Origin of the sequence: Endozoicomonas sp. ISHI1, from assembly GCF_024606225.1 — a bacterium.
In the GTDB taxonomy this organism is placed as follows: domain Bacteria; phylum Pseudomonadota; class Gammaproteobacteria; order Pseudomonadales; family Endozoicomonadaceae; genus Endozoicomonas_A.
On sequence record NZ_JAGRPU010000004.1, the window covers coordinates 114,983 to 223,421 of the forward strand.

General features: G+C 46.0%; 74 protein-coding genes. 34 read left to right on the forward strand and 40 right to left on the reverse strand.

The window, feature by feature from the left end:
* The first annotated feature begins 150 nt into the window (after positions 1-150).
* Complete coding sequence (gene slyD / locus KBW69_RS04755; RefSeq protein WP_257280112.1) at positions 151-630, forward strand: peptidylprolyl isomerase; 480 nt, start codon at positions 151-153, stop codon at positions 628-630.
* 55 nt (positions 631-685) lie between these two features.
* Here slyD and KBW69_RS04760 read toward each other — a convergent pair whose 3' ends face one another.
* Positions 686-1,597, reverse strand: coding sequence for a DMT family transporter (locus tag KBW69_RS04760; protein ID WP_257280113.1), 912 nt, complete (start codon positions 1,595-1,597; stop codon positions 686-688).
* A 103-nt stretch (positions 1,598-1,700) separates the two neighbouring features.
* Here KBW69_RS04760 and KBW69_RS04765 point away from each other — a divergent pair, with 103 nt between their 5' ends.
* Together KBW69_RS04765 and KBW69_RS04770 are read left to right on the forward strand one after the other, a co-directional pair.
* Positions 1,701-2,201 carry an Lrp/AsnC family transcriptional regulator gene (locus tag KBW69_RS04765; protein WP_306674488.1) on the forward strand — a complete coding sequence of 167 codons (501 nt, stop codon included), beginning with the start codon at positions 1,701-1,703 and terminating at the stop codon, positions 2,199-2,201.
* A gap of 230 nt (positions 2,202-2,431) precedes the next feature.
* Positions 2,432-3,046, forward strand: a complete 615-nt coding sequence (locus tag KBW69_RS04770) for a hypothetical protein (protein ID WP_257280114.1) — start codon at positions 2,432-2,434, stop codon at positions 3,044-3,046.
* 40 nt (positions 3,047-3,086) lie between these two features.
* On the opposite strand, the gene KBW69_RS04775 is transcribed toward KBW69_RS04770, so the two are convergent.
* The 6 genes from KBW69_RS04775 to metG form a co-directional block, all read right to left on the reverse strand.
* Positions 3,087-4,076 (reverse strand): rhodanese-related sulfurtransferase, encoded by a 990-nt coding sequence (locus KBW69_RS04775; protein WP_257280115.1) that lies wholly within the window; start codon positions 4,074-4,076, stop codon positions 3,087-3,089.
* A 135-nt stretch (positions 4,077-4,211) separates the two neighbouring features.
* Positions 4,212-4,613, reverse strand: coding sequence for an SMI1/KNR4 family protein (locus KBW69_RS04780; RefSeq protein WP_257280116.1), 402 nt, complete (start codon positions 4,611-4,613; stop codon positions 4,212-4,214).
* An 85-nt stretch (positions 4,614-4,698) separates the two neighbouring features.
* Complete coding sequence (locus KBW69_RS04785; protein WP_257280117.1) at positions 4,699-6,009, reverse strand: DEAD/DEAH box helicase; 1,311 nt, start codon at positions 6,007-6,009, stop codon at positions 4,699-4,701.
* A 106-nt stretch (positions 6,010-6,115) separates the two neighbouring features.
* Positions 6,116-6,637: a hypothetical protein gene (locus KBW69_RS04790; RefSeq protein WP_257280118.1), complete on the reverse strand. Its 522-nt coding sequence runs from the start codon at positions 6,635-6,637 to the stop codon at positions 6,116-6,118.
* Between the two features lie 313 nt (positions 6,638-6,950).
* The gene (locus KBW69_RS04795; RefSeq protein ID WP_257280119.1) at positions 6,951-8,288 is read right to left on the reverse strand and encodes a DEAD/DEAH box helicase; all 1,338 of its coding nucleotides are present in this window, start codon (positions 8,286-8,288) and stop codon (positions 6,951-6,953) included.
* Between the two features lie 103 nt (positions 8,289-8,391).
* The gene (metG, locus tag KBW69_RS04800) at positions 8,392-10,440 is read right to left on the reverse strand and encodes a methionine--tRNA ligase (RefSeq protein WP_373690672.1); all 2,049 of its coding nucleotides are present in this window, start codon (positions 10,438-10,440) and stop codon (positions 8,392-8,394) included.
* Between the two features lie 209 nt (positions 10,441-10,649).
* On the opposite strand from metG, the gene KBW69_RS04805 reads away from it, so the two are divergent.
* From KBW69_RS04805 to apbC, 4 genes are all read left to right on the forward strand, one after another.
* Complete coding sequence (locus KBW69_RS04805) at positions 10,650-10,976, forward strand: hypothetical protein (protein WP_257280120.1); 327 nt, start codon at positions 10,650-10,652, stop codon at positions 10,974-10,976.
* A 408-nt stretch (positions 10,977-11,384) separates the two neighbouring features.
* Complete coding sequence (locus KBW69_RS04810; protein ID WP_257280121.1) at positions 11,385-11,861, forward strand: DnaT-like ssDNA-binding domain-containing protein; 477 nt, start codon at positions 11,385-11,387, stop codon at positions 11,859-11,861.
* Complete coding sequence (locus KBW69_RS04815) at positions 11,755-12,507, forward strand: replication protein P (RefSeq protein ID WP_257280122.1); 753 nt, start codon at positions 11,755-11,757, stop codon at positions 12,505-12,507. The genes KBW69_RS04810 and KBW69_RS04815 overlap by 107 nt, the downstream gene beginning before the upstream one ends.
* A gap of 75 nt (positions 12,508-12,582) precedes the next feature.
* A complete protein-coding gene (gene apbC, locus KBW69_RS04820) occupies positions 12,583-13,677 on the forward strand; it encodes an iron-sulfur cluster carrier protein ApbC (RefSeq protein ID WP_257280123.1) in 1,095 nt (364 codons plus the stop codon).
* Between the two features lie 32 nt (positions 13,678-13,709).
* Here apbC and KBW69_RS04825 read toward each other — a convergent pair whose 3' ends face one another.
* Both KBW69_RS04825 and KBW69_RS04830 read right to left on the reverse strand, forming a co-directional pair.
* Complete coding sequence (locus KBW69_RS04825; RefSeq protein WP_257280124.1) at positions 13,710-14,285, reverse strand: NAD(P)H-dependent oxidoreductase; 576 nt, start codon at positions 14,283-14,285, stop codon at positions 13,710-13,712.
* Between the two features lie 7 nt (positions 14,286-14,292).
* A complete protein-coding gene (locus KBW69_RS04830; RefSeq protein WP_257280125.1) occupies positions 14,293-14,472 on the reverse strand; it encodes a hypothetical protein in 180 nt (59 codons plus the stop codon).
* Here KBW69_RS04830 and dcd point away from each other — a divergent pair.
* A complete protein-coding gene (dcd, locus tag KBW69_RS04835; protein ID WP_257280126.1) occupies positions 14,471-15,055 on the forward strand; it encodes a dCTP deaminase in 585 nt (194 codons plus the stop codon). The genes KBW69_RS04830 and dcd overlap by 2 nt on opposite strands.
* A 66-nt stretch (positions 15,056-15,121) precedes the next feature.
* Here the strand turns inward: dcd and KBW69_RS04840 are convergent, their stop codons facing one another.
* The 3 genes from KBW69_RS04840 to KBW69_RS04850 all read right to left on the reverse strand — a co-directional run bounded on the left by KBW69_RS04840 (position 15,122) and on the right by KBW69_RS04850 (position 17,746).
* Positions 15,122-15,718 carry an OmpA family protein gene (locus tag KBW69_RS04840; RefSeq protein WP_257280127.1) on the reverse strand — a complete coding sequence of 199 codons (597 nt, stop codon included), beginning with the start codon at positions 15,716-15,718 and terminating at the stop codon, positions 15,122-15,124.
* Between the two features lie 541 nt (positions 15,719-16,259).
* The gene (gene dapD, locus KBW69_RS04845; RefSeq protein WP_257280128.1) at positions 16,260-17,297 is read right to left on the reverse strand and encodes a 2,3,4,5-tetrahydropyridine-2,6-dicarboxylate N-succinyltransferase; all 1,038 of its coding nucleotides are present in this window, start codon (positions 17,295-17,297) and stop codon (positions 16,260-16,262) included.
* A gap of 104 nt (positions 17,298-17,401) precedes the next feature.
* Positions 17,402-17,746, reverse strand: a complete 345-nt coding sequence (locus KBW69_RS04850; protein WP_257280129.1) for an ArsC family reductase — start codon at positions 17,744-17,746, stop codon at positions 17,402-17,404.
* Positions 17,747-17,979: 233 nt separating this feature from the next.
* Here KBW69_RS04850 and KBW69_RS04855 point away from each other — a divergent pair, with 233 nt between their 5' ends.
* Complete coding sequence (locus KBW69_RS04855; protein ID WP_257280130.1) at positions 17,980-18,969, forward strand: pentapeptide repeat-containing protein; 990 nt, start codon at positions 17,980-17,982, stop codon at positions 18,967-18,969.
* Between the two features lie 58 nt (positions 18,970-19,027).
* Here the strand turns inward: KBW69_RS04855 and KBW69_RS04860 are convergent, their stop codons facing one another.
* On the reverse strand, positions 19,028-19,522 hold the full coding sequence (locus KBW69_RS04860) for an aminoacyl-tRNA deacylase (protein WP_306674489.1): 495 nt from the start codon (positions 19,520-19,522) through the stop codon (positions 19,028-19,030).
* Positions 19,523-19,994: 472 nt separating this feature from the next.
* Between KBW69_RS04860 and nhaD the strand changes: the two genes are divergently transcribed.
* Positions 19,995-21,299, forward strand: coding sequence for a sodium:proton antiporter NhaD (gene nhaD, locus KBW69_RS04865; protein WP_257280132.1), 1,305 nt, complete (start codon positions 19,995-19,997; stop codon positions 21,297-21,299).
* 27 nt (positions 21,300-21,326) lie between these two features.
* Here the strand turns inward: nhaD and KBW69_RS04870 are convergent, their stop codons facing one another.
* The 4 genes from KBW69_RS04870 to KBW69_RS04885 form a co-directional block, all read right to left on the reverse strand.
* Entirely contained in the window at positions 21,327-21,695 is a 369-nt protein-coding gene (locus tag KBW69_RS04870; protein ID WP_257280133.1) for a hypothetical protein, read from the reverse strand.
* Positions 21,696-22,143: 448 nt separating this feature from the next.
* A complete protein-coding gene (locus KBW69_RS04875) occupies positions 22,144-23,985 on the reverse strand; it encodes a hypothetical protein (protein ID WP_257280134.1) in 1,842 nt (613 codons plus the stop codon).
* Between the two features lie 181 nt (positions 23,986-24,166).
* Positions 24,167-27,295 (reverse strand): efflux RND transporter permease subunit, encoded by a 3,129-nt coding sequence (locus KBW69_RS04880; protein ID WP_257280135.1) that lies wholly within the window; start codon positions 27,293-27,295, stop codon positions 24,167-24,169.
* 5 nt (positions 27,296-27,300) lie between these two features.
* Positions 27,301-28,515, reverse strand: coding sequence for an efflux RND transporter periplasmic adaptor subunit (locus KBW69_RS04885; RefSeq protein WP_257280136.1), 1,215 nt, complete (start codon positions 28,513-28,515; stop codon positions 27,301-27,303).
* Between the two features lie 721 nt (positions 28,516-29,236).
* On the opposite strand from KBW69_RS04885, the gene KBW69_RS04890 reads away from it, so the two are divergent.
* Positions 29,237-29,935, forward strand: a complete 699-nt coding sequence (locus KBW69_RS04890; RefSeq protein ID WP_257280137.1) for a response regulator — start codon at positions 29,237-29,239, stop codon at positions 29,933-29,935.
* Positions 29,932-31,326: an ATP-binding protein gene (locus KBW69_RS04895; RefSeq protein ID WP_257280138.1), complete on the forward strand. Its 1,395-nt coding sequence runs from the start codon at positions 29,932-29,934 to the stop codon at positions 31,324-31,326. Before KBW69_RS04890 ends, KBW69_RS04895 begins: the two co-directional genes overlap by 4 nt.
* 85 nt (positions 31,327-31,411) lie before the next feature.
* Here KBW69_RS04895 and KBW69_RS04900 read toward each other — a convergent pair whose 3' ends face one another.
* The 3 genes from KBW69_RS04900 to KBW69_RS04910 all read right to left on the reverse strand — a co-directional run bounded on the left by KBW69_RS04900 (position 31,412) and on the right by KBW69_RS04910 (position 32,932).
* Positions 31,412-31,792, reverse strand: a complete 381-nt coding sequence (locus KBW69_RS04900) for a VanZ family protein (protein ID WP_257274395.1) — start codon at positions 31,790-31,792, stop codon at positions 31,412-31,414.
* 38 nt (positions 31,793-31,830) lie between these two features.
* On the reverse strand, positions 31,831-32,532 hold the full coding sequence (locus KBW69_RS04905; protein ID WP_257274396.1) for a pseudouridine synthase: 702 nt from the start codon (positions 32,530-32,532) through the stop codon (positions 31,831-31,833).
* A gap of 199 nt (positions 32,533-32,731) precedes the next feature.
* Positions 32,732-32,932, reverse strand: coding sequence for a DUF2788 domain-containing protein (locus tag KBW69_RS04910; RefSeq protein WP_257274397.1), 201 nt, complete (start codon positions 32,930-32,932; stop codon positions 32,732-32,734).
* A 189-nt stretch (positions 32,933-33,121) separates the two neighbouring features.
* On the opposite strand from KBW69_RS04910, the gene KBW69_RS04915 reads away from it, so the two are divergent.
* The gene (locus tag KBW69_RS04915; RefSeq protein ID WP_257274398.1) at positions 33,122-33,484 is read left to right on the forward strand and encodes a hypothetical protein; all 363 of its coding nucleotides are present in this window, start codon (positions 33,122-33,124) and stop codon (positions 33,482-33,484) included.
* An 86-nt stretch (positions 33,485-33,570) separates the two neighbouring features.
* The gene (locus tag KBW69_RS04920) at positions 33,571-34,677 is read left to right on the forward strand and encodes a hypothetical protein (protein WP_257274399.1); all 1,107 of its coding nucleotides are present in this window, start codon (positions 33,571-33,573) and stop codon (positions 34,675-34,677) included.
* A gap of 4 nt (positions 34,678-34,681) precedes the next feature.
* Here KBW69_RS04920 and KBW69_RS04925 read toward each other — a convergent pair whose 3' ends face one another.
* From KBW69_RS04925 to KBW69_RS04945, 5 genes are all read right to left on the reverse strand, one after another.
* Positions 34,682-35,287: a YjaG family protein gene (locus KBW69_RS04925; RefSeq protein WP_257274400.1), complete on the reverse strand. Its 606-nt coding sequence runs from the start codon at positions 35,285-35,287 to the stop codon at positions 34,682-34,684.
* Positions 35,288-35,406: 119 nt separating this feature from the next.
* Positions 35,407-35,868 carry a hypothetical protein gene (locus tag KBW69_RS04930; protein ID WP_257274401.1) on the reverse strand — a complete coding sequence of 154 codons (462 nt, stop codon included), beginning with the start codon at positions 35,866-35,868 and terminating at the stop codon, positions 35,407-35,409.
* A 524-nt stretch (positions 35,869-36,392) separates the two neighbouring features.
* Positions 36,393-36,959: an elongation factor P-like protein YeiP gene (yeiP, locus tag KBW69_RS04935; protein WP_257274402.1), complete on the reverse strand. Its 567-nt coding sequence runs from the start codon at positions 36,957-36,959 to the stop codon at positions 36,393-36,395.
* 66 nt (positions 36,960-37,025) lie between these two features.
* Positions 37,026-37,478, reverse strand: coding sequence for a DUF3301 domain-containing protein (locus KBW69_RS04940; RefSeq protein WP_257280139.1), 453 nt, complete (start codon positions 37,476-37,478; stop codon positions 37,026-37,028).
* A 102-nt stretch (positions 37,479-37,580) separates the two neighbouring features.
* Positions 37,581-37,769 carry a hypothetical protein gene (locus KBW69_RS04945; protein WP_257274405.1) on the reverse strand — a complete coding sequence of 63 codons (189 nt, stop codon included), beginning with the start codon at positions 37,767-37,769 and terminating at the stop codon, positions 37,581-37,583.
* Between the two features lie 397 nt (positions 37,770-38,166).
* Between KBW69_RS04945 and ald the strand changes: the two genes are divergently transcribed.
* Together ald and KBW69_RS04955 are read left to right on the forward strand one after the other, a co-directional pair.
* A complete protein-coding gene (gene ald, locus KBW69_RS04950; RefSeq protein ID WP_257280165.1) occupies positions 38,167-39,288 on the forward strand; it encodes an alanine dehydrogenase in 1,122 nt (373 codons plus the stop codon).
* A gap of 117 nt (positions 39,289-39,405) precedes the next feature.
* Complete coding sequence (locus tag KBW69_RS04955; protein ID WP_257274926.1) at positions 39,406-39,861, forward strand: GNAT family N-acetyltransferase; 456 nt, start codon at positions 39,406-39,408, stop codon at positions 39,859-39,861.
* 70 nt (positions 39,862-39,931) lie between these two features.
* Here the strand turns inward: KBW69_RS04955 and KBW69_RS04960 are convergent, their stop codons facing one another.
* A complete protein-coding gene (locus tag KBW69_RS04960) occupies positions 39,932-41,425 on the reverse strand; it encodes a CoA-acylating methylmalonate-semialdehyde dehydrogenase (protein WP_257280140.1) in 1,494 nt (497 codons plus the stop codon).
* A gap of 499 nt (positions 41,426-41,924) precedes the next feature.
* Between KBW69_RS04960 and KBW69_RS04965 the strand changes: the two genes are divergently transcribed.
* Positions 41,925-42,509 carry a hemerythrin domain-containing protein gene (locus tag KBW69_RS04965; protein WP_257274924.1) on the forward strand — a complete coding sequence of 195 codons (585 nt, stop codon included), beginning with the start codon at positions 41,925-41,927 and terminating at the stop codon, positions 42,507-42,509.
* A gap of 42 nt (positions 42,510-42,551) precedes the next feature.
* Here the strand turns inward: KBW69_RS04965 and KBW69_RS04970 are convergent, their stop codons facing one another.
* The 7 genes from KBW69_RS04970 to KBW69_RS05000 all read right to left on the reverse strand — a co-directional run bounded on the left by KBW69_RS04970 (position 42,552) and on the right by KBW69_RS05000 (position 52,478).
* Entirely contained in the window at positions 42,552-44,510 is a 1,959-nt protein-coding gene (locus KBW69_RS04970) for an acetoacetate--CoA ligase (RefSeq protein WP_257280141.1), read from the reverse strand.
* Positions 44,488-45,414, reverse strand: coding sequence for a hydroxymethylglutaryl-CoA lyase (locus KBW69_RS04975; protein WP_257280142.1), 927 nt, complete (start codon positions 45,412-45,414; stop codon positions 44,488-44,490). The genes KBW69_RS04970 and KBW69_RS04975 overlap by 23 nt, the downstream gene beginning before the upstream one ends.
* Positions 45,404-47,440, reverse strand: a complete 2,037-nt coding sequence (locus KBW69_RS04980) for a biotin carboxylase N-terminal domain-containing protein (RefSeq protein ID WP_257280143.1) — start codon at positions 47,438-47,440, stop codon at positions 45,404-45,406. The genes KBW69_RS04975 and KBW69_RS04980 overlap by 11 nt, the downstream gene beginning before the upstream one ends.
* The gene (locus tag KBW69_RS04985) at positions 47,437-48,222 is read right to left on the reverse strand and encodes an enoyl-CoA hydratase-related protein (protein WP_257280144.1); all 786 of its coding nucleotides are present in this window, start codon (positions 48,220-48,222) and stop codon (positions 47,437-47,439) included. Before KBW69_RS04985 ends, KBW69_RS04980 begins: the two co-directional genes overlap by 4 nt.
* 17 nt (positions 48,223-48,239) lie before the next feature.
* Complete coding sequence (locus KBW69_RS04990; RefSeq protein WP_257280145.1) at positions 48,240-49,847, reverse strand: carboxyl transferase domain-containing protein; 1,608 nt, start codon at positions 49,845-49,847, stop codon at positions 48,240-48,242.
* 161 nt (positions 49,848-50,008) lie between these two features.
* Positions 50,009-51,172, reverse strand: a complete 1,164-nt coding sequence (locus KBW69_RS04995; RefSeq protein ID WP_257280146.1) for an isovaleryl-CoA dehydrogenase — start codon at positions 51,170-51,172, stop codon at positions 50,009-50,011.
* A 217-nt stretch (positions 51,173-51,389) separates the two neighbouring features.
* On the reverse strand, positions 51,390-52,478 hold the full coding sequence (locus tag KBW69_RS05000) for a hypothetical protein (RefSeq protein WP_257280147.1): 1,089 nt from the start codon (positions 52,476-52,478) through the stop codon (positions 51,390-51,392).
* A 322-nt stretch (positions 52,479-52,800) separates the two neighbouring features.
* Here KBW69_RS05000 and KBW69_RS05005 point away from each other — a divergent pair, with 322 nt between their 5' ends.
* Positions 52,801-53,445: a TetR/AcrR family transcriptional regulator gene (locus KBW69_RS05005; RefSeq protein ID WP_257280148.1), complete on the forward strand. Its 645-nt coding sequence runs from the start codon at positions 52,801-52,803 to the stop codon at positions 53,443-53,445.
* Between the two features lie 222 nt (positions 53,446-53,667).
* Here the strand turns inward: KBW69_RS05005 and KBW69_RS05010 are convergent, their stop codons facing one another.
* The 3 genes from KBW69_RS05010 to KBW69_RS05020 form a co-directional block, all read right to left on the reverse strand.
* Complete coding sequence (locus tag KBW69_RS05010; protein WP_306671205.1) at positions 53,668-54,417, reverse strand: HAD-IIA family hydrolase; 750 nt, start codon at positions 54,415-54,417, stop codon at positions 53,668-53,670.
* Positions 54,418-54,763: 346 nt separating this feature from the next.
* Positions 54,764-57,133, reverse strand: a complete 2,370-nt coding sequence (locus tag KBW69_RS05015) for a hypothetical protein (RefSeq protein ID WP_257280149.1) — start codon at positions 57,131-57,133, stop codon at positions 54,764-54,766.
* Between the two features lie 588 nt (positions 57,134-57,721).
* Complete coding sequence (locus KBW69_RS05020; protein WP_257276060.1) at positions 57,722-58,741, reverse strand: acyltransferase; 1,020 nt, start codon at positions 58,739-58,741, stop codon at positions 57,722-57,724.
* A 274-nt stretch (positions 58,742-59,015) separates the two neighbouring features.
* Between KBW69_RS05020 and KBW69_RS05025 the strand changes: the two genes are divergently transcribed.
* The 5 genes from KBW69_RS05025 (at position 59,016) to KBW69_RS05045 (ending at position 66,954) form a co-directional block, all read left to right on the forward strand.
* Complete coding sequence (locus KBW69_RS05025) at positions 59,016-59,621, forward strand: HNH endonuclease (RefSeq protein WP_257276059.1); 606 nt, start codon at positions 59,016-59,018, stop codon at positions 59,619-59,621.
* A gap of 55 nt (positions 59,622-59,676) precedes the next feature.
* Positions 59,677-61,107: a YcjX family protein gene (locus KBW69_RS05030; RefSeq protein WP_257280150.1), complete on the forward strand. Its 1,431-nt coding sequence runs from the start codon at positions 59,677-59,679 to the stop codon at positions 61,105-61,107.
* On the forward strand, positions 61,104-62,096 hold the full coding sequence (locus tag KBW69_RS05035; protein WP_257276057.1) for a TIGR01620 family protein: 993 nt from the start codon (positions 61,104-61,106) through the stop codon (positions 62,094-62,096). The genes KBW69_RS05030 and KBW69_RS05035 overlap by 4 nt, the downstream gene beginning before the upstream one ends.
* Before the next feature lie 205 nt (positions 62,097-62,301).
* Positions 62,302-65,529 carry a hypothetical protein gene (locus tag KBW69_RS05040; protein WP_257280151.1) on the forward strand — a complete coding sequence of 1,076 codons (3,228 nt, stop codon included), beginning with the start codon at positions 62,302-62,304 and terminating at the stop codon, positions 65,527-65,529.
* Between the two features lie 291 nt (positions 65,530-65,820).
* Entirely contained in the window at positions 65,821-66,954 is a 1,134-nt protein-coding gene (locus KBW69_RS05045) for a phage N-6-adenine-methyltransferase (RefSeq protein ID WP_257275847.1), read from the forward strand.
* Between the two features lie 108 nt (positions 66,955-67,062).
* Here the strand turns inward: KBW69_RS05045 and KBW69_RS05050 are convergent, their stop codons facing one another.
* Positions 67,063-69,972, reverse strand: coding sequence for a hypothetical protein (locus KBW69_RS05050; protein ID WP_257275848.1), 2,910 nt, complete (start codon positions 69,970-69,972; stop codon positions 67,063-67,065).
* 559 nt (positions 69,973-70,531) lie between these two features.
* Between KBW69_RS05050 and KBW69_RS05055 the strand changes: the two genes are divergently transcribed.
* The 10 genes from KBW69_RS05055 to KBW69_RS05100 all read left to right on the forward strand — a co-directional run bounded on the left by KBW69_RS05055 (position 70,532) and on the right by KBW69_RS05100 (position 103,938).
* On the forward strand, positions 70,532-72,592 hold the full coding sequence (locus tag KBW69_RS05055) for a hypothetical protein (RefSeq protein ID WP_257280152.1): 2,061 nt from the start codon (positions 70,532-70,534) through the stop codon (positions 72,590-72,592).
* Positions 72,593-72,777: 185 nt separating this feature from the next.
* Complete coding sequence (locus KBW69_RS05060) at positions 72,778-76,038, forward strand: hypothetical protein (RefSeq protein WP_257280153.1); 3,261 nt, start codon at positions 72,778-72,780, stop codon at positions 76,036-76,038.
* A gap of 518 nt (positions 76,039-76,556) precedes the next feature.
* Positions 76,557-80,981 (forward strand): hypothetical protein, encoded by a 4,425-nt coding sequence (locus tag KBW69_RS05065; RefSeq protein WP_257280154.1) that lies wholly within the window; start codon positions 76,557-76,559, stop codon positions 80,979-80,981.
* A gap of 377 nt (positions 80,982-81,358) precedes the next feature.
* A complete protein-coding gene (locus KBW69_RS05070) occupies positions 81,359-85,702 on the forward strand; it encodes a hypothetical protein (RefSeq protein ID WP_257280155.1) in 4,344 nt (1,447 codons plus the stop codon).
* Positions 85,699-85,827 (forward strand): hypothetical protein, encoded by a 129-nt coding sequence (locus KBW69_RS05075; protein WP_257255043.1) that lies wholly within the window; start codon positions 85,699-85,701, stop codon positions 85,825-85,827. Before KBW69_RS05070 ends, KBW69_RS05075 begins: the two co-directional genes overlap by 4 nt.
* Before the next feature lie 897 nt (positions 85,828-86,724).
* Positions 86,725-89,985 carry a hypothetical protein gene (locus KBW69_RS05080; protein ID WP_257280156.1) on the forward strand — a complete coding sequence of 1,087 codons (3,261 nt, stop codon included), beginning with the start codon at positions 86,725-86,727 and terminating at the stop codon, positions 89,983-89,985.
* A 199-nt stretch (positions 89,986-90,184) separates the two neighbouring features.
* Positions 90,185-93,469, forward strand: a complete 3,285-nt coding sequence (locus KBW69_RS05085; RefSeq protein WP_257280157.1) for a hypothetical protein — start codon at positions 90,185-90,187, stop codon at positions 93,467-93,469.
* A gap of 305 nt (positions 93,470-93,774) precedes the next feature.
* A complete protein-coding gene (locus tag KBW69_RS05090) occupies positions 93,775-97,038 on the forward strand; it encodes a hypothetical protein (protein ID WP_257280158.1) in 3,264 nt (1,087 codons plus the stop codon).
* Between the two features lie 204 nt (positions 97,039-97,242).
* Positions 97,243-100,488 carry a hypothetical protein gene (locus tag KBW69_RS05095; protein WP_257280159.1) on the forward strand — a complete coding sequence of 1,082 codons (3,246 nt, stop codon included), beginning with the start codon at positions 97,243-97,245 and terminating at the stop codon, positions 100,486-100,488.
* A 198-nt stretch (positions 100,489-100,686) separates the two neighbouring features.
* On the forward strand, positions 100,687-103,938 hold the full coding sequence (locus tag KBW69_RS05100) for a hypothetical protein (protein ID WP_257280160.1): 3,252 nt from the start codon (positions 100,687-100,689) through the stop codon (positions 103,936-103,938).
* A 93-nt stretch (positions 103,939-104,031) separates the two neighbouring features.
* On the opposite strand, the gene KBW69_RS05105 is transcribed toward KBW69_RS05100, so the two are convergent.
* From KBW69_RS05105 to KBW69_RS05115, 3 genes are all read right to left on the reverse strand, one after another.
* Positions 104,032-104,412, reverse strand: a complete 381-nt coding sequence (locus tag KBW69_RS05105; RefSeq protein WP_257253527.1) for a thiol-disulfide oxidoreductase DCC family protein — start codon at positions 104,410-104,412, stop codon at positions 104,032-104,034.
* Positions 104,390-105,994 carry a protein kinase gene (locus KBW69_RS05110; RefSeq protein ID WP_257253528.1) on the reverse strand — a complete coding sequence of 535 codons (1,605 nt, stop codon included), beginning with the start codon at positions 105,992-105,994 and terminating at the stop codon, positions 104,390-104,392. The genes KBW69_RS05105 and KBW69_RS05110 overlap by 23 nt, the downstream gene beginning before the upstream one ends.
* A gap of 121 nt (positions 105,995-106,115) precedes the next feature.
* On the reverse strand, positions 106,116-107,723 hold the full coding sequence (locus tag KBW69_RS05115) for a protein kinase (protein ID WP_257253529.1): 1,608 nt from the start codon (positions 107,721-107,723) through the stop codon (positions 106,116-106,118).
* Positions 107,724-108,079: 356 nt separating this feature from the next.
* On the opposite strand from KBW69_RS05115, the gene KBW69_RS05120 reads away from it, so the two are divergent.
* Complete coding sequence (locus KBW69_RS05120) at positions 108,080-108,301, forward strand: hypothetical protein (protein WP_257280161.1); 222 nt, start codon at positions 108,080-108,082, stop codon at positions 108,299-108,301.
* The last annotated feature ends 138 nt before the right edge of the window (positions 108,302-108,439 follow it).

Here is a 108,439-nt window from a genome sequence, read left to right on the forward strand (position 1 = left end):
ATCTCAGGTTGGCAGAGTTTGCTCTGTCCGCAATGGAGTCTGAATAAGGGATTCTTGACATGGGCGTGGCCCCTGGCAAGAAAAAGAACTGTTCGTTTTGCAGGCGGACCGGTATTCTGTCCGTTCATTCATTCCAGAGATTTTCAATCAATGAAAATTACTGACAAAAAAGTCGCACTGATTCATTACACCCTGAAAAATGCCGGGGGTGAAGTTCTGGACAGTTCCGAAGGTCATGATCCTATGGCCTATCTGCACGGTGAGGGTAACATTATTGCCGGTCTGGAAAGTGCACTGGAAGGAAAAGCAGCGGGTGACAAGCTGGAAGTCTCTGTGGAAGCTGCCGAAGCCTATGGCGAATACGATGAAAGCCTGGTGCAGCCTATACCCCGTGCCCAGTTTGGTGAGCACGACGTAGAAGTGGGTATGCAGTTCCATGCAGATACTGCCATCGGCCCTCGTATTGTCACAATTACTGCCATTGAGGGTGATGAAGTAGTGATTGATGCTAACCATCAGCTGGCAGGTGAAGACCTGAATTTTGCGGTTGAAGTCGTTGAAGTACGCGATGCGACTGAAGAAGAGCTGGATCATGGTCACGTTCATGGGGCCGGTGATCATGAACACTGAATAAGCCATAAAAAAACCGGGTGAATGTCCCGGTTTTTTTATGGCGGAAGAAAACTCAGCTTCTTTTAAATAAGAGCTTGTGTTTTCTGAAAGTCGCTTCAGGCAATTTGGTCAAAAAGACACCGAGCATCAGGAACAGGGTCAGGAACAGAGACTCATTGCTGAGCATTCTTCCATTCAACAGGCTGTCCAGACAGAGCGCAATCACCGGAAAGATGAGAAAACAGATGGAGGCCTGGAATGGGCTGGCCAGTTTGTTTAACTGGAAGTAAGCCATAATGCCGCCAATCCCCGCCACGGAACCCAAATAAATCACTGCGCTGAGTGAGAGCGCCGAGAAGCTACTGATATCCGGCGTTTCCATGAAGTAACCGGTAATCGTCAGAAGTACCGCCGCCACCAGACAGGGGAGGGCATTGTAGGTCAGCACATGAATACCCTGACAACGAGTCTGGACATTTGTGTAAATCAGGGCGTGCATGAGGACAGCAACAACCATTGCAACCACACCCATCAGGCTGCCGTTGCTGTTGACTGACATTTGGTTACCAATGATGGTCACCAGACTGACCAGCGCTATGACCAGACCTGCCAGCTGGTGCATGGCTACCTTATGGCGCTGAAGTAACACCGAAAAAATCAGAACAGCGACAGGCATATTGGCGAAAATGATAGAGGCCAGTCCCGACGAGATATATTGTTCGCCAAAAATCATAAGGGTGAAGGGAATGGCAAAGTAAAACAGACTGATCAGGATGAACTCCAAACACTTATCCTTTGGAAACCAGATGGTAACGCCTTTCATTCTGGCCAGCAGAATAATCAGAGGCGCTGCAACTGCGAATCGAATGCCCGTGGCGGTAATCGGCGGAATGGTAGCAACAGCCAGTTCCATAGCCAGCCATGTCGTACCCCATATGAAGCAGACAGTGACAAATAAAAGGCTGACCCGGGTTTTTGTGCTCATGCCAACATCCTCTTAATACGTTCAATGGCTTGGAAAACAGTGTTGCTAATAACTACCTATGATGAAAATTTTATATTAGATAGCTGGAAAAAAGTTTTCAAATTTGTCATTATTTATTCAGTCTAAAGAAAAAATATTTTCTATTATGCTTGATAAAAAGGATAAATTGATTCTTGATTGCCTTCAGCGGGATGCATCCATTCCAGTAGCTGATATTGCCGACAAGGTAGGGTTGACCGTCTCGCCCTGCTGGAAGCGGTTAAAAAAGTTGGAAGAAGAAGGCTACATCACTCAGCGAGTAGCTCTGCTTGATGGCGATAAACTGGGCTTGCACCTCACGGCTTTTGTGAATATCAAAACCCAAAATCACAGTAATGAATGGTATGAGGCTTTTGTCGCGGAAGTCAGTGACTTTGCTGAAGTGATTGAGTTCTTCCGGATGGCCGGAGAGTATGACTACATGATGAAAGTGCTGGTCAGGGATATGGCAGCCTTTGATGTATTCTACAAACGGCTGGTAAACAGTGTGACCGGGCTCAGTGAAGTGACTTCTTCCTTTGCCATGGAGAAGCTGAAAAATACCACTTATCTACCACTGGGTTGATCGCCAAACATATTGAAACCATGTACTAGCAGCCTGTCGGACTTAAGCGTCCGTAGCGAGGATTGCAAGAAATTGAGGATAAAAATTTCTGCTTCTGAGGAGAATAGCGAGCTATTTGACGAAGAAGCAGGAATTTTTAGACCAATTTATTGCAACCGCAGTAGGACAGCCTTAAGTCCGACAGGCTGCTAGAATGGTTTCACCCTCATATTTTTTGTTACACCGGCTGTATGCGATATATCACTTCTCCGCTAGCAGGTTGCCTGCTGGCGGCTTCTGTACTCGCAGGGCGTCATTACTTTCCCGATTATTTTCAGGTGATTGCCCGTTTTGAATCGGCATTGCTTTTCCTGAGTGGGCTGGTTGCCGGCATTCGATTGCCGGATATTGATCTGGTTTTTCCGGGATTGAGTCACCGTTCAGGGATTACTCATTCGTGTCTTCTGGCGCTGCTGCCTCTGATGTTTGATCTACCTTTTGTTGCAGGCGGTCTGGCCATGGGGATTGCATTGCATTTGTCATCCGATATCCAGCCCAGGACATGGTCAGGTGGAGCATTGATCAAGTTTCCAATACTGGGCAGTATCGGGATACTCTCACCACTGTGGATCCTGTTCAATATTGTGGGGTGTATTGTCGTGCTGTTCCATATATTACCGCAAGAGCATGAGGTAGGCCGGTGGGCCATTCTGATTGTGATGCTGGTGGGAGGTGGCTGGTATTTCTTGAGTGAGGAAAAAAAGCGGCTTTTTCCATTGATTACACTGGCGTTCAGTATGTTATTGGTGCATCAATACAATAAAGGTCAGCTCAGTGTTGAGATAGTGATTCAGTATTTTGTCTGAAGATAGCGGACGCTTCCAGCTGGAGGCGTCCGCTGGAAACTTATTGTTTTCCGGCTGTCAGAGCTCGCTGCTGCTCACGAGTGGCTTGTTTGGCTTTTCTTCGATTCAAGACCGTATTACCGACTTCACCTCCGAGGTGAGCTTCTCCACGTCGTCTTGCCAGCTGAATCTGGTGTTCACGTTCACGGAAACGTTGCTTCTGATCCGGCGTGTGCTTGTCATAGCAATGAGGGCAGCTGACGCCCTGTTCGAAATGTTCACTGAGTTGATCCTGCACGGTAATAGGAAGACGACAGGCATTGCATTGGTCGTACTGACCTTTTTCAAGCTGATGATTGACGGTGACACGATCATCAAAGACAAAGCATTCGCCTTCCCAGGTGGACTCTTGCTGAGGTACTTCTTCCAGATATTTCAAAATCCCGCCTTTCAGGTGGAAGACCTCTTCAAAACCCTGTTCTTTCAGGTAAGCCGTCGACTTTTCGCAGCGTATGCCGCCGGTGCAGAACATGGCCACTTTCTTGTGCTGCTCCGGGTTCAGGTGGTCCCTGACGTACTGGGGAAACTCCCTGAATGTCTCGGTATTGGGATTGATGGCATTCTTGAAGGTGCCTACCTGCACTTCGTAATCATTGCGGGTATCGACCACCAGGACGTCCGGGTCATTGATCAAATCGTTCCATGATTTGGCATCGACATAGGTGCCGACCACTTGGTTAGGGTCAACACCTTCGACACCCATGGTGACGATTTCTTTCTTAAGTTTGACTTTGGTGCGCTTGAAAGGCATCGCTTTGGTGTAGGACAACTTGTACTCAAGTTCAGCGAGGCGAGAATCGCTTTTTAGCCAGGCCAGAAGCTGGTCTATAGCACTTTGGGTGCCGGCAACGGTGCCATTAATACCTTCGTGGGCAAGTAGCAGAGTGCCACGAACGGCATTATCTTCCATTACTTTCAAAAGGTCAGGCTTGATGGATTTAAAGTTATCCAGAGTGACAAATTTATACAGCGCACAAACGACAATTGACATATGGGGTCCTGTTGCTGGCCGGAGCGTAAATCCGGTGCAGTGTGTCATAGCCTTCAGGCGAAAAAAAAGGCTAACTTTATGGTCAGGAATCAGACCAGCAGAGAAGCATAGCAAATAGGATGGGCTGTTTGCCAGTCAGCTTTGCAGCCAGACCTCCTTGGCCCAGTGCCAGACCGAAGGCCAGGTGACTTCCGAGAGGTCACCTTCCTTCCAAAGGCCCACTTCCCCTTCTGCAGAGACGCAATAAAAATCGCCACTATGCTCACACAGCGGTAGCAGGTCTCTGGGTACTCCCTGATCCCAGGCGATGGCTGCCACCTCGGGCAGGTAGGTGTGAGAGTGGGGGTCTTTTATGGTAACGGGTTCCATGGAACCATAAACAACGTCACTGACCTGCAGCAGAAACTCCCGGAAGTCAGAAGGAATAGGAATCAGCAGCTGCTCTTCAGCTTCGATAATCTCGTCTTCGTCAGGAAGCTCAAGTGGCGTAGGCACCTCGACGGCACTTTCCCGGAGTTCATCAATGACATCTTCCATAGTGATAACCTGTGACTGCTGCTGTGACGGTAGAAAAGCCCCTTAAGAACCCGGGGCTATCATGAGGCTTAATCGTGTTTCCTGATTATCTGCGACCTTTGCCTGATCTGCCAGATTGGGCAGGTTTTTTTCCGGGATTGCCGGAACGGGATTTGAATGCCGGTCTCTTTTTGTTGCCAGCAGGCTTTTTACCCGGTTGACCCGAAGTTGAACGTGGCTTGCCTGGCTTTTTGGTGGGGGCATCATTCAAAGTCACGTTAACACCGTCTTCAAAATAAGGAACCGGCTCAACCTTCAGGGGTTTTTTTATCAGCTTGCGAATGGCTTCCAGTTGCTTTTTCTCTTCCGGGTTCATCAGAGAGATCGCCCGCCCCGGGCTCCCGGCACGACCGGTTCGACCAATACGATGCACATAATCCTGCGGCACTTTAGGCAGATCGTAGTTTACAACCAGTGGCAACTGATCCATATCCAGCCCTCTGGAGGCGACATCGGTGGCTACCAGAATCCGGTATGCACCCGCCTGAAACTCAACCAGCGTTCTGCTGCGAGCATGTTGGCTCTTGTCACTGTGCAGTGCTGTGGCACTGATACCTTCGTCAGACAACAGGTCTGCGACTTTCTCGGCAGCTTTTTTGGTGCGAACGAAAACCAGAACCTGCTCCCATTTGCCACCTTCAATGATATAGCTGAGGATTTCCGGCTTATCATGCTGATCCACAGGATAGACAGACTGTTTGACGGTGTTGGCCGCGGAGTTGGGGGTCTCTACTTCAATTTTGACCGGATGACGCTGGAATTCATGGGCCAGCGCCTTGATCTCTTTGGAGAAGGTTGCAGAAAAAAGCAGGTTCTGCCGCCTGACGGGCAAAACCTCAAGAATCTGATCAAGCTCGGCCTTAAAGCCAAGATCCAGCATTCTGTCGGCCTCATCCAGAACCAGAATTTTCAGATGATCCAGGGTCAAATGTTGTTTTCGAATCAGGTCCAGCAGTCGGCCTGGTGTCGCTGTGAGGACATCCGCCCCTTCTTGAAGCGTTGTTATCTGGGGCTCTATATCAACACCGCCGTAGGCGACGGCTGAGCGAAGAGAGAGGTTTGAACCATAGCGAATGACACTCTCGCCAACTTGAACAGCCAGCTCTCGGGTGGGTACCAGAATCAGGGCGCGAACAGGATGATTCTTGAGCGTCCGCATTTCTGACAGGCGGTGCAACAGCGGCAGGGTGAAACCCGCCGTTTTGCCCGTTCCGGTTTGGGCTGATGCCATGACATCGCGACCTGTCAGAACCATCGGAATGGCTTTGGCCTGAATCGGGGAGGCTTTTTTATAACCTTGTTCTGCGACGGCCTGAAGTAGAGGTTCACACAAACCAAGGGATGAAAAATCAGTCATGTTGATCTGTAGACCTCTTAAGACATGAAATGGGCCGGAGATTGTACAGCAGTCCGTGGTGTTGTGCATTGGGGTTTACCCGCTCTCAATGCAATGGGGATGTGGCTCAGAACTGTTTGCGCAGCCGAATAGGCAGTTTTCGGAACTCCATCTCGTAGTGACTTTCGGTTCCGGCCATCGACCCGGCGCTGTCATAAAACCATTGAGCCATGCCATAAAAACCCTCTTCATAGGTATTGATAGCCCCCGTCAGGGTGATCTCTCCCAGACTCTGGTTGATATTCATAACCTTGACAAAACCGTCGAGTTCAGGGCCTTTCAGCTTGAAGCTGGCATCAGAGCTGCAGTCGGCCAGTGTAAAGTATTCATTTTTGATGAGTTTATGGTGGAGGGCGCCTGATGGATCCATGTCCAGTTCGAACAGCTTGAGGATGCCAGAGGTTTTGCTGTCAGGGGCGATCTTCAGTTCCATATGAAACTGTTCCACCCTGCCACTGGAGCGATCAAAAGTGATTTTTGACGTGCCAGAGTAGTTCCCGGCGGGCAGTTTGCAGAGGTTCTCAGCATTGGCAAAACTGGCCAGGCAAACAAGCACGCTGAATAAAATGTTGTTCAGTCTGATTTTCATATCCTTCTCCAAATATTTTTATTACTGAAGTACTAATTTGGACAAGAATTGATCGGATAAGTTCTAAGGGAGAAGGGAATTGTTCTGGCTAGCAGCCTGTCGGACTTAAGCGTCCGTAGCGAGGATTGCAAGAAATTGAGGATAAAAATTTCTGCTTCTGAGGAGAATAGCGAGCTATTTGACGAAGAAGCAGGAATTTTTAGACCAATTTATTGCAACCGCAGTAGGACAGCCTTAAGTCCGACAGGCTGCTAGAGCGGTTTTCTTAAACCAAAGTCTAAGAAAACCCGTTCTCATGGTGGCTCAGAAGAGTTTAATTTTTCTTGCGCTTTAATGGCTCAAAACCAGCATCAACCGATTCTGTAGTGGCCCGGCTAGCGGGTTTACTGCGCTTACCCACGTTCTTTTTGTCGCGCTGCCGTGTTTTGCCAGCTTTAGTCTTGTCCGCCGAGGAGGTCTTCTTTTTCTTGCTGCCTGTGGCTTTTCCGGAAGCTTTTAGCTTTTTAGGGCCTTTCCAGTTGCCTCTTAGCTCCTTGACTGAACGCTTTTCAAAGCGGGTTCTCAAATAACGCTCAATGCCTGACATCAGGTTCCATTCATTAGGTCCAATCAGGGAGATGGCCAGACCTTTCTCACCGGCTCTGCCGGTGCGGCCAATGCGGTGAACATAGTCATCGCCATTGCGGGCCATATCGAAGTTAATGACCAGATCAATGCCTTTAATATCCAGACCTCTGGCTGCGACATCGGTGGCCACCAGAATAGTGATCTGGCCTGTAGCCAGCATGGCCATCATCTTTTTTCGTTCCCGGTGATCCATTTCACCATGCAGAACCCCGGCTTTCAGATCACTGTAGCGAAGGAAGCCGCAGAGCTGGTCAGCAAAGTTACGGGTATTGGTGAAAACAATGGCTTTCTCGAAACGCTCGTTTTCCAATAACCAGCGAGTCAGTTTTTCCTTATGCTTCTGATCATCGCTGAGCATGATCTGCTGGTGGATATTCTCATGTTTCTCTCTGGCCGTATTTAAAGTCAGGGATTCAGGTTCCCGCAGAACCAGGTCAATCAGTTCACCCATCCCTTTTTGCTGCAGGGTGGCAGAAAACAGCATGGTTTGACGATCCGGGCGACATTCAGAAGCAATTTTCAGCATGTCTGGACTGAAACCAAAGTCCAGCATACGGTCTGCCTCGTCCAGAATCAGGTATTCCAGATCGTTGAAGTCAGTATTGTTGTTCTCCATGTGCTCAAGCAGGCGACCCGGCGTGGCGATCAGAATGTCCGGATTCTTTCTTAATGTATTGACCTGATGACGAAATGGCTCACCACCAGTAATCAGACCAGCTTTGATCTGGGTGAAGCGAGCCAGGGCTTCTGCTTCTTCCAGAACCTGTCTGGCCAGCTCACGGGTAGGCACCAGAATCAGCATTCGGGTACCGGAGCGCGGGGCTGGAGTGTTCTGGAAATGATTCAGGGCAGGCAGCAGGAATGCCATCGTCTTGCCACTACCGGTTTCGGAGCTGACCAGTAGGTCTTTGCCATCCAGTGCTTTTGGGATCACTGTCGCCTGGACGGGGGTGGCCTTGCTGAAATCTCTTTCAGTCAGAGCTTTTTGCAGTCGTTCATGCAGTGCCAGGTCAGAAAAAAGCAAGCGATACTCCTTGATCTCGGTGTCTTCATGGGGGGCCGGTATCAGCCTGATGGAAGTCCCCCACTATTCAGGTCAGTGGGGGAGGTTAATAAACGTGACTGGTTTACATGACACGCATTCCGGGTTGGGCACCTTCATGGGGTTCAAGAATCCAGAGATCTTCACCTCCGGGGCCCGCAGCCAGAACCATCCCCTCACTCACGCCAAACTTCATTTTTCGAGGTGCAAGATTGGCGACCATGACCGTATACTTTCCGGTCAGGGCTTCCGGGGCATAGGCTGACTTTATGCCAGCGAAGATGTTGCGAGGCTCTGCCTCGCCAATATCCAGAGTCAATCGCAGTAGTTTACCAGCGCCTTCTACCAGTTCGGCATTGATGATTTTGGCAATGCGCAGATCCACTTTGGCAAAGTCATCGAAAGTAATCTGCTCTGCTACAGGCTCTTTTTCCAGCCACTCGTTGCAGGCAGATGTTTCGGCAGGTTTTTGCTCAGACATCTTGGCCAGTACCTCTTTGCTGGCTTCAATCATGGCTTCGACTTTATCCGACTCGACACGGGTCATCAGAGGCTTGAACTTGGCTATCTCGTGATCCAGCAGCAGGGACTGGCTGTCGGTCCAGTGCAAAGGCTCGATGTTCAGGAAAGCTTCTGCCTTGATCGCCATGGCAGGCAGAACCGGCTTCAGGTAGATCATTAACAATCGGAACAGGTTGATACCGGCAGAGCAGATGTCGTGCAGTTCCTGATCCCTGCCTTGTTCTTTGGCAACGACCCAGGGCTTCACTTCGTCAATCCAGGCGTTGGCTTTGTCAGCCAGAGCCATGATTTCACGCATGGCTTTGCCGAATTCACGGCTTTCATAAAGCTCAGCGATGTGCTCTCCGGTCTTCTGGAAGTCCGATGCCAGCTCAGGGGCTATGTTGTTGGCAGAGAGTTTTCCGCCAAACCGCTTCTTGATAAAGCCGGCATTTCGGCTGGCAATGTTAACCACTTTACCGACCAGGTCAGAGTTAACCCGCTGTACCAGATCCTCAGTGTTAAGATCAAGATCATCAATACGGCTGGACAGTTTGGCTGCATAGTAATAGCGCAGGTATTCAGGGTCCAGGTGCTCCAGATAGGTCCGTGCGGTAATAAAGGTACCACGGGACTTGGACATTTTTTCGCCGTTCACGGTCAGATAACCATGAACATTAACGGACGTTGGCGTGCGATAACCTGTGCCTTCGAGCATGGCTGGCCAGAACAGACAGTGGAAGTTGACAATGTCTTTGCCAATGAAGTGATGCACTTCGCAGTCACTGTCTTTTTTCCAGTAATCGTCAAAGTTGAGATCGTCTCTTCTCTGGCACAGGTTTTCGAAAGACGCCATATAACCGATGGGAGCGTCCAGCCAGACGTAGAAGTACTTTCCGGGTTGGCCGGGAATTTCAAAGCCGAAGTAAGGTGCGTCGCGTGAAATATCCCAGTCTTGCAGGCCCGCATCCAGCCATTCGGCCAGCTTGTTGGCAATCTCCTCAGAAATGGTGCCGGAACGAGTCCACTCTTTCAGGAAACCATCAAAGTCTGAAAGCTTGAAGAAGAAGTGCTCGCTTTCCTTTTCTATAGGAACCGCACCGGAAATAGCCGACTTAGGATTTTTCAGGTCGGTTGGTGAGTATGTGGCACCACACTTTTCACAGTTATCACCGTACTGGTCATCAGCACCACACTTTGGACATTCACCTTTGATATAACGATCCGCCAGAAACATCTGCTTGTCAGGGTCGAAAGCCTGAGTGATGTTGCGGCTGGCAATATGGCCATTTTCCTTGAGCTTCAGGTAAATGGCTTCAGACAGTTTGCGATTCTCTTCAGAGTGGGTGGAGTGGTAGTTATCAAACTCCACCAGAAAATCGCTAAAGTCATGGATGCGCTCTTTGTTGATCAGGGCGACAGACTCTTCTGGCGTAATGCCCTGCTTTTCAGCGTGCAGACTGATAGCGGTGCCGTGAGCATCGTCGGCGCAGACGTATGTGCATTGGTTGCCGAATAGCTTCTGAAAACGAACCCAGATATCGGTTTGAATGTATTCCACCAGGTGTCCCATATGCAGAGGACCATTCGCATAGGGCAGGGCACTGGTGACAAGTATTTTACGTTGGCTCATTCGAGTACTGTGTTGCTGGAAAGTTGAAAGAGAGTGAAGGTGGGCAGTATACGATAATTCTTATTACTTAGGCTAAGACTTAAGAAAAGGGTCAGCTGTCTTTGAGTATGCACGCCCGATGCAATGTGAGGGAAAGTTGAAGAAAGAGCGGCTTTTGCCCGATTGATGCCTACAATGCACAATCATCATTGATTATAAAGGGCTTCCAAATGCGAATTGCAACCCTGCTTCTTGTCGTAGTACTCTCGAGTAGTTCCATACAAGCTAATGCAGCTGGCATCGATATACGGTTGAAGCTTTCGGTGGCGGCCAGCCAATTTGTAATGGCTATGCCAGCGCTTATTCAATACTTGCAGAAGTCATTAGAATCTTTTCAGCCACATTATTTTAAAATAGTTGCAGAAAATGCGTTGGAAAAATTGGCACAAACGACCAATATTCCTGATGATCCAGTTGAAATGCCTGCGGTAGTCCATAAATTTATGGCCATAGTGGACCAAGAAGTGAGCCAATTACATAATAGTTTTCAGCAATGAAAACAGATTATTATTCCGGCCGGTAGTACAGATCTTTTTCTGCCCGGGTGCCTTGTTGCCGGGTCTGTTAGTAATAAACACTGCTTCAAATCAATAGCCACTGAAACTCGTGTTAAGGCGAAATTCTGGTTCCCCCCGAAAAGTATGATCGCTTAAGGGCTTCGAAGGAAAAGTCGCCAGTGCCTGATAAATCAGGTCTGGGTGGAGACCATCTGAAGAAAGTAAAAATACCGCTATTCAATCCGGCTTTTCTGGCGTTAGAATACTCGGCACCTCGTTGGAAACATGGAAAGATTCCGCGGGGTAAATGAGTTCTGTCCGGTCTGGCTTCAGGCTCCTCGCAGCACAGGGCTGTTTCATTATTACAACCGGTAGACCGTGGCCGGGAAGGCAGGTATTGTTAATTTCATGACTGACGAAGAACGCCAGAAGCAAAAACTGCGAAGAAAGTGGGCTTCCGGAGACAGGTCTCCATTTCAGGATTTTGCCCAGGAACGTGGAGAAGAACATCCGGTATTCGCCCGGCAGACGAGTGGATCGCCAGTCGCCCAGTCGAATACTCTGGCGGAGGGTGCCAAAGTACAACCTTTGCCTGAAGATTTTGCTCCTGATGCAGTCTACATAGAGTTTCTTGAGGTGCACCATGGCATTCCTGCGGACTTTTCCCTTGCCCAACTTCCGGAATTCAAGCTCTATTGGCTGGAAACGGGAGAAGCCCGCAAAGCCTGGCAGAATAAGTTCAAGAACCATGTGATCTATCAGTGGAAGCGGGGTCAAAGTGAAGAAGGGCAAAGAACTCATAAATCAACTGTCGAAAAGCTTACAGACACCAGCTGGGCAGACGGACTCCAGTTCGACTTCGACGAGTCAGACGACCAGTCGTGAAGCCCTGCATAGGGCTCAGCAGACGAAGTATGCCATTAATACCCTGTTTACCATGCTGGAAGCGGCCTTCCCGTTAAAATTTAAAAAAGCCTTTCCAACCGATGCATCATTGGTGGAAGCGAAGAAGGTCTGGATTCAGGGGCTCAGCGAGTTCAAGCCTGCGAGGATTGTCAGGGCCGGGCAAAAAGTTCTTGATACCACTAAATTTTTTCCTGATCTCAGTGAGATACGTGAGCACTGCAAGTTGCATCATGATGAGATGGGCTTGAAAAAGCCTCTGCAAGCCTATTATGAAGCCTGCTATGCGCCGGAGCAGAGCCGTGACGCTCGTTGGTCTCACATTGCCGTTTATCTGGCGGCGCGGGAAACGGGCTGGATGACCCTGCGAAGTGAAGAACAAAGCGTCGCTTTCCCTATCTTTGAGCGGAACTACAACATTCTCTGCAACCGGGTTCTTGATGGTGAGGATCTTGAGGCTTCCATCATGAAAGGCATTGAAGACAGTCGCTCAAAAGAAGCGGTAAGGGTTGCGGATGAGCAGGCTGAACAGACTCTGCGAAAAACAATGGAAGAGCAGGGCATTGATCCTGATTCGGGTCGCTCTGCTTTTGAAAAGTTGAAAGAATCATTATCCAGTCGTCGTTAAATTCGGTTTTTACTGGAAGAATAATAACGAAATCATTAGTCTATCGGCCATTCTAACGGTTGGAGTCTGACGCCCATGAGTGTCTTAGATCGTGCTGCGGTTGAAGCCGCTGTTCAAGGTTATCACGATCCTTTTCTGAAGCAGGACCTGGTTACTGCAGGTTGTATCAAAGAGCTTTCCATCGAGTTGGGTAAAGTCACCCTGACAGTCGAACTGGGCTACCCGGCAGAAGGCTTCAGAGGAGGTATTGAGCAATTACTGGCAGCCAAGATTGAAAACCTCCCCGGTGTTGAAAGTGCCAGGGTCTCTGTGAACTGGAGCGTATCCAGTGCGCCGGTTCAGGGTGAGTTGGAAGCCATGTCCGGTGTTAAAAATATTATTGCAGTAGCTTCCGGAAAAGGCGGTGTGGGTAAGTCCACAACGACCGTTAATCTGGCATTGGCTATGGCGGCAGAAGGTGCCAGGGTGGGCATTCTGGATGCCGATATCTATGGCCCCAGTATCGGGATGATGTTGGGACTGCCCGATGGAACCCGTCCGGAATTTAAAAATGAAAAGTTCTTCATACCCATTGAGGCCCACGGTATTCAGGCCATGTCCATGGCGTTTCTTGTGACAGAAGATACTCCGGTGGTCTGGCGCGGTCCGATGGTCAGCGGTGCTCTCCAGCAATTGCTGACCCAGACACTTTGGAATGACCTTGATTACCTGTTTATCGATATGCCTCCGGGTACCGGCGACATCCAGCTGACACTGGCTCAGAAAGTACCCGTCACTGGCAGTGTTATTGTGACCACACCACAGGATCTGGCTTTGATTGATGCAAAAAAAGGCATCGAAATGTTCAACAAGGTCAATATTCCGGTGCTGGGTGTAGTTGAAAATATGGCCCTGCATACCTGCTCTGAATGTGGTCATACCGAGCATCTGTTTGGTGAAGGGGGTGGGGCCCGTATTGCCGACCAGTTTGGTGTGGATCTGCTGGGTTCACTGCCTCTTTCCATGATGATTCGTGAACAGTCTGATGAGGGAGCACCGACGGTGGTTTCTGAGCCTGACTCACAGATCACCATGATTTATAGGGATATGGCCAAGCGGGTGGCCGCTGAACTGGCGTTAAAGAATGCCAACCAGCCCAAGGCGCCGACTATCTCGTTCAGTGATGATTGAGCAGGCCGGGGGAGTGTTCACTCCCCCGTTTTTCAGAAGCTTTGCAGGTGCTTACTGACTTTTTCCATAAATTGTTTTCGATCTTCCTCTGTCGTTTTGTCAATGTTATACAGCGCCAGCCACTTTATATCTTTGCACCTGGATACGGCTTTCAGTGAAAGCCTGAACATTTTTCTGGGCGGGTTGCCCACCAGGGCCATCCGCCATTGGGATGATCCCTGGGTGGTAATGATCAGAAACTTTTTAATCTGGGTCAGACCGGGTTCCAGGCCGTTGGGTCCGTAGGTTGCCACAACGCCCGGCAGCCAGACCCGGTCAAGCCAGCCTTTCAAAATCGCTGGAGGTCCCATCCACCAAGTGGGATAGACAAAGACCACCGCTTGTGCCCACTTCAGTTTGGCAGCCTGATTTTCGACCCCTTTGGTGTTGTCCCTGGTCATATAGTTGACTCTTTCTTCACAGGACATCCGTGCTTCAAAGTCAATCTCATAAAGATCCAGAGGGTGTACATTGTGTCCGGCCAGAGCTAACTGCTCACAAGCCAGCCTGAACAGTGCAGCGTTATAGCTCTGTGGGTTCGGGTGGGCATAAACTACTAAAACGTTCATTCTGACCTTATTTACTGGCAACAATCACCGCCATTTTAGTGGCTTTTATTAACAAAAGCAGTTGCAGTAAAGAAAGCGGGGAGAGGGCTACCGCCAATGATCGTCGGGCACGTATAATATCATCTGATAACATTTCTGAGGGTTGTGGTTCAGACACTTCCTTCCAGCTGCCGGAAAAATAGACCATGAGACTTTGTGATCGGGATATAGAAGCTTACCTGGACAGTGGAAAAATCATGATTGAGCCTTGTCCGGGCTCAGACAAGATCAGTGGGGTCAGTGTTGACCTGACTCTGGGCAACAGTTTCAGGGTTTTCAACGATCATGCAGCCCCCTTTGTGGACATCAGTGGCCCCAGAGAAGAGATTAATCGGGTGCTGGACTCCATCATGAGCAAGGAGATCACCCTGAATGATGGTGAAGCTTTCTTCCTCCACCCGGGAGAGCTGGCTCTGGCGGTCACCCGTGAATCCATTACCCTGCCCGGTGATATTGTTGGCTGGCTGGACGGTCGATCTTCTCTGGCGAGGCTGGGTCTGATGGTGCATGTCACCGCTCACCGCATTGACCCGGGCTGGAGTGGCCAGATTGTACTGGAGTTTTTTAATGGTGGAAAACTGCCACTGGCTCTAAGACCCGGAATGGGTATTGGTGCCATTAATTTTGAGACCATGAGTGGTACCGCAGCCCGTCCCTACAACAAACGGAAAGATGCAAAATACAAAGAACAGAAGAGTGCGGTGGCCAGCCGGATTGCTGAGGATCAATGAGCTAGCTCCCTAAACTGCCGAAAAAATAAACCCCGGGCAAGCCGGGGTTTCGGTTGTCAGCCGATATCATTTCAGCATGATTTCAGCACGGCGATTTTCCCGTCTCATTTCTTCTGTATCATTACCACGTACCGGGTAATCTTCACCTTCACCCCTTACCGTCATGTTCTCTTCAGAAATTCCTCTGCTTATCAGGTAGTCTTTTACGGCCTTGGCTCTTCTCTCAGAAAGCTCTTGGTTGTAAGAGCGGGAACCTGACTCACAAGCGTGGCCAACAATTTCGATGTGGCTGTCCTGATCCAGCTGGCCAATAAGCATGTTGAGCTTTTCCAGATCGCCCAATCTCAGCTTCGGAGAGTCAAAGTCAAAGTGAACGGTGGACATTCCTACTAAAACAGGAATGCCCATCGGGCGATCGCGCTCAGCAACAGGGTCGATCAGGGCGCAGGCTGTGCCACCTATCAGTGCACCGGCTACAAAGGCAGTACCACCGGTTGCTATATTGTAAGCCGCGCCGGGGATACCCATAACCGCTCCCCCTTTGGCTACACAGTCAGACCAATGAGGCTTCTGGGGTTGAGTCTGGGAAGAGGTGGTCGAACAACCCGCTGTCAACAGCAGAGAAAAAACGAGAGCCAACGTGCTCAGCATCCTTGCAGACATGGTACAACTCCTATCCATGGTTTTTAGAGATTGGCCTGCAAGCCAGTCGCCTGACTAAGAATAGTCTGCCGTCCTCGCTACGGGATCGTCTGGACGGTCGCTATTTCAGGTAAGGCTTCCAGAGAAGGTATGCAGTCCATTTCCTGTTGATTATAGGGAGAGTTGAGCCATGCTCCTGATGACTGTTTTTCGGTGGTTTGATTTCAATGTCAGCAACAAGCAGAAATCAGGATGTTTTTTTGACAATGAGCGGCGTTAAAGGTGTGATTTGCAGTAAGAGTGGTCACTCTTCAGAAGTTTCACTTTGAGACATTAAAAATAGCAGTGGATTTTATTGGAGTTTGCCAGCATTCAGCAGCCGATAAAGGGCAGAAATTAAGCGGTGAAAGTCGCTTATTGTTCAGCTCAGAGGGCATTCCGCCCGAAAGGCCAGATGAGGGGCATCAGTCCGACTGACCAAAACCTCAAAGAGAGTAAAAAGGCTTTGGTCAGGATAATCATTGCACAGCCCTAATTAAGTGTTCAGAGCTCTGGAAGCTACTCAGTTGTGGGCGTGCAAGTCTTCGTTAAGAGCGATAGCCGACTTGTTGGTCAGACATTCAATGGCACCAGAAATAGAATTGCGACGGAACAACAGGTCAGACTGGCCACTTAGCTGGCTGGCTTTAACGGTTTCAACCACGTTTTTCTGATCGTCCAGAACATTGACTTTGCTGCCAGCAGTCAGGTATAGACCGGCTTCGACGGTGCAACGGTCGCCCAGAGGAATATTGATACCGGCATTAGCACCGATCAGGCAGTTCTCGCCCAGGGAGACGACGATGTCGTTACCACCCGACAGGGTACCCATGGTGCTGCAACCACCACCCAGGTCAGAACCTTCGCCAATCATAATCCCGGCAGAGATACGACCTTCAATCATACTCTTGCCCTGAGTGCCGGCATTAAAGTTAATAAAACCTTCATGCATGATTGTGGTGCCCTCACCAACATAAGCGCCCAGGCGAACCCGGGCTGCATCGGCAATACGCACTCCGGCCGGGACAACGTAGTCCGTCATTTTCGGAAACTTATCCACTGAATCAACGCTGATACAGCGGCCTTCAGCACGGGCTTTTAGTTGCCGTTCAGGCAGCTCTGTCAGATCGATAGCCCCTTCACTGGTCCAGGCAACGTTCGGCAGCAAAGGAAAAATGCCTTGCAGATTCATGCCGTGGGGCTTAACCATACGATGTGAGAGCAGGTGCAGCTTCAGGTAAGCTTCAGGTGTGCTGTTAAGGGTATCGTCTGTTGCCAGAAAAGTAATGACGCGGGGCTGGTCACTTTCTTCCAGACTCAGCATCATTTTTGCCAGGGCTTCCTCACCCAGATTGACGAAAGATTCTTCCAGCGCATGACAGGTCGTACTGTCCAGCTCAACGAAGGCGTTGCCGCCGTTGTAGTCAACCAGTTCAGTAATCGCTGCAACCAGCTTTTCAGATGGGTTCAGCAGAGGCATGGGATAGAATACTTCCAGCCAGTCGCCTTTCGTATTTTTACTGCCCACACCAATCGCAAGACTGAAAAGAGTTTGGTTCATAATTCATTTCCCCTGATATTCAAATCAAATTGAAGACAGCCTATTGCAGCGGCTGCAAGTGGCTTTATTCTTCTCTTCTGCCTGGTTGAAACGGGCCAGGCGTTTTACTGAAAAAGTGCTTGATATTGCTTGTCTGAAAAGCCCAGAACTTTTTTGGAGCCTGTGTCGAGCAAGGGTCGCTTGATCATAGCGGGTTGCTCCAGCATTAACTCAATGGCTGAGGCTTCATCGATAGACGCTTTTTGCGCTTCTGGCAGCTGTCGCCAGGTGGTCCCGCGACGATTCAGCAGTGCTTCCCAGCCTAGTTCATTTGACCAGTTTTGCAGTGAAACCTTGTCCAGACCCTCTTTGCGGTAATCATGAAAGCGATATTCAATACCGGCTGCATTAAGCCACTTGCGGGCCTTTCTAATAGTGTCGCAGTTGCTGATTCCGTAGAGGGTGATCACGAGGCTAACCTGTGTTTCCGCTGTAAACAGCCATGGGCTTTAGAAACCATCTTCCGTCTTCCCGGGAGATGAAAGATTTAACGTAATAGTCGTCAAGCGGCCTAGCATACACGTCTGGGTGTCGAATTGCATGAGCCGGCCAGGTAATTCTCCAGCACAGATGATAAATACTTCTGACCATTTTGCCGACACACTATGGGAGCACTTTTTCAAAAACTTTGGGCTATTTTGTCATGCCGATTAAAGATGACTATCAATGCGGTTATATGGGTGAGCGATATGGGCAGTGCAATGAGGGAGCTATAGAAGGCAGTGACTATTGCTTTTGGCATGACAGGGATGTTGATAAATCTGGTGACAATGTCAGAGCCTTACTAGAAGAACGGGCTCGCAAAGGTACCCCGATGGAGGGGTTTTATCTGAAGGGGGCAGATCTCGATAATCTGGATCTTGTTTGTCCTGAAGGTAATAATGTTTATCAATTGATTAATAGTGACTTGAGTCGTTGTAGTCTGGTTAAAGCTCATCTCTATCGGGCAGACCTTTCCGGTTGTAATCTTCTGAAAGCGGATTTGAGTGGAGCCAATCTACATCGAACCCGTTTAATCGGATCAAACCTGCTGGGTGTTAATTTTAAGTCAGCACGAATTGAACATGTTGATTTTGGCGATGCTTTCCTGCAAGAAGAAAAAGCACATCAGGCCCGCCGGGAAGGGGATCAGCACAAGTCCAGAGAGTTGTTTGAGGAGGCCGAGGAAATAGCAAGGAATATTCGCAAACATTGTGAAGCACAGGGGTTATTTCATAATGCTGGTGAGTTTTTTTACCGGGAAATGACCTTAAACCGCTACCGGTTTCCCTGCTTCTCATGGCGCAGGACGGCTTCAAAGGTTGTCGACTTGCTCAGTGGCTATGGCGAAAAGCCCGAAAGGTTGGTTCTGTTTTCAGTCTCATTTATTGTCTTCTTTTCTCTGTTTTATTTCTTACTGGGCATTGAGGACAGTGGGGTAACGGTCCGGTATCAGTCGGGCCAGCCTCTTTATAATAATCTGGTCAGCTGGCTGGAAACGCTGTACTTCAGTGTGGTGACCTTTACGACACTGGGCTACGGCGATCTCAACCCTGTAGGTCTTTCTAGACTGTTCGCAGCCATTGAAGCCTTCATTGGCAGTTTCACGCTGGCACTTTTTGTTGTTGTTTTCGTAAAAAAAATGACCCGCTGAAGTGAGCCGTCACTGGCCGTAAAATCTTCAGCGATCATATAGCTTCTGTCGTCTTTTTTCAGGTGCAATAGGCTTCCATTTCGTCTGGGTCGCAACTGATAGCAGCGTGTGTTTCTCCCTGGAGTAATGCCTTGAACTGGTTACGGTTCATATGAATCAGTTCCCGGTGGTTACCAGACTCAAGATACAGATCCTGTAATGAATTCAATTCGTCATCCCAACAGGTGGTCATGCCGTAAGCACTGCCGATAGCTGGAACCGAACCGTCCTCACAGTCTGGAAAAAGGTGTTTCAATTCCTGTTCTGACACCAGATTCAAGTGGCGATCCAGCTTGGCGTTGATCCAGCGCAGCATGAGTTTGTTCATAGAGGGCATGACGGCGATGACATAACCCTTGGTGTCCCTGAGAACAACGGATTTTGTCATATTCTTAACTGGAATACAGGCGGAGTGGGCCGTATTCATCGCTCTCTCTGAGTATGGGTGGGACACAAGTTCGTATTCCGCATTATGTTGGTTTAGAAACATGTGCAGTTTCCGGGCGATGCTCATCTTCAAGTCCCCGCACGAAGGTTAGAAAAATCGGAATAAAAAATAATAAGACTACGCCCAAGTGTACATGGATTATTTCAGAGTGCTCTGCTTATGGAGCTAAATAGTAAGATGAAAATTATATATAAAAGTCAATTGTAATCCGTTTCTACTCTTTAACGAGCGCTTTGCAGTTTGAATGGCTCGACAGATTTTACAAAAATTATGTGCGACCGAAGGCGACTGATCCGGGTGTCGTCTTATCGGACGCAAATCCATCGAAATGAGTTGATTAGGCCTTAATGGAATATCACTAGCGGTTGGCTTATCGTCATTCAATCAGTATCATTTGCGCGTTTCTGACCCCTGACTGATTTGAAAATTAAAGGAAACTATAGTGAATTTCTCTGGACTGAGAAAACCTTCCCTGCTTGCCGGGGCAGGGTTGTTTGCTCTTCCGCAGAGCTCGTTTGCGGCAGAAGAGTTGTTGAGGATGACAACGCACCCCATTGCCTGGTTGTGTGTTGTCATTTTTATCCTGGCTTATGTGGCCGTGATGGCAGAAGAGAAGTTGCATCTTAAAAAGTCAAAGCCGGTCATTCTTGCTGCCGGTATCATCTGGGCCCTCATTGCCTGGCTGGCCACCGGAGAGGGTGTGTCCCACGAGAGTTTATCTACAGCGGTCATGCATGATCTGGAAGAATATTCGGCCATGTTCTTATTCCTGCTGGTGGCGATGACTTACATCAATGCTATGGAAGAGCGTCAGGTATTCGATTCACTTCGCAGTTGGCTGATCCGTAAGGGCTTCAGTTATCGTCAGCTCTTCTGGGTGACTGGGTTTCTGGCATTCTTTATCTCGCCCGTTGCCGATAACCTGACGACGGCTTTGTTGATGGGAGCGGTCATTATGTCCGTCGGGGGGAGTCCTGCTTTTGTCACCATGGCAATGATCAATGTGGTTGTAGCATCCAATGCCGGGGGAGCTTTCAGTCCCTTTGGTGATATTACAACGTTGATGGTGTGGCAGGCTGACAAGGTTGAGTTTTTCACATTCTTCTCATTATTTATCCCTTCAGTAGTGAACTTTATTATTCCGGCGACCATCATGAACTTCTTTATTGATAGTGGCCGACCGGCTGCCCTCGAGGATCATGCAGGTATTCGACGGGGTGGATTGGGTGTCTGTGCGCTGTTCCTGATCACGATTGCGCTGGCAGTTTCTTTTGAAAACTTCTTCGGACTACCTCCCTTTATGGGCATGATGACCGGACTTTCTCTATTGATGTTCTACACCTATTTTCTGCAATTGAGAGGGTTGACCAGCAGTCGACCTATTCCTGTGATGGACGACGAGCAAAAGGAAGATCTGGATATTTTTAAACGGGTTGCCCATGCCGAGTGGGATACCCTGCTGTTCTTCTTTGGCGTTATCTTCTCTGTAGGGGGACTGCGTTATTTGGGTTATCTGGAAGTGATTTCCGAAAGCATGTACACCGGCGTAGGACCCACCTGGACGAATATTGCAGCCGGGGTCTTCTCTGCCATTCTGGATAACATTCCAGTCATGTTTGCCATCCTGGGTATGAGCCCTGAAATGGACGTATTTCAGTGGCTGCTGATTACCCTGACCGCAGGGGTGGGTGGAAGCTTACTGTCAATAGGCTCTGCTGCAGGCGTTGCTCTGATGGGAACTGCTAAAGGCCGATATACTTTCCTGAGCCATTTGAAGTGGAGCTGGGCCATTGCCCTGGGATATGCCGCGAGTATTGCAACTCACTTTTTGGTGAACGGTTAAAAGCAAAGATGCAGGGTGACTCTGTTCTCATTGCTTCAAAACAGGGTCTCCCTGATAAACAATGTAGGGTGAGCAGCTGCCTGATGTAAGGATATTAACAATTGCCTTATGACGGGCACCAGATGTGGGTGCTCGCCCGCTATTGTTAATAGGCATCACAAGATCGTCAGGTTCAATATCATACTTCTCGAACCATGCCAGATCCTGCTCTGCATCGGGAGAGAAGGCCAGTTCAGCAAAGTCTCCCTTTACTTCGGTAATGAGCATTGTTCCCCTAACAGGCTGGTAGTAACAGCTGATAGACTCCAGGGGATTGGCGCAGCCGACTAGCAGAATGGGCGGGAGTGCCCATGCCACGATGCGAAGAGATGTTCTGGAATAAGCAGAGCGTTTCAAAACTGAAGCTCCTTGTTCTCTTTATCAGGAGCATTCTCTTTCTTTCAGAGAACCTCCCGCAGTTATGAGTTATGGTTACCGTGAAAAACCTTCAGTCTCTGCGATCATTGATCATAAAGCTGATTTCACCCGAGTGAGAAGCTTGCGGCTTAATGAAACATCCGAATCAGTTTGTTAATTATTACACCAGCTTAACGGCTTTGAAAACTTCGTTTAGAGTATCGGTGCCTATTATTGCCAGTATCGGGATGCTCCGGAAAAACTGCTAACCCCCGGTAAAGAGCGAGAGTCAGATCAGATCGTAATCAATCAGCAGATAACCAGCGCAAAGCCATTGCCACGAAATCGACTCAATGATGGTTGTTTCTACCTCATAACCCAGTCTGTTATCAGGCGATCAATCTGATCCATCATAGTCGTTTATGCTGGCAATATCTGGAGTGTCAGATCATGGGTTGAGGTCGTTGTCCCGATCCTGGTCCACATCAACAGATGTGCGTTTTCGATGTCTTTTGCGCTTCGTTAGGGTTTGAGCATTTTTGCAGATTGTCCCGCATTGCCGAGACTGGCCACCCTCACCGACCACTATGACCTCACAGGTTGTTTTTTGCCCTCTGTGAGTGTTTCTTTTGTGGATTGCCATGGCTCTGATATTCTCACAGACCGTTCCGCATGGTCGCTGCTGGCCATCCTCCCCGATCACGTTCACTATGCAGGTTTGTTGTCCGGTGTGACCTCTGTTTTTGTGAATTGACAGAGCTTGAGCATGCTTAAAAACCTTTCCGCATGGTCGCTGCCGGCCATCCCCCTCGTCCACTGTTAGATCACAGGTTTTTTCCCCGGAGTGGTATCTACTTCTATGGCATGCTTGAGATCGAGCATTCTTGAAGATCGCCCCGCATGGCTTCGGCTGACCATCCTCACCGATCATAGTCACGTCGCAGGTTTGTTGCCCGCTATGTTTTCTGCTTTCTTGATTCGGCAGTGCTTGTTGACAGTGGGTGGCTCCTCTGCAATGAGGTACTGCCGGGGTTCGAAATGCGCCTGTCTGGGAAAGATGACGTGGGCTTTGACCCAGTTGGGATGATCCTGTTGCCTGTTGTGTTTCTGACGTTCTCATTGAGTATGTGAAATCGGTATACGCGCAGGAAACCCCGATTTCTTCGAGAAGAATGTGATTACCAAGATTGAGTAACCCGTTAACTATAACCAAATCATCATTGGAGACAGACGAACTTCCATGTATTTGCGCAGCTTCACTGATTGGCCCGGTTAGGTCAATGTGTGCTGCCGATGCTCTCACCGAGTGTTCATGGTTGCGGTTATTTGTCGGTTTGCCACTAATGCCACATGGCTGTGGCTGATGTGCCTGTGACTGAGAGGGGCGGCCAGATATACCAGAAGGATTATTCAATAATTCAAAAAGTGACTTTTGTTGAGAATATATAGCCTTTGCAAAATCAAAATGATCTATACGACTATGTTTTTTTTTATTGTGTAAACGTGGGCATGAGCTTTTTTCGGGTGTTGCTCCTGTTTGGGCTGCTGAACTTACCAAGGACTTCAGCGGTGATCCAGCGGGTTCTCTGTTATTGGATGATGGTCGGTATTGGCAAGCTCCATTACAGGGATGGATGAAACAATTTAAACTTAAAGTATGGAGGTGTTGGTTTGGATCTCCATTGTCGCCGCCAGAGTGCGAATCTGGGGGGGTAATGAAAGAGCTTGCAGGCTGGCTGCGGGCTCCGGTAGCTTTCTGGCTGGGTGATTCTGATGACTGTTGTTGGTTAGGTCCGGAGCCAAACATCATAGTGATTGTCGCAAAGGGATGGTCCTGACATGCCTCCTGCTGTTCAATGGGTTTAAACAGTGCTGAATCGGGGTTCCAGTAGCTCTTTAAAAGCCAACTGACAGTGACAACCGCGTCAGCAACTTCTAAAGGTAGTCGTGAATAGGGATTGGAGCTCAGAGAGGCATCTTTGGTTGTCAGGATCAGTTTGTAAGCAACCAGCAGAGGAGTGGCGTAAAGCCATTGCCACGAAACAGACTCTATAAGGGTCATTTTTACCCCGTAACCGTCTGGACTGTATGCTTTGTTATCTGGTGGTGAATCTGTTTCTGTGTAGTCGTTTTTGCCGACAGCGTCTGATGGGCTGCCCAGCCATACATATCGGTCACGTTTTATAGAAAAGCTCTGGTTTGGAAAAACTTCATTCTGTTCAAGCTCGACAATAAAAACTCTTGTCAACGCTTCAGCATGACAGACGGCAGACAACGAAAGTAGCAGCAACAGAAACGCTGCACAGAGTGAGTGTTTAATAATTCTATTCTTGCATTCTGGCTTTCAGAGAGGAAGGATAGATCACCTCATGAAAGAGGGTGTCGCAAAACTCTGGTTCCTGGTCTGGGACATGGGAATCAGAATTGGGCGGGATATAAAAAAGCCCCCGCAGACAGGGGCTTTACGCTGATCAGCTGTTCGCTTTGTCAGGATTGAAATGCTCGCGCATTTTTTGAAGGAGATAGTAGAACAATGGGATCATTATTGTGCCAAATACGGTGGCAGCGATCATTCCAGACATCACAGTCGTGCCAATGATCCTTCGGCTGGCGGCACCTGCGCCACTGGCAAATACCAGAGGCAGTACTCCCAGAATGAAAGACAGGGCTGTCATCAATACGGCACGGAAGCGCAGTTCGGCGGCGTTGGTTGCAGCATCGAAGATGCTCTTGCCTGATTGCCTCTGTGCCATGGCAAATTCTACGATCAGAATCGCTGTCTTTGCAGCAATACCAATCAATAGCACCATACCTATCTGAGCATAAATATCATTGGCCATGGAGGGGATCAGTAATCGGAAGAGGTTTATCCCGACAATGGCACCAAAAGCCGCTATGGGAACTGCCACGATGATCGCCAGCGGCATAGTCCAGCTTTCATACTGTGCTACCAGGAACAGGTAGACAAACAGGAAGGCCAGGGCAAACAGCAGAGGAGCTACGCTACCGGCTTCAATTTCCTGTAGAGACTGTCCGGACCACTCAAAGGTGTAACCATCGGGCAGCGTCTTGGCCAGATCTTCCATGGCAGTGATGGCATCACCTGAACTAAAACCTTGATTGGCCTTGCCACTGATGCTGGCTGAGCGGTAAAGGTTATAGTGGTCGATGCTGCTGGGGCCAAGAATCGGCTTCAGTGAGGCAACGGTTGTCAGAGGCACCATCTGGTCATTCAGGTTTCTGACAAAGAACTTGCTCAGGTCTGAAGGGTTGGCGCGATACTCGCTTTCTGCCTGCAGTTTAACCTGGTAGGTTCTACCGAACTTACTGAAGTCATTGACATACAGGGAGCCCAGCTGGGTTTGCAGTGTCATGAAAATTTCAGACAGTGGAATGCCTTGTGCTTTAGCTTTGTTGCGATCTACCTCAAGGTAGTATTGGGGGACATTAGCACGGTAAGTACTGAATACCTGAGTCATCTCGGGGCGCTGGTTTGCCTGATAAATCAATCCATTCAACACCTGACCAAGCTCCTGTGGGCTGCGGCCAAGAGTATCCTGAAGCCTGAAGTCGAAACCACCGGAAGATCCAAGACCGGGAATGGGTGGGAAGGCAAAGGCCATGACCTGTGCTTCCGGTAGCGTCCAGAGCTTGCCCTGTATCTTTCTCAGCACTACCTTCTGGTTTTGCATGACGCCCGGGCGATCTTTCCAGTTGTTGAGAACAACAATTGCCATGGCGTTGTTGGAGTTGGAGCCACCCATGATGCTGAAGCCGGAAACGCTGATGACACTGTCAACATCGGGTTCGGTACGAATGATGTTGGTGACGTTCTCCATAACGGCTTCTGTTCTGTTCAGGGACGCCGCGTCTGGAAGCTGAACATCAACCACGAAGAAACCCTGATCTTCATCCGGAACAAAACCGGATGGTGTGCTGTTGAACAGGAAACCTGTAGAAGCCATCAAGATGGCAAAGAGTCCAATCCCCAGAATGCCTCTTCTCAGCAACAGGGTAACCCAGCTCTTGTAGCCACCGGTCAGTCGCTTGATAAAGTTATCAATCGGAACCAGCCACTTGATGTGCCCCATCTTGCCTTTTTTCAGCAAAGTGGCGCACAGGGCCGGACTCAATGTCAGAGCGTTGATGGAAGAAATCACAACAGCTACCGATATGGTGACTGCAAACTGTGAATAAAGCCCGCCGGTAATGCCCGGCATAAAGCCTACCGGCACGAATACCGCCAGCAATACCAGAGTGGTTGCCACAATGGGGCCCGATACTTCCTTCATGGCCTGGCTGGTGGCTTCGACCGGGTTCATTCCCTCCCTGGTGATTAATCGTTCAACGTTTTCAATGACGACAATGGCGTCGTCCACAACCACGCCTATCGCCAGAACAAGACCGAAAAGTGTGATGGTGTTGATTGAAAAACCGAGGGCTTTCATGATGGCGAAAGTACCAATCAGAGAGACCGGGATTGCGATTGCAGGGATCAGTGTTGCCCGCCAGTTTTGCAGGAACAGGAATACAACCAGCACGACCAGAGCCACAGCCTGAAGCAGAGTAATGACGACTTCCTTAATGGACTGGTCAATAAACTGGGTGGTGTCAAACTTGATTTCATACTCGATACCTTCCGGCATGCGAGTAGCCAGTTCAGCTATGGTCTCTTTTACGCCTTTTGCCACATCCATGGCGTTGGCATCAGGTTGCTGATAGATAACCAGAAAAGCGGTGTCATCATTGTTAAACTTGGCGACGCCATCGTAACTCTGGGAGCCCATTTCAACCCGGGCGATGTCCTTGATGCGAACATACGAGCCATCAGAGTCGGCCTTGATAATGACGTTGCCGAACTCTTCAGGGTCACTCAGACGTCCCTGGGTTTTTATAGTGTAGGTAAACTGTTGGTCTGGCTGGTTAGGTGCCTGACCCAGTTTACCGGCAGCGACAATAACGTTTTGTTCATTCAGTGCGTTGGATACGTCTGATGTCGTGATGTCCAGGGATGCCATACGTTCAGGATCAAGCCAGATGCGCATGCTGTAGACCAGTGAACCCAGAATGTCGGCAGAAGCGACGCCGTTGATACGCGCCATGGGTTCTTTCAGGTAGTTGTTGGCGTAGTTATTAAGGTAAACGCCGTCGTACTCCGCTTTATGGGAGATCAGGTTGATACCCATCAGCATACTTGAAGATTTTTTGCTGACGGTGACACCGGTTCTTCTGACATCTTCGGGAAGCGATGGCTCAGCCACCGCTACACGGTTCTGGACGTTTACCAGGGCCATGTCCTGATCAACACCTGAATCGAAGGTGACGGTTATGCTGGCGCTGCCATCGTTACCTGCAGAAGAGTTGATGTAGAGCATGTCCTCTACACCGTTGACCTGTTCTTCAATGGGGCGGATGACGGCTTCTTCTATGGTCTCTGCATCGGCTCCCGGGAATACCGCACTGATATTAACCTGAGGAGGTGTGATTTCCGGAAACTGAGCCACTGGCAGGGTCAGCATGGAAATCATACCCACCAGTGTAATGACGATCGACAGGACAAAGGCAAACTTGGGCCTGTGAATAAAAAGCTGACTGATCATCGCAGTTACCCTTGTTTGTTAGTCTGGCTGCCCTGCTCTTGATCAGGCTTTGGCTGGGCTTCAATGCCGCCTGTCTCAGGATCAATCGTGACGGTGGTGGGAGTCACTTTAGCACCTGGACGAACTTTCTGAAGGCCTTCAACGATGATCTTTTCACCGGCTTTAAGCCCGGAGTTCACAACCCACATTGGGCCTAAGCGACGTCCCAGTTCTACCTGACGGGTTTCAACTGCGTTATCAGCATCAACGACCAATACAAAGCGACCGGACTGATTTTCCTGAACGGCAGACTGAGGAATGATCGGATGTTCGGTCTTGTTCCTGCCTTCTACGATCAGGGTGACGTATAGACCCGGTAGTATGATGCCCTGAGGATTTGGGAATACTGCACGCAGGGTCAGGGTTCCTGTGGTTTCATCGACACTGGTGTCTGCGAAGTTGAATGTACCCTTGTGATTGTAATCGCTGCCATTGGGCAGGCGCAGGCTCATTTCAAAGTCCTGCTTTTCGGCAGCCCGGTTGCCAGAACTTTCCTGTAAGCGGCTGATGAATTGTTGCTCATTGACCTGGAAGTTGACATAGATTGGGTCAATGGAAGTCAGAGTCGCCAGAGGTTCACTGCCGGGTCCTACCAGATTACCCACGCTGTAATGGGTGCGGCCGATCTGTCCTTTGAAAGGTGCTAAGATTTTGGTGTAGCTGAGATCCAGTTTGGCCGTATCCAGTTGGGCTTCAGCCGCCTGAACAGAGGCTTCTGCCTGAGCTTCTTTGCTGGTCTGGGTATCCAGGTCAGCCTGGCTGATGTAGCCTTTCTTGTGAAGATTCTTGCTGCGTTGCAGGTCTTTCTTGGACTTGTTCAACTCTGCTTTAGCGCTGGCCAGATCAGCCTCGGCTTTTTTGAGGTTGGCGATATAGGGTTTGGGGTCTATCACGAAAAGCAGCTGATCTTTCTCAACGGTCTGTCCTTCAATGAAGTCCCTCTGAGCGAGAAAGCCTTCTACTCTTGCTCTCAGGTCGACAGTGTTGACAGCTTCTGTTCGGGCAACGTATTCATTGTAATCGCCAACAGGCCGCTCCGTTACGTTGATGACGGAAACAGCGGGAGGAGGTGTTTTTCTTTGTTCCTGCTCTTGATCACAGCCAGTCAGGGCTAGAACGGATGCAACAAGCAAGCCGAAAGGGAGCAGGGATCGTTGTCTATTTTTGATGATCGATTTCATCGATGGCTCCGAGAGAAAGAGTCTCAAGTTCAGGTTTCCAGCCCACGGTCAGAGTCTTGTGGTATGAGCGTGCCGATTCGGGGGACCTCTCCGCAAAGCAATACACAGGCAAGTCTGGTCTGAAAATTGTCTCAGCTGCTTGCACAGGACTTGATTCAGACATGATACAGCGAGTATTCACCTGTCTTATATTCAGTGCAACAGCGACCTTCGAGTCTCAGAGAAGCTGGATATAAACGTTATCTTTTGGGTGTCTATATTCCAAATCATCCGTTTTTCTGTCGCTGGCGCAGTATTCGTACTGTGCAGAGCTGAGCATGCTCATGTTGGAAAATAAGTGGGTATTGTACTCGGCTAAAGACTGATTCCTACTACTAAATTAAAAATCAGACACTTGTTTACAGGACGTTTACTTCTATTGCAAATAAAGCTTTTTACAGAGTGCTTACTGACTCTAACCCCAAGATATATATGGGCTTCAATACACTGAAGCCGTTGTTTAAACACTGAAGGTTTTCAACAAAGAAGGGATCAATTGAAACGAAAGTCTTCCAGAATATTGAGTGCTGTTTTTTGCTTCAAGACGACTTGTTGGTTCATGACGGTTTATTGATTATGAGGCACGGGTCAGCTGACAGACAATCTGTAAATTTTGTACCCTGTGCTGTACCTTTAACCCCGCCTTTCCCCCTGCGGGGTATTTTTTATTGAGGAGCTGCCAATGAGTAATGAAAATCTAGAGCTTCTGTTGATAGACGATGATATCGAACTCTGTGAATTGTTGATTGAGTACCTGGCCACAGAAGGGTACTCTGTACACGCAGTTCATGATGGTGAGTCAGGTGCTCATGCTGCTCTTTCAGGGGATTATCAACTGGTACTGCTGGATGTTACCCTGCCAAAACTGAATGGTTTTGAAGTCCTGAAAAAAATCCGTCACACGTCTGATATTCCGGTATTGATGCTGACGGCTCGTGGTGATGATGTTGATCGCATCATTGGGCTGGAAATCGGAGCTGATGATTACCTGCCCAAACCATATAACCATCGTGAACTGGTAGCCAGGATCAAGGCCATTCTGAGAAGGGGCAGAACGTCGGGTGCTGAGGTCGGTAACAAAGTCCTTTCTATTGATGATATCACTCTGAATCTGGCAAATCGTGAAGCCAAGATGGGTGAAACACTGCTTGAGCTGACGGCTACTGAATTTATGGTCCTCAAGTCACTGATTGAAAAAGCTGGCGAATTGATTTCCAGAGATGAGCTGACGCAAATCGCATTGAACCGTCGTCTGACACTTTATGACCGTGCGATTGATATGCACGTGAGTAACGTGCGCAAGAAAATTGGTACACGTCCAGATGGCTCGCCCAGAATTAAAACCGTCCGTGGTGCCGGCTACTTCTACATCAGACCATGATTATTCAAATCCGGAGAATGCTGGTCTGGCCATTTCAGAGTCTGTTCTGGAAGCTGTTTCTGTGGTTCTGGCTGACCATGTTGTCGATGATGGCAGCCATGGTTATAGCGGTGGCCATAACGGTAAATCCCTCGGATTTCCTGTCCGAGCGCAGAGAGCTTTTTCGTGAGCTGGAGATCGTCTCCAGAAAAGTGGAGCGCATGGCTTCTGGCTGGGCGCCTCATACTCCTTTTCCTCAGTTCAGCGGAAGTTATTTTTACCTTTTTGATCCTGCCGGTGAAGTGGTGGGCAGACGAGCCGCTCCGGATGAACTGATGTCCGCTTATGACCGAACCCATGATCGCACTGAACCTACCATCACTTTCAGAAGTGGTGTCGTGGTGGTGGGCCCCAGAAAAGTCTGGATTGGACGGATACCCTATGACCTGTTTCTGACCAAGGAAATGCCAAGATTAGTTCACTGGCGAGTCACCAAGGTTCTTTCCCAGCAATGGCATTTGGTTATCATTGCTCTGGCTGTCAGCTTCCTGCTTTGCATCATGCTGGCGCGCTACCTGGTCGTCCCTATCAGACGATTGCAGGTAACCTCCAGAAAGCTGGCGAAGGGAGAGCTCTCTGCCAGAGTGGAAGCCTCTGTGAGACAGAGAGGTGATGAGTTGGGAGAGTTTGCCCGTGATTTTGATCACATGGCAGAACAGTTGGAGACGCTGGTCAATAACAAGGAAATTTTGCTGAGAAATGTCTCTCACGAGTTACGCTCTCCGTTAACCCGGTTGCAGATTTCTCTGGCACTTGCCCGAAGAAAAACACCTGAAGCTGAGGCGGAACATGGGCGAATAGAAAGAGAAATCGAGCGTCTTGATGAGTTGATTGGTGAGATTATCCGTTTCTCCCGTATTCAGCATGGTCTGAGTGAAATGGCCTGTGAGCGGGTCAATCTGGAGCAGCTTATCGAGCAATTGGTGGATGACGGTAACTTTGAAGCTCAGGCTCAGAATAAAGGTGTCGATCTCATTAAGAGCCAGCCTATTGAGATTGTTGGAGTGCGTGACTGGCTCAGCAGTGCTGCTGAAAACATCATCCGAAATGCCATCCGATTCACTCCTCAGGGCAGTGATGTTGAGGTGACATTGGAACAATATCGTCGAAATGTAATCATCAAAGTGCGGGATAAAGGTCCGGGTGTTCCCGAAGATGCACTGGAATCCATGTTCGAACCTTTTTTCAGGGTGGATGAAACCCGTGGCAAGGAAAATGATGGGTTTGGACTGGGGACTGCTATAGCGATGAGCGCTATAGCTAATCACGATGGCGCAATCTTCGCCAGAAATGCTCATCCGGGTCTTGAAGTAACAATCAGGATACCCTTGGATCATAAGCACAATGTCTAATTGGGATCGGTCATAAATCAGTCAAATTGCAAGAGTCAAATAGAAACGCTGGGAAAGCTAATGGCTTCTCGCTCGGCTTCCATGTTTAAGACCAGCGCCAGTTGATCAGTGGTACACGCTTCCAGACAGGAATAGTGAAAAAGTAAAGGATAATGCCAGCCAGATCGGCAATCAGATCAGCCCAGGAAAAAAAGCGGTATTCCGTTTGTAATTGCAGCAGCTCAATGAGAAGACCGTAGGCCATCAAGCCACTGACTTTCGATAAGTTGAACGACTGGCTTGGAAGGCTGGCATCGATCAGAAAACCTAACAACAGGAAAGCCGCAAGATGTTGAAGCTTATCGTTCACATCGGTAAGTGGGACTTTATCCAATGGCAATAAGGACAAAACTACAATAGATATCATGGCCAGCAGGAGGCCAGTCCTGGCCAGTGTTGTGTAATGATTTCTGATCAATGTTACCAAGGTGTCCTTCCTGTCGATTCGTAGAAATGGATAGGGACTTATTTTCTGTGACGATTTGAATACCCTTTTCGTGCCTGTTTGTTGGCAATGGTTCGTTTTCTGATAATACTATTTTTTGTTAAAGTCACCTTTAGATCATCAGGTATCTCTGCTTCGCTCCATTTTCCCGGTTTTAGTCCATCCAGTGTCCAATCGCCTATACGGTAACGTATCAATCTTAGGGTAGGGTAGCCAACCGCTGCGGTCATGCGCCGAACCTGTCTATTACGTCCCTCACGAATAGTCAGTTCCAGCCAGCGGTCAGGAATGGACTTACGCTCTCTTATGGGTGGTACTCTTGGCCAGATTGCTGGTGCTTCAATGATTCTGGCTTTGGCAGGAAGCGTCAGACCATCTTTGAGTTCAATGCCTTTTCTCAGTTTCTCCAGTGCCTTTTCATTGGGTATGCCTTCTACTTGAACCCAGTAGGTTTTCTCCATCTTGTGCAGGGGCGAGCTAACCTGATGCTGAATCTGTCCATTGTTAGTTAGCAGCACCAGTCCCTCGCTATCTCTGTCCAGGCGACCAGCAGGATAAACATCGGGAATGGAGAGGTAGTCCCTGAGTGTTGGGCGCCCTTCTGAATCGGTGAATTGTGTCAGCACATCGAAAGGTTTGTTAAACAGAATCAGCCTGGGGGTGGTAGTATGTTCTTTTTTATTCCTTATGGAGCCGGGGGGCTGGTAGGGGCGACCTGACATCTGGCTGAGTCTCGTTAGCTTTGGCTGGTATTGCAGATTATAAAGTTATTGAAACAGAACAAAAGCCCTCAAGTCAGCTCCACACTGAATACTGACTGAGACGCTGTAAACGTTTGACAGGATTAACTGCGAGATGGCCTCTCTCGTCTGGTGTCTTAGAGCAAACCAGCTTTATTTATCGAGTTAGGCAGCCCAAGTTTTAACCGCCAATCGTTTTCATCAAAATGCCTTTTAGGACAAACCCCAGAACACCCAAGCATAAAGCGCCAAAAAGAATGAATGTGCCAAATTTTCCCGCTTTCGACTTTTTAGCCAGATCGTAGACAATAAAACCCATAAACAACACCAGAGCTGTCAGGAGGGCTTTCATCATCAGGCTTTCAAAACTGTCTATATCCATACTTCACTCCAACGAATAAGCTTGCTCATTCTATCTCTGGTGGATTCTATGTCTACACTGAAATAAGAAGAACAGGCCGTTCTGTACATAAAGTGCCGTTCAGCTGGAAAGAATACAGAGTGTCACAGCGATAATGAGCCATTGATCAGGGAGTGCATGGCTGTTACTTAGCCAATAGGAGAGAACCTCATGGCTTCCCGCATCAGGTTAATCGATGTCACCAAGCTTAAGAAGTCGTCCTGGCTTGTTCAGCAGGAATCCGAAGCTGTAGTAAAGACCGCTAAAGCAGGCATTAATCGGCAGAAAGACTTTATGGACTCTGTTGGTATGGATAAAAAGAGACTCCGTGAGTTTATCAATAGTGATGCCTGGCCCACCCATTTCAAGCACAAAGCCCGTCAGGAGTTGATCAAATTCAACGATGAGCTAAAGAGTGATCTTTCTCACGAAGCATCATTGAAACGAAAAGAACTCAGGCAGGCTAATCGACTGTTGAAACCCAAGACAAAATCGAGATCCTCAGGCAGAAGGCATAGGACCGGATTTGTTTAATTGTTTGCAAAGAGCTGCTGGACCGGGCAAAAAAGATTGGGTGCTTTTTTACTGAATATTAATATGGATGACAGGGGCGGCTTTTCATGGCTACCGTTAATGGAGTTAACAGTAATAACAATATTAATGTTGTTGATTCTTCCGAGCTTAGTCAGCAGGACTTTATTTCGGCTGTCTACCTTGAGCGCGGGAATATGCTGGATGCGGAAGTCCGCAGACTGGTCGGTGAGATAGAAACTTCCAACCAGCTGCTGACTAGCGTCAATAATCTGATCAATAAATCCAACATAGCTCAGTATGGCACCAGCCAGTACACGCAGACCACCTGGACCACCAACGGTAACAACATCGTGCTGGATAATGGATACGGTATTGCTATCCGGCCGGATGCTAATGGCAATACTACATTTACTTTGGTGGATGCTGAAGGTAATCAACTCAATTATCAGAATCAGACACTGGTGCCTGTTGCTCAGGGCTCTATTACGGATGCCAGTCAGGTGGGTATACCTGTTATGAATGATATGACTATGGTGCTGGATGATGGTACTGAGATTACCTTTCAGACATCCTCTCCCGGAACCCCCTTTGATCCCTCCAGTTTGTCAGGAGGTCTTGCGGATATCACCGGAATGACGATCACAAGGGGGAATCAAGGGCTCACAGTAACAAATTTGAATACGGCAAATCCTGTTATTGGTACTCCAAACCTGAATGGCACCACTCTGGATGCGGCCAGTAACGATGGTTATGTACTGCTCGAGGCGGGCGGGCTTCATTCCTGGGAGTATGACGGAGTGAATACCAACCAGATGACTCGACAGGATCCGAATGATCCCAGCGCTTCGCTCAGTGGCTACGCAGCACGTAAAGTTGCTTTCCAGAACAGTTTTACGAATGAAGTGACCGGTGGTATGCCTGCATTGACTAAAGAAGAGCGTGATATTCTCAGTAACCTGTTGAAGATCAATTACACTGATGCCAGTGGAAAGGGCCACCTTACACCAGAGGAATGGGCTTCGCTGAAGACATCACTCAACGCTGCAAAAGAAAATCTGACAGGAAGTAACCAATTGCAGACAGTCCAGTTACAGCGCGCGATGGCTACTTATAATCAGAACTATGATGCGATATCCAACTCTCAGAATAAAATCTATTCACTGCTGAAAGATATCATCAATAATTCGAAATGATGGATCACTCAAGGCTGATACCAATGTGACTGATTCCTTCATTTCTGGCCAAAGCCCTGATCTGTTTCATAACGTCCGGGCTTTGTTTGCTTTTGCTGGTTTGATCCAGCACTTCTTCAATAAACGCTATCTGTTGCTGATATAGCTCATGCTGTTCAACATACTGTTGGAGCTCAATCCCTTTAAGCTCTTCAGCTTCTGTATACTTTATGAATTTACCAATGGTGCTCAGTGAGAGTGTCAGGGCACTGGCTGTCTCTGCAGCATCAGGCTCCATAGCACAGTTAACCGCACAAATCGTACTGATAACACTGTCGTAGGCTGGAATGGTGCCAAACATCTCCCACTTATCAAGATCAGGTACATTCGGTTCAAGTTTCTCCAGCAGACGCTCAAAGTTTTTGGCTGACTGGTAGCCTGCGACGTTATCCCAGAGCATATTCAGACAGTGTCGAACGTCCTCAGGGTGACCAAACTCTGTGAGTTCAGCAAACAGGGCAAAATTGGGCCAGCTTCTTTCACAGACGGCGGTTGTTAGCGTTATGAGCTTCCAGGCTGGAAGTTTATCAAGCTGACGCAGGAACTGAGCGTATTGTCTATGTGTGTTCAAAGTGAAATCTCAGGCCAGAATATCTGGACAGGGATTCTAGCGGTATTCCCCCTGGAAGGCACTGCTGAGAAGGAATTCTGGAGTCATAAAGTGCTGTAGCTATGCATTGTAGTCCGTTATCAGAGCTGCCACTTGAAATTAACGGTGAAGGAATCCAGATCATAATCGGAATTAAGTTCAATCATGGAATTATCAAACATACAAGTTTCTGCTTTGACATTGCTGCTGAATCGAACCTTGCCACAGTCTCCAAATTCGAACTCGGTTTTTTCCTTGATGAATTCCATACCTTCCTTGATGGGTCTGGCAACACCAATGTATTCGAGCCCCAGAAATGCAGCACTGGCAGCAGCCTGTTCAGCCAGCTTTTTGGGATCGGAAGCGGCCTTGTACACAAAAGCACTGACTTCTTTCTGATTGATTCCGGACTTTTCCCGAATAGACAACTCAGGCATTCTATTGACGCTTTTTGAGCGGTTGATGGTTCTGGTAGAGAAAGGGTCAATCATTGAAACATCATGCGAGTAAGCTGTACTGTAATGAGAAACTTCAGAAAGGTAATGAGCTTCTGAGTCCGACATTGCCAAAACTGGGAATAGAGTCATCACCAGGCATGACCCCCACTTGCAACATGCATTACAGCTGTTTAAAGACTTGCTTCCATCCATGGTGCTAATCCTTAGTAAGCGCCGAAAACACTTCCATCGAAATTATACTGCCAGTCTATACACCATGCTGGCAAGAGAAAGACCCTTGTAAAGTAAGTTAAGCATGCTCAGGCTAAGGTGCCTTGTATTTCCTGTTTAATATAGCGACATAATATATTTATGTTCTGTCATTATTATACTGTGAAATAATCGCTTCAGAATGGCCATGATGAACGGTGTAAAAAAGAAAATCACTTCGTAATCCATTCCTTGTTTATTGGGGCCACTAATAAGCTGTCTTTGTTTCCATTTATCTGGCTCTATCGGCTGTAGGTTGGTCATCTTGAGCCCGTTGCGGGCTCTTGATCATAAATGACAATGGTGTGTGTATGGGGTTTGTTGTTGAAGGCTGTTACCAGTGCACTGGCAGGCAGTGAACCAGAAGGGATGATCAGGCTCTATGCTCTGGACATGAATTTGCCTGTTTCCGTATTAATCTTGATAATTTCTCCAGTGCTCAGGTATTCCGGAACCTGAACTTCAAGGCCAGTACTCAGTCGTGCTGTTTTGGTACGAGCTGCTGCGGAAGCACCTTTAATAGCAGGAGATGTTTCAATGATTTCAAGAGCGATGGATGAAGGCAGCTCAATAGCCAGTAACTGACCATCCACCAGAAGAGCGGTCAGTCCTTCCATACCATCAGACATATAGGGAAGCTGTTCTGCAATGGTCCCTGAGTTAACGAGATATTGGCTGTAGTCCTCACTATCCATGAAGGTAAACTCATCACCTTCACGATACAGAAAGGAAACCATTCGGCGGAGTAAATCAACATCAGCAAACGGGTCGTCGCCCGTGCAGGTCATCTCCAGCTTCTGGCCACCGGGAACGGAACTGAAACGAAACTTGTAGAGGGTTGAGGCACCGCGAGCGGATGGACTCTTGGTTTCATTCTGTCGGACTATGTAGTACTGATTTTCAATCTGAACAATCTGACCTTTCTTAAGATCTTTGGCGTAGGCCATTTATTTCAACCTCAGTTCAAAGGAGTGGGCAAATTCTATCACAGGACCGAAATTGCCTTGAGTTCGTTAATCGTTTTCACGGGATCTGAATGTTGGGGTGTCAATGCTGCCTCGGCAGTTTGTCAGATCGACCGTATTAGACGGGTTGTTATCCCCGGGCAGAGTGTCTTCTGAATACTCTGCAAACATGATCAGGTTCGAAGTTTGCTGTTCTTCAGGGCAGGTGTACTGCAAATCCATTACCTGCAAGTATCTGCCAAGCAAGCGGATATGCCCCGGGTAGCGTTGAATGCCGTTAGAGGTAAATTCAAAATTGAAATCTCTGGCAAGGTGCACCTGACCGTTTTGGCCTCGTTTGAAGCGAGTTGAATAACGAACTACAGTACCATCAAGAAACTGCAAGTTCATTTCCTTGCAGGCGCGCCTGCCATGGACGATAGCGATTTCTCTTGCTTTTGTTGTGTCAGCCCAGTACCAGACAAAAGCCGCCCCAAGTAGGATCCAGATGATAGTGTTCATGAGCGCATTTTATAGTCAGGAAAGGAAGAAAAGCTATGTCTTGTGCGCTTCTTTTACAAGTTGCCAGAAGCTGCAGAGTTTTTTTGAGTCTTCAATTGCAAATCAGTGCAGATGTCTTGGATTGCTGGCCTTACCAATGGGCTTTCCATCCCGATCAATGAGTTTCTCTCTGGCATCGACTCTGTAAATTCTTCGAAAGTATTCTGCTGTCAGGGCTTTCTTATCAGCAAACTGCCTGATGTCTACACCAACCCGGTTGAGGTATTCAAGCATGAAAATGGTATCGGGCACATCAGCCTCCAGTTATTGGCTCCACATAGTGATTCTCCACTACTCAGATAACCCATTCCGGATCCTGTTGAAATCCAAGTCTCAACGGAATTCCAAGTTAGAATAGCACCAGCATGTTTCGTTTTTTTGACTTGAGACATTCTTTTTCCTGCCTTTACAGAGCTTTACAGCCTCCTTATTGTTTCTTATCACTAAATCTCTGAGAGTCTCCTTTTCCTCGTCGCTTGGAGAGGGGCAGTTGATTGTTTGTAAATTTCCGGGTTTTGGTGATTTTATTTGTAGCATTGTTTTTTTTTGGTTTAATTTTCTGGATCAAGTATAAAATCAAAATATTTGACTGATAAAGGAGCCGTATACTGGGATATATGTGCCAGACAAAGCTCAGCTGGGGGAATATATGCTGGTAGGCGTGCCAAAAGAAATAAAGAATCATGAGTATCGAGTCGGGTTAACACCTGCTGCAGTTAAGGAACTCGTGGCGCAAGGGCATGAAGTTGTTGTTGAAATGAATGCCGGAGCAGGTATTGGTTTCACCGATGATTGTTATAAAAGTGCCGGAGCTACTATTGTTTGCAGCGGCGAGTCAGTGTTCGAACAGGCTGAGCTGATTGTTAAGGTCAAGGAGCCTCAGGCTGTTGAAAGAGCGAGGCTGCGTCCACACCATACCCTCTTTACTTACCTCCATCTGGCTCCGGACGTTGCTCAGACTCAAGATCTGATTGAATCCGGAGCCACTTGCATCGCTTATGAAACCGTAACGGATGTTAATGGTCGTCTGCCCTTGCTGGCTCCCATGTCAGAAGTCGCAGGTCGTATGTCTATTCAAGCCGGTGCCCACTGTCTCGAGAAGTCCCAGTCAGGTCGTGGTGTTCTTATGGGTGGTGTTCCTGGCGTAGATCCCGCAAAGGTCGTCATCATTGGTGGCGGTGTTGTTGGTCAAAATGCTGCAGCTATGGCTGTTGGCATGGGCGCAGATGTTGTTGTTCTGGATCGTTCTGTAGACGCGCTTAGACAGCTTGATGCGCGTTATGGCAACCGTATAAAAACCGTGTTCTCTACTCATCACTCTATTGAAGAGCATGCACTGACCGCTGATCTACTGGTAGGTGGTGTCCTGCTGCCAGGTGCTGCTGCTCCCAAGCTGGTGACCAAAGATCTCATTAGCAGAATGAAGTGTGGTTCTGTGATTGTTGACGTTGCCATTGATCAGGGTGGTTGTGTTGAAACGTCAAGACCGACCACCCATGATGACCCTACCTTCATCGTGGACGGTGTTGTTCATTACTGTGTAGCTAACATGCCGGGCGCCGTAGCAAGAACATCAACGGTGGCACTTACCAATGCGACGCTGCCTTATGTCGTAAACATTGCCAATAAGGGTACTCGTATAGCTCTGGAGGAAAACCCACACCTGCTGGAAGGTTTGAATATCTGCAAAGGCGTGGTGACTTGTGAGAGCGTTGCTCAGGTACAAAACCTGACCTACAGACCGGCTTCTGAAATGCTCTCTGAAATCTGATGTAAAGATGGTCTGAACCGAATACTCTGGTTTGCTTTTGGCTGCCAGAGTTTTTATTTTTAATAGCGAAAAGAGATTCACACACACAAATTGATTGATTTTGGGTGGGATTCGGATTTGATTAATTGGCAGTGGTCCAGGTTTGAAGAGCTAACCGGGCAGGAAGTATACAGTATTTTGGAAGCCAGACAGGCTGTCTTTATTGTTGAGCAGGATTGCCCCTATCCCGATGCTGATGGTCTTGATCAGAGATCTCTGCACTTATCAGGCTGGGGGGCGGATCGAAATGATCTTGTGGCCTATCTGAGGATTATACCTCCGTCCTCTCCCGACTCCGTTGTCACTATTGGTCGTGTTATTACTACTTCCTCATACCGTGGCAGAGGTTTGGGAAAAGAAATGATGAAACGAGCCTTAGAAAAAGCCAACGAACTCTTTCCTGAATATGATCTTTATCTTAGTGGTCAAGCTCACCTTCAAGCATTTTACGGTGCCTTCGGCTTCAGAGCTGAAGGTGGTATCTATGTGGAAGATGGTATTCCCCATATTGCCATGTTTTCAAGAAGGTCTTGATGACCATCGGCACGAGCGGTCAGTGTTGTCTCTGAGACAGCTGATTCCACAGCGTGCCAGCTTCTAATATTCATTTCATGGTAGGAATGACAAATTCTGCGCCAGCTCTGATTCCGGTTGGCCAACGGGAAGTAATAGCTTTGCGACGTGTATAAAACTTCACACCTTCCATGCCGTGCATATGCAATGGACCATACAGGGAGCGCTTCCAGCCGCCAAAACTGTGGAATGACATGGGGACAGGGATTGGCACATTAATACCGACCATGCCGATCTGGATGTCATGGGCAAACTGTCGGGCGCTGTCACCATCACGAGTAAAGATAGATGTACCATTGCCGTATTCGTGGTCATTGATCAGGGTGACAGCTGTCTCGTAATCAGGCACACGGACTACTGATAGCACCGGTCCGAATATCTCATCCCGGTAAATGGACATATCGGTGGTGACATTGTCAAACAGGCAACCGCCTAGAAAGTAACCCTCTTCGTGGCCTTCAACAGAATAATTTCTGCCGTCTACGACCAGTTTGGCACCCTGGGCGATACCGGCATCAACATAACCTGATACCTTATTGAGGTGCTCCTGGCTGATGAGGGGGCCCAGTTCAATACCAGGTTCCAGACCATTACCCAGTTTCAGGGCTTTCACTCTGGGAGCCAGACGTTCAATTAGTGCGTCTGCCACATCACCCACAGCAACTGCAACAGAAATAGCCATACAGCGTTCACCCGCAGAACCATAGGCAGCTCCTACCAGTGCGTCAACGGTCTGATCAAGATCAGCATCTGGCATGATAACCATGTGGTTTTTGGCTCCACCCAGGGCCTGAACCCGCTTTCCGTGGTGGCAGCCCTTCTGATAGATATACTCAGCAACAGGTGTAGAGCCAACAAAGCTGACAGCCTGAATATCTTCGGAGGCGAGGATCGTATCCACTGCTTCCTTGTCACCGTTGAGCACATTCAGAACGCCGTCAGGAAGACCGGCTTCTTTCATCAACTCGGCCAGACGGAAAGGAACAGAAGGGTCTTTTTCTGAAGGTTTGAGAATAAAAGTGTTACCACAGGCAATGGCCAGGGGGAACATCCACATGGGTACCATAGCCGGGAAGTTAAAAGGTGTGATTCCTGCCACCACGCCCAGTGGCTGACTGACGGACCACGCATCCACATCCGTTCCGACATTTTCTGTGTATTCCCCTTTCAGCAAGTGAGGGATACCACAGGCGAACTCAACGACCTCCAATCCACGGGTAATATCACCGAGAGCATCTTCCAGAACCTTTCCATGTTCTCTGGTCAGCATTTCAGCCAGCTCGTTACGGTGTTTTTCAACCAGCTCCTTGAATTTGAACAGGAGTCTTGCACGTTTCAGTGGGGTGACATTTCGCCATTCTTCAAAAGCCTGTTTGGCAGTGGCTATGGCCACCTCGACCTCAATGGGACTGGCCAGAGAGACTGAAGCTTCCTGCTTTCCGGTAGCAGGGTTAAAAATGGGTAACTGGCGCACGCTGGGGGCCGAGGGCAAACCGGCGATGAAATGGTTGATTTGAGCACTCATGTCATGGCTCCTTACAGTTCATTACTTTTATTGTTTAGATTGAAACCGTCTCTTTTCAAGGTTACGGGAATTAAGTCTCCGCATGAAGAGCTGAGCACCATGAATTAATGTTCAACCTCCTTTCAACGGCTACTGACAGGTTTCGACAATGGCAAAGTTGTCCTGCATAGAAAGCAGAACCAAAAATCTTGATCTGAATCAATATCTATCACATAAGGGCTTTTGGATTCCGGCTGAATGCAGTTATTCTGGGAATCTACTCAAATTGTTGTTGAGTAGGCTGACTTGAAAAATAGCAAAATGAGGCATGGAGAAACCTTTTGGAAACATTCTGTAAATAGAATAGATCCAGCTTTCACAATATGAGAGTGTTTTTATTTTCATGACTCAATAAGGGGGTTTCTATTCTGATGCCCCGGGCGGAAATGCCTGAATGCTTTGAGGGTCTGTTAAGTTTTCTGGCATTTCAAAATAACAAGAACAAGATAGGAAGAGTGCTATGTCGTTGCTGATCAATAGACTTGTGAAGGATCATGAGCACCTTTTGCGCCTGCTCGATTGTCTGGATCATGAGGTATCCGGATACAAGGATGAAAGTGAGCATACTCCCAGACTCTGGCTGATTCTTGATGCTCTGGACTACCTCCATAATTACCCGGACAGCTTCCATCACCCACTGGAATCCCGATTGCTATCCCGTCTCCGTCCAAGACTGACTGATGCCAGCCAGCGCGCTGTTATGGCAGAAGTAGAGGCTGAGCATAAAGAAATACGTCAGTTCACCACCAGTCTGATAGAGCGTTTCAGTGCCTTGAGTATGGATCAGGTTATCCCGGTCAATCAGCTGTTGGCGGATTATCAAAAATACGTTGAGTTGCAGAGGGCACACATAAAGAAAGAAAACAGGGTTTTGATCCCCGCTATGAAAGCCATTCTGACAGAAGAAGACTTCAAGCAGGTGAACGAGGCTCTGAAAGTGACTCCAGATCCTCTGTTCGGATCCCATACCTGGGAATCCTATGAGAACCTGTATCAGTTTGTGGTGGGAGTTCCCGTTGAACAGGTAGCTTCCGAAGTACACTGAAAATTTGCCGTCTCGGAGGGGCAGTTTCTGAAGCCTTTGTTTTTAATCCTGAAGTTCTGGTCGTTTTCGAAAATAGTCTAAAGCTTCCGGGTTTGCCAAGGCATCGGTATTGGCAATCGGTTTATCATGGACAACATCCCTGACGGCCAGCTCAACGATCTTGCCGCTGATGGTTCTCGGAATATCAGGTGTTTGGAGAACAACCGCAGGTACGTGGCGAGGCGTTGTATTGGCCCGAATGGTCTTTTTTATTTCGCTGATGAGTGCGTCATCCAGGATGATGCCATCTCGTAACTTAACAAACAAAATGACCCTGACATCGCCTTCCCACTCCTGACCAATGGCAACACTTTCGAGTACCTCTTCGACCTTTTCAACCTGTCGGTAAATTTCCGCAGTACCAATTCTCACGCCACCCGGATTCAGGACAGCATCTGCCCTGCCATGAATAATCACCCCTTTATTGACTGTCAGTTCACCAAAGTCTCCATGGGCCCAGACCCCCGGGAACTGGTTGAAATAGGCTTTGTGATACTTTTTGTTCTCAGGGTCATTCCAGAATCCAATAGGCATTGAGGGGAAACTGGACTGACAGGTCAGCTCGCCTTTTTCTTTCAACAGGGGTTTGCCTTCAGGGTTGACGAATTGAACGTCCATTCCCAGCCCTCGGCACTGAAGCTCCCCTCTAATGACCGGCAAGGCAGGGCAGCCCAGAGCAAAGCAGGAAATAATATCGGTACCACCGGAAATAGAGGATAGACAAAGGTCTTTTTTGATGTCCCGGTATACATAATCAAAACTCTCGTGAAGCAAAGGAGAGCCAGTAGACAGAATGGTTTTCAGTTTTGGCAGGGAGTGAGATTCAACAGGTTTAACCCCGGCCTTTTCCAGTGCTGCAATGTATTTTGCACTGGTCCCGAAAACAGTGATCCCTTCTTCTTCAGCGATATCCATAAGGCTTCGTGGTTCAGGATGAAAGGGGGAACCATCATAAAGAACGACAGTGGCTCCCAGCGCAAGAGAAGAAGCCAGCCAGTTCCACATCATCCAGCCGCAGGTAGAAAAATAAAAGAGGGTGTCTTCGGGTTTTACATCCGTGTGTAAAGACAACTCCTTCAGATGCTGTAAAAGGGTACCACCATGTCCATGTATGATGCACTTTGGTGCTCCTGTCGTCCCGGAAGAATACATAATGAACAGAGGGTGGTTGAAATCTACCGCTACAAACTCAGGTGTATTGCGGTCTGGAACAATAAAATCGTCGTATAAACTCGATGAAGTCAGGGAGCTGATATCGGCATCACTGCCAAGGAATGGCACAATGACGGTTTGTTCGATAGAAGGGATTTGCGCCTGAATGGACTGAACTTTTTCCAGGCATTGAATCGGCTTGCCACCATAAAAATAGCCATCAATGCTGAGTAGTACTTTTGGGGTGATTTGCCCAAAACGATCCAGAACACCCTGAATACCAAAATCTGGTGAGCAGGAGGACCAGACAGCTCCCAGCGCGGTAGTCGCCAGCATCATAATCAGGGTTTCAGGGCAGTTGGGCATAAAGGCCGCCACTCGGTCTCCTTTGCTGACCCCGAGGACTTTGAGTCCAGCTTGCGCTGCTGCAACCGCTTTAACCAACTCACCATAACTCAAGGTGATACGCTGGCCATCTTCCCGTCTGAAAATCAGCGCGTCTTCTGTGGTTCTTTCGGCATTTTTGCTATGCCGGAGCATGTGTTCTGCATAGTTGAGAGTCGAGTCCGGAAACCACTTTGCCCCCGGCATTTGATCATGGTGGCAGACAGAAGAAGGGGCACTGTGAAATTGGATGTCTACAAATTTTGCCACGTTATCCCAAAAAGCATAACGATCGCTGACACTCCAGTCATAAAGGGAGTGGAAATCAGTCAGATCCTGAGCAGTGACGTCATTGACTGACTGAATGAATGCGTGAAGATTTGACGATTGAATCCGGCTCTCGTCAGGTGCCCAGAGCTGCGTCATATTTGATCCTGTCTTGTTGTAGTGCCAGCCCGGCGTTCGAGTAGGAACGGATACCCAGTTGATGGCAGATGAATGTCGAGGCTTCGAGAAGCCTGTCCATCTGCACGCCAGTTTTAATGTTCAGGCCTGCCATTAAATAGAGCACATCTTCAGTGGCAACATTGCCAGAGGCTCCCGGCGCGTAGGGGCATCCACCCAGACCGGCAACTGCCGAATCCACCACTGTCAGACCCTCTTCAAGGGACGCGTATATATTGGTTAATGCCTGTCCATAAGTGTTGTGGTAGTGAGCGGCAAGATGCTCCATAGGTACTTCACGACCACAGGCTTCCAATACTCGTTTAACCCTGAGAGGTGTTCCTGTACCTACAGTATCGCCAAGGGAGACTTCGTAGCATCCCATTTGATAGAGTGCTTTGGTCACTTCGGCTACTTGCTGAGGCGTGATGGCGCCATCATAGGGGCAACTGATAATGCAGGAAACATAGCCCCTGACAGGAATATTACTCCGTCTGGCCAGTTCCAAAACTGGCTCAAAACGTTTAAGACTTTCGGCAATGGAACAGTTGATATTTTTCTGGCTGAATCCTTCGGAAGCTGAGGCAAACACCGCTGCCTCGTCTACTCCTGCTTTCAGAGCATCTTCCATCCCTCTGAGATTGGGGGTTAAAGCGGTATAAACAACGTCACATTGACGTTTGATAGTCTGGAAAACTTTATCCGAGTCCGCCATCTGGGGAACATATTCAGTGGAAACGAAACTGCCGGTTTCGATGTGCCGAAGGCCCGATTGAGACAGTAAGTTGACCAGCTGAACACGTGTTTCCGGAGAAGTTGGTGTTGGCAGATTCTGGAGTCCGTCACGGGCTCCAACTTCGACAATACGGACAGACTCAGGCAGCATGTTCACTTTCCTCCCTGAACGCCATGAGCGATGAACCAGCGTCCACCCTGTCGCCTGCTTGATAAAAGACTGACTCAATCATTCCGTCACAAGGAGCATAAATAGTGTGTTCCATTTTCATGGCTTCCATGACCAGCAGAGCGGTGCCGGCATGGACCTGCTGTCCTGCTTCGACCATCACTGAGTTGACGGTACCGTTCATTGGCGCCAACATTGCCTCAGAGCCATCCTGTGCGGTCAGGCATTGTCCTGAAAGGCTCAACTCAACGCTGAAGTCAGGGAAGAATATCTTTAGCCTGGCTTCGGGCAATGGGACCACGCGACATTTTGTTGAAGAAAACACCGTGTTGTGGCCAACCGACAGTTGTCCTGACAAACAACCTGACTCCACCTCATACCAGTGAATATCAGCCTGACAATAGCCATCAGGTAGACTCACTTTGAACCTTTCGGGCGTTTTTTCCAGCGAAATCACGTAGGGTTGATGGTTCAGAAACAGAGTTATCTGAGAAGGTGCCACAGCAGCCGGCAATGAACCCTTGTATTGAGATTGATGGAATTGGTATAAGGATCCTGCAATCAACGACACTCTCAATTGATCACGATTCAGTTCTGTCTGAGGTGGATACTGGTCAATAAAGTGTGTCGATAACTCAGCCTTTCTGAAGGCAGATTCATTGACCAGATGCAGCAGAAAGTCCCGGTTATCACTCAAGCCGGCCTGTTGATAGTCAGACAAAGCCTGAGACATTTTATCAATAGCTGCTTCACGATTTTCAGCCCAGACCACCAGTTTTGCCAGCATTGGATCATAGTGGCTGGAGATATGATCACCCTGTTGTACACCGGTATCGATGCGGACATGATCCTTAGCCTGGGGCCATTGCAAGTCCATGATTTTTCCGGAGGAAGGTAAAAAGTCTTGATTAGGACTTTCGGCGTAGATTCGAGCCTCAAGGGCATGGCCATGACATTGCAGCTGATCTTGTGTCAGAGGCAAGGATGCACTAGCGGCAATAGCCAGTTGCCATTCAACCAGATCCTGCCCGGTAATAGCCTCAGTGACAGGGTGTTCAACCTGAAGTCGTGTATTCATTTCCATGAAATAGAAACGTTCACCGTCAACCAGGAACTCAACTGTACCGGCTCCCCGATACTCTATGGCCCTGCCGGCTGCGACTGCGGCTTCACCCATACTTTTTCGCATGGAGTCAGGGAGGTTAGGAGCTGGGGCTTCTTCGATGACTTTCTGGTGACGGCGCTGTAAAGAACAGTCACGGTCGAAAAGATATATTCCTTCATTGTTCTCATCAAAAAAGATCTGAACTTCTACATGGCGAGGTCGGGTGATATACGACTCCAGAAGCAGGTGGTCATCACCAAAACTTTTCAGGGCCTCTCTTCGGGCAGCCTGAAGACCTTCCTGCAACTGGTCTGAATGTTCAATAATTCTCATGCCCTTGCCGCCACCACCCAATGCGGCTTTGACCATCAGAGGGTAACCTATGCGTTCTGCCTCGAGGATCAGGGTTTCATCAGACTGATCGCAGCCGTGATAACCGGGACACACAGGGACACCGGCCTTTTCCATCAGGGCTTTGGCTTCACTTTTTGAACCCATTGCTTTGATGGCTTGGTGACCGGGTCCGATGAAGTGAATACCGGCGCTATGACAGGCCAGAGCAAAGTCTGCATTTTCTGAGAGAAACCCATAGCCGGGGTGCACCGCCTGAGCGCTGGACTGTTGGGCAACTTCAATCAGTTTTTCAGTGCACAGGTAGCTTTCCTGTGCAGGCGAAGAGCCAATGTAATAAGCTTCATCAGCCAGGGTTTTATGAAGGGCCCGGTAATCTGCATCGGAATAGACAGCGACTGTCTTAATTCCCAATTTTTTGGCGGTATTTATTACTCTGCAGGCGATTTCACCCCGGTTGGCAACCAGGATTTTATCGAAATGTTTTACACTCCGTAGACTGTTGTTCGAGCTCATGGCTGTCTTCTCGCTCATGACTGTCTTCTCGCTCATGGCTGCCTCCATGACGGTATGCGTTTTTCAAGGAATGATGCCAGGCCTTCCTGACCTTCAGGAGAGACTCTGATGCGGGCTATCTCCTGGCAGGCCATTTCGACAAACTCTTCATTAATGGGTTTGTTATGAACTTTATGAAGCATGTTTTTGGCCAGTCGAGTCGCTTCAGGAGCATTACCAAGAAGCTGTTGAGTTAGCTCTTCTGCTTTGGTGTCGAGTTCTGATTCAGGCACCCGTTCATGCAGCAATCCCAACTCAAGCGCTTTTTCTCCAGAGAAGACTTCTGCACTCAGAAAGTAACGACGGGCCTGACGGGTACCTATGGCCTGGACAACGTAAGCGCTGATGACGGCCGGGATCAGGCCAATTTTGACCTCACTCAGGCTAAAACGGGTATTCTCTGCTCCCAATGCGATATCGCAGGCACAAATCAGTCCAATAGCACCACCAAATGCAGCGCCCTGAACCACTGCCATGGTAGGTGCTGGAAAGTGATTCAAGGTGTGGAGTAGCTCTGACAGTGTACGTGCGTCGTCGTAGTTTTCCTGTTCACTGAGGTGAATGGCGTTCTTCATCCAGTTAAGATCACCTCCGGCAGAAAAATGTTTGCCGGAGCCTCTGAGTTGCAGCAGTCGTGTCTCTTTACCCGACAGCTGTTTCAGGGCCGCAATCAGTTCGCTGATCAGTTCTGCATTAAAAGCATTACCCACTTCCGGACGGTTCATGGTTATGCTGGCAACGCCATTGCTGGTGGTCTCGATAATGAGAGAGTTGCTCATGGTATTACCTCCCTGCCTTACATTCTGAAAACACCAAAGCGGGTTTCTTCGATGGGCGCATTCATGGCTACAGAGAGGCTCTGGCCCAGAACGTCACGGGTATTGACGGGGTCAATAATGCCATCGTCCCAGAGCCGGGCACTGGCATAAATCGGATTGCCTTTGTGGTCATAGGTTTCGATGACCGGTGTTTTAATGGCGGCTTCTTCTTCGGCAGAAAGGGTTTTCCCCTTTCGTGCGAGACTGTCTTTTTTAACCTGGGCCAGAACTTCTGCTGCCTGTTCACCGCCCATCACTGAGATTCTGGCATTAGGCCAGATCCAAAGAAATCTCGGGTCATAAGCCCGCCCACACATACCGTAGTTGCCTGCACCAAAACTGCCGCCAATGATGACGGTGAGTTTTGGAACGGTTGCACAGGCCACCGCATTGACCATCTTGGCGCCGTCTTTTGCTATGCCCCCTGCTTCATAGTTTGAACCCACCATGAAGCCTGTGATGTTTTGCAGGAAAAGCAAAGGTATACGTCGCTGGCAACATAATTCGATAAAGTGAGCCCCCTTCTGGGCCGACTCTGAGAAGAGAACTCCGTTGTTTGCCAGAATGCCGACCGGGTGACCATGAATTCTGGCAAAGCCGCAGACCAGAGTAGTGCCATAGCGGGCCTTGAATTCATCAAATTCGGAACCATCAACGATTCGGGCAATGACTTCACGAACGTCATAATTCTGTTTCAGATCGGAAGGGATCAGGCCATAGAGTTCGCCGGGGTCATAGACGGGAGGAATGGGCTTTTCTAATGGGAAGGGATGAGTTTTCTTTTTGTTCAATCTGTCAATGGAACTTCTGACAAGTTCAAGGGCGTGGGCATCATTTTCTGCCATGTAATCCGCCACACCTGATTGTTCACAATGAACCCCGGCACCACCCAGCTCTTCTGCCGTGACCTCTTCTCCGGTGGCGGCTTTGACCAGAGGTGGGCCTGCCAGAAAGATAGTGCCCTGATTTCTGACGATAATGGTTTCGTCTGCCATAGCCGGCACATAGGCTCCTCCTGCCGTACAGGAGCCCATAACTGCGGCAATCTGGGGAATTCCTTTGGCAGACATGTTGGCCTGGTTAAAGAAGATTCGACCAAAGTGTTCTCTGTCCGGAAATACTTCATCCTGGTAGGGAAGGTTGGCTCCTCCGGAATCAACCAGGTAGATGCAGGGCAGATGATTTTGTTCGGCAATGGTCTGGGCGCGCAGGTGTTTTTTTACCGTAAGCGGGAAGTAACTGCCGCCTTTGACAGTAGCATCGTTGGCCAGAATCATACATTCGATGCCAGCAACAAAACCAACGCCTGCAACAACACCGGCGCAGGGGGCTTCATTATCGTAGATGTCGGCAGCGGCAAAGCGGCCTACTTCTAGAAAAGGGGAGTTGGGATCAAGCAAATGGGCAATGCGATCCCGGGCTAACAACTTTCCTCTGGCAGTATGGTTTTCTCTCGATTTTTGACTGCCGCCTTGGGCAATGGTTTCAAAACGAGCATTGATCTGGTCCACCAGAGCCTGCATGTGTCGGCGGTTGTTGTGGAATTCGGGGCTGTCGGGTGCCACTTTTGAAGATAGTACGGGCATATTGATCGCCTCTGATGAAGCCGTTTTTTTGCTCATAGCCTTGCAGCGTTGCGATAGAGGTTAGATCACATCCTGCATGCCAAGGCTATGGCTGTTTCGGAATGTATGATTGTTGTTATGGCAGCATGGTTGTCCTGAGAGAGCAGTGCTGCGTGGCGATGTTAGCGAGACTCCTGGAAAAGTTCTCTGCCGATCAGCATACGACGGATTTCTGATGTACCGGCACCTATCTCATAGAGCTTGGCATCTCTAAGCAGGCGACCGGTTGGATATTCATTGATGTAGCCATTACCACCCAAAATCTGAATGGCGTCCAGTGCCATCTGGGTAGCACGTTCAGCACAATAAAGAATGACACCGGCTGCGTCTTTTCGGGTACTTTCACCACGATCACAGGCAGCCGCAACTGCATAAAGGTAAGCTTTACTGGCATTCATCTGGCTGTACATGTCAGCCACTTTGCCCTGGATCAACTGAAACTCACCAATGGACTTGCCAAACTGTTTACGGTCATGAATGTAGGGAATTACGACATCCATACAGGCTTGCATAATGCCGGTTGGGCCTCCGGACAGAACCACTCGCTCATAGTCCAGTCCACTCATGAGCACCGATACCCCTTCATTGACGGCACCCAGTACGTTTTCTTCAGGCACTTCGCAATCTACAAACACCAACTCACAGGTGTTCGATCCTCTCATGCCCAATTTGTCCAGCTTTTGAGCACGAGAGAAACCTTTGGCGTCTCGTTCAACGATGAATGCGGTAATGCCTCGGGAACTTTTTTTGGGTTCGGTTTTGGCATAAATGACGTAGGTGTGTGCATCCGGGCCATTGGTGATCCACATCTTGCTGCCATTCAGAATATATCTGTCGCCTTTTTTCTCGGCTTTCAGTTTCATGCTGACAACATCTGAACCTGCGTTAGGTTCGCTCATGGCCAGAGCGCCGATGTGCTCGCCGCTGATCAATTTGGGAAGGTATTTCTGCTTCTGTACTTTGTTGCCGTTACGCTTGATTTGGTTTACACACAGATTGGAGTGTGCCCCATAACTGAGAGCAACGGAGGCAGAAGCCCGGCTGATCTCTTCCATGGCGATGACATGAGCGAGATAACCCATGTCTGAACCACCGAGTTCTTCTTCTGCCGTTATGCCAAGCAAACCCATAGCTCCGAACTTTTGCCAGAGGTCCATGGGAAACTGGTTGCTGCTGTCGATTTCCCGGGCGCGGGGAGCAATTTCATGATCGCAAAACTGTCTGACCTGCTCTCTCAGCAGGTCATTGGTTTCACCCAGATTGAAGTTGAGTGTCAGGTAATTCATCGAACGTATCTTTGTTTAAATTATTCTTAGACTATAGTCATTGTGTGGCTATAGGCATTTCAATTCGTGATTACAGTTCCGAAGATCTTTCCGGATATCCACCTAAACAGCAACTATTGGATAAATAACTTCACAGCATGATGTTAGTGTTCCATTTCTGAGGGAAAACGTAAATGCTTATATTATCGAAAGTCGCCTATTGTACGACAGAAAAATGTTACCTGTGATGACCTGAGTAACGGTTGTGACTGTTCCATGAACTCCCGTAGTCAAAGTGATCAATAGCGATGGCGTCTGGGTATCTATTGCATGGATAACGGTAGAAAAGTCCTGCTTTGTCAGGGACTGGCATGTATTCTGACTCGTTTAAATACAGGCCAGGCAATCTGTAGAGCGAGTCCGCTTTTACAATGCAGAAGTCATTCCCTGCCTCTCTTAACTTAACGGCAGTTTCAGTCAGCAAGCTGCCCGGGCGAAACTCTTGCACCTTTGGCGCCCAGTCAATGTAGGGGTAAATTTTGGTATGGGGAAGCATTAGCCACCCTGTTTGTTCGTTCGCTGCTGCAGCCCTGTACCAACTGTCTATCCCCAGCAGAAAAAAAGCCGGACCGAAAATGTCTACTTTGGAATGGGGTACTTCATCTTCCAGAGGAGGGATGGATAACAGCAGGTTATTGAGCGCCGGGTGATTGGCCTCAGCGGCAAAAAAAGCGTTGCTCAAGTAGCCTTGCTGAGACGTCAAAAATGCAAACTCATTAGCCGTTATGAGTGTGTATAGAGGTTGTTTAATGAGGTCGGCCATTTCATTGGGATTAAGCAGTTCAAACTTCATATCGAAATAGAAACCGCCGAATTCGTGGACGATTCGATATCTCAGGATGTCGCCCAGACTGGCGAGGTGACTATCGTCGGACGTTTTGTTGCGTTCCAGAATAGCCTTAATGACCGAATGCTCATTATCAAAAAGTTCATTAATGGAGTATTCTTTTGTGGTGTATTCTGACTCGGTCCAGGTATGTCGAATGATTTTTCCATTCCGTTCGAGGAAGTTGTTCTGAGTGGCTCGCCACAGGTTATACTCCCAGCCCTTGACCTTTTTAAAACTCTGACTGACGATATCCAGGTATTCGGGTACTTTTGCACCAATCCAGATTTGATGAATCTTGCCCGGGATGGCCGCTTCTGTGCTGCCTGAAAGTACGGCAAACAATAAAATGAGTGGTCGACAGACGCTAAAAAATACTGGGTGTGCCCAACTTTTTACAAGCAGATCACGGTTGTTTGTGTTTATCAATTTGGAATCCATTTTTTAATCTGTACAGTAAAATAAGACTTCAGCTATCAGTGGAGTTCGCCCCCAAAGGCCACAGATGTTAAGCTGATGTTCGATTTAAGGGACTTGGCACAGCTCTTTCAAACTGCTTTGAAGAAGGGGTGTAGCCATTGTTCCATCATTGGAAACGAAAAAGGGTTTTAATGGTCTGCATCTCTTCGACATTCGTCGAGATAATATAGACAGGCTTTCGACAATGAGTAGCCGGTATAGCTGAACTGACCATTTTTTCTCTGAATGATATTAAAATGAGCAATTTGATTAAGCTGAATAGCTTGATTTTTATGGCACCACTATGAATGCATTAATACAGCTGACAGACGCCAAGGAAGCGCTGGTAAAAGCAGCGGAAAAGCTGATAGCCGAGAGGGGGCTGGATGCGGTTTCAGATCGTGAAATAGCCAGAGCCGCAGGACAGAAGAATAATTCTGCTGTTCAGTATCATTTTGGTGACCGGGCAGGGCTGATTAACGCCATTCTGGATTTCCGAATGATCCCTCTCAACCAGAAGCGTCATGAGATGCTTGATGAGCTTCTCAACCATAAAGAACCACCAACTACCAGAGATCTGGTGAAGGTTTTGTTGCTTCCATACATGGCAAACCTGAAAACCTCAAGAGAAGAGAGTTCCTATACCAGTCTGGTCTGTCATCTGTTTCAGCGAGGTAATCATCAGATCGCTGCGATGGATACCCCCAGAAGCAGCTCTCTGGTTCGTATGACCGAGGCATTTGGTACCATTTTGCCACATTTGAGTGTCAAAGAGCTCCGTGCCCGGCTCGCTTTTATGGGGTCCATAGTGATTCATACAGTAGCTCGCTGGGATCAGCAGTGCCGCCTGGACCCTGAGACCTGGACACCAGAACATATTAGCCAGCAGGCCCGGTTCCTCATTGAGTTTCTGGCGGGAGGAATGGATCAGGATGCTCTGGCTGATTAAGCCCGACTCAGGAACCAGAATTCCCCGACGAGGAAGATACTCTTTCAGAATCTGACCACTGGTTTTTTAAATAGTGATTTACAGCTAAGGCCGTGGTGGATGAGAACGATTAAATTGTTTTGATGAGTGGCCTGAAAAAATGAATCGGGTTCGGGTTCATACACCGGCAGGGAAAGCAGATCGGAAAAAGATCACCCAAACTCGATTCGAGAGTAAGCGAGTTCAGATAATATCAATATCCGCAACGCAATCGAAAATATGGTTGGGCTTGTAAGGGACCTTATCGATATCAGCGAGTCGGGATACACCGGACAAAACCAGAATGGTTTCAAGGCCGGCCTGAAAGCCCGCAAGAATATCAGTGCGCAGGTTGTCACCTACAATGACGGTGTTGTCTGAATGTGACCCCATTTTGTTCAGGGCGGCACGTATAATCCAGGCACTGGGTTTGCCCACATAGAATGGCTTTTTGCCAGTAATCCGCTCGATAGGAGCACACAGTGCACCGCAGGCCGGAGTCATATTGGGACCGTGGGTATCAGGGTTTGTGGCAATAAAACGTGCTCCTTCAGACACAAACCGGGCTCCGGTGTGGATCATGTTCCAGTTGTAATTCTTGGTTTCACCCACGACGACAAAATCCGGATTGATATCGGTAATGGCAAAGCCTGCTTTATACAGTTCGTGAACCAGGGCACCCTCGCCGATGACATAAGCTTTCTGACCTTCCTGCCGTTTAAGAAATTCTGCTGTAGCCATGGCAGAAGTGAAAAAGCAACTTTCCGGAATAATGATGCCGACAGAAGCAAAACGGTTCTGCAGGTCTTTCTCGGTCTGGGAGGGATAGTTGGTTAGCATGACCAGAGAGATGTCCCTCTCCAGCATACTGTGAATGAAATCATCAGCACCGGGAATCAGGGTGTTGTCATGCAAAATCACGCCGTCAATGTCACAAATTACGCTTTTAGACATAATACTATCTGATCAGGTTAGACTCTGAGAAGGGCATTATAAAGGGCTTGAAAGCCAGAAGGCCAGAAAGCTTTCCAGCCCGAAGTGCCAGCGTCTGATTACGCTGTTGTTAACCAAATCTGAACATCGTGTATCCACTTCACGATGGCCACCAAAACCTCTCTTGCCTTTGTGCAGACAGCTACAGCTTTCGGTATACTTAACTTACTCAGTCAAAGTCGTTTAACCCGCTGGTTAGTTGCCTGATCTGGAGGGTGTCGCAAAAGTGCTTTATTCTGTAGTCCTTGAGGTGATTTCCGTTCAATACATACAAAAAAACAGGACTGAGCACCATTGTGATCAAATATCATCTGATTTTATTCAGAAAGCTGTGATAGTCATCAGGGTTCAGTCCCAGTTTCTGCAAGTATTGGACGGTCGAAAAGAGAACTTCCCCGGCAGTATAATCTTTGCTGGATCTAACATCGTCAGGGACAGGCTGAATCGGCTCATTGCGCTTTCGACGTTCATGAATATATTCGAACCAGGCTTGTAAAAACTGATTAACCAATTTTAACTCCCTCAAATTTTCAGGGCAGCGAAAAAAACGAAACTCTATTGTACCATAGGGTTGGATCATCTCTGTTCCTGGAATATGCAACAAAGAAATAGCCATATATTTGTCTATCTCTACATCAGAAAACCCACCAAACATTTGTTGTAAAGGAGCCATCTGTATCAGATGACTGTATATTTTTGAAAACCGCTTAAGCTTCTCCAGTTTTTCTGAATCGGTTTGCCAATGACCATTCGGTTTTTCATAATTGAATCCCGCTAATTTTTCATTGTACGTAGCAATCATCCAGTTTATCCGCTCAATGGCTAACCCCCTCATATCAGAATAATCAGAAAACAATTTATACCATTGACTCTCATCATCATTGATGATTCGGTCATTATTCCCGAATGCTCTTAGTAAATAGGGATTGCTCTCAATCTCCCTCTGCAATTCCAAAAGAACACTCGGATCACCGTGGGTGGCACTCAATGCATCGACATGCTTGTGACCGGAAGAATAACCTATAAGCCCATCTTGAATCATTGAATCAACCACTTCAAAGACTTTTTCAAAACAACTGTCCACATTGGCTTCACCATCATGGTATGGTTTACAATTCACCTCAAACCATGCATCACCATCCATAGTAGGAGTTATGTGGAAAAGACCATCAAAAGTTAAGTTATGAGTGCCAACACCTGCCTTGTTAGCCCCTGACTTTTTCATACGATCTTCAAATATGGGAATATAATTGCTATCTTGTAGGCTTCCCGTTTCAATTATTGAAGTTATATCGTATTCCAGCTCTTCACCAAATATGAGGTTTAGGTTATTATCAAGCATTATATCTTGTTCCAGGCAGTCTTGCTTTTCTTCAAGCATATCATTAAGAGTACCTAACCAAAGTTTTTTAAGATTCGGTCCAATGAGAACTTCATTAAAAGATTTTCTAAGGGTATTATTTTTTCGTAGAGCGTCAGTAATAAGATTTCTACTCATTGCATTTTCATTAAAATCCATCAATTTCCTTGATTCATCAGTAAGTTCTCGTCTGTAGAGGGTGATCAATTCCATGAGATTAAGAAATTCTGAAAAACAGCCATTACCAAAAAATATTTTTTCAAAAAAACGAAATGCATCATGCCGAGCTAACAGGTAGTACTTATTTTTAAATTCATTATGATGTCCATGGTATATGTAAAGATAGTCGGCTAATAAAGCACCAAGATAGTAGTATTTATATGTCTTGTTATTAAGTGATGACTCACTTTTTCTTTGAGAAAATGTTCTGGATAAAATGGAATCTATTATTTCAATATTTTTAGTGCTAATTCTAAGGTCAGGTCGATATTTATGGGTATCAGTTTTAAAAGTAAATTTCTGGTTTGTTAACATTCCTTCCATATATAATATGAAATCTACAAAAATTTCTTTAACATTGTGTTCAGTAGTCATGACATTACCTCGAAAATGGACATGTTCAAAATCCTTTCTTTTTTCATTCTCGATTATTCTTTCGATAGAAAAATCATGTTTCTCAGTGAGTTTATTAATAGTATTTAAGAAATGCCCGGCTGCCTCTTGAGGTGTCAAGTCTGGAGTATTTAAGCTGAGGTTTGAGTCGATTCTCCTGCGCTTGCCCAGTTTTACTTTTAATGATCCTTGTTGCCTTTGATTTTCGGTTTGATCCCCTTTTTTGGTCTGCCGATCACTATCAACTTTGTCATTTCCTGTCAGATTTTCCTTTGAATTACCCAGACTGATAATATCGGGAATGTCACCAGTATTCCCTTTCAAAAAGGCATTTTTAGCAGTATCAGGCAAAAAGAATGAAAAAGTATTCAAGACATTCGCCTGATTATTAATAATCTCATTTTTTTCGTCGGCTAATGGATAGAGGTTATTCTTTTCTTTTTCAGAAAACTCTGTGTTCTTTTTGTGATCGAGTTCTTTAAGCTCTTTTTTTACTTTATATGTTGCACTCTCTAGAAAGTGGTTTTTCCAAACTGGGAAAGTTGGTATTTCTTTTTTCTTGAAGGCATCAAGTAGTAATTTTTCAACACTGTTTCTTTCAATAGGAAGTATTATCGGAAAAGACTTGCTTGTGTAAGCCGGAATTAAAGCTCCCTGACGGCAGAGAGTCAAGGGTTGAGAAGCTATCGCATGTGAAGCAGTCATGAATAACCAGATAAAAATAATTGCTGACTTCATAATCGGAAAAGTTATCTTTATTAATCTGTTTAAATGCCAAGATCCTGAATAATTTTATTCGGCCATTCCAAGTACATTCTATAGCAAGCGTGTAAGTCGATAAGTCTGAATATTCCAATTATTCAATTAAAAAATATTAACACGAAAGCTGATAAGTGTGTATAAAGTATCTTTGACACTATGCATGATCTTGTGTAGTTGTCTGGCTTGAAGATTAATTGCCATAGAATAAGCTAGTTACATATTGGGAAATAATCAAATGTGCTGACGAAATAATCATAATTGCTCATCCCTTATGACCAAAACATGAAGGTCCATTGGACTGAAAAAGCTCAAGGGCTTCAGAATAAAGCACTTTTGCATTAATGACCGTTGTTTATTAAAAGCCCATGCCTAACAGCCTTAAGAGCAGGAAAAAAACTGCAGTCGTATAATCAAACAGCTATTTTTATTCAAAAGACAATAAGAGAGGCTGTTGCAAAAGTCCTGAGCTTCGCTGGTACTGCTTTAAAAAGTGACTCAGCTCTGCCCGCTACTTTTGCAACACCCTCCGGATCAGGGAACGATCCAGTGGGTTAGACGACTTCGACCGAGTAGCCAGACCACTGCGGTGCTGGCCAGCATGGTCACAACAGTCCAGAAGGGAATCATGATAATAGCACTCGCTGGGTAGAGGTCGTAGGCTCTGACGGGCCAGAGCAGGAGAGGGTGCACCAGGTAAATGCCCAGACTGTAACGGCTGAGAATTGAAATAATGCTTTTGCTTCTCCCCTGAATTTTATCGCAGTAGTGTTTGGCCAGGCAGAAAACCATGGTTGCCACGAGAACGGTATTAATGGTTTTATAAGAGTTGAATCGACCAGAACTGTACGTTCCTTTCTCGTTGCTAAGCCAGAACACTCCGCCTAAAGTGAGTATCAGTCCAAGAATACCGCCAAAAATAATCAATGATTGATACCTACGGGTATCATACTTCGCAAGGCAATATCCCCAGATTAAATAACCACCGTACAGGAGTGTATTGATATGCCAGAAAGTTTCGATCCTGATCAGGTAACTTAATGTCAGCCATAACCAGACCCCTGCCATAAATTTAAGCAGGTCATCGGGCATGGCCTGCACAGCAGGCTTCAGAAAAGGGATGACAAGATAAAGGGGAATAAAATAGTAATAGAAACCAAGGTGGTACCAGGTACTTTCATAGGGAAGTTCTTTCAGGGTATTAATAGCCCTGGTCCACTCGTAATCAAAAGTGGGTGTGAGTCCTGCCAGAAAGGAATAAAACACGGCCCAGAAAAGAAAGGGCACCAGAACTTTCATCACCCGTCGTCTCAGGAAGTAATTCAGGTCAAAAGGGCGCTTGTCCGATAAAAACAGCATGCCGGTGATCATGATAAAAATGGGTACGCACCAGCGGGAAAAACTGTTAAAAGTGACTGCCGTGAGCCAATCTGACATGGGGATTTGTCCGTAAAGCTCGCGATAGGGTCCCAGCACGTGGATCATAATCACAGCTATTGCGGCCACAACACGCAATAGGTCCAGATAAAACACAGGTTCTCTTTTTGATGACATTGGCCTGATTCTTTTTGCTAGGTAGCTGTCTATTATGATATTTGATCAATCGCTTTTCAGGAGGGAAATTACTTATATTACTCTCCTGTTCTTCTGTCACAAGAGAGCTAAACTTCCCCCTGAAAAAGAGGACTATCTGATTTCGGCACAGCACGCCTGTGGTTGCATCTCTGGAATGGGCGCGGCTTTTGTCGGGAGTGGGGCATTGGCAAGGGCATTTCATTTCGATAAGTTAATAAAAGAGGGTCATGGATGAGAAAGCGGGAGCTGAATTATGTATATTCTGCGACTGAATGCTGCCGGACAACCGGTGGAGTGGCTGACCTGGCAGGAGACAGTGTGTCTCTATTCAAGAGACCTGATCCGCTGGAGTCTTGGCGATATCATATATCGGGTAAGAGGCGGCTATAACCGATGGCTTGGCACCCAGACGGTCATTGAATTACCCAGCATCATTGCCTGTGGCGGTAAACGACACTTTCCTGCCCGTACCAACCCTGCCTTGACTAACTCTTCTCTATTCGAACGTGATAATCACCAGTGCATGTATTGTGGCAAGTTCCTGTCACGCCGGTTTTTGACCCGCGACCATATCCTGCCGACTTCAAGGGGTGGGCAAGACGACTGGATGAATGTAGTCGCGGCCTGCAAGCGATGCAATCAATTCAAAAGCGATCGTTTGCTGGAAGAGCTGAATATGGCGCTGGTGGCGTTACCCTATCGACCGAATGCGGCTGAATATCTGGCTTTGGTGAACAGCCACCGTATTTTGCCGGAGCAGGCAGATTATCTTAGCAGTCAGTTTTCTGAAAACTGCCGCTGGAGCCTTGATCCGGGTCGTCAGGACATAGAGCCTGCCCTGCTGATTGACGACTCTTGAAAATAGCCCAAGTTGACAGCACTATCAGGGGAATACAGAAAAATAGAAGATTGATGTGCGAAAGCAATACCTCAAACAGAGATTGAAAAGAACCGGCGACAGGGCGAAAAGCCTGGCCAGTTCAGCGTCAGTTGCGGTGGCTGCAAGTGTTGACCGTCTGCTTGATAAAAGAGTTTGTCTGGGGATTACCGGCTTTAGTGGCAGTGGCAAGACAACCCTGATCACCAGCCTTATCCATCAGCTTCGCTATTACCCCGATGCTGCTCTGACCGCATTGCCACCCGCCTTGCAGAATCGTCTACTAGGTGTAGAAATATCGCCACTGAAAGATCTGACCTTGTTTCCCTATCTCGAGAGCGCCACTGCGTTGGACAGGGAAGCCTGGCCCAGCGCCACACGACAGGCGTCGGGATGTTTGCTGGAAATCAAATACCGCGCCCGCAGTCATCTTATTCCGGGAACAAAACCGGGTATTAGTCGTCTTTATTTGGAAATACATGACTACCCCGGGGAATGGTTACTGGATCTTCCGCTATTGGAAATGAGTTATCAAGACTGGTGTCAGCAAAGCCGAAAACTGGCAGCAGCCATGCCAGAAGATCCTTTTTTGGTTCAGCTGAAATCGCTGAATATTCTGGAGCCTCTGCACGAGTGGAGACTGAACTCACTCTGGCAGCAACAACTGGATTTTTTGAAACGTTGCCAGCAACAGGGGCTGACGATGATTCAGCCCGGACGGTTACTGCATCTGGCTCCTGATAGCCCTGAAAGTCAATTTCCATTTATTCCTCTGCCACAACTGGTGGAGCTGAGTGAAGAGGAAAAATCGGCTGCTCCCGGCGATGCGCTCTATCAAATCTGCGAAACGAATTACCAGCATTATCTGAAACGCTGGGTAAAGCCTTTCTACAAAAATACTTTTCAACGCATTGACCGCCAGCTGGTTCTTATTGATGTGCTGAAAAGCCTGAATCAGGGTCAGGAAGCCATGGACAACCTGAGGATGTCACTGACCCAGGTTCTGCAAAACTTTGAATACGGCACTAACAATATTATTCGCCGACTGATTCAGCCCCGGATTGACCGGATTGTCTTCGCTGCCAGTAAGATCGATCAGGTTTTGCCTGATCAGCATGAGCAGGTGCGATCTCTGACAGCTTCTCTGGTCAGAGAGTCACAGCGACAGGCAAGGTTCAGGGAAGTCGATATCCGCTGCGAAGCCATTGCCTCTGTCCGCTCTACAACCTATGCCGAACACCACGGTCAGAGAGTCCTTAAAGGCAATACAGAAGAGGGGCCCGGCCTTCTTCTGCATCCTCCCTTGCCAGAGCAGTATCCTGACGATGATTACTGGCAGAACTGCCAGCAGTGGCATCTGCGCAAGCTGTTACCTCCAGCCGGACTAAAACTGAACAACGGAAGCCGTTTACCGCACATCCGTCTGGACAGCGTTCTGAATGATCTGCTGGGAGATAAATTTCAATGAAACCCACCCAAGAAAAAGACGAATTCTTTATTCCCCTGGATCAAAATGTTCAACTGGAAACTCCGAAATCCCTGAGCAATGATCCGAATCTGCCACTACTAAGTGATCCCACGCTATCACTTAAGCCATTGCGTTTTCTGGGCCGTGCTGCAAAAGGCATTCTTGCCCTGATGGCTATTTTGGCCACCTGGCAGACCGTAGAATTCCTTTATTTCCTCAGCCAAACCCACTGGTCATTGGCCGCAGTATTTGGTTTGCTGGTTGCTGGCCTTATCGGTCTTTTAGGAAAAGCAGCGTGGGAATACTTTGGCTATCAGAAAGACTTCAGAGGCGTCGAACAATTACAAGCAAACGCCAAGGGCATTCTTAAAGCCCGCTCCTGCGGACAAGCCAAACACTGGCTGGCAAAATTAAGTGCACTTTATCGGAACAAGCCACATCAACTTTTACTGGAAAAAGCCCTCAGCACTCTGCCTGATTATGCGGATGATGCTGAAACCCTTCAGCACCTGGACCAGCAGCTGTTCCGAAGTCTGGATGAACAGGCCATCGCCAGAATTTCCCGGCACAGCCAGCAAGCGGCCATTCTGGTCGCCATCAGTCCACTGGCACTGCTGGATATGATGTTGTCAGGCTGGCGTTGCCTGAAGATGCTGGATGAAATCTGCCAGATTTATGGTCTCCGTCCTTCCCTGTCCGCAAGAATGAGATTGTTAAAGATGGCGCTAACCCAAATGGCTCTGGCTGGCAGTACAGACCTGATGACTGACCAGCTGGCAGATCTGGCTTCCAGTAAACTGATCAGCACGATCAGCACTCAGGCCGCCACGGGGGCAGGTATCGGTTTCTATACGGCACGAATCGGTATTCAGGCGATGGAACTCTGTCGTCCTGTGCCTTTTGCAGAAGGTCAGCGGCCGGGAATGGGGAAAATGGTGAAAGAGATCATCAACTTAATCCGGGCACGGTTTCGCAGAGATAGCGACTAGCCGTCTATTGATATTGTTCCGTGTAGCACCGACCCGGCCAGCGGCCTTCTTTTTTTAAGTGGCTTGAGTTTTTTGCTCAAATCACTATTTTGCGATCTCTCTTTTTTTGGAACTTTTGGTCAACTTATGGGTCAATATCTATATGTATTCCAGGGAGGGCTCACCCTCATTTTAATTAGGGACAATTAAAGACAGGATAAAAACGATGGATCAATTACCTCAACCCTCATATGATCATGGACCAAATCCCTCTACATTCAGTGCTAAAGGCAATGCTGAAGCGAATCGCGGCAATGTTTCTGGCAGAACCGTCAGCGGTGAGTCACTGGGAGTCAATTTCGCTGATTTCACATCAGATCCCGTAACAGAACAAAAACAGATCGGCATCTCTTCAAGAGCAGTGGTTTTAAATGTAGATACCCCTGAAGTGGCTAAACGCAAACTGGACGTCACCCATGTTCATCAAAATTCTAAAGTAACCTCAAGGTTTGAAACCTTTTCTGCTGTGAACACTGCTATCTTGACCGACAAGCAAGCCGAGCTGATTCAAAAACTCGTTAAGAAGGGAATTGATAAACTCACGCAAGATGAGCTTATGACCGTTGTCGACTATCTTCCCAGAACCGATATTGGAAAAAGAATAGATAACCATTATTTAGAATCACCCATCCTTATGAAAGAATTTGTACGGACTGGTGTTTTTCATATTAACCAAATACCCAAAGATAAACTGACTAAAGATCTACTATTAGCTCATCCCAAGTATAAGTTTTCTCGACTTTCTTACGATGACCTGCCTGAGGAATTAAAAAATGATGTTGATTTTCTTATTGAATATTCGAGTTTGAATGGTATTCCTTATCGAACACCATCGGAACTAGCCGTTTTTGTTTATGAATATCTGGATGTTACAGCGAAAATAGAGTCCCTGGGCACTCTCCCTGAGTATTTTAAAAATCAAAATGATGACTTGTACAATGAGCTCATTCGTTCAGGAATGATAGCGGTTGGAGACCTTCCAGAACACATTAAAAGAAAAAACAAAGAGTACTGCCTGTCACAATTATCACACGGTTTTTGTGAATTATCAGAGGTTCCGGCTCAATTTATAACAAAAGAAGCTATTTTGGATTCGCTTAATGACCAGAAATGGGCTGTTAATTATCAAAGCATTTTCTCTAATCAATACAGTACTTTCACCAAGGACCCTGTCTTTTTTGAAGAGGTACTGATTAAGATCGTAACAGCTGAATTAGAAACAAATAATGAAAGAGATCAATTATATCGCATGTCCCTGTATGCGGTATATGATTTTGCCTCAAAAAGATATAAGGCAGATGAAGAAAAACTTGGTTTGTTATTAAAAAAACTGGTGAAAGCTAATCCTTTTTTATTGATTGTCATTAATGATTTGAATGATACATTGCTTCAGGAATTAAACGATACAGCAAAGGATTCATTGTTGGACATCTTAAGGATTAGGCCTGGAGTTAGCAAAGGTTTTGAGATTAATATCCTTTATTTTTTCTTTGAAAAAGTGAATGCAGACAACGATTTTAAAACCCATGCCTTGAATGTTGTTCATCCTTATTTTCCTGAACAGAAGTTTCATATGCTTCCGGAAGAGATTCTGAAGAAGCAAGACGACATAGTGCTTAAATCTGAACCCTTCGATAAGGGGAAATTGCACTTTTTGAACAGAAAGTTACGGCCAGAAAACCCTGGTATTGTATTAGATTACATTGAGCGGTATCTGAATTTTGTGCTCTTTTTTAACAATAAAAAATATCTAGAGAATTGTTGCACTGATCCAAAAAACCGGCAAAGGCTCATTCAATTACTGGCAGAAAGGTTAGTTGCTGATAAAGAATATTTGGTGGGGGACTGGAAATCCAGACTACCTCTACCATTACTGGCTGATACTCTGGATTTTCTCAAAGACCCGGCACTTTTCTTCAAACTGGATTCTTCCGGCAAATTGGCAGAGCCCGTTAATCCTCTCAATTTTCAATTGTCCAATACTTCGGCTTTCGAATTAGTAGTGGCTGCCCACGCATTTGATTTTCATCCTGCACAGTTAGCTTCCGGTCGTCAGTTACAGTCGGAATTTGCTCGCGCCGGTGAAACAGTCTTTGAATCGGTTTATTCTGGTCAAGATCCGCTATCGCTGTTTGAAAAAGAAGGCAGTATCGTAGGTGGTCGTACACTGGCAATATGCAATGGTGAGGAGGTTGATTACTATAAGTTCCAACGAGTCGGAGAGTCCGTCAGCACCCTGGCGCAAGAAGGCATTATGCATCAATTTATTGCCAAAAGTGATCGTTTTAAAAGCCGGAAACCACGCTTTGGCGAGTATCTTGTCGTACTGGAAAAGGATCTTCCGGAGAGTTGCCGAAGTTTCACTGACCGATTACAAGTGAGTTATGTTAACGGCGAAAGAGCCTTCCGGGTCTATCATTTCAAAGCAACGAATAGTTATGGTAAATACGCTCACATTATTGATGATACCAGTACTCCTTACGCAACTGCTGAGCAAGGTTTATTGAATAGCATTCATGACATTGGCGTACTTAATGGCAAGTTTGGCGTTATGCCTACGTCAACGATACCGGCATTTCACTTTACCGGGCGTCGTTGGGTGTTCCTTAGCCCGTTATTGGGGAACTCCACTTATTTCGCCTCTCCATTACCTGGCAAATTTGAAAGCTGGATCAAGGCCATTGAGCGACCTGATTTTGGCTGGGATGGTCTTCGGGATTGGGGCGATGTTGAGTTCTATGGCTCCATGAAAAGCGGCCTTGGTACGAAAGACTCTAAAACCTGGGGTTATAGTCCAGAGGTTATGCAGCGGTTAAGCTTTGCCAATGCCCTATGCGAAAATATGCTGGCTGCCGTGTTGTTAAGGTCACGCCTGCGTCGGGATTCCCAAGACTATTATTATCAAAATCAACTGGCAGTGAAAGAGACAGAAAACTTTATTGAACAGTTGCTGAACGAATACCTGTCAGGCCTTTTTGCAAAAGAAAAAGAATTACAGCCCAAGTCAAGGTTGCAATCATTTATGGGTTTAGACGACAACAAATACCATTCATGGTTGACTCGCACAGCACAGGAGATCTTGTACTGGACTGCCCTGCAACCTTGTGAGGTCACAGACCCTGATGCATTTCCCCCTTCTGTTGAGTGTTACTCAGAACATTTAAAGCAAAAGGGGCGTTTGGATACAATGCTGTACCCGGAACCTCTGCACCCGCACCCCACGGATACACAGAAAAAATTTCCCAGGCACTTCAGCCAAGCCGATGGTCAGCTTAATCTCGGCGCTAGTAACGCTGTTTTTCCTCTGGTTGCTCTGAGTAAGGGGCTTACATTGTTTGCCAGCAATGTTTTTGCATTCGCAGACCAGTACACAGAGGTTGATAATATGGAATGAAAAAGTCTGAGACGATCTACATTGTTTTTTGTTGCGCTGACTGCCCTGAAATCCTCCATGGCGCTTCAAGCCAGGGTAAAACGCGACGGAAGTTTGCTGGACCTTCCAGCGTACAGGGCTGCTGACACTGTTGTTCTTTGTGACACTGGCTTGGTCAGCAGCCTTTTTTTAAACTCTGCGATTCTTCTTTTTTGGAACTTTAGTTTAATTAACGGGTCTGTATTTATGAGCATTCTTTTGGCGGGCTCGCCCTCGTCATGATTAAGGAGAATTAAAGAAAGGAGAAAAACGATGGATCCACTATCTCAACCCCCATGTAATCAGGGGCAAAATCTCTCTACTTACAGTGCCAGAGCTGAGAGTGCTGCAAAAGTTGCTACAGCGGATTATGGCAATGTCTACCCCAGAACCGTCAGGCCTGCCATCGTTGAGCCGTCTGGGGTCAATCGTAGAGACTTCACACCGGGTTTTCTAACAGGACAAAAATATCAAAAAAAGATCGAGATTTTCTCCGGAATAGCTGCTTTAGATGAAGAAGCCTTTGAAGCGGCTTATCGAAATCCAAAGCTCGACTTTACCGATTTTATAGGTATTTGTGTTAAGTATTATATCGGAACTACCGAGGCAACCGCGTATCCTGAAAAGAAGTCTGTGCTTAGCACCAGGCCGGGGGAATGCCTTGATATTACAGATCTTTCAGGAGACTCACTATTTGACTTAATCAGTTATCAGCATGATATACCTGAAGGCATAATATGTGGAGACGCAATAACATTTTGCCCGTTAACGTCGTCTGATTTTGATCAGATCCGCAGTTTTCTCGAAGAAGACTTAAGTCTTGCCCCAAAAGACAATGTGATCATTGATGCGGGGTCAGGGCGATATTGTTATCACAGTGCTCTATTTGCCCTGGCAGGTTTTACTGTAAGACCTTACGACTATTCACCTGCCAGAAGTATTTACAGGGGGCATGGAGTTGCAGAGAAGTTGTGTAGTCCATTTCTGACGCCAAACGATAAAGATTTGACGGGCGATGATATTACTTCATCTTTTTTTGATACAAACTCAGTGTTGTTTATGAGTTTCCCTGACAAGCCTGGCTATTCTTTTAGCCTTCCTCTGGTGAAAAAATACACTGAATCGGAAGTGTTGAATAAAGTGGTTGTTCTTCTCATCCTGGATAGTGACGGATGTGAAGGTACTTCTTTTACTGTTTCAAAAGAGACAATGGATTTACTCAAGGAAAACTATGAATTACGTAAAATAATTGATACAGAAAAGCGTCCTGCAGAGATACAAATCCATGTCAGGAAAAGCAGTGCCGGACTCAAAAACAACCACAACGAATACAGACTCGAAAGCAATAGCAAGTCAACCGCTCGCTCCTCAGACGACGCACAAACGGAGGAATCAGGCGCATCTTAAGGCGACGGCTGAAGGTCAAACAGGAACCGCTACTTGAACAGACCTTTAGTCTTTTCAGGTTCGTGTGCAATTAAATTTCCTCACTCTATTGTTCGGCGAATAAATGATCTACCAGTCAACTGGAGTGAGTTTAATCTGAACGTAAACACATTCAGGAAAATGATCGTTATGATTAGCTCCAACTTTGCTACATAATACTCCAAAAAGTAAGTTATCTAAGCATATTGGATACGGATTGGGATGAGTGCTCATATCTCTATTAATCTCGCAACCACAATCTTCACATGATGAAGTACCTCTTAGTACAAATGGTTTGTCTACCAGCTTTTCACCTTTTTCATTAAAAACGATGGGTAGCGCCATGCGGCGATGTTCTGCTTTCTGAATGATTTCGAAAGACAAACTACCTTCTGGGGTATCAAAGCTGAAATTTACAGAAAAATCATCGGGACGCTCAGCGTGATTTCCGAAAAACTTTACAAGGTGTTTCCCCCTTCTGCGTCCTCTTTCGGTTATTGATTCATAAAAAAGCTTTGAAATTTTGCAATAATAAGTATCTTCTCCCGGTTTCTTGAACACTGGTATAGTCCCCATTTTACGGATCTTCCCATGGAGCTGAATCGGCTTCTGTTCAGTTCTGTCACAAAATAAGGCATCATCTTGACCCAACTGCACACTGCAAGGGCAGTTTACTCTGTGCTCCCTCATTCTCGCAGTAGCTACATATTGGTGGCATATTCGGCAATTGACTTTGTTAAAACGGCATTTCGACATGTGTATCGGCACAAGGGCAGGCTGATGTTGAAAAGAACAGCCATCATCTCTGTTGGGGCAGAAACCGGCTCCAGAGCATCTTCTTAAATGTTCCTGTATACCCATCTTATTTTGAATCAAACCTATATGGGAATTACAAAAACGGCATATGTCGCCTTCTTGAAGAGTGCTTCTGAAACAATGCAAGTAGGCCGAATCAATACTGTTCTCTCTGGAATTGAAAAAAGCATAGGGCGAGTGATCAGTTCGACAAGCCGCACCCCTGTCCTCCTGATCAGAACGAGCATTGGCCAGCTGTTCGCACCTGTTTTGAAGTGCTTCGAATGCCCGGGTAAATGACTCAGCCAGTTGCAAGTGTTCGGGATCGTTGATCTGGCGACAAGTATGAATAAACTGCTCGACTCTATGCTTATCCTCTGGCATTACAGGCACACCATAAAATAATACACTCCCTGGGGGAATCGCCTGTTCTTCCTCTACCGGGTTCACAGGTTCTGACTGATGCTCCAGCGTAACCGGGGTATGGTGGTCTATGATATGACCCTTCAGGAATGCCAGCGGGCAGCTGTGGTTACAGCCGAACGGACATTGAAACATGATGGCCGCAGCTGTGTCTTCATAGTTGAATAAACGATCGTCCATTCTCCCACGACAAGTAATGCATTCTTTAATAGTGTTCATTTTCAGGTCAGTCATTGACTTAAAACAGCCAATACAGACACTGTGAGGAAGACTCGAAGTGCAAGTCCTCGCTTCTCCGGTAATGAGCTCTGTGCAAACGGGACAAAACAAATGTTGCTGGCTTCCACTAAGATAAGCCGTAGCGTACAAAGGAATGGGTGTTTCATCGTCGTTTCTTTGAGGTTCATAATCGTAAATAGCCTCAACTTGCTGCTGATTTATCGGTTCCCGCCTTCCATCTCTCTCGGAAGCGGCTGTGCCGGGTTCCCGGGTTTGTTCGGAGCTGCGTTCTGAGTGATGCATTGCATTAGCTTCAGGTCGAGTCGACCTTTCATTTCTTTGGTGATTCCCACCTGCAGGATTTGAAGGTCTTTGGGCACCAGGACGCTTACCGGCACCATGTTCAGGACGGTCATAATGAAAAGGCTGCTTGCGAATGAAGCGGTTCCATTCATGCCATCCGCCACCTGCTGGCATCGATGGGCCGAAAATCTCTGGATACAGTGATTCAAGAAAGCTCTGGTTATACAGACTGAACCGTAAGTAGGCTTCAGTCCTGCTGATCAATAACAGCTTGCCGTTGTGTTGGATGATGTATGACAGTTGCCCATTACTGTCCTGCACATGAAAGGCTGCCCCGTAAATATATGCCAGAAATCTTAATAGCGGGTCATCAGATAATGAGTTCAGTAACCATTTATTAGCCCACCTGAAAACAGGTTTGACACCGCTGGTATTGCTGTCAACTGATTCAGCAGTGATAAGTTGAGGCCAGTTTTCATCAGACATGTCACTGACTCTCGCCACGGCAGGAAACTCCGAAGGCACAAGAACCAGGGCTTCTTCCTGATTAAGCCTTAGCCAGATGGCATCCTGAAATAAAACCGAATTGCTGGAATCAGCATAACGGATTGACAAGGGGAAAGGGGCAGGCAGGAGATGCGTTAACGGGTTTTCTACCGCATCAAGGTCATTCTTGTCAGAGCGATCAAAACCATTATCGGCAAAAAGTTGGGTTAGATTGTAGGGTATGGGTAAATCAGGTTGACGACTCAGCAATGATGGCGGGCTGTTTTTCGGGGCCCCGAGGTCTTCCGGGTCGGTGCCTGATGAAATGGCCTGTGTGGCAACACCCTGAATGACCCAATGTTCGTGACAATGGCCAGTTGGGTCAATATATCTTACGGCGCTGGGCAGATAAGCGGGTTCCAGTTCCAAAGGTTCATTATCACCTGAGAATTTCCAAACATGGCCTTCAGCCAGGGCGAGCTGTAATTTTATCTGACTGTATTGCGGTGCGACCACTGAAACATGAGTATCAAAAGAGCATGAACTATCCCCGCCAGGTTGTGCAGGCTGCGGTGGCAGATTCAGGTCAGGCAGCGGGTTCTTGGCTTCGGGAATATTCCGATAAACTGTGGCAAGCAAGGGTAACAGTGAACTGAATGACACGGGCTCAACGAAACTATTCACAGCTACTGCCTGCGGTATCGTTGCCAGCTGCATCATAAGGCAGACAAAAAGAAATCTGCAAACAGCAAGTGTGTAATATGTTTTTTTCATATCACCCTGATATACGTTATTTACCATCCAGTCAGAAATAAATTAACTGGTATGTATGATCAAACATAAAAATTATTGTTGATGGACTCTCCGTGGTGCGAACTCAATGCTTCTAAGTCCGATCCGGTCGCATCGATTGTCCGGGTATGGACACGCTCGGCCCATAACAAACCGATTCCCGGTAGCAAGATAGATCATCAGGCAGAGGGTCGCCATCAAAAGGGCTTAACATCAATTCTGTTTTCAAATTATGGTAAACGAAGTTCAGGTACCTTCATTGCAATGGTTGGATTTTGGGGTGCGGAGCGAGGAATTTGTATGATGATATTTTTGCCGGAATCACAACTATCGGCTAGGCTGATCCGCTAACCGGTGCTCATTATGAATTTTCGATGTTTGTTTTAATGACAAGTAAAGTTATAAGGATCATTATTTTCATACTCTCACTAATCATTGGAATTAGACAATCCTGTTGCTGCGTGTTGAATCTATGAGAAGTTACGCATTATTTTTCATTTTTTTCCTACAGTTGTCTTTGGCAGGCTTCAGCTATTCAGTTATGGATCATCAGGATAATGGTGAAGATGAAACTCCTTTAAACATACACTCACCGGGTGAATTTGAGCTTATCGAGAGCTCATCATCACCTGGCCTCTTTTTCCGCTTTGGAAACGATTTTACTTTTCGTCGTTATGGTGATTATTTATCACTGAACGGATTGCGAGCACTACCCTCTCTGGCATTTAACATCATGAAGTACTGGTTGGTGAGCAAAAAAACCGCCTCCGTGCTGAGTCGCTGGACAGAAAACACTGTGACGCTGCACACGGCGCAAGTCTTGTCCATGGCCATTTTACCCAGTGTAGAAAGTGCCCTGTACAGCTGGTGTACCGGTACCCGTTCGGGGTCAGAGCAAATTCAGGTGGACTCACCCCAGATCGGCAAGCGATTTTACCTGGAGTTGATTTACCAGCTGGGGCTTCATCAGCAGATGTTGCGAATAACGCCATTCCCATTGAACCCATCCACCAGTCCGACGCTGGCCGGGGTGCCATTACCCAATGGCTACTCCCATTGGCTGGAGCTCTATGAGGCCAGTTGGCAACACAGTGTCGTTCACATTGACCTCTCATGGGTTTCACCCACGGCGCCAGAAGCCATTCGTATTGACATTCATTATTCAGATAAAGCCACAGAGTCAACGGTAGTGACACTGACCCACAACGGAGATTTAGAAAGTCTGCCGGTGAGTATTGAGTCACTGTTGCATAATGAGGCGAAAGATGAGGCGAAAGATTTTGCCAGAGGTCGTCCCATTGCTAGCCTCTTAACCGATGCGGTCATTAAAAACACCGTAGCTCTGATCCAAAATCGGGTTTCAGCCGCAACCCATTTCCCTGTGTCACGGGTTGCTGGCCAACTTGAATTTGACGCGGATGGTTATAGTGGTCAGTTATCACTTTGTGGTGAACAGCAACCTGATTGCGACAGCCACCTGCAATTGACGTATAAACCTTTTCCATACCCGCATTTTGGTATGATTTTGCAGGGACAAGATCACATTAAAGGCAGCGTTGACGCGACAATTAAGCAACTGGCGAATGCCAATCGCGCCGAGCTGATTCTGCAACTGGTAGAAAAGGTGATCCTGCACATTTTTATAACTTCATTTCAGCAAATCAATCAGGACGCAGAGCATACTGACAACGATTACTTTCAGTCCTCCCTTCGACATGACGAACAAAACCTTGAAACGGCCATAGTACCCTCACACCATAAACCTGTTGCACCTCAGCAGCCAATGGTTGAAACATTGATGCCAGCAAGCCAGTTTCCTGATTCCGCAGAGCCTCCGGTGCAATGGCCGGATGAATCTCAAATGAATGCTCTAAAGTCAGGTGTCGTAAAAACAGAGTCTGTCAAATCCCCTGCACAGTTTCAGGAAAATGATATATTGCTCGTTTACCCTCAAAATGCTGTTGACCACCCCAGCTTTGATTTGAATGTAAATCCCGGAGAAATGAGAGATGCCCTTAGAGATGATGTACGTCGCAGATTAGTATTTCTTTATGAAAATAACCTGAGAGACGATAGGCCTACACGGGATGAAGAGAAGTCGCTAGAGGATTCAATATTAACGAGGTTGCCGACACCGCTATATGAGTTCCTGAACAAAGACTGGTCTGGTAGAGACAGGTTTGCCCCAGAAGAGTATCAAGCTCTGGCTAAGTTCCATTCTGCATTTATTTTTTTTGATGAAGATGATTATATGCACTACGAGAATTGTAACAACATAGGTGTGGAATTCGTGACGTACGCGGCGAGGGATGAAAAGGGCAGCGAATTTAACAAGTTTTTAATAAAGGAGTGCCTGCCTCTGCGCGAAGGCTGGAGCCTGGACGAACAGGAGATTATTCAGAGCTGGCTGAATTCCGAACTGCAAGATTGTCAGGCCTATCCTGAGCGAGAGCAAATGGCAGAATATGTAAAACTGTGTCACTACGGCCCATTAAAAGCGGATTGTGTGTCAGTCTGCAGCGACTGTTACTGTGCGTTTGAAAACCAGGCTGCCTATAATCGCATTAAAAACCTTGAGAGCCAGGTGGAAAAATTGCCATAACGCAGACGCTCTCTCAGGCGGATTAAACTTTGAAATGTCTAATTCCTTGTGGCACTGGCTTGGCCAGCGGCCTTTTTTCAAGCTTCGATCCTTCTTTTTCGGAACTTTCATTTAATTAACGGGTCAATATTTGAGTGGACTCAGCTTCGCCAAGATTAAGGGTAATGAAAGACAGGAAAGAAACGATGGATCGATTACCTCAAAGCTCATTTAATCAGGGGCAAAACCCCTCTACTTACAGTTCTACAGCAAATCATGGCAATGTCTTCGACAGAACCGTCACCCCTCTCAGTGGGTCATTGGGAGTCAATCGTGCAGATTTCGCAACAGATCTTTCAACAGGACAAAAAGATCAAGAAGAGATCGGGATTTCCTCCAGAGCCGTTGCTTTAGATGTAGATACCCCTGCAGTCGCTGAAGGCAAATCAAAACGGCAATTCACCAATGCTGGAGATATTGGTCTTAGGGTCAAGCCAGAAGCATTATCACCCAGCCCTTTAAAAAGGTATAAAGCCAGCCCGTGTGTGAGCACTGCTATTCTCTCCGACAAACAAGTCGAGTTGATTCAAAAACTCCTTGATAGAAAAGGTCATAAACTCAAAGAAGCTGAACTTATGCACCTTATCCACTATATATCACGAGAACGTCGCAGAATATACGTCCCTGAGGCTTATTTTAAATCATCTTGCTTTATGAAAGAATTTGTAAAGAATGATATTTTGAGACTTTACGAAATACCAAAAGATAAAATAACCAGAGATATACTACTGGCTCAGAACAAGAGTGATTATTCCCGTATTGTCTACGACGGACTGCCTGATGAATTGAAAACAGATCATCATTTTCTTATTGAATATTCAGGCCGCAATGGTATTCCCAAAGGTACACCTCTGGAACTGGCAGCTTTCATTTATGGCCATCTGGACATCACAGCAAAAATAAAATCCCTGGGCACTTTTCCTGATAGTTTTAAAAATCAAAATGATGATTTGTACGATGAACTCATTCGTTCAGGAAGGATAGAGCTGAAAGACCTGCCAGAACACATTAAAAGTGAAAACAAAGAGTACTGCCTGTCACAATTATCAAATGGCTTGTGTACTTTATCAGAGGTTCCGGTTCGTTTTATAACAAAAGAAATCATGTTGGATTCGCTCAGTGGCCAAAAATGGTATGGTAATTATCAAGACATTTACTTTGGTAAATGCACTATGTTCACCGAGGAACCCGTCTTTTTTGAAGACGTACTGGTCAAGACCTTATTAGCTGCACTGGAAACAAACCATAAGTTATGTCAGGAATTTCGCAATTCCCTGTACATGGTTTATTTATCCGCCTCAAAAAGATATAAGACAGACGAAGAAAAACTTGGTTTGTTATTAAAGAAGCTGGTAAAAACCAATCCTTTTATCTTGAACGATATTGAAAAATCGAATGATACGTTGCTTAAGGCATTAATCGATACAGCAAAGCATTCACTGTTGGATATATTAAGAAAAACACCTGAAGTTAGCCGAGGTTTTGATATTGCCGCTCTTTATTTTTTATTTGACATAGTCAATGCAGATAACGATTTTAAAACCCATGTCTTGAATATTGTTTATCCTTATTTTCCTGACCTGGGTCGCGAAATGCTTCCGGAAAAAATTCTGAAGGAACTGGACAGTATAGTGCTCAAGTCTGAACCCTTTGACAAGGGATACGGGTGTTTTCAGAGTAGAAAGTTACAGCCAGATGACCCTCGCATTGTAATAGACTACATTGAACAGCGTCTGGATTGTTTGCACTTTTTTAACAACAAAGAATATCTGGAAAAGTGCTGCACTGATCCAATAGTCCGGCAAAGGCTCATACACGTACTTGCGCAAAGGTTAGTTGCCAATAAAAAAGTTTTGTTGAAGACCTGGTCATATCGTCTACCCCGACAATTACTGGATGATACTCTGAACTTTCTCAAAGACCCGGCACTTTTCTTCAAACTGGATTCTTCCGAACAGTTGATAGAACCCGTTAATCCACTCAATTTTCAATTGCCCAATACTTCGGCATTCGAATTGGTAGTCGCTGCCCACGCATTTGATTTTCATCCTGCGGAGTTAGCTTCCGCTCGTCAGTTACAGGCAGAGTTTGTTCGTGCTGGTGAAACCGTTTTTCAACGGGTTTATCCTGGTCAACATCCGTTATCACTATTCGAGAAAGAAGGCACCATCGTTGGTGGTCGTACACTGGCAATAGTCAATGGTGAGGAGGTTGATTACTATAAGTTCCATCGGGTCGGAGAGTTTGAGGCTACTCTGGCGCAAGAAGGCATTATGCATCAATTTATTGCCAAAAGTGACCGCTTTAAAAGCCTGACACCCCGTTTTGGTCAGTACCTCGTTGTACTCGAAAAGGATCTTCCCGAGCGTACCCGATGTTTCACGGACCGCCTGCAAGTGAGCGATGTTGGTGGCGAAAGAGCCGTTCTGGTCTATCACTTCAAGGCGACAAACCACTACGGTAAATACGCTCACACTCCTGAAGATACCAGCACTCCTTACGCAACTGCTGAGCAAGGTCTGTTGAATGGCATTCATGATATTGGCGTACTTAATGGCAAGTTTGGCATTATGCCAACGTCAACCATACCGTCATTTCACGCTACCGGGCGTCGTTGGGTGTTCCTCAGTCCGTTGTTGGGGAACTCGGATTATTTTGCCTTTCCATTACCCGGAGATTTTGAAGGCTGGATCGAAGCCATTGAGCGTCCCGATTTTGGTTGGGATGGTTTGCGGGATTGGGGTGATGTTGAGTTTTATGGCTCCATGAAAAGCGGCCTTGGTTTTACAGACTCTAAAACCTGGGGTTATACCCCAGAGGTTTTACAGCGGTTGAGTTTTGCCAATGCCATGTGTGAAAACCTGCTGGCAGCTGTGTTGTTAAGATCACGTTTGCGTCGGGACTCTGCGGATTATCATTATCAAATTGACCAGTCAGTGAAAGAGACAGAAAACTTCATTGAACAGCTACTGAACGAATACCTGTCGGGTCTGTTTGCAAAAGAAAAAGAATTACAGCCCAAGCCAAGATTGCAAAAATTTATGCAGCTTGACGATGCTAAATATCTTTCATGGTTGACTCGCACGGCTCAGGAGATCCTGTACTGGACGGCTCTGCAACCTGATGAGGTCAAAGCCTCTTGTGCATTTACTCCTTCTGCTGAGTGCTACTCAGAACACTTAAAGCGCGAGGGAGTTCTGGATGAAATATTGTACCCGAAACCTTTGCACCGCTTGGACAGGCAGAAAAAATTTCCCAGAGACTTCCTTCGATGCAATGGTCAGTTCAATCTCGGAGCTAATAATGCTGTTTTTCCCCTGGTCAGTCTTGTTAAGGGACTTACGTTGTTTGCCGGCAATATTTTTGCATTCGCGGATCAATACGCAGAGGAGGATAATATGGAATGACGTTGATATGGCCGAGCCTGGTAAACATCTAGCAGCCTGTCGGACTTAAGGCTGTCCTACTGCGGTTGCAATAAATTGGTCTAAAAATTCCTGCTTCTTCGTCAAATAGCTCGCTATTCTCCTCAGAAGCAGAAATTTTTATCCTCAATTTCTTGCAATCCTCGCTACGGACGCTTAAGTCCGACAGGCTGCTAGCGAACCATCCCATTATGTCGTTCCCACTCCTGACGACAGCAACCGTTTATCACAACGCGAACATCTGCACAATGCTTCGAGCTTCTTGTGCGGAGCAAGAAATTTGTAGGATTTCTTTTTTGCCGGAATCAAAAATATTGACTAGGCTGGTTCACCAGTGGCATTCACCATGAATTCATGATGCCTGCTTTAACGCTGTGGAAAACTTAAGAGATTATTATTTGTTTTCGTGCGCCCATCACTCATCAAAGTTGAGCAGTCTCGTTACTGCTCGATCCGTGGTAGTTTTCGCATTATTTTTCATTTTTGTCCTGCAGTTATCTTTGGCAGGCTTTGCTTGTTCAGATACTGATAATCAGAATTCTGGTGAAGATGAAATTCTGTTCAACACTCTTTCACCGGTTGATTTGGAGTTTCATAGTACTTCACCCCTTGGCTTTTTTTTCCGGGTTGGAGACGATTTTACTTTTCGTCGCTATGATGATTATTTATCTCTGAACGGTTTACGTGCACTGCCCTCGCTGGCATCCAACGCCTTGATGTACTGGATGGCAAGTAAAACAACAGCCTCCGTGCTCAGTCGCTGGACAGCAAACCCTGTCACGCTGCACACAGCTCAAGTCTTGTCCATGGCCATTTTGCCGGGTGTTAAAAGTGCCCTGTACAGTTGGTATACCGGTAATCGTTTAGGGTCAGAGCAAGTTCAAGTGGAACCACCCCACATCCGCAAACGATTTTACCTGGAGCTGATTTACCAGCAGGAAGGTCATCAGCAGATTTTGCGGATAACGCCATTCCCGCTGAGCCCATCCATCAGTCCCTGGCTGGCTGAGAAGCCGCTACCCGACGGCTATTCCCCCTGGCTGGAGCTTTATGAGGCCAGTTCCCAACACGGTGTCGTTCATATTGATCTCTCATGGGTTTCACCCGAGGCACCAGAAGCCGTTCGCATTGACATTCATTATTCAGAAAAAGCCACAGAATCAACGTTAGTCGCACTGACCCACAGCGAAGCTTCAGAAACTCTGCCGGTGAGTATTGAGTCGTTGTTGCATAATGAAGCGAAAGATGAGTTGAAAGCTTTTGCCAGGGGGCATTCCGTTGCCAGCCTGTTAACCGATGCAGTCATTAAAAACACCGTAGCCCTGATCCAAAATCCCGATTTGGCATCAACCCGTTTCCCTGTGTCAAGGGTTGCTGGCCAGCTTGAATTTGATGCGGATGGTCATAGTGGTCAGTTGTCTCTTTGTGGTGAGCAACAACCCGATTGCGACAGCCACCTGCAATTGACCTATAAGCTGTTTCCATACCCGCATTTTGGCATGACCTTGCAGGGGCAGGATCACATTAAAACCAGCGTTGACGCAACCATTAAACAACTGGCGAATGCCAACCGCGCCGAGTTGATTCTGCAACTGTTGGAAAAGGCGGTTCTGCACTTTTTTATGGCCTCTGTTCAGCAAAACAATCAAGAGGCAAAGAATACTGACAATGATTATTTTCAGCCGTCCCTGCAACATAATGAAGGAAACCCTGAAACGGCCATAGCGCCCTCACACGGTAAACTTGTGGCACCGTTGCAGCTACTTGTTAAAACGTTGACGCCAGAGGGGAGTATCTGGAAATCAGAAAAGCATCGGACCGTTCTACCGATTCTATGGGGACTGCACCCCAGTGTATTTAGAAATTTTATGGTAGAGCCCGGAACCTCATCATCCGGATCTTTCAAAAGATTCAAAGCCAGTCCGGTTGTGAACACCGCTATTTTTACCGAAAAACAAGTCGAGCTGCTTCAAAAACTTGTTGATGATAGAGTCCACGAATTCACAGAAGATGAATTTATGAACGTTGTCGACTATTTTTCACCAATAAATTTTGGAAAAGATAGGTATGGTCCTTATTTAGAGTCACCTGCCTTGATAAAAGGATTTGTAAGGAATGGTATTTTAAAATTTAACGAAATACCAAAAGATAAAGTAACAAAAGATATGCTATTGGTTAAGACTACGAATGATCTTTCCGAGTGTGGCTACGCACGATATGGCTACGCTCAACTACCTGATGAATTGAAAAAAGATCATGATTTTCTTATTGAATACTCAAGGCTCAATGGTATTCCTTTCGGTACACCACCCGAGCTGGCAGCTTTTATTTATGGTTATCTGGATATTACGGCGAAAATAAAATCCCTGAAAGCACTCCCAGCCAGTTTTAAAAGTGAAAATGATGAATTATACGAAGAACTTATTCGTTCAGGAATGATAGAGCTTAGAGACCTTCCGGAGCCTATTAAAAATAAAAATAAAGAGTACTGCCTTTCACAATTAGCAGATGGCTTGTGTCAATTGTCAGAGGTTCCGGCTCATTTTATGACAAAAGAATCTATCCTGGATTCAATCAATGGTAATCATTGGTATCTTAATTTCGGTGTGATTTTCTCTGGTTTCTCCGGTTTATCTGCTTTATCTCCTTTCTCTGGTAGATACAATATGTTTACCAGAGACCCTGTCTTTTTTGAAGAACTACTGCTCAAAGCTGTCACAGTTGATTTGGAAATGTTTCATAGATTTAATTCTTTATTCGAAGGTGGTTACAATCTCTGCTTAGAAGAGGTATATTCTTTTGCCTCAAAGAGATATAAAGCAGACAGAGAAAAATTTGATTTGTTATTAAAAAGATTGATAAAAGCCAACCCTTTTGTTTTAGTTTATGCTGGATATTTTAATAAACGTTTGTCTAAGGTATTAGTCGATGCAGCAAAGGACTCATTGTTGGAAATATTAAACAGTAGACCCGAAGTAAGCCGGGGTTTTCATGTTTCTCTCCTTGATGAATTCTTTGAAAAGGTGAATGCCGATAACGATTTTAAAACCCATGTCCTGAATATTGTTTATCAATATATGCCTAATCAGAATGAGAAACGCGAAAAACTTCCGGAGGGACTCCTGAAAGCGCAAGACGACATAGTGCTGAAGTCTGAGCCCTTTGGCAGGGGGATTGACCACTTTCTGACCAGGAACTTACGGCCCGACAACCCTCAGATTGTACTTGACTATATTGAACAGAATGCATGTTTTTTGTACTTTTTTAAAGACAAAGAGTATCTGGAGAAATGCAGCGCTGACCCAATAATCCGGCAAAAATTCATACACGTACTTGCACAAAAGTTAGTTGCCGATAAATTAGAATTGTTGAGGACTTGGCAAAAACGCCTTCCACGGCCATTACTGGATGATACTCTGGACTTTCTCAAAGATCCGGCACTTTTCTTTAAACTGGATTCTTCTGACCAATTGACAGAACCCGTTAATCCTCTCAAATTTCAACTGCCCAATACTTCGGCATTCGGATTGGTAGTGGCTGCAGCTGCCCGAGGATTTGGTTTTCATCCTGCGGATGAAGAGTCCGGTCGTCAGTTACAATCAAGATTTGATCGTGCGGGTGAAACACCCTTTCAACGGGTTTATCCCGGTCAACATCCATTAACACTCTTTGAGAAAGAAGGCACCATCGTTGATGGTCGTACACTGGCAATAGCCAATGGTGAGGTGGTTGATCATTATAAGTTCCAACGGGTTGGAGAGTCTCTGGCTACCCTGGCGCGAGAAGGCATTATGCATGAATTTATTGCCAAAAATGACCGCTTGAAAAGCCAGAAACCCCGTTTTGGCGATTTTCTCGTCGTACTGGAAAAGGATCTTCCCCAGAGTACACAAGGTTTCACTGACCGTTTACAAGTGAACTATGTTGATGGTGAAAGAGCCTTCCTGGTTTACTATTTCCAGGCGACGGACAACTATAGCAAGTACGCCCACACTCCTGATGAAACCAGCACTCCTTACGCTGCTGCTGAACGGGGTCTATTGAATAGCATTCATGATATTGGCGTACTGAATGGCAACTTTGGCATTATGCCTGCGTCAACGATGCAAGCATTTCACTGTAGCGGATGTCGTTGGGTGTTCCTAAGCCCGTTGTTGAAGAACACGATTTTTTTTGCCTTTCCATTACCCGGCAAATTTGAACGCTGGATCGAAGCTATTGAACGTCCTCAATTTGGCTGGAATGGGTTACGGGATTGGGGCGATATTGAGTTTTACGGCTCTATGAAAAGCGGCCTGACTGCCAGAAACTCAAAAACGTCGGGTTATACTCCTGAGGTTTTTCAGCGGCTAAGCTTTGCCAATGCTCTGTGCGAAAACCTGTTGGCAGCCGTGTTGTTAAGATCACGCTTGCGTCGGGAATCCCCGGATTATCATTATCAAATTCCACAGGCCGTGAAAGAGACAGAAAACTTTATTGAACAGCTACTGAACGAATACCTTTCGGGTCTGTTTGCAAAAGAAAAAGAACGACAGCCCAAATCAAGATTGCAAACATTTATGCGGCTTGACGATGCCAAATACCGTTCATGGTTGACTCGTACAGCTCAGGAGATCCTTTACTGGACTGCCCCGCAACCTGATGAGGTCACAGACCCTTGTGCATCTACCCTTTCCAGTGAGTGCTACTCAGAACACTTAAAGCGAACCGGGCATCTGGATAAAATACTGTACCCAGCAGCTTTACATCCCCTGGAAGCGCATAAAAAATTTCCCAGAGACTTCCGCAGGGCCAATGGTCAGCCCTCTCTCGGAGCCGATAGGGCTGTCTTTCCACTGGTCAGTCTGGTCAAGGGACTGACGTTGTTTGCCAGCCATATTTTTGCATTCGCAGACCAATACATGGCCGGGGATAATCCAGAATGACGTTGATATTCACCGGTGCCCCAACATCCTGACGAACCATCCTGTTACGCATCAATAATCAGACCACTCCTGTGAGTGATTTTTGCGTATTTCGATTCTCACGACGGCAACCCAATATCAAAACGCGAGTATCCGCGCAATGCTTCGAGCTTGATGGGGAGCAAGGAATTTGCATGATTTCTTTTTTGCCGGAATCAAAAATATTGACTAGGCTGACTCGCTACTGGCGCTCATTATGAATTCCCGATGCCAAGAAAAACTACAAAGATCATTATTCATTTTCATGCGCCCATCAATTATCGGATTGAAACGATTTCCTTACTGCTTAATCTATGAGAAATTGCGCATTATTTTTCATTTTTTCCCTGCAGTTATTTTTGGCAGGCTTCAGCTATTCAGAGACGGATAATCAGGATTATGGAGAAGATGAACATTGGTTAAACACACTTTCACCTGTTGATTTTGCGTTTCACAGTACCTCACCCTCAGGCTTGTTTTTTCGTGTTGGAAATGATTTTACTTTTCGCCGATATGGTGATTATTTATCACTGAACGGGCTACGCACACTACCCTCGCTCGCATCTAACGCCATGATGTATTGGATGGTGAGCAGGACAACCGCCTACGTGCTCAGTCGCTGGACAGCAAACCCTTTGACGCTGCACACGGCCCAAGTCTTGTCCATGGCCATTTTGCCGGGAGTTAAAAGTGCTCTGTACAGCTGGTATACCGGTACTCGTCTGGGGTCAGAGCAAATTCAGGTGGACCCACCCCACATCCGCAAACGATTTTACCTGGAGCTGATTTACCAGCAGGAAAGTCATCAGCAGATTTTGCGCATAACGCCATTTCCATTGAGCCCACCTACCAGCACCTGGTTGGCAGAGAAGCAACTATCTGGAGGCTACTCCCCCTGGCTGGAGTTGTATGAGGCCAGTTCACAGCACGGTGTCGTTCATATTGATCTCTCATGGGTTTCACCCGAGGCGCCAGAAGGCATTCGCATTGACATTCATTATTCAGACAAAGCCACAGAATCAACGTTAGTCGCACTGACCCACAGCGAAGCTTCAGAAACTCTGCCGGTGAGTATCGAGTCGTTGTTGCATAATGAAGCGAAAGATGAGTTGAAAGCTTTTGCCAAGGGGCATTCCATTGCCAGCCTGTTAACCGATGCAGTCATTAGAAACACCGTAACCCTGATCCACAATCCCGATTCTGCCTTAGCCCGTTTCCCTGTGTCACGGGTTGCTGGCCAGCTTGAATTTGAGGCAGATGGCAATAGCGGCCAGTTGTCTCTTTGTGGTGAGCAACAACCCGATTGCCACAGCCACCTGCAATTGACCTATAAACTGTTTCCATACCCGCATTTTGGCATGACCTTACAGGGCCAGGATCGCATTGAATCCAGCGTTGACGCAACCATTAAACAACTGGCAAATGCCAACCGCGCTGAGTTGATTCTGCAACTGTTGGAAAAGGCGGTTCTGCACTTTTTTATGGCCTCTGTTCAGAAAAACAATCAGGAGTCAAAGAATACTGGCAATGATTATTTTCAGCCGTCCCTGCAACACAACGAAGGAATCCCTGAAACGGCCATAGCACCCTCATACGGTAAACTCGTCGCACCGTTGCAGTTACTCGTTAAAACGATGATGCCAGAGGGAGGTATCTGGAAATCAGGAAAGTGCCGCAACGCTCTATCGATTCTATGGGGACTGCACCCCGGTTTATTTAGGAATCTTATGGTTGAGTCCGAAGCCTTATCACCCGGATCTTTAAATATATTTAAAATCAGTTCGGACGCGAACACTGCCATCTTCACCGAAAAACAAGTTGAGCTGATTCAAAAACTTGTTGATGGTAGAGTTCGTGAATTCACGGAAGATGAGTTTATGAACGTCATCGATTATTTTTCACCAAGAACTTTTAGAAAATATGGGTCTGAAGCTTATTTAGAATCACCTTTTTTTATGAAAGAGTTTGTAAGGAATGGTGTTTTGCAAATTCACGAAATACCAAAAGAAAAAATAACAAAAGATATAATTTTGGCTCAGCCCGGTTATGATCCTTACCAATATTCCTACGATGATCTACCCGTCGAATTGAAAAAGGAGGTTGATTTTCTTATTGAGTACTCAAATATACATGGTATGCCCTATGGTACACCGCCGGAACTGGCCGTTTTTATTTATGGTTATCTGGACACTACGGCGAAAATAAAGTCACTGAATAATCTTCCAGCCAGTTTTAAAAATGATGATTTGTACGATGATCTGATCCGATCAGGAATAATAGAGCTTAAAGACCTTCCAGAGCACATTAAAGAAAAAAACAAAGAGTACTGCCTTTCACAGTTATCAAATGACTTGTGTAAATTATCAGAGGTTCCGGTTCATTTTATGACCAAAGAATCCATCCTGAATTCGATCAGTGGTGTGCATTGGTTTCGTAATTTTAATCGAATTTTATTTCCTCAATATAGTATGTTCACCAAAGATCCTGTTTTTTTTGAAGAGATACTGGTCAAGGCTTTAGCCTACGAATTGGAAGCAATTAAGGGATTGGGTTATTCATACGGCTACATCTTTACAAGTGTATATAATGCTCTCTTAAACAGATATAAAACAGATGAAGAAGCATTTGGTTTGTTATTAAAAAAGCTGGTAAAAGTAAATCCTTTTATTTTAATTTATGTTGAAGATTTCAATGCTATCTTGCCAAAGGATTTGATCGATGCAGCAAAGAGGTCATTATTGGACATGCTAAGCAGTAGACCTGAAGTAAGCGAGCGATTTCATATGACTCTCCTTTACCACTTCTTTGGAAAAGTGAGTGCAGATAACGATTTCATAACCCATGTCCTGAATATTGTTTATCCTTATCTACCTGAACAGAATTACAATAAGCTTTCTGAAGTAATCCTGAAAGAGCAGGACAAAATAGTGCTCAATTCTGAAGTCTTTGACAAGGGAAAATGGCACTTTCTGATCAGGAAGTTACGGCCTGCCAACCCCCACATTGCAATAGACTACATTGAACGGCATCTAAATTTTTTTGACTTATTTGACGACAAAGAGTACCTGGAGCGGTGCTGCACTGATGATATTATCCGGAAAAGGCTTATACACATACTTGTAGAAAGGTTAGTTGCTAATAAACCGTCGTTATTGATGTACTGGAAAGATCGTCTACCTCCGCAATTAATCGATGACACTCTGGATTTTCTCAAAGATCCGGCACTTTTCTTCAAGCTGGATTCTTCCGACCAGTTGACAGAACCCGTTAATCCCCTCAATTTTCAATTGCCAAATCCTTCGGCATTAAAGTTGGTGGTGGCTGCCCACGCATTTGATATTCATCCTGAGGACCTGGCCTCCGGTCGTCAGTTACAGTCAGAATTTGCTCGGGCCGGTGAAACAGTTTTTCAGCGGGTTTATCCTGGTCAACATCCGTTATCACTATTTGAGCAAGAAGGCACCATCGTTGGTGGTCGTACACTGGCAATAGTCAATGGTGAGGAGGTTGATTACTATAAGTTCCATCGGGTCGGAGAGTTTGAGGCCACCCTGGCGCAAGAAGGCATTATGCATCAATTTATTGCCAAAAGTGACCGCTTTAGAAGCCAGAAACCCCGTTTTGGCCAGTACCTGATTGTACAGGAAAAGGATCTTCCCAAGAGTACCCGAGATTTCACTGACCGCCTGCAATTTAGGGATGTTGGTGGTGAAAGAGCCTGTCTGGTCTACCATTTTAAAGCGACAAACGACTATGGTAAATACGCTCACACTCCTGACGATACCAGCACTCCTTACACGACTGCTGAGCAAGGTCTGTTGAACAGCATTCATGATATTGGCGTACTTAATGGCAAGTTCGGCATTATGCCTACGTCAACGATACCATCATTTCACGCTGTCGGGCGTCGTTGGGTGTTCCTCAGTCCGTTGTTGGGGAACTCGGATTATTATGCCTTTCCATTACCCGGAGATTTTGATGGCTGGATCGAAGCCATTGAACGTCCTGATTTTGGTTGGAGTGGTTTGAGGGACTGGGGGGATGTTGAGTTTTATGGCTCCATGAAAAGTGGTCTTGGTTCCAAAGACTCTAAAACCTGGGGTTATACCCCAGAGGTCTTACAGCGGTTAAGTTTTGCCAATGCCATGTGTGAAAACCTGCTGGCAGCTGTTTTGTTAAGGTCACGCTTGCGCCGGGACTCCCCGGATTATTTTTATCAGAATCCAAAGACACTGAAAGAGACAGAAAACTTTATTGAGCAGCTACTTAACGAATACCTTTCGGGTCTGTTTGCAAAAGAAATAGAAGTACAACCCAAGCCAAGATTGCAAAAAATTATGCAGCTTGACGATGGTAAATACCGTTCATGGTTGACTCGCACAGCTCAGGAGATTCTGTACTGGACGGCCCTGCAACCTGATGAGGTACCAGACCGTTGTGCATTTACCCCTTCCAGTGAGTGCTACTCAGAACACTTAAAGCGCACGGGGCATCTGGACAAAATACTGTACCCGAAACCCTTACATCCTTTGGACGCGCAGAAAGCATTTCCCAGAGACTTCCGTAATGACAACGATCAGCTCAATCTCGGAGCCGATAATGGCGTTTTTCCTCTGGTCAGTCTCGCCAAAGGACTTACGTTGTTTGCAAGCAAAATTTTTGCATTCGCAGACCAATACACAGAGGAGGGTAATAGAGAATGACGTTGATACACAGGGTGCGGATCAGTAATGATGATCGATTCGAAGAAAAAGCGGTAGCGATTATACCTGATTTTCACTTCATGATGCGTCCATTCCTTGACGGGTATATGGTGACGTTGCTATAGACTCAAAGAACCAACAAAAAAACCAAGACCTCCCGGATAAACGACAGGTCTTGGTTAGCGAGAATTCGTCTGGTTTTGACACAGCCTTGATATGGCTTTCAATAGCTCAGGGTAATCGTCGTAGAGTAATACCCTCCTCGTGATAGGTCGTTATCAAGATACGCTGAATCCCAGTGTTTAATTAGATGGTTGGGGTCGCTACGTATCGTTAAATAGGGTAAGTCGCCACTTGCGTGCTTGTACCACCTTATGTCTGCCCTATGTCCATGAGCATCACTGACAACGAAATCGAACCAGGACCCATGCCATGCGCAGTGAAAAACCGACGAAGAATAGTATATATGCGTCACAGCCCCTGGCGAAACCCGGGTTCTAAGCCCATTGAAACCAATATCATCCATAGGATAATCTTCCATACAGTAACCATCATCCACGTGCCTGGCCAAGTAGCTGTTATCTGTATTGCTTTTAAAATATAAATTAGCGGTTGATGCCTGTGCAGCCCAACTGGTTACCACTGCAGCAATCAACACAGCGCAGCAAGGGTGTTCTTTCTGTCTCATGGTATTGACTCCAAAGAACAAGTTCATGCAGACAATTTGGCGTGTAGTCATGCAGAAGTATAAACCTACTATGAACAAGGGTAAGTGGCCAAACAACATACCGCTCATGGCTGACGTGCGCAGCTCAGGAAACCCTGTACTGGACGGCCATGCATCCAACACTTCAGGCTATTAACATTGTTTTTTGTTGCACAGGCCTGGCCAACGGTTTTTTTCAACTCTGCAATCCTTCTTTTTTGGAACCTTCGCTTAATTAACGGGTCAATAGTTATAGAGTATTCTTTGGGTGGGCTCACCCTCGTCAAGATTAAGAACAATTAAAGACAGGAGAGCAATGATGGATCAATTATCTCAATCCTCATGTAAGCAAGGGCTAAATCCCTCTACTTACAGTGCTACAGCCGATGTTTCAGAAGATTCTACAGCGAATGATGGCAATGTCAGCGGCAGAACCGTCAGGGTTGAGCTATTTGGAGTCAATCGTGCGGATTCTGCACAAGATCCCTTAACAGGACAAAAAGATCAAAAAAAGGTTAGCATTTCCTCCAGAACCGTTGCTTCAGATGTAGATACCTGTGAAGCCGCTAAACCCATACATAAATTAAAAAAGCTTAAAGCCATTCAGGGTGCGAATACTGCTGTCCTTAGTGACAGACAAGTCGAGCTGATTAAAGGGCTTATGGAGGATAAAGAAGGTAGTTTCACAGTAGATGAATTTATAGATGTAATCGACTTTCTTTCTTATCGTGCTGAAGAAAAATTGCCTGAAGATTATTCCAAATCTTCAACCCTTGTATCAGGAATAATAAGAAATCATCTTTGGGATGTTTTCGTAATGAATCGAAGTGATAACATGAGGAAAGTATTACTAGCAACACCCGAAAGAAAAAAACAGGTACTATTGGCTCATGTCAGGAAAACAGGCTTCAGATATTTGTACGAAGCCCTTTCTGAAGAATTAAAAAATGATATTGACTTTCTGACTGAATACTCAAGTTTGCATGGCATTCCCCGTGGTACACCGCCGAAACTGGCAGTACCAATTTATGAGCGCCTGGATATCGGAGCCAAAATAAAGTCTATAGAGGTTCTGCCGGACAAAATTAAAGATGATCATTTTTATGATGAACTTATCCGTTCAGGAAGAATAAACCTTAGAAATCTGCCGCTAAATATCAGAAAGAAAAACAAAGAGTACTGCCTTTTGCAATTATCAAAAGGTCGGTGTCGATTATCAGAGGTTCCGGATGAGTTTATAACAAAAAAGGCCATTTTGGATTCGCTGAATGGTGGCAATTTTTATGATGATTTTATCAATATTTTCCAAGGTGATAATGAATATGAGATGCTGGACAATGATCCTGACTTTTTTGAAGAAGTACTTATAAAAATTACTTCGACAGCATTGGAAGTAATGATGGAAATCGAAGGTTCAAAAGTTTATCCCTTATCTGATGTTTATCGATGTTGCATAGATAGATACAGGGATGATGGGGAAAAACTTGCTTTATTGCTAAGAAGACTGGTAGAAGCTAATCCTTTTTTTGTTTTAGTTGTTAAAAATATAGATGATGCGTTGCTTCAGAAGCTGATTGAAACAGGAAAAGAATCCCTATCAGGCCTGTTAATCAGTAGACCAGAAATAAGCCGACATTTTGATTCGCAGATTGTTTCTTTTTTCTTTAATAAAGTTAATGCGAGTGATGACTTTAAAACCCGCATCATGAATATTGTTTATGCGTATTTTCCTTGTGATCATTCCTGTCATTTTCCGGAAGAAATAAGGCTGAAGCAAGATGCTATGGTGCTCGCGTATGAGCCTTTTGATGTTGGAGAGCAGCGTATTGTCGATAGACGTTTACGGCCCGATAATGCCAAAGTCATAATAGACTACATTGAACATTTTCAATTTTTTTTAGCTCGTTTTAATGACAAGGAATATCTGGAGAAGTGTTGCACTGACCCGGCAATCCGACAAAGGCTTATTCATGTTCTGGCTAACAGGATCGTTGTAAACAAACGTCGGTTAATGACGGATTGGAAATATTGTGTACCCCGACAATTAATTGATGATGCTCTGGCTTATCTCAATAACCCGGCCCTTTTCTCGGAGCTGGATGTCTCCAGCGCATTGACAGAACCGGTAAATCCTCTCAGATTTCAACAAGCCAATACTCCGGCATTCAAGCTGTTGGTGTCTCTCCACGCCTACGGTTTTCAGTTTGCAGATAAAGACGCCAGTCGTCAGTTGCAATCAGAATTTGACCGTGCAGGTGGCACATACTTTGAAGAGGTTTATCGCGCTCAATATCAACATTCCTTGTCGCTATTTGAAGAAAAGGGAAGCGTCGTGGGTGGCCGTACACTGGCAATATGCAATGGTGAGAGCGTTGATTACTATAAATTCCAGCGACTTGGAGAATCTATAGCCACGCTGGCGCAAGAGGGCATTATGCATCAATTTATTGCCAGGGTGCTTAATAAACGCTTTAAAAGCCAGCTACCCCGTTTTGGTCAGTACCTCATCGTATTGGAAAAGGATCTTCCCGAAAGTATCCAAAGTTTCACTGACCGTTTACAAGTGATCAACAATGCTAATGGTGAAAAAGCCTACCGGGTCTACCACTTCAAGGCGACAAAAAATTACGGTCAATACGCTCATACTCCTGATGGAAGTAGCACCCCTTACGCGATCGCAGAGCGAGGCTTGTTGAACGCCATTCACGACATTGGAGTACTTAATGGCAACGTTGGCGTTATGCCCACGTCAACGATCCCGGCCTTTCATGATACCGGACGTCGTTGGCTGTTCCTTAGCCCGTTGTTGGGTAACTCCAGTTATTTTGCCTTGCCATTACCCGGAACCTTTGGAGGCTGGGTTAAGGCTATAGAACGCCCTGATTTTGGTTGGGATGGCTTACGGGATTGGGGTGATGTTGAGTTCTATGGCTCTATGAAAAGCGGCCTCACTGCCAGAGACTCAAAAGTATCGGGTTATTCTCCCGAGGTTCTACAGCGGTTAAGTTTTGCCAATGCCCTCTGCGAAAACCTGCTGGCAGCCGTGATGTTAAGATCACGTCTGCGTCGGAACTCCCCGGATTATCATTATCAAAACCAACAGACCGTGAAAGAGACAGAAAATTTTATTGAGCAACTGCTTAACGAATACCTGTCAGGCCTGTTAGCAAAAGAAAAAGAATGGCTGCCCAAGTCAAGACTGCCAGAATTTATGGGGGTTCACCCAACAACATACCGCTCGTGGTTGACGCGCACAGCCGAGGAAATCCTCTACTGGACGGCCATGCAACCTCATGAGGCCACAGAGCATTGTACATTTACTCCTTCTGATGAGTGTTACTCAGAACACATAAAGCGAAATGGAAAACTGGATACCGCACTGTACCCAAAACTTTTGGGTACTTTCGACATATATAAAAAATTTCCCAAAGACTTCCATAATGTCAATGACCAACTCAATCTTGGAGCCAACAACGCTGTCTTTCCATTGATCAGTCTGGTCAAGGGACTTACATTGTTTGCCGGCAATATTTTTGCATTCGCAGATCAATACATAGAGGAAGATAATATGGAGTGAGTTATCCCTCCAATGCATCCAACATTTCAGACTATTGAGATTGTCTTGTGTTGCACTGGCCCGGACTTCGGCTTTTTTAAACTCTGTAATCCTTCTTTTTTGGAACTTTCGTTTGATTAACGGGTCAATATCTTTAAGTACTCTTTGATTAGGCTCAACCCCGTCAAGATTAAGGACGATTAAAGATAGGAAAAAAACGATGGACCAATTACCTCAACCCTTATGCAATCAGAGGCAAAATTCTTCTACTTACAGTGCTACAGCCGATGTTACAGAAAGTGCTATAGAAGAAAATGCTACAGAGAATTACGGAAATTTCTCAGGCAGAGTCGTTAGTCCTGTCACTGTTGGGCCATTTGGAGAAAATAACGAAGGTTATACACCAGATCCCGTAACAGGACAAAAAGATCAAAAAGAGATCGGAATCTCCTCCAGAGCCATTGTTCCAGATGTGGCCTGTGAAGCGGCTGAATGTAAATCAGGATTAAAAAAGCTGAAAGCCATTAAGGGTGCGAACACCGCAATCCTCAGCGACAGACAAGTCGAGCTGATTCAAGGATTCCTTGATGGTAAAGAAGGTAGACTCACAGCAGAAGAATTTATAGATGTTATTGACTTTCTCCATAATCAACTTGAAAAAAAATTACCTAAAAAATATTTTAAATCACCAACCCTTTTGTTAGAGATAATAAGAAATCAGTATTGGGATGTTTTCAACACTAAGGGAGGTGATAAAGCATGGGATTTATTAAATTCAACACCTGAAGGCCAAAAACAGATATTATTGAGTTGCGTCAGAAAATATCGTTCCTGTCTTTTCTACGAAAGCTTTCCTGAAGGATTGAAAAATGATATTGATTTTCTGACTGAATGCTCAATTCTGGAGGGTATTCCCTATAATACACCGCCGGAACTGGCGGTGTCGATTTATGAGCGCCTGGATATCGGAGCCAAAATAAAGTCTTTTGGTATTCTGCCGCACACCTTTGTAAATGATGATGTCTGTAACGAGCTTATCCGTTCAGGAAGAATAAAACTTAAAGAACTACCAGCAGACATCAGAAAGAAAAACAAAGAGTACTGCCTTTTGCAATTATCAAAAGGTCTGTGCATGTTATCAGAGGTTCCGGCTCAGTTTATAACAAAAAAAGTCATTTTGGATTCGCTCAATAGTGACAGTATATATGTTGATTTTATCAATATTCTCAAAAGTAGTAGTAAATATAAGATGCTGGAAAATGATCCTGAATTCTTTGAAGAAGTACTTATAAAAACTACTTTACTAGCATTGGAAATAACAATGGAATACAAAGATTCAAAAATCTATCCATTGTCTGATGTTTATCAATGTTGTATAGATAGATACGGGAATGGCAGTAGTAAACTTGCTTTTTTGTTAAAAAGATTGGTAAAAACTAATCCTTTTTTTGTCACAGTCGTTGAAAATAAAGATGGTGAATTGTTTAAGGAATTGATTGGGTTGGGGAAAAAAACGCTGTTGGAGGTGTTAAAAAGTAGACCTGAAATAAGCCAGCGTTTTAATGAGAAGATCCTTACTCTTTTCTTTAATAAAGTTAATGCAAGTGATGATTTTAAAACCCATGTCATTAATGTTGTTTTTTCGTATTTTCCCCGCCTTGGTCTCCGTGATGTATCGGAAGAAATATATCAGAAGCAAGGTGCTATTGTTTTAGGTTCTGAACCTTTTGATGCTGCATATACGTATATTTTGAATCCCGGTAGGCCTTTTCGGCCAGACAAACCCGAACTCATAATAAACTACATAGAACATTATGAAATTTTTTTACAGGGTTTGGATGATAGCAAATATCTGGAGAAGTGTTGCACTGACCCAACAATCAGGCAAAGGTTTATTCATGTTCTGGCTAAAAGGATCATTGCCAACAAGCGGCTTTTCATGAAAGAGTGGAGATTTTGTGTGCCCCGACAATTAATTGATGATACTCTGGCCTATCTCAATAATCCTGCCCTTTTCTCCGAACTGGATGTCTCCGGCACATTAACAGAACCGGTGAATCCTCTCAAATTCCAACAACCCAATACTTCGGCATTCAAGTTGCTGGTGGCTCTCCACGCCTGTGGCTTTCAGTTTGCGGACAAAAACGCCAGTCGTCAGTTGCAATCAGAATTTGACCATGCAGGTCAGACCCACTTTGAAGAGGTACATCGCGGTCAACATCAACATTCATTGTCGCTATTTGAAGGAAAGGGAGACGTCGTGGGTGGCCGTACACTGGCAGTACGCAATGGCAAGAGAGTGGATTACTATAAATTCCAGCGACTTGGAGAGTCCCCAGCCACCCTGGCGCAAGAAGGCATTATGCATAAATTTATTGCCAGGGTGCTTAGTAAACGCTTTAAAAGCCAGCTGCCCCGTTTTGGCCAGTATCTCATCGTACTGGAAAAGGATCTTCCCGAGAGTATCCGAAGATTCACTGACCGTTTACAAGTGATCAACAATGCTAATGGAGAAAAAGCCTACCGGGTCTACCACTTCAAAGCGACAAAAAACTACGGTAAATATGCTCATACTCCTGATGGAACCAGCACTCCTTACTTGATTGCTGAGCGAGGCTTGTTGAATGCCATTCACGACATTGGAGTGCTTAATGGCAACGTCGGCGTTATGCCTACGTCAACGATCCCGGCCTTTCATGATACCGGACGTCGTTGGCTGTTCCTTAGCCCGTTGTTGGGTAACTCCAGTTATTTTGCCTTGCCATTACCCGGAACCTTTGGAGGCTGGGTTAAGGCTATAGAACGCCCTGATTTTGGTTGGGATGGCTTACGGGATTGGGGTGATGTTGAGTTCTATGGCTCTATGAAAAGCGGCCTCACTGCCAGAGACTCAAAAGTATCGGGTTATTCTCCCGAGGTTCTACAGCGGTTAAGTTTTGCCAATGCCCTCTGCGAAAACCTGCTGGCAGCCGTGATGTTAAGATCACGTCTGCGTCGGAACTCCCCGGATTATCATTATCAAAACCAACAGACCGTGAAAGAGACAGAAAATTTTATTGAGCAACTGCTTAACGAATACCTGTCAGGCCTGTTAGCCAAAGAAAAAGAATGGCCGCCCAAATCAAGACTGCCAGAATTTATGGGGGTTGACCAAGTTACTTACCGTTCATGGCTGACTCGCACAGCTGAGGAAATCCTGTACTGGACGGCAATGCAACCTCATGAGGTCAAAGACAATTGTACATTTACTCTTTCTGATGAGTGTTACTCAGAACACATAAAGCAGAGTGGAAACCTGGATACCACACTGTACCCAAAAGCTTTGCGTCGTTTCGACATACATAAAAAATTTCCCAAAGACTTCCATAATGTCAATGACCAACTCAATCTTGGAGCCAACAACGCTGTCTTTCCTCTGATCAGTCTGGTCAAGGGACTTACATTGTTTGTCGGCAATATTTTTGCATTCGCAGATCAATACACAGAGGAGGATAATACAGAATGACGTTGATACTCCCCAGTGCCCCCAACATCTTGGCGAATCATCCTGTTACACATCAATAACCAAGCCACTGCCCGCTGGACAGAAAGACCTTTGGCGCAGCAAACGGCTCAGATCTTATCCCGGCATCACTGACAGTCTATTTGCACTGTTCGGTATGACACAGGCATAGCCAACGGCCTTATTTCAACTCTGGGATCCTTCTTTTTTGGAACTTTCGTTTAATCAACAGGTCAATATATGAAAGCGTTCTTTGGCTGGGCTCACCCTCGTCAAGATTAAGGATAATCAAAGATAGGAAAAAAAGGATGAATCAATTATCTCAACCCTCATGTAATCAGGGGCAAAATCTCTTTACTCGCACCGCTGTAGACCGTGTTACAGAAGATGTTACAGCGAATCATGGCAATGTCACTGGCACTGGCAGAATCGTTAGTCCTGTCAGTAGTGAGCCACTTGCAGAAAAGCGCGAAGATTTCACACCCGATCTCGTAACAGGGCAAAAAGAAATCGGAATTTCCTCCAGAGCCGTTGTTTTAGATGTAGATACCCCTAAGGCCCCTAAAATCAAACCAAAACCAAAAACACTTAAAACCATTCAGGGGGCGAACACTGCTATCTTAACCGACAGACAAGTCAAGCTGATTCAGGAACTCATCGGTTTTAGAAAAGGCAGACTCAGGGTAGATGAATTTATAGATGTTATCGACTTCCTTCGTTGTCGTCCGAAAATAAATTTGCCTAAAGATTATTCCAGATCCCCAACCCTTTTGTCAGGGATAATAAGAAATCAACTATGGAATGTTTTCGATATGGAGGAAAGTGATGAAATGAGGGAGGTATTAATGTCAACCACTGAAAGGAGAAAACAGATATTCCTGGCTGATGTCAGGAGAACAGAATTGAGACATCACTTCACAGACCTTACTGAAGAATTAAAAAATGATATTGATTTTCTGACTGAATATTCAAGTCAGCAGGGTATTCCCTATGGTACACCGCCGAAACTGGCAATACCGATTTATGAGCGTCTGGATATCGCAGCAAAAATAAAATCTTTGCCTGTTCTTCCAGACAGCTTTAAAGATGATGATTTGTATGATCAGCTTATCCGTTCAGGAAGGATACAACTTAAAGACCTGCCACAAGACATCCTGGATAAAAACGAAGAGTACTGTCTTTTACAATTATCGAAGGGGTTGTGTACATTATCAGAGGTTCCGGCTCCGTTTTTAACAAAAAAATCCATTTTGGATTCACTCAATGGTTTCGGTTTGTACGATAATTTTATCGAGTTTTTCAAAAATTATAATAAATATATGACGGCGATCAATGATCCTGACTTCTTTGAAGAGGTACTTCTCAAAGCTACTTCAGCAGCGCTGGAAATAAGAATGAATTGCTATGTTTCAGGCATCTACCCCTTGTCTGATGTTTATCATTATTGCATAGAAAGATACAAAGATGGCAGGGAGGGATTTGCTTCGTTGTTAAAAAGATTGGTAAAAGCTAATCCCTTTTTTGTCATAGTCGTTGAAAATTTGAGTGATTCATTGCTTCAGGAATTGATTGAAATAGGAAAAAAATCATTATCACAAATGTTAAGCACAAGACCTGAAATAAGCCAGGCTTTTGATACAGGAGTCCTTTTTTCTTTCTTTAATAAAGTTAATGCAGAAGATGATTTTAAAAACCGCGTTATGAATATTGTTTATCCGTATTTTCCTGGCAATTATTCCTGCAGTTTCCCGGAAGAAATAAGGCAGAAGCAAGATGCCATAGTCCTGCATTCTGAACCCTTTAGTGCTGGAGAAAGCCATATTATCGACAGACGTTTACGGCCCGAAAAAGCCAAACTCATAATAGACTACATTGAACATTTTCAATTTTTTTTGAATCGTTTTAATGATAAGGAATATCTGGATAAGTGTTGCACTGACCCAACAGTCCGGCAAAGGCTTATTCATGTCCTTGCTAACAGAATCATTGCCAACAAGCAGCTGTTCATGACGGGGTGGAGATCTTGTCTATCCCGACAATTAATTGATGATACTCTGGCTTATCTCAATAATCCTGCCCTTTTCTCCGAACTGGATGTCTCCGGCACATTAACAGAACCGGTGAATCCTCTCAAATTTCAACAACCCAATACTTCGGCATTCAAGTTGCTGGTGTCTCTCCACGCCTATGGCTTTCAGTTCGCGGACAAAGACGGCAGTCGTCAGTTGCAATCAAAATTTGATACTGCAGGTTGCACACATTTTGAATTAGTTTCTCGTGGTCAACATCAACATTCATTGTCGCTATTTGAAGGAAAGGGAGTCATCGCCGGTGGTCGTACACTGGCAGTACAGAATGGTAAGGAAGTTGATTACTATAAATTCCAGCGACTTGGAGAGTCCGAAGCCACCCTGGCGCAAGAAGGCATTATGCATCAATTTATTGCCAGTGTGCCCAATGACCGCTTTAAAAGTCAGCTACCCCGTTTCGGTCAGTACCTCACCGTATTGGAAAAGGATCTTCCCAAGAGTATCCAAGATTTCACTGATCGTTTACAAGTGACCAATGTTGATGGTGAAAAAGCCTACCGGGTCTACCATTTCAAAGCGACCAACAATTATGGTCAATACGCTCATACTCCGGATGAAACCAGCACCACCCCTTACGCGATCGCTGAGCGAGGCCTGTTGAACGGCATTCACGACATTGGAGTACTTAATGGCAACGTTGGCGTTATGCCCACGTCAACGATCCCGGCCTTTCATGATACCGGACGTCGTTGGTTGTTCCTTAGCCCGTTGTTGGGTAACTCCAGTTATTTTGCCTTGCCATTACCCGGAACCTTTGGTGGCTGGGTGAAGGCCATAGAACGCCCTGATTTTGGTTGGGATGGTCTACGGGATTGGGGGGATGTTGAGTTCTATGGCGCTATGAAAAGCGGCATCACTGCCAGAGACTCAAAAACGTCGGGATATACTCCCGAGGTTCTACAGCGGTTAAGTTTTGCCAATGCCCTCTGCGAAAACCTGCTGGCAGCCGTGCTGTTAAGATCGCGCTTGCGTCGGGACTCCCCGGATTATCATTATCAAATTCAACAGACCGTGAAAGAGACAGAAAATTTTATTGAGCAACTGCTTAACGAATACCTGTCAGGCCTGTTAGCCAAAGAAAAAGAATGTCAGCCCAGGTCAAGACTGCCAGAATTTATGGGGGTTGACCAAGTGACATACCGTTCATGGCTGACTCGCACCGCTGAGGAAATCCTGTACTGGACGGCTATGCAACCTCATGAGGCTAAAGACAATTGTAGCTTTACTCTTTCTGATGAGTGTTACTCAGAACACATAAAGAGTAGTGGAAACCTGGATGCCACACTGTACCCACATGTTTTGCGTCGTTTCGACATACATAAAAAATTTCCTGAAGACTTCCATAATGTCAATGACCAACTCAATCTCGGAGCCAATAACTCCACCTTTCCCCTGATCAGTCTGGTCAAGGGACTTACGTTGTTTGCCGGTAATGTTTTTGCATTCGCAGGCCAATACACAGAGGAGGATGATATGGAGTGAGGAATATATTCCGCCAGCGCATCCTACATTTCAGGCTATTGAGAATTACTTTGGGTTGCATCGGTCCGGCCAGAGGCCTTTTTTCAACTCTGTGATTCTTCTGTTTTGGAACTTTTTTTGAATTGACGGGTCAATATTGTGAGCATTTTTTGACTGGGCTCTCCCTCGTCAAGATTAAGGACAATTTAAAGACAGGAAAAAACGATGGATCGATTATCTCAATTCTCATGTAATAAGAGGCAAAATTCACCTACTTTCAATGCTACAGAGAATCGTGGCAAAGTTTGCGGAAAAATCGTCAGCCCTGTCAGTGATAAGGCATTGGGAGTTCATCATGCAAATTTCACACAAGATCTTGTAACAGGACAAAAAGATCAAAAAGAGATCGGAATTACCTCCAGAGCCGTTGCTTCAGGCCTAGATTCCCATCAAGTCGCTAAACTCAAACCAAAATTAAAAAAGCTTAAAGATATTCAGGGTGCGAACACTGCTATCATCAGCGACAGACAACTTAAGCTCATTAAACGGCTCATGGATCATAGTATTAAAGGTAGGCTGACAGCAGAAAAATTTATAGATGTTATCGACTTTATTTATTATCGCCCTGAAAAAATATTACCTAAAGATTATTTTAAATCACCAACCCTTTTGTCAGGAATAATAAGAAATCAGCTTTGGGATGTTTCTAAAACGGAGATAGCTGATAAAATATGGGATGTATTAATATCAACACCTGAAAGGAAAAAACAGTTATTATTGACTCGCGTCAGGGAAAAAGGCGTCAGGCATTATTACGAAGACCTTTCTGATGAATTGAAAAATGATATTGATTTTCTGACTGAATGGTCAACTCTGAAAGGTATTCCCCGTGGTACACCACCAAATCTGGCAGTTCAGATTTATGAACGTCTGGATATCGGGGCCAAAATAAAGTCTGTGAGTGTTCTGCCGCGCAGCTTCGCAGACGATGATGTTTATAATGAGCTTATCCGTTCGGGAAGAATAACACTTAATGAGCTACCACAAAACATCAGAAAGAAAAACAAAGAGTACTGCCTTTCGCAATTATCGAAAGGCCTTTGCAGATTATCAGAGGTTCCGGCACAGTTTATAACAGAAAAAGCCATTTTGGATTCACTCGATGGTAGAAAATTTCTTATCAATTTTTTTGAACTTTTCAATGATGATATTGAATATGACATGTTGATCAGTCATCCTGAATTCTTTGAAGAAGTACTAGTCAAAATTACTTCAGCGCCCTTGGAAATAAGAATGCCAACCTCTTATACGCATATCGATCTTTTGTATGATGTTTATAAATATTGCATAAAAAGATACAGGTATGACAGGGAGAGACTTGCTTTATTATTAAAAAAACTGATAAAAGTTAATCCTTTTTTTGTTATACCTGTTAAAAATATGGATGATGAGTTGCTTCAGGGGATGATTAAAGAAGGAAAAGAATTACTATTAGCCATGTTAATCATTAGACCTGAAATAAGCCAATGTCTTGATACGGAAATTATTTCTTTTTTCTTTAAGAAAGTTAATGCTGGTGATGATTTTAAAACCCATGTCATGAATATTGTTTATCCGTACTTTCCTATCAATGATAAAAAATGTTTTCCAGAAGACATATTGCAGAAGCAAGACACATTGGTGCTAAATTCTGCCCCCTTTGTTGCAGGAGGAATGCATATTATCAATAGGGGTTTACGACCCGTTAAAGGCAAAATCATAATAGACTACATTGAAGGTTTTCAATCTTTTTTAACTCGTTTTAATGATAAGGAATATCTCAAGAAGTGTTGCACTGACCCAACAACCCGGCAAAAGCTCATTCATGTTCTGGCTATCAGGTTCATTGCTAACAAGCGGCAGTGCATGAAGGAGTGGAAACATTGTCTACCCCGAAAATTAATTCATGATACGCTGGCTTATCTCAATAATCCCGCCCTTTTCCCGGAACTGGATGTCTCCGGCACATTAACAGAACCGGTGAACCCTCTCACATTTCAACAACCCAATACTTCGGCATTCAAGTTGCTGGTGTCTCTCCACGCCTATGGCTATCGGTTTGCGGATAAAGACGCCAGTCGTCAGTTGCAATCGGAATTTGACCGTGCAGGTCGCACACACTTTGAAGAGGTTTATCGCGGTCAGTATCAACATTCCTTGTCGCTATTTGAGGAAAAAGGGACCGTCGTGGGTGGTCGTACACTGGCAGTACGCAATGGTAAGCGAGTTGATTACTATAAGTTCCAGCGACTTGGAGAGTCCATAGCCACCCTGGCGCAAGAAGGCATTATGCATCAATTTATTGCCAGAGTGCTTAATAAACGCTGTAAAAGTCAGCTACCCCGTTTTGGCCAGTACCTCATCCTACTGGAAAAGGATCTTCCCGAAAATATCCGGGATTTCACTGATCGTTTACAACGGATCAACAATGCTAATGGTGAAAAAGCCTACCGGGTCTACCACTTCAAAGCGACAAAAAATTACGGTCAATACGCTCATACTCCTGATGGAAGCAGCACCCCTTATGCGATCGCAGAGCGTGGCTTGTTGAACGCCATTCACGACATTGGCGTACTTAATGGCAACCTTGGCGTTATGCCCACATCAACGATTCCGGCCTTTCACGATACCGGACGTCGTTGGCTGTTCCTTAGCCCATTGTTGGGTAACTCCGATTGTTTTGCCTTGCCATTACCCGGAACCTTTGGAGGCTGGGTTAAAGCCATTGAACGCCCTGATTTTGGTTGGGATGGTTTACGGGATTGGGGCGATGTTGAGTTCTATGGCTCTATGAAAAGCGGCCTCACTGCCAGGGACTCAAAAACGTCGGGTTATACACCCGAGGTTTTACAGCGGTTAAGTTTTGTCAATTCCCTGTGCGAAAACTTGCTGGCAGCCGTGCTGTTAAGGTCACGCTTGCGTCGGGACTCCCCAGATTATCATTATCAAAATAAACAAGCCGTGAAAGAGACAGAAAATTTTATTGAGCAACTACTGAACGAATATCTGTCAGGCCTGTTCGCAAAAGAAAAAGAATGGCCGTCCAGGTCAAGACTGCCAGAATTTATGGGGGTTGACGAAACAACATACCGTTCCTGGCTGACACGCACAGCTGAGGAAATTCTGTACTGGACAGCCATACAACCTCACGAGGCCACAGATCATTGTACATTTACTCCTTCTGATGAGTGTTACTCAGAACACATAAAGCAAAATGGAAAACTGGACACCACACTATACCCAAAAGATTTGGAGACTTTCGACATACATAAAAAATTTCCCAAAGACTTCCATAATGTCAATGACCAACTCAATCTTGGAGCCAATAACGCCGTCTTTCCTCTGATCAGTCTGGTCAAGGGACTTACGTTGTTTGCCGGCAATATTTTTGCATTCGCGGATCAATACACAGAGGAAGATAATAGAGAATGAGGTATATCCCCCCAATGCATCCAATATTTCAGGCTATTGACATTGCTTTGTGTTGCATTGGCTCGGCCAGAGGTCTTTTTTCAACTCTGTAGTCCTTCTGTTTTGGAACTTTCATTTAATTAGCGGGTCTTAATTTACGAGCATTCCATAGAGTGGGCTCACCCCCGTCAAGATTAAGTACAATTAAAGACAGGAGTGATGATGAATCAATTATCTAAATCCTCATATAATCAGGGGCAAAATTTTTCTGCTTGCACTGCAACAGCCGTTGTCTCAGATAGTGCTACAGCGGATTACGACAATGTTTCCGGCAGAACCGTCAGGCCTGTCAGCGGTAAGCCTTTGGGAGTCAATCGCGCAGATCCCTTAACAGGACAAAAAGATCAAAAAGAGGTCGGAATTTCCTCCAGAGCCGTTGCTTTAGATGTAGATACCTGTGAAGTAGCTGCATGCGAATCAGGATTAAGAAAGCGTCATGCCATTCAGCATGCGAACACTGCTATCCTCAGCGACAGACAAGTCAAGCTGATTCAAGAACTCATTGATGGTAGAAACGATAGACTCACAGAAGATGAATTTATAGATGTTGCCGACTTTCTTCCTTGTGATCCTGAAAAATATTTACCTGAACATTACTCCAAATCACCAACCCTTCTTTCAGAGATAGTAAGAAACCGTCTTTGGAGTGTTTTGGTAATGAAAAAAGGTGACAAAATCAGAGAAACATTGTTATCAACAGTTGAAAGAACAAAACAGATATTATTGAATGCTGTCAGGAGCGGAGCCCTAACATCTCACTATGGATACCTTTCTGAAGAATTAAAATCTGATATTGACTTCCTTATTGAATACTCAAACGTGCATGGTCTTCCGAGTGGTACACCGCCTGAACGGGCAAAATTGATTTATGATCACCTGGATATCGCAGCAAAAATAAAGTCATTGAGCGTTCTTCCGGACAGCTTTAAAGATGATGGTTTGTATGATGAACTTATCAAATCAGGAAGGATAAAGCTCAAAGACCTGCCGAAAGACATCATAAATAAAAACGAAGAGTACTGTCTTTCACAATTATCGAAGGGGTTGTGTACATTATCAGAGGTTCCGACTCGGTTTTTAACAAAACAGTTGATTTTGGACTCGCTTGATGGTGATTATTTTTTTGAAAATTTCAGCGAGATTTTCAAAGGCAATCATAAACATAAGGTTATGATGAATAATGATGAGTTTTTTGAAGAAGTGCTTTTAAAGACAGCTTCATCCGCACTCGGTAAAAGAAATTTCGCTAAAATATCTCAATCTCTCTTATCTGATGTTTATGATCTTTGTATAGAAAGATACAAGGATGATCAAAAAAAGCTTACCTTGTTGTTAAAAAAACTGGTAGAAGCCAATCCTTTTATTGTTGTATCAATTGAAAATGTAGATGATGCTTTGCTTCAGAAATTAATCGAAACAGGAAAAGAGTTATTATTAAAAAACTTAATTAGTAGACCTGAGATAAGTGAATATTTTTCTATCAGCCACCTTAATATGTTTTTTAAAAAAATTAATGCAAATAAGGATTTTGTAAGTCAGGTCATGGATATTGTCTGTCAGTATTTTCCTTTAAAATATCTCCATTCATTTCCCGAAGACATACTGGCGAAGCAAGACGCTATCGTTTTAAATTCTGAACCCTTTGAGTCTGGAGAGGGTCATATTATTAGAAGAAGTTTACGGCCCGGGAAAGCTGACCTCATAATAGATTACATTGAACATTATCTGGATTTTTTGCATAAATTTAATGATGCAAAGTATCTGGAGCAGTGTTGCACTGACCCAACGCTCCGGCAAAGACTTGTTCATGTACTGGCAAGCAGGATCGTTGCAAACAAACCGTTGTTGCTGAGGTATTGGAAGAATTGTTTACCCCGGAAATTACTGGATGATACTCTGGCTTATCTCAATCATCCTGCCCTGTTCTCCGAACTGGATGTCTCCGGCACATTAACAGAACCGGTGAATCCTCTCAAATTTCAACAACCCAATACTTCGGCATTCAAGTTGCTGGTGTCTCTCCACGCCTATGGCTTTCAGTTTGCGGACAAAGACGCCAGTCGTCAGTTGCAATCAAAATTTGACACTGCTGGTTGCACACATTTTGAATCAGTTTATCGTGGTCAACATCAACATTCATTGTCGCTATTTGAAGGAAAGGGAGCCATCGTCGGTGGTCGTACACTGGCAATACAGAATGGTAAGGAAGTTGATTACTATAAATTCCAGCGACTTGGAGAATCCGTAGCCACCCTGGCGCAAGAAGGCATTATGCATCAATTTATTGCCAATGTGCTCAATGACCGCTTTAAAAGCCAGCTACCCCGTTTCGGTCAGTACCTCACTGTACTGGAAAAGGATCTTCCCGAAAGTATCCGGGGCTTCACTGATCGTTTACAAGAGACCAATGTTGATGGTGAAAAAGCCTACCGGGTCTACCACTTCAAAGCGACCAACAATTACGGTCAATACGCGCATACTCCGGATGGAACCAGCACTCCTTACGCGATCGCTGAGCGAGGCCTGTTGAACGGCATTCACGACATTGGAGTACTTAATGGCAACGTTGGCGTTATGCCCACGTCAACGATCCCGGCCTTTCATGATACCGGACGTCGTTGGCTGTTCCTTAGCCCGTTATTGGGTAAATCCTTACATTATGCCCTGCCATTACCCGGAACCTTTGGAGGCTGGGTTGAGGCCATAGAACGCCCTGATTTTGGTTGGGATGGTTTACGGGATTGGGGGGATGTTGAGTTCTATGGCTCTATGAAAAGCGGCCTCACTGCCAGAGACTCAAAAACGTCGGGTTATACTCCCGAGGTTCTACAGCGGTTAAGTTTTGCCAATGCCCTCTGCGAAAACCTGCTGGCAGCCGTGATGTTAAGATCACGCCTGCGTCGGGACTCCCCGGACTATCATTACCAAAAGGAACAAACCGTGAAGGAGACAGAACATTTTATTGAGCAACTGCTTAACGAATACCTGTCAGGCCTGTTAGCCAAAGAAAAAGAATGTCAGCCTGAGTCAAGACTGCCAGAATTTATGGGGGTTGACAGTGCGACGTACCGTTCATGGCTGACACGCACAGCTCAGGAAATCCTGTACTGGACAGCTCTGCAACCTTGTGAGGTTAGCGATCGTCGTGCATCTGCCCCTTTTGCCGAATGCTTCTCAGAACACATAAAGCTCACTGGAAATCTGGATAACATAATGTACCCGAAACCATTGCATTCCCTGGACGTGTATAAAGAATTTCCCAGAGACTTTTATAATGTCAATGGCCAGCTTAATCTCGGAGCCAACAATGCCGTCTTCCCTCTGGTTAGTCTGGTCAAGGGGCTTACGCTGTTTGCCAGCAATGTATTTTCTCTCGCAGGGCAGAACGTCAGGGATGATGATATGGAGTGACGTTGATAAGTCTCACTGCATTCATGATTTTAGCGATCATATTTGGTCATGAGCGTCACTCTGTCCAGGCGGGTGGGATGAACAAGCCTATGACTATTTACATTGCTTTGTGTTGCATTGGCCCGGCCAGCGACCTTCTTTTTTCAAGCGGACTTTGGTCATCCAGTCATAAGTCCATTTCAGGAACTGTTTCAGGCCTGGCAGACTCATGACCTGTCCCAGCCAGCTCCAGGCAGGTAGCTGTCTGAGTAAGAGCGAGTAACTGTCGATGCTCGTATAAACCCGACCGTCATCGGTCATGGTGTGTAATTCAAGCAGAGCTTTGTGGGGATCAATCCCCCAGGCTTCCAGTGCCTTTTCCTGACCGGTGATATCAAACCACTCTACTTCACTTGTGAAACGGGCATTTTTCCAGCGAGCAACCTCTTTAACACAAAGAGGGCAGAGACCGTCATAAAAAACTCTTATTTGCATCGTCTTCATCTCTTTTCAATACATCAGCAACCCTGTGAAGTGTTCTTAAGGCCTGCTCTCTGTCTATTGTACGTTCAGTAAACCAGGGATGCTGCAAAGCTTGCTCTGGAGACATTCTCTGCCTGGGCACCGGGTGCAGCAGACTGTTAATCATGTCAATCAGCTGACTTTTACTTCTTTTCATCTCTTCTGCAGACTCTATCAGGTGCCCCAGATCTGTTACCGTCTCTCTTTCAGTCGTGGTTAACTTGCCGTAGAGCAGGCCTTTGATGGCCTGGATATCTTGAAACAAGAGCGGTCCATCCAACAGTGCCTGAGCGGTTTCGCTGTCTCTGGCGTTCAATTTTCCATGCAGCATTTTCTTGATTCTATCAATGTCACTGGCGCTCAAATCCCCATCCAGTAACTTCATAATTGCTCTAATTTCATCTCTGGAGGTCAGCAGACTCTCCAGATTAAATTCTTGCATCTTCATACGCTCAGACTCGGCTTCCAGATCATCCTGTGTTAACTCAGGACTTATTGGCTCCATTGCCTGTTTGTAACTGCCATCAGGATTGGGTTTCTGATACTCGAGAAATGCCTTGAGCACCTCAAAAGCTGCTTCAGATCGTTGGTCGGGGGTATATTTACCCCATGGTTCTGCGCCATTGGTAAAAGAGTGAATATGGAGTTGACCCGGACTGTTCAAAAAACGGTAGAGATGTTGTCCCTGGGCAAAAGCATCTGTGGCATAACTGGCTCTGACCAGCTCTTTCTTAAGTAACGATCGGTATAATTCCGGAGAAGCATAGTCTTCATGACCGTAACTGGCTTTTTTACCCTCCTCTTTGGCACCACCAAAATCAATCAATTTCAAGCGGCCACTTTTAAGATCAATCATGGCGTTATTGGGTTTCAGGTCGTTATGGACAACACCTTTCTTATGCAGGTAATCAAGTGCCTGAAACTTCTCGTACTCCATAAACGCCATAACATTGAAAAACGCCTGACTGCTGAGCCTGCCATTCCCATAGAGCTCAATCAAAAGCGTCATTAGGGTATCTTGAGAAGGGCCTTCAATCATCTCCATCAGGAGCCCTCTAACCCCATCGACTTCTACCAGACCATAACTTTTGACAATATTTGGGTGCTCTCCCAACTTCTTTAATATCCTGTGCTCTTGTTCTCCCTGGTCTCCCAAGTGAGTTTTTTTTAATGCGAAATGTTCTTGTTGGCCATTACTTTTTTCCTGGATAACCCGGTATACCGTTGCAAAACGTCCCCGACCCAACTCTTTCTTTGCCAGCTGGGCCGTTTCATTCAACGGAGAGTCATATGAGAAGACATCATCTTCGGGAAACACTTCGTCACTGACTGCTCCCGGGCTTGACGGGTAGGAAGAAATCGAAGAGCCAGATATCCCACTAAAATCAGATCCTGAGCCTGAGCCTGAAGAGCTATGCCTGATATTTTTGACCGGCACATCCAGCTGAACTTTCTTACTCTGCCACTTCCCCTGCTTCTTTTGTTCCGGCTTCGCCTGATCAGAGGCATTCGAGGCAGCAGTGGCTGCCCCCGACTTCTTTCCTGGAATATCCACGGATCTTTCCCGGTCATGTTCACTATTAAGGAGTGCATCGGCAGGAATGAGGGGCAATTAACAGGGGCGGATTATCCGAGAGACTTAAGTGAAGGGTTTTAGAGACATTCGGGGGAGATACTCATACAAAACTCTTGTTTGCGTCACCTTCTTTTCCTTTAAGGATGTCGGCTGCTAAATGCAGTGTTCTTAAGGCCTGCTCTCTGTCTATTGTTCGCTCAGTGAACCAGCAGTGCTGCAAAGCTTGTGCTGGTGTCATTCTCTGCTCGGGCACCGGGTGCAGCAAGCTGTTAATCATATCAATCAGCTGGCTTTTACTTCTCTTCATCTCTTCTGCTGACTCTATCAGGTGTTCCAGATCGGCTACTGTCTCTCTTTCAGGTGTCGATAATTTGCCGAAGAGCAATCGTTTGATGGCTTGGATATCATGAAATAAGAGTGGTCCATCCAATAGTGCCTGAGCGGTCTCGCTGTCTTTGGCATTTAATTTTCCATGCAGCATTTTTTTGATTCTTTCTATGTCACTGGTACTCAGATCTCCATCCAGCAATTTTACGATGACGCCAATTTCATCGCCGGAGGTCAGCAGGCTATCCAGATTGACTTCTTGCAACTTCATGCGCTCAGACTCAGCTTCCAGGTCCTCCATTGTTAATTCAGGCATTACTGGCTCCATTGCCTGTTTGTAACTGCCATCAGGGTTAGGTTTCTGATATTCAAGAAATGCCCAGAGGACCTCAAAAGCCGCTTCGGATCGTTGATTGGGCGTATACTTGCCCCAAGGCTGTGCACCGTTGGTAAAAGAGTGAATATGGAGTTGACCCGGACTGTTCAAAAACCGGTATAGATGTTGCCCCTGAGCAAAAGCATCTGTGGCATAGGATGCCCTGACCACCTCTTTTTGAAGTAGCTCCGATCGGTACAACTCTGGAGAAGCATAGTCCTCATGACTATAACTGGCTTTTTGGCCTTCTTCTTTGGCACTACCAAAATCAATCAGTTTCAAGCGGCCATCTTTCAGATCAATCATGGCGTTATTGGGTTTCAGGTCGTTATGGACAACACCCCGCTTATGCAGGTAATCAAGTGCCTGAAACTTCTCATACTCCATAAATGCCAGAACATTGAAAAACGCCTGACTGCTGAGCCTGCCGTTACCATAGAGCTCGATCAGAAGCATCATCACGCTCTCCTGGGAGGGGCCTTCAATCAACTCCGTCAGGAGCCCTCTGACCCCATCGACTTCTACCAGACCATAACTTCTGACAATGTTTGGGTGTTCCCCCAACTTCTTTAATATCCCTGCCTCCAGTTCTCCCTGATCACCGAAATGAGTCTGTTTTAATGCAAAATGCTCTGGTTTGCCTTTATTTTTTTCCTGAGTAACCCGGTGTACCGAAGCAAAGCGTCCCCTGCCCAGTTCTTTTTTAGCCAGATGGGCTGTTTCATTCAATGGGGAAGGGTATGAGAAGACATCATCTTCAGGAAACAGTTCAGTATCACTGAATCCTGACAGGCTTGACGGAGAGGAGGAAATCGAAAAATCGGACGTTCCACCATAATCAGAGTCTGAACCTGAAGAGCTTCGCTCCAGATTTTTGACCGGCACATCATTCAGCTGTACTTTCTTGCTCTGCCATTTAACCTGCTTCTTCTGTTCCGACTGAGCCTGCCCGGAGGCATTCGAGACGGAAATGGCTGGCCCTGATTTCTTGCCTGGAATATCCACGGATCTTCTCCCCCGGTTAACTTAACTATTAAGGAGTGCATCGGCAGGGTTGTGAGGCAATTAACGGGAGCAATACAGAGCAGCCTCTACGAGAGAGAGGTTGGAGTCATTGGCAGCATATGTTTAACCCAAGACAATTGCTTGTTAATGGTATAATTTCAAAATTCATGGATGAGCATTCAGAGTCAAAAACACAAAAAGCTGCTTGGTTATTGTCTGTTGGTCGCTGTTGCGGCTGGAACTCTAAAATGCTTTGATGGGTTGCACATATTCAAAAGTCTGGTGGTGTAAATCAGACTTTTGATCAGGCGCTTAATACCGACTACCAGCTTGCAGCTTTTGCAGCGGCTCTGAGTGTGCTGACCCAGTACAGTGAGATTGAAGGTATCAATATCGAAAACGAACTGTACCGGGAAAAACAAAAAGGCCAGAAATCCGAGTTTGATAAGCTGATAGACCAGGCGGTGGAAATTGCCTATAAACATCTGGTGCCCGGAGGCTTCGATGCTTCTGTTGTTCGGCATGCACTGTTTGCTGTTCATGAAACCATCAGACAGGAATCCGCCCAGCAGGGTTAAAAACAGTTCGCAATAATCTATTATAATCTAAAACTATCTAATACAATCTCAAGAATGGATAAGAGATTAGTGAAGATAGGTGAGGCAGCTCGTTTACTTGGTACAGACCCAGTAACACTACGAAAATGGGAAAGTACA

Coding starts and splice junctions, on each gene's coding strand:
- KBW69_RS04760 (WP_257280113.1), bottom strand. CDS start 1,597: ATGAGCACAAAAACCCGGGTCAGCCTTTTATTTGTCACTGTCTGCTTC.
- KBW69_RS04830 (WP_257280125.1), bottom strand. CDS start 14,472: ATGGTCTATTTTTCCGGCAGCTGGAAGGAAGTGTCTGAACCACAACCC.
- KBW69_RS05095 (WP_257280159.1), top strand. CDS start 97,243: ATGGATCGATTATCTCAATTCTCATGTAATAAGAGGCAAAATTCACCT.
- KBW69_RS04770 (WP_257280114.1), top strand. CDS start 2,432: ATGCGATATATCACTTCTCCGCTAGCAGGTTGCCTGCTGGCGGCTTCT.
- KBW69_RS04880 (WP_257280135.1), bottom strand. CDS start 27,295: ATGATCAGTCAGCTTTTTATTCACAGGCCCAAGTTTGCCTTTGTCCTG.
- KBW69_RS04810 (WP_257280121.1), top strand. CDS start 11,385: ATGACTGACGAAGAACGCCAGAAGCAAAAACTGCGAAGAAAGTGGGCT.
- KBW69_RS04825 (WP_257280124.1), bottom strand. CDS start 14,285: ATGAACGTTTTAGTAGTTTATGCCCACCCGAACCCACAGAGCTATAAC.
- KBW69_RS04775 (WP_257280115.1), bottom strand. CDS start 4,076: ATGTCAATTGTCGTTTGTGCGCTGTATAAATTTGTCACTCTGGATAAC.
- KBW69_RS05050 (WP_257275848.1), bottom strand. CDS start 69,972: ATGAAAAAAACATATTACACACTTGCTGTTTGCAGATTTCTTTTTGTC.
- KBW69_RS05045 (WP_257275847.1), top strand. CDS start 65,821: ATGGATCCACTATCTCAACCCCCATGTAATCAGGGGCAAAATCTCTCT.
- KBW69_RS04860 (WP_306674489.1), bottom strand. CDS start 19,522: ATGAGCATCGCCCGGAAACTGCACATGTTTCTAAACCAACATAATGCG.
- KBW69_RS04975 (WP_257280142.1), bottom strand. CDS start 45,414: ATGCTGCCTGAGTCTGTCCGTATTGTCGAAGTTGGAGCCCGTGACGGA.
- KBW69_RS05075 (WP_257255043.1), top strand. CDS start 85,699: ATGACGTTGATACACAGGGTGCGGATCAGTAATGATGATCGATTCGAA.
- nhaD (WP_257280132.1), top strand. CDS start 19,995: ATGACAACGCACCCCATTGCCTGGTTGTGTGTTGTCATTTTTATCCTG.
- KBW69_RS04990 (WP_257280145.1), bottom strand. CDS start 49,847: ATGCCCGTACTATCTTCAAAAGTGGCACCCGACAGCCCCGAATTCCAC.
- yeiP (WP_257274402.1), bottom strand. CDS start 36,959: ATGGCCTACGCCAAAGATCTTAAGAAAGGTCAGATTGTTCAGATTGAA.
- KBW69_RS05020 (WP_257276060.1), bottom strand. CDS start 58,741: ATGTCATCAAAAAGAGAACCTGTGTTTTATCTGGACCTATTGCGTGTT.
- KBW69_RS04785 (WP_257280117.1), bottom strand. CDS start 6,009: ATGACTGATTTTTCATCCCTTGGTTTGTGTGAACCTCTACTTCAGGCC.
- ald (WP_257280165.1), top strand. CDS start 38,167: ATGCTGGTAGGCGTGCCAAAAGAAATAAAGAATCATGAGTATCGAGTC.
- dcd (WP_257280126.1), top strand. CDS start 14,471: ATGAGACTTTGTGATCGGGATATAGAAGCTTACCTGGACAGTGGAAAA.
- KBW69_RS04780 (WP_257280116.1), bottom strand. CDS start 4,613: ATGGAAGATGTCATTGATGAACTCCGGGAAAGTGCCGTCGAGGTGCCT.
- KBW69_RS05000 (WP_257280147.1), bottom strand. CDS start 52,478: ATGGATTCCAAATTGATAAACACAAACAACCGTGATCTGCTTGTAAAA.
- KBW69_RS04805 (WP_257280120.1), top strand. CDS start 10,650: ATGCGAATTGCAACCCTGCTTCTTGTCGTAGTACTCTCGAGTAGTTCC.
- KBW69_RS05060 (WP_257280153.1), top strand. CDS start 72,778: ATGGATCGATTACCTCAAAGCTCATTTAATCAGGGGCAAAACCCCTCT.
- KBW69_RS04840 (WP_257280127.1), bottom strand. CDS start 15,718: ATGTCTGCAAGGATGCTGAGCACGTTGGCTCTCGTTTTTTCTCTGCTG.
- KBW69_RS04985 (WP_257280144.1), bottom strand. CDS start 48,222: ATGAGCAACTCTCTCATTATCGAGACCACCAGCAATGGCGTTGCCAGC.
- KBW69_RS05005 (WP_257280148.1), top strand. CDS start 52,801: ATGAATGCATTAATACAGCTGACAGACGCCAAGGAAGCGCTGGTAAAA.
- KBW69_RS04920 (WP_257274399.1), top strand. CDS start 33,571: ATGGCTACCGTTAATGGAGTTAACAGTAATAACAATATTAATGTTGTT.
- KBW69_RS04970 (WP_257280141.1), bottom strand. CDS start 44,510: ATGACGCAGCTCTGGGCACCTGACGAGAGCCGGATTCAATCGTCAAAT.
- KBW69_RS04960 (WP_257280140.1), bottom strand. CDS start 41,425: ATGAGTGCTCAAATCAACCATTTCATCGCCGGTTTGCCCTCGGCCCCC.
- KBW69_RS04940 (WP_257280139.1), bottom strand. CDS start 37,478: ATGAACACTATCATCTGGATCCTACTTGGGGCGGCTTTTGTCTGGTAC.
- KBW69_RS04995 (WP_257280146.1), bottom strand. CDS start 51,172: ATGAATTACCTGACACTCAACTTCAATCTGGGTGAAACCAATGACCTG.
- KBW69_RS04965 (WP_257274924.1), top strand. CDS start 41,925: ATGTCGTTGCTGATCAATAGACTTGTGAAGGATCATGAGCACCTTTTG.
- KBW69_RS04905 (WP_257274396.1), bottom strand. CDS start 32,532: ATGTCAGGTCGCCCCTACCAGCCCCCCGGCTCCATAAGGAATAAAAAA.
- KBW69_RS05015 (WP_257280149.1), bottom strand. CDS start 57,133: ATGACTGCTTCACATGCGATAGCTTCTCAACCCTTGACTCTCTGCCGT.
- KBW69_RS04895 (WP_257280138.1), top strand. CDS start 29,932: ATGATTATTCAAATCCGGAGAATGCTGGTCTGGCCATTTCAGAGTCTG.
- slyD (WP_257280112.1), top strand. CDS start 151: ATGAAAATTACTGACAAAAAAGTCGCACTGATTCATTACACCCTGAAA.
- KBW69_RS05040 (WP_257280151.1), top strand. CDS start 62,302: ATGGATCAATTACCTCAACCCTCATATGATCATGGACCAAATCCCTCT.
- KBW69_RS04915 (WP_257274398.1), top strand. CDS start 33,122: ATGGCTTCCCGCATCAGGTTAATCGATGTCACCAAGCTTAAGAAGTCG.
- dapD (WP_257280128.1), bottom strand. CDS start 17,297: ATGAACCAAACTCTTTTCAGTCTTGCGATTGGTGTGGGCAGTAAAAAT.
- KBW69_RS04890 (WP_257280137.1), top strand. CDS start 29,237: ATGAGTAATGAAAATCTAGAGCTTCTGTTGATAGACGATGATATCGAA.
- KBW69_RS05100 (WP_257280160.1), top strand. CDS start 100,687: ATGATGAATCAATTATCTAAATCCTCATATAATCAGGGGCAAAATTTT.
- KBW69_RS04910 (WP_257274397.1), bottom strand. CDS start 32,932: ATGGATATAGACAGTTTTGAAAGCCTGATGATGAAAGCCCTCCTGACA.
- KBW69_RS05090 (WP_257280158.1), top strand. CDS start 93,775: ATGAATCAATTATCTCAACCCTCATGTAATCAGGGGCAAAATCTCTTT.
- KBW69_RS05080 (WP_257280156.1), top strand. CDS start 86,725: ATGATGGATCAATTATCTCAATCCTCATGTAAGCAAGGGCTAAATCCC.
- KBW69_RS04790 (WP_257280118.1), bottom strand. CDS start 6,637: ATGAAAATCAGACTGAACAACATTTTATTCAGCGTGCTTGTTTGCCTG.
- KBW69_RS04885 (WP_257280136.1), bottom strand. CDS start 28,515: ATGAAATCGATCATCAAAAATAGACAACGATCCCTGCTCCCTTTCGGC.
- KBW69_RS05105 (WP_257253527.1), bottom strand. CDS start 104,412: ATGCAAATAAGAGTTTTTTATGACGGTCTCTGCCCTCTTTGTGTTAAA.
- KBW69_RS05035 (WP_257276057.1), top strand. CDS start 61,104: ATGAAACCCACCCAAGAAAAAGACGAATTCTTTATTCCCCTGGATCAA.
- KBW69_RS04980 (WP_257280143.1), bottom strand. CDS start 47,440: ATGAGCGAGAAGACAGTCATGAGCGAGAAGACAGCCATGAGCTCGAAC.
- KBW69_RS05010 (WP_306671205.1), bottom strand. CDS start 54,417: ATGTCTAAAAGCGTAATTTGTGACATTGACGGCGTGATTTTGCATGAC.
- KBW69_RS05025 (WP_257276059.1), top strand. CDS start 59,016: ATGTATATTCTGCGACTGAATGCTGCCGGACAACCGGTGGAGTGGCTG.
- metG (WP_373690672.1), bottom strand. CDS start 10,440: ATGAGCCAACGTAAAATACTTGTCACCAGTGCCCTGCCCTATGCGAAT.
- KBW69_RS05085 (WP_257280157.1), top strand. CDS start 90,185: ATGGACCAATTACCTCAACCCTTATGCAATCAGAGGCAAAATTCTTCT.
- apbC (WP_257280123.1), top strand. CDS start 12,583: ATGAGTGTCTTAGATCGTGCTGCGGTTGAAGCCGCTGTTCAAGGTTAT.
- KBW69_RS04930 (WP_257274401.1), bottom strand. CDS start 35,868: ATGTCGGACTCAGAAGCTCATTACCTTTCTGAAGTTTCTCATTACAGT.
- KBW69_RS04855 (WP_257280130.1), top strand. CDS start 17,980: ATGCCGATTAAAGATGACTATCAATGCGGTTATATGGGTGAGCGATAT.
- KBW69_RS05055 (WP_257280152.1), top strand. CDS start 70,532: ATGGATCATCAGGATAATGGTGAAGATGAAACTCCTTTAAACATACAC.